92 protein-coding genes, 2 pseudogenes and 1 other annotated feature (1 of these 95 running past the window's edge) are annotated in these 115,343 nt (G+C 68.4%); of the genes and pseudogenes, 63 read left to right on the forward strand and 31 right to left on the reverse strand.

Features of this window, described 5'->3' with window-relative positions; genetic code table 11:
• Positions 1 to 83 precede the first annotated feature (83 nt).
• The 6 genes and pseudogenes from DFS13_RS26255 to DFS13_RS26280 all read left to right on the forward strand — a co-directional run bounded on the left by DFS13_RS26255 (position 84) and on the right by DFS13_RS26280 (position 5,178).
• A complete protein-coding gene (locus DFS13_RS26255; RefSeq protein WP_111442280.1) occupies positions 84 to 476 on the forward strand; it encodes a suppressor of fused domain protein in 393 nt (130 codons plus the stop codon).
• 117 nt (positions 477 to 593) lie between these two features.
• Positions 594 to 1,357 (forward strand): annotated as a pseudogene (locus DFS13_RS26260) (IS3 family transposase); the annotation flags it as partial.
• Positions 798 to 914 (forward strand) — a sequence feature (AL1L pseudoknot). It overlaps the preceding pseudogene by 117 nt.
• A gap of 129 nt (positions 1,358 to 1,486) precedes the next feature.
• Positions 1,487 to 2,842, forward strand: a complete 1,356-nt coding sequence (locus tag DFS13_RS26265) for a nitrate regulatory protein (RefSeq protein ID WP_034200751.1) — start codon at positions 1,487 to 1,489, stop codon at positions 2,840 to 2,842.
• Positions 2,843 to 3,175: 333 nt separating this feature from the next.
• Entirely contained in the window at positions 3,176 to 4,018 is an 843-nt protein-coding gene (locus tag DFS13_RS26270) for a formate/nitrite transporter family protein (RefSeq protein ID WP_006497594.1), read from the forward strand.
• 17 nt (positions 4,019 to 4,035) lie between these two features.
• Positions 4,036 to 4,157: pseudogene (locus DFS13_RS41175) on the forward strand (ABC transporter substrate-binding protein); the annotation flags it as partial.
• A gap of 460 nt (positions 4,158 to 4,617) precedes the next feature.
• Positions 4,618 to 5,178, forward strand: coding sequence for a hemerythrin domain-containing protein (locus DFS13_RS26280; protein ID WP_006492112.1), 561 nt, complete (start codon positions 4,618 to 4,620; stop codon positions 5,176 to 5,178).
• A gap of 296 nt (positions 5,179 to 5,474) precedes the next feature.
• On the opposite strand, the gene glmS is transcribed toward DFS13_RS26280, so the two are convergent.
• The 7 genes from glmS to DFS13_RS26320 form a co-directional block, all read right to left on the reverse strand.
• Positions 5,475 to 7,292, reverse strand: coding sequence for a glutamine--fructose-6-phosphate transaminase (isomerizing) (gene glmS, locus DFS13_RS26290; protein WP_077189643.1), 1,818 nt, complete (start codon positions 7,290 to 7,292; stop codon positions 5,475 to 5,477).
• A gap of 49 nt (positions 7,293 to 7,341) precedes the next feature.
• Complete coding sequence (locus DFS13_RS26295) at positions 7,342 to 8,430, reverse strand: hypothetical protein (RefSeq protein ID WP_048989025.1); 1,089 nt, start codon at positions 8,428 to 8,430, stop codon at positions 7,342 to 7,344.
• Positions 8,431 to 8,522: 92 nt separating this feature from the next.
• Positions 8,523 to 10,661: a polysaccharide deacetylase family protein gene (locus DFS13_RS26300; RefSeq protein ID WP_059721271.1), complete on the reverse strand. Its 2,139-nt coding sequence runs from the start codon at positions 10,659 to 10,661 to the stop codon at positions 8,523 to 8,525.
• A 333-nt stretch (positions 10,662 to 10,994) separates the two neighbouring features.
• Positions 10,995 to 11,765, reverse strand: coding sequence for a hypothetical protein (locus DFS13_RS26305; RefSeq protein WP_111442281.1), 771 nt, complete (start codon positions 11,763 to 11,765; stop codon positions 10,995 to 10,997).
• Between the two features lie 13 nt (positions 11,766 to 11,778).
• Positions 11,779 to 12,792, reverse strand: a complete 1,014-nt coding sequence (locus DFS13_RS26310; protein WP_006490613.1) for a YaiO family outer membrane beta-barrel protein — start codon at positions 12,790 to 12,792, stop codon at positions 11,779 to 11,781.
• 10 nt (positions 12,793 to 12,802) lie between these two features.
• Positions 12,803 to 13,798 (reverse strand): polymer-forming cytoskeletal protein, encoded by a 996-nt coding sequence (locus tag DFS13_RS26315; protein ID WP_059721272.1) that lies wholly within the window; start codon positions 13,796 to 13,798, stop codon positions 12,803 to 12,805.
• 3 nt (positions 13,799 to 13,801) lie between these two features.
• Positions 13,802 to 15,364: a glycosyltransferase family 2 protein gene (locus DFS13_RS26320; RefSeq protein ID WP_111442282.1), complete on the reverse strand. Its 1,563-nt coding sequence runs from the start codon at positions 15,362 to 15,364 to the stop codon at positions 13,802 to 13,804.
• A gap of 1,178 nt (positions 15,365 to 16,542) precedes the next feature.
• Between DFS13_RS26320 and wecB the strand changes: the two genes are divergently transcribed.
• From wecB to DFS13_RS26365, 7 genes are all read left to right on the forward strand, one after another.
• A complete protein-coding gene (gene wecB / locus DFS13_RS26330; RefSeq protein WP_048989023.1) occupies positions 16,543 to 17,760 on the forward strand; it encodes a non-hydrolyzing UDP-N-acetylglucosamine 2-epimerase in 1,218 nt (405 codons plus the stop codon).
• Between the two features lie 299 nt (positions 17,761 to 18,059).
• A complete protein-coding gene (locus DFS13_RS26340; RefSeq protein WP_241308587.1) occupies positions 18,060 to 19,070 on the forward strand; it encodes a zinc-binding dehydrogenase in 1,011 nt (336 codons plus the stop codon).
• A gap of 351 nt (positions 19,071 to 19,421) precedes the next feature.
• Positions 19,422 to 19,883: a (2Fe-2S)-binding protein gene (locus DFS13_RS26345; protein ID WP_006490528.1), complete on the forward strand. Its 462-nt coding sequence runs from the start codon at positions 19,422 to 19,424 to the stop codon at positions 19,881 to 19,883.
• A complete protein-coding gene (locus DFS13_RS26350) occupies positions 19,880 to 22,204 on the forward strand; it encodes a xanthine dehydrogenase family protein molybdopterin-binding subunit (RefSeq protein WP_069351971.1) in 2,325 nt (774 codons plus the stop codon). Before DFS13_RS26345 ends, DFS13_RS26350 begins: the two co-directional genes overlap by 4 nt.
• A gap of 73 nt (positions 22,205 to 22,277) precedes the next feature.
• The gene (locus DFS13_RS26355; RefSeq protein WP_111442283.1) at positions 22,278 to 23,045 is read left to right on the forward strand and encodes a class II aldolase/adducin family protein; all 768 of its coding nucleotides are present in this window, start codon (positions 22,278 to 22,280) and stop codon (positions 23,043 to 23,045) included.
• A 109-nt stretch (positions 23,046 to 23,154) separates the two neighbouring features.
• The gene (locus tag DFS13_RS26360) at positions 23,155 to 24,984 is read left to right on the forward strand and encodes an acyl-CoA dehydrogenase (protein ID WP_060263198.1); all 1,830 of its coding nucleotides are present in this window, start codon (positions 23,155 to 23,157) and stop codon (positions 24,982 to 24,984) included.
• 139 nt (positions 24,985 to 25,123) lie between these two features.
• Positions 25,124 to 26,104, forward strand: a complete 981-nt coding sequence (locus DFS13_RS26365; RefSeq protein WP_060211639.1) for an NADPH:quinone oxidoreductase family protein — start codon at positions 25,124 to 25,126, stop codon at positions 26,102 to 26,104.
• A gap of 159 nt (positions 26,105 to 26,263) precedes the next feature.
• On the opposite strand, the gene DFS13_RS26370 is transcribed toward DFS13_RS26365, so the two are convergent.
• On the reverse strand, positions 26,264 to 26,830 hold the full coding sequence (locus DFS13_RS26370; protein WP_181461627.1) for a PadR family transcriptional regulator: 567 nt from the start codon (positions 26,828 to 26,830) through the stop codon (positions 26,264 to 26,266).
• A gap of 151 nt (positions 26,831 to 26,981) precedes the next feature.
• On the opposite strand from DFS13_RS26370, the gene DFS13_RS26375 reads away from it, so the two are divergent.
• Both DFS13_RS26375 and DFS13_RS26380 read left to right on the forward strand, forming a co-directional pair.
• Entirely contained in the window at positions 26,982 to 29,006 is a 2,025-nt protein-coding gene (locus tag DFS13_RS26375; protein WP_077021952.1) for an FAD-dependent oxidoreductase, read from the forward strand.
• 47 nt (positions 29,007 to 29,053) lie between these two features.
• A complete protein-coding gene (locus tag DFS13_RS26380) occupies positions 29,054 to 29,494 on the forward strand; it encodes a nuclear transport factor 2 family protein (RefSeq protein ID WP_006490563.1) in 441 nt (146 codons plus the stop codon).
• A 45-nt stretch (positions 29,495 to 29,539) separates the two neighbouring features.
• Here the strand turns inward: DFS13_RS26380 and DFS13_RS26385 are convergent, their stop codons facing one another.
• From DFS13_RS26385 to DFS13_RS26405, 5 genes are read right to left on the reverse strand one after another with little or no spacing between them, the layout of a single operon-like run.
• Positions 29,540 to 30,607, reverse strand: coding sequence for an alpha/beta hydrolase (locus DFS13_RS26385; protein WP_111442285.1), 1,068 nt, complete (start codon positions 30,605 to 30,607; stop codon positions 29,540 to 29,542).
• Between the two features lie 13 nt (positions 30,608 to 30,620).
• Positions 30,621 to 32,279 (reverse strand): bifunctional 3-(3-hydroxy-phenyl)propionate/3-hydroxycinnamic acid hydroxylase, encoded by a 1,659-nt coding sequence (locus DFS13_RS26390; protein ID WP_034200737.1) that lies wholly within the window; start codon positions 32,277 to 32,279, stop codon positions 30,621 to 30,623.
• A gap of 51 nt (positions 32,280 to 32,330) precedes the next feature.
• Positions 32,331 to 33,398 (reverse strand): maleylacetate reductase, encoded by a 1,068-nt coding sequence (locus DFS13_RS26395; RefSeq protein ID WP_080331225.1) that lies wholly within the window; start codon positions 33,396 to 33,398, stop codon positions 32,331 to 32,333.
• A gap of 7 nt (positions 33,399 to 33,405) precedes the next feature.
• Positions 33,406 to 33,708 (reverse strand): Dabb family protein, encoded by a 303-nt coding sequence (locus DFS13_RS26400; protein ID WP_006492128.1) that lies wholly within the window; start codon positions 33,706 to 33,708, stop codon positions 33,406 to 33,408.
• The gene (locus tag DFS13_RS26405; RefSeq protein WP_006490560.1) at positions 33,705 to 34,586 is read right to left on the reverse strand and encodes an intradiol ring-cleavage dioxygenase; all 882 of its coding nucleotides are present in this window, start codon (positions 34,584 to 34,586) and stop codon (positions 33,705 to 33,707) included. The genes DFS13_RS26400 and DFS13_RS26405 overlap by 4 nt, the downstream gene beginning before the upstream one ends.
• Before the next feature lie 119 nt (positions 34,587 to 34,705).
• On the opposite strand from DFS13_RS26405, the gene DFS13_RS26410 reads away from it, so the two are divergent.
• The 6 genes from DFS13_RS26410 (at position 34,706) to DFS13_RS26435 (ending at position 41,868) form a co-directional block, all read left to right on the forward strand.
• Positions 34,706 to 35,629, forward strand: a complete 924-nt coding sequence (locus DFS13_RS26410) for a LysR family transcriptional regulator (RefSeq protein ID WP_059721279.1) — start codon at positions 34,706 to 34,708, stop codon at positions 35,627 to 35,629.
• 161 nt (positions 35,630 to 35,790) lie between these two features.
• Complete coding sequence (locus DFS13_RS26415) at positions 35,791 to 36,699, forward strand: transporter (RefSeq protein WP_111442286.1); 909 nt, start codon at positions 35,791 to 35,793, stop codon at positions 36,697 to 36,699.
• Positions 36,700 to 36,957: 258 nt separating this feature from the next.
• Positions 36,958 to 39,048, forward strand: coding sequence for a TonB-dependent siderophore receptor (locus tag DFS13_RS26420; protein WP_111442319.1), 2,091 nt, complete (start codon positions 36,958 to 36,960; stop codon positions 39,046 to 39,048).
• An 11-nt stretch (positions 39,049 to 39,059) separates the two neighbouring features.
• On the forward strand, positions 39,060 to 39,845 hold the full coding sequence (locus DFS13_RS26425; protein WP_012492514.1) for an ABC transporter ATP-binding protein: 786 nt from the start codon (positions 39,060 to 39,062) through the stop codon (positions 39,843 to 39,845).
• Positions 39,846 to 39,850: 5 nt separating this feature from the next.
• Complete coding sequence (locus DFS13_RS26430; protein WP_006497573.1) at positions 39,851 to 40,831, forward strand: ABC transporter substrate-binding protein; 981 nt, start codon at positions 39,851 to 39,853, stop codon at positions 40,829 to 40,831.
• On the forward strand, positions 40,828 to 41,868 hold the full coding sequence (locus DFS13_RS26435) for an iron ABC transporter permease (protein ID WP_048989013.1): 1,041 nt from the start codon (positions 40,828 to 40,830) through the stop codon (positions 41,866 to 41,868). Before DFS13_RS26430 ends, DFS13_RS26435 begins: the two co-directional genes overlap by 4 nt.
• A 46-nt stretch (positions 41,869 to 41,914) precedes the next feature.
• Here the strand turns inward: DFS13_RS26435 and DFS13_RS26440 are convergent, their stop codons facing one another.
• Both DFS13_RS26440 and DFS13_RS26445 read right to left on the reverse strand, forming a co-directional pair.
• Entirely contained in the window at positions 41,915 to 43,300 is a 1,386-nt protein-coding gene (locus DFS13_RS26440) for an ATP-binding protein (protein ID WP_034200732.1), read from the reverse strand.
• On the reverse strand, positions 43,301 to 44,026 hold the full coding sequence (locus tag DFS13_RS26445) for a response regulator (protein ID WP_006490542.1): 726 nt from the start codon (positions 44,024 to 44,026) through the stop codon (positions 43,301 to 43,303).
• A gap of 242 nt (positions 44,027 to 44,268) precedes the next feature.
• Between DFS13_RS26445 and DFS13_RS26450 the strand changes: the two genes are divergently transcribed.
• Both DFS13_RS26450 and DFS13_RS26455 read left to right on the forward strand, forming a co-directional pair.
• Positions 44,269 to 45,015 (forward strand): MipA/OmpV family protein, encoded by a 747-nt coding sequence (locus tag DFS13_RS26450; protein WP_069351984.1) that lies wholly within the window; start codon positions 44,269 to 44,271, stop codon positions 45,013 to 45,015.
• A 273-nt stretch (positions 45,016 to 45,288) separates the two neighbouring features.
• On the forward strand, positions 45,289 to 45,624 hold the full coding sequence (locus tag DFS13_RS26455; RefSeq protein ID WP_012492516.1) for a hypothetical protein: 336 nt from the start codon (positions 45,289 to 45,291) through the stop codon (positions 45,622 to 45,624).
• Between the two features lie 222 nt (positions 45,625 to 45,846).
• Here DFS13_RS26455 and DFS13_RS26460 read toward each other — a convergent pair whose 3' ends face one another.
• Positions 45,847 to 47,244 (reverse strand): hypothetical protein, encoded by a 1,398-nt coding sequence (locus tag DFS13_RS26460; protein WP_034200731.1) that lies wholly within the window; start codon positions 47,242 to 47,244, stop codon positions 45,847 to 45,849.
• Between the two features lie 36 nt (positions 47,245 to 47,280).
• Positions 47,281 to 47,544 (reverse strand): PAAR domain-containing protein, encoded by a 264-nt coding sequence (locus tag DFS13_RS26465; RefSeq protein ID WP_006497567.1) that lies wholly within the window; start codon positions 47,542 to 47,544, stop codon positions 47,281 to 47,283.
• Positions 47,545 to 48,021: 477 nt separating this feature from the next.
• Here DFS13_RS26465 and DFS13_RS26470 point away from each other — a divergent pair, with 477 nt between their 5' ends.
• The 11 genes from DFS13_RS26470 to DFS13_RS26520 all read left to right on the forward strand — a co-directional run bounded on the left by DFS13_RS26470 (position 48,022) and on the right by DFS13_RS26520 (position 66,480).
• Entirely contained in the window at positions 48,022 to 50,817 is a 2,796-nt protein-coding gene (locus DFS13_RS26470; protein ID WP_111442287.1) for a type VI secretion system Vgr family protein, read from the forward strand.
• A gap of 2 nt (positions 50,818 to 50,819) precedes the next feature.
• Positions 50,820 to 51,674: a DUF4123 domain-containing protein gene (locus DFS13_RS26475; RefSeq protein ID WP_006497563.1), complete on the forward strand. Its 855-nt coding sequence runs from the start codon at positions 50,820 to 50,822 to the stop codon at positions 51,672 to 51,674.
• Positions 51,675 to 51,758: 84 nt separating this feature from the next.
• Positions 51,759 to 52,379, forward strand: coding sequence for a DUF3304 domain-containing protein (locus DFS13_RS26480; protein WP_059721286.1), 621 nt, complete (start codon positions 51,759 to 51,761; stop codon positions 52,377 to 52,379).
• Positions 52,376 to 54,775, forward strand: coding sequence for a DUF2235 domain-containing protein (locus DFS13_RS26485; RefSeq protein ID WP_077020068.1), 2,400 nt, complete (start codon positions 52,376 to 52,378; stop codon positions 54,773 to 54,775). Before DFS13_RS26480 ends, DFS13_RS26485 begins: the two co-directional genes overlap by 4 nt.
• Positions 54,776 to 54,836: 61 nt before the next feature.
• The gene (locus tag DFS13_RS26490; protein ID WP_111442288.1) at positions 54,837 to 58,538 is read left to right on the forward strand and encodes a type VI secretion system Vgr family protein; all 3,702 of its coding nucleotides are present in this window, start codon (positions 54,837 to 54,839) and stop codon (positions 58,536 to 58,538) included.
• Positions 58,535 to 59,461 carry a hypothetical protein gene (locus DFS13_RS26495; RefSeq protein ID WP_048989008.1) on the forward strand — a complete coding sequence of 309 codons (927 nt, stop codon included), beginning with the start codon at positions 58,535 to 58,537 and terminating at the stop codon, positions 59,459 to 59,461. Before DFS13_RS26490 ends, DFS13_RS26495 begins: the two co-directional genes overlap by 4 nt.
• A gap of 342 nt (positions 59,462 to 59,803) precedes the next feature.
• Positions 59,804 to 62,596: a type VI secretion system Vgr family protein gene (locus tag DFS13_RS26500; RefSeq protein ID WP_111442289.1), complete on the forward strand. Its 2,793-nt coding sequence runs from the start codon at positions 59,804 to 59,806 to the stop codon at positions 62,594 to 62,596.
• 5 nt (positions 62,597 to 62,601) lie between these two features.
• A complete protein-coding gene (locus tag DFS13_RS26505; protein WP_206532957.1) occupies positions 62,602 to 63,492 on the forward strand; it encodes a DUF4123 domain-containing protein in 891 nt (296 codons plus the stop codon).
• Positions 63,489 to 63,863: a DUF805 domain-containing protein gene (locus tag DFS13_RS26510; protein ID WP_006497556.1), complete on the forward strand. Its 375-nt coding sequence runs from the start codon at positions 63,489 to 63,491 to the stop codon at positions 63,861 to 63,863. Before DFS13_RS26505 ends, DFS13_RS26510 begins: the two co-directional genes overlap by 4 nt.
• 8 nt (positions 63,864 to 63,871) lie before the next feature.
• Positions 63,872 to 64,351, forward strand: coding sequence for a DUF3304 domain-containing protein (locus tag DFS13_RS26515; protein ID WP_048989006.1), 480 nt, complete (start codon positions 63,872 to 63,874; stop codon positions 64,349 to 64,351).
• A gap of 5 nt (positions 64,352 to 64,356) precedes the next feature.
• Complete coding sequence (locus tag DFS13_RS26520) at positions 64,357 to 66,480, forward strand: phospholipase effector Tle1 domain-containing protein (RefSeq protein ID WP_111442290.1); 2,124 nt, start codon at positions 64,357 to 64,359, stop codon at positions 66,478 to 66,480.
• A gap of 65 nt (positions 66,481 to 66,545) precedes the next feature.
• On the opposite strand, the gene DFS13_RS26525 is transcribed toward DFS13_RS26520, so the two are convergent.
• Both DFS13_RS26525 and DFS13_RS26535 read right to left on the reverse strand, forming a co-directional pair.
• Entirely contained in the window at positions 66,546 to 67,775 is a 1,230-nt protein-coding gene (locus DFS13_RS26525) for a transglycosylase SLT domain-containing protein (RefSeq protein WP_111442291.1), read from the reverse strand.
• Between the two features lie 412 nt (positions 67,776 to 68,187).
• Positions 68,188 to 69,348, reverse strand: coding sequence for a porin (locus tag DFS13_RS26535; RefSeq protein ID WP_048989003.1), 1,161 nt, complete (start codon positions 69,346 to 69,348; stop codon positions 68,188 to 68,190).
• A gap of 487 nt (positions 69,349 to 69,835) precedes the next feature.
• Here DFS13_RS26535 and DFS13_RS26545 point away from each other — a divergent pair, with 487 nt between their 5' ends.
• Genes DFS13_RS26545 through DFS13_RS26560 form a run of 4 tightly spaced genes read left to right on the forward strand, consistent with a single transcriptional unit; the run spans position 69,836 to position 74,759 of the window.
• Complete coding sequence (locus DFS13_RS26545; RefSeq protein WP_006497551.1) at positions 69,836 to 70,345, forward strand: sigma-70 family RNA polymerase sigma factor; 510 nt, start codon at positions 69,836 to 69,838, stop codon at positions 70,343 to 70,345.
• 3 nt (positions 70,346 to 70,348) lie between these two features.
• Positions 70,349 to 71,332, forward strand: a complete 984-nt coding sequence (locus DFS13_RS26550; RefSeq protein ID WP_034200716.1) for a FecR domain-containing protein — start codon at positions 70,349 to 70,351, stop codon at positions 71,330 to 71,332.
• 54 nt (positions 71,333 to 71,386) lie between these two features.
• Positions 71,387 to 73,954: a TonB-dependent receptor gene (locus DFS13_RS26555; RefSeq protein ID WP_111442292.1), complete on the forward strand. Its 2,568-nt coding sequence runs from the start codon at positions 71,387 to 71,389 to the stop codon at positions 73,952 to 73,954.
• Positions 73,955 to 74,009: 55 nt separating this feature from the next.
• The gene (locus tag DFS13_RS26560; RefSeq protein WP_111442293.1) at positions 74,010 to 74,759 is read left to right on the forward strand and encodes a hypothetical protein; all 750 of its coding nucleotides are present in this window, start codon (positions 74,010 to 74,012) and stop codon (positions 74,757 to 74,759) included.
• 15 nt (positions 74,760 to 74,774) lie between these two features.
• Here DFS13_RS26560 and DFS13_RS26565 read toward each other — a convergent pair whose 3' ends face one another.
• Positions 74,775 to 75,665, reverse strand: coding sequence for a LysR family transcriptional regulator (locus DFS13_RS26565; RefSeq protein ID WP_111442294.1), 891 nt, complete (start codon positions 75,663 to 75,665; stop codon positions 74,775 to 74,777).
• Between the two features lie 112 nt (positions 75,666 to 75,777).
• Between DFS13_RS26565 and DFS13_RS26570 the strand changes: the two genes are divergently transcribed.
• Together DFS13_RS26570 and DFS13_RS26575 are read left to right on the forward strand one after the other, a co-directional pair.
• Entirely contained in the window at positions 75,778 to 76,203 is a 426-nt protein-coding gene (locus DFS13_RS26570; RefSeq protein WP_059721295.1) for a VOC family protein, read from the forward strand.
• Positions 76,204 to 76,335: 132 nt separating this feature from the next.
• Positions 76,336 to 76,920, forward strand: coding sequence for a flavin reductase family protein (locus DFS13_RS26575; RefSeq protein ID WP_006481567.1), 585 nt, complete (start codon positions 76,336 to 76,338; stop codon positions 76,918 to 76,920).
• A 38-nt stretch (positions 76,921 to 76,958) separates the two neighbouring features.
• Here the strand turns inward: DFS13_RS26575 and DFS13_RS26580 are convergent, their stop codons facing one another.
• Entirely contained in the window at positions 76,959 to 77,855 is an 897-nt protein-coding gene (locus DFS13_RS26580; protein ID WP_111442295.1) for a LysR family transcriptional regulator, read from the reverse strand.
• 97 nt (positions 77,856 to 77,952) lie between these two features.
• Between DFS13_RS26580 and DFS13_RS26585 the strand changes: the two genes are divergently transcribed.
• Genes DFS13_RS26585 through DFS13_RS26595 form a run of 3 tightly spaced genes read left to right on the forward strand, consistent with a single transcriptional unit; the run spans position 77,953 to position 80,960 of the window.
• Complete coding sequence (locus tag DFS13_RS26585; protein ID WP_006481569.1) at positions 77,953 to 79,251, forward strand: CitMHS family transporter; 1,299 nt, start codon at positions 77,953 to 77,955, stop codon at positions 79,249 to 79,251.
• Between the two features lie 39 nt (positions 79,252 to 79,290).
• Entirely contained in the window at positions 79,291 to 80,649 is a 1,359-nt protein-coding gene (locus DFS13_RS26590; RefSeq protein ID WP_006497543.1) for an acyclic terpene utilization AtuA family protein, read from the forward strand.
• The gene (locus DFS13_RS26595) at positions 80,649 to 80,960 is read left to right on the forward strand and encodes a hypothetical protein (RefSeq protein WP_058901356.1); all 312 of its coding nucleotides are present in this window, start codon (positions 80,649 to 80,651) and stop codon (positions 80,958 to 80,960) included. The genes DFS13_RS26590 and DFS13_RS26595 overlap by 1 nt, the downstream gene beginning before the upstream one ends.
• A 44-nt stretch (positions 80,961 to 81,004) precedes the next feature.
• On the opposite strand, the gene DFS13_RS26600 is transcribed toward DFS13_RS26595, so the two are convergent.
• A complete protein-coding gene (locus tag DFS13_RS26600; protein ID WP_111442296.1) occupies positions 81,005 to 81,826 on the reverse strand; it encodes a carbon-nitrogen hydrolase family protein in 822 nt (273 codons plus the stop codon).
• Positions 81,827 to 82,213: 387 nt separating this feature from the next.
• Positions 82,214 to 83,011 carry a LuxR C-terminal-related transcriptional regulator gene (locus tag DFS13_RS26605; protein ID WP_060263219.1) on the reverse strand — a complete coding sequence of 266 codons (798 nt, stop codon included), beginning with the start codon at positions 83,009 to 83,011 and terminating at the stop codon, positions 82,214 to 82,216.
• 257 nt (positions 83,012 to 83,268) lie between these two features.
• On the opposite strand from DFS13_RS26605, the gene DFS13_RS26610 reads away from it, so the two are divergent.
• Positions 83,269 to 84,093, forward strand: a complete 825-nt coding sequence (locus DFS13_RS26610) for a hypothetical protein (RefSeq protein ID WP_060263220.1) — start codon at positions 83,269 to 83,271, stop codon at positions 84,091 to 84,093.
• Between the two features lie 40 nt (positions 84,094 to 84,133).
• Here the strand turns inward: DFS13_RS26610 and DFS13_RS26615 are convergent, their stop codons facing one another.
• The 3 genes from DFS13_RS26615 to DFS13_RS26625 form a co-directional block, all read right to left on the reverse strand.
• Positions 84,134 to 85,063, reverse strand: coding sequence for a phosphatidate cytidylyltransferase (locus DFS13_RS26615; RefSeq protein WP_006481850.1), 930 nt, complete (start codon positions 85,061 to 85,063; stop codon positions 84,134 to 84,136).
• Between the two features lie 37 nt (positions 85,064 to 85,100).
• Complete coding sequence (locus DFS13_RS26620) at positions 85,101 to 85,733, reverse strand: lysophospholipid acyltransferase family protein (RefSeq protein WP_006481857.1); 633 nt, start codon at positions 85,731 to 85,733, stop codon at positions 85,101 to 85,103.
• A 102-nt stretch (positions 85,734 to 85,835) separates the two neighbouring features.
• A complete protein-coding gene (locus DFS13_RS26625; RefSeq protein ID WP_153260034.1) occupies positions 85,836 to 86,123 on the reverse strand; it encodes a hypothetical protein in 288 nt (95 codons plus the stop codon).
• Positions 86,124 to 86,199: 76 nt separating this feature from the next.
• Here DFS13_RS26625 and DFS13_RS26630 point away from each other — a divergent pair, with 76 nt between their 5' ends.
• From DFS13_RS26630 to DFS13_RS26695, 13 genes are all read left to right on the forward strand, one after another.
• On the forward strand, positions 86,200 to 86,805 hold the full coding sequence (locus DFS13_RS26630; RefSeq protein WP_006481852.1) for a CDP-alcohol phosphatidyltransferase family protein: 606 nt from the start codon (positions 86,200 to 86,202) through the stop codon (positions 86,803 to 86,805).
• A gap of 78 nt (positions 86,806 to 86,883) precedes the next feature.
• Entirely contained in the window at positions 86,884 to 88,653 is a 1,770-nt protein-coding gene (locus DFS13_RS26635; protein WP_059721300.1) for a bifunctional alpha/beta hydrolase/class I SAM-dependent methyltransferase, read from the forward strand.
• Entirely contained in the window at positions 88,650 to 90,059 is a 1,410-nt protein-coding gene (locus DFS13_RS26640) for a phosphatase PAP2/dual specificity phosphatase family protein (RefSeq protein WP_060211685.1), read from the forward strand. Before DFS13_RS26635 ends, DFS13_RS26640 begins: the two co-directional genes overlap by 4 nt.
• The gene (locus DFS13_RS26645; protein ID WP_111442297.1) at positions 90,059 to 90,511 is read left to right on the forward strand and encodes a hypothetical protein; all 453 of its coding nucleotides are present in this window, start codon (positions 90,059 to 90,061) and stop codon (positions 90,509 to 90,511) included. Before DFS13_RS26640 ends, DFS13_RS26645 begins: the two co-directional genes overlap by 1 nt.
• Before the next feature lie 654 nt (positions 90,512 to 91,165).
• A complete protein-coding gene (gene bcsB / locus DFS13_RS26655) occupies positions 91,166 to 93,499 on the forward strand; it encodes a cellulose biosynthesis cyclic di-GMP-binding regulatory protein BcsB (protein WP_059721302.1) in 2,334 nt (777 codons plus the stop codon).
• 3 nt (positions 93,500 to 93,502) lie between these two features.
• Positions 93,503 to 94,738: a cellulose synthase complex periplasmic endoglucanase BcsZ gene (bcsZ, locus tag DFS13_RS26660; protein WP_043206179.1), complete on the forward strand. Its 1,236-nt coding sequence runs from the start codon at positions 93,503 to 93,505 to the stop codon at positions 94,736 to 94,738.
• Positions 94,723 to 98,628, forward strand: coding sequence for a cellulose synthase subunit BcsC-related outer membrane protein (locus DFS13_RS26665; RefSeq protein WP_111442298.1), 3,906 nt, complete (start codon positions 94,723 to 94,725; stop codon positions 98,626 to 98,628). Before bcsZ ends, DFS13_RS26665 begins: the two co-directional genes overlap by 16 nt.
• A 16-nt stretch (positions 98,629 to 98,644) precedes the next feature.
• Positions 98,645 to 100,624, forward strand: a complete 1,980-nt coding sequence (gene bcsE, locus DFS13_RS26670; RefSeq protein WP_069352000.1) for a cellulose biosynthesis protein BcsE — start codon at positions 98,645 to 98,647, stop codon at positions 100,622 to 100,624.
• Entirely contained in the window at positions 100,621 to 100,854 is a 234-nt protein-coding gene (locus DFS13_RS26675) for a hypothetical protein (RefSeq protein ID WP_012492530.1), read from the forward strand. The genes bcsE and DFS13_RS26675 overlap by 4 nt, the downstream gene beginning before the upstream one ends.
• On the forward strand, positions 100,851 to 101,630 hold the full coding sequence (gene bcsQ / locus DFS13_RS26680) for a cellulose biosynthesis protein BcsQ (RefSeq protein ID WP_012492531.1): 780 nt from the start codon (positions 100,851 to 100,853) through the stop codon (positions 101,628 to 101,630). Before DFS13_RS26675 ends, bcsQ begins: the two co-directional genes overlap by 4 nt.
• Positions 101,627 to 104,164 (forward strand): UDP-forming cellulose synthase catalytic subunit, encoded by a 2,538-nt coding sequence (gene bcsA, locus DFS13_RS26685; RefSeq protein WP_111442299.1) that lies wholly within the window; start codon positions 101,627 to 101,629, stop codon positions 104,162 to 104,164. Before bcsQ ends, bcsA begins: the two co-directional genes overlap by 4 nt.
• Before the next feature lie 27 nt (positions 104,165 to 104,191).
• Positions 104,192 to 105,748 carry a cellulose biosynthesis protein BcsG gene (bcsG, locus tag DFS13_RS26690; RefSeq protein ID WP_060263227.1) on the forward strand — a complete coding sequence of 519 codons (1,557 nt, stop codon included), beginning with the start codon at positions 104,192 to 104,194 and terminating at the stop codon, positions 105,746 to 105,748.
• A complete protein-coding gene (locus DFS13_RS26695; RefSeq protein WP_006482672.1) occupies positions 105,730 to 105,927 on the forward strand; it encodes a hypothetical protein in 198 nt (65 codons plus the stop codon). The genes bcsG and DFS13_RS26695 overlap by 19 nt, the downstream gene beginning before the upstream one ends.
• Before the next feature lie 55 nt (positions 105,928 to 105,982).
• Here DFS13_RS26695 and DFS13_RS26700 read toward each other — a convergent pair whose 3' ends face one another.
• From DFS13_RS26700 to DFS13_RS26715, 4 genes are read right to left on the reverse strand one after another with little or no spacing between them, the layout of a single operon-like run.
• On the reverse strand, positions 105,983 to 106,867 hold the full coding sequence (locus DFS13_RS26700) for a pirin family protein (RefSeq protein WP_058901365.1): 885 nt from the start codon (positions 106,865 to 106,867) through the stop codon (positions 105,983 to 105,985).
• Between the two features lie 32 nt (positions 106,868 to 106,899).
• Positions 106,900 to 107,292 (reverse strand): OsmC family protein, encoded by a 393-nt coding sequence (locus tag DFS13_RS26705; protein ID WP_111442300.1) that lies wholly within the window; start codon positions 107,290 to 107,292, stop codon positions 106,900 to 106,902.
• A 44-nt stretch (positions 107,293 to 107,336) separates the two neighbouring features.
• Positions 107,337 to 108,917, reverse strand: coding sequence for a sodium:proton antiporter (locus DFS13_RS26710; RefSeq protein WP_111442301.1), 1,581 nt, complete (start codon positions 108,915 to 108,917; stop codon positions 107,337 to 107,339).
• Positions 108,918 to 108,942: 25 nt separating this feature from the next.
• Positions 108,943 to 109,203: a XapX domain-containing protein gene (locus DFS13_RS26715; RefSeq protein WP_006482681.1), complete on the reverse strand. Its 261-nt coding sequence runs from the start codon at positions 109,201 to 109,203 to the stop codon at positions 108,943 to 108,945.
• A 275-nt stretch (positions 109,204 to 109,478) separates the two neighbouring features.
• Between DFS13_RS26715 and DFS13_RS26720 the strand changes: the two genes are divergently transcribed.
• A complete protein-coding gene (locus DFS13_RS26720) occupies positions 109,479 to 110,165 on the forward strand; it encodes a hydrolase (RefSeq protein WP_006482670.1) in 687 nt (228 codons plus the stop codon).
• A 63-nt stretch (positions 110,166 to 110,228) separates the two neighbouring features.
• Here the strand turns inward: DFS13_RS26720 and DFS13_RS26725 are convergent, their stop codons facing one another.
• Complete coding sequence (locus tag DFS13_RS26725) at positions 110,229 to 111,152, reverse strand: LysR family transcriptional regulator (protein WP_006482668.1); 924 nt, start codon at positions 111,150 to 111,152, stop codon at positions 110,229 to 110,231.
• A gap of 98 nt (positions 111,153 to 111,250) precedes the next feature.
• Between DFS13_RS26725 and DFS13_RS26730 the strand changes: the two genes are divergently transcribed.
• The 5 genes in view from DFS13_RS26730 to DFS13_RS26750 are tightly spaced (at most 26 nt apart) and all read left to right on the forward strand, a layout consistent with a single transcriptional unit that may run on beyond the window.
• Positions 111,251 to 111,418, forward strand: a complete 168-nt coding sequence (locus tag DFS13_RS26730) for a DUF1427 family protein (protein WP_034200696.1) — start codon at positions 111,251 to 111,253, stop codon at positions 111,416 to 111,418.
• Between the two features lie 18 nt (positions 111,419 to 111,436).
• On the forward strand, positions 111,437 to 113,329 hold the full coding sequence (locus tag DFS13_RS26735; protein WP_111442302.1) for an amidohydrolase: 1,893 nt from the start codon (positions 111,437 to 111,439) through the stop codon (positions 113,327 to 113,329).
• Position 113,330: 1 nt separating this feature from the next.
• Entirely contained in the window at positions 113,331 to 113,792 is a 462-nt protein-coding gene (locus DFS13_RS26740) for a DoxX family protein (protein ID WP_034200694.1), read from the forward strand.
• Between the two features lie 26 nt (positions 113,793 to 113,818).
• On the forward strand, positions 113,819 to 114,733 hold the full coding sequence (locus DFS13_RS26745) for a glyoxalase (protein WP_111442303.1): 915 nt from the start codon (positions 113,819 to 113,821) through the stop codon (positions 114,731 to 114,733).
• Positions 114,730 to 115,343, forward strand: the 5' portion of a protein-coding gene (locus DFS13_RS26750; protein ID WP_006497734.1) for a YoaK family protein. The gene runs 88 nt beyond the window's last position; only the first 614 of its 702 coding nucleotides appear in the window; its start codon is at positions 114,730 to 114,732; the stop codon falls past the right edge of the window. The genes DFS13_RS26745 and DFS13_RS26750 overlap by 4 nt, the downstream gene beginning before the upstream one ends.

A 115,343-nucleotide genomic window follows, 5' to 3' on the forward strand; every position in this document is an offset into this window, starting at 1 on the left:
CCTCTTCATCGTCGTGGGTCCGTTCCGTGAGCTGTCTTCTAAACGTCCTCGGCTACGTCTGCGATGACCGCCGAGCCGAATAAATCAGCGTTTCCTTAGGGACTCGTGTTGAGTTGTGTGGTGCAATGCCCGCTGATATTGAGCACTGGCCAAACGTGCTTGCGTTTGCTGCTTTTGCGCTAATGCGATCACGGTGGGCGGTGATGCCAGGGGGCGTGGTGGAAGGGTATGTCGCGGAATGCTACAGCGACACGTTAGTCCCACATCTGTATCTGACAGCACCGTTTCTGTGGAATGACGGGCATTTCAAGCAACTTGACTTGGAGAGCGGAGAGAAAGTCAATTGGTTGCAAGGAATCCCTATTTCTGATGCAGAACTTGAGATCCTCCGCACGCGCGGGGATAGTGAATTTGAAGATTTGCTTGAACAAGCGGATGTAGATGTATTTGACTTGTATCGATCTTCGTTGAAGTAAAGCTACGTTCGCCTGCAAAGCCGTTTGGGCCGGTTCGCGCGTCCAGTCGGCGGAGCTCAGCATCTGCGCAGCTACGACTCATCTGTCTGGGCAACCTAACGCCTGCGCTTCGCCGCCGAACATCCGGCGATGTGGGCAGCGGTCGAGTCGATTGCGCCGATGATTGGGTGTACGCCGCAGACGCTGCACGAATGGATCAAGCGTGATCAGGTTGACCAGGGGAGCGCGATGGCGTGACCACTGACGAACGCGAACGGCTGAAGGCCTGGAGCGCGAGGTCAAGGAACTGCGTCGTGCCAACGAGATTCTCAGGGTTGCGAGCGCGTTTTTTGCCCAGGCGGAACTCGACCGCCGTTTCAAGTCCTGACGGCGTTCGTCGATCAGCATCGCGACACCTTCGGGGGCGAGCCGATCTGCAAGGTCTTGCGGAGCGCCCCGTCGGGCTGCCGATGCCATGCGGCACAGCTTCGCGATCCGTCCAGACGCAGCGCCCGCGCGAAACGCGATGAGATTCTGCAACCCGAGATCAGGCGTGTCTGGCAGGCCAACATGCAGTCTATGGCGTGCCGAAGGTCTGGAAGCAGATGAACCGCGAGGGCATTGTGGTCGCGCGCTGCACGGTCGGTCGGCTGATGAAGCTGCAAGGTCTGCGTGGTGCGGTTCGCGGCAAACGGATTCGCACCACGATCGCCGACAAGAGCGCACCGCGCCCGCTTGACCGGGTCAACCGGCAATTCAACGCGCAGCGGCCGAATCAGCTCTGGGTGTCGGACTTCACGTACGCTTCGACGTGGCAAGGCTGGCTTTACGTCGCGTTCGTGATCGACGTATTCGCCCGCCGTATTGTTGGCTGGCGCGTCAGTTCGTCGATGACCACGGACGGCGCCAGATAGATCGCCTCGTTGCGGACCGCGCCTTCGTCACGAATCTCTTGACATCCAACGCGTAAAAATAACGAATATTGTCCGCACTACACTGAACCGAGTCCCTGTCTACGGTCAGTATTCACCATGCCCGCCACTGCCCTGCAATTCGCGCTGCTCGCCAAGCAGCAGGAAATCGCGTCGCTGCGCCAGCTGGCCGAGCAGATCGAATTGGTCGACCTGCTCGGCCGCCTGATCCATGCGCTGCAGCGCGAGCGCGGCGCCACCAGCATCTATCTGGCGTCGAGCGGGAAGCGCTTTGTCGCCGAACACGCGGCTTCGCGCGGCGAATCGGCGCCGCTCGTCGCACAGTTGCGCGAGCGCCTGGATCGGGAGCTGACGCCCGCACGCGGCTCGACGTCGCGCCTGCTGTCGCTGATCGCCTGGGTGCTGCTCGACCTGGAATCGCTGGATGTGCTGCGCGAACAGATCGACCATCTTGCGCTGTCGGCGCCGGATTCGGTCCAGGCTTTCAGTACCGTGATCGGCGGCCTGGTGGAGCTGATTTTCCAGTTTGCCGATAGCGGGGCGGATCCGTCGGTGTCGCGCATGCTGATTGCCCTCGTCCATGTCGTCGAGGGCAAGGAAGAAGCGGGACAGGAACGCGCCGTCGGTGCGCACATGTTTGCGGCGGGCACGTTTTCGGCGGACCAGCAGCAGCGCTTGCTGTATCTGATAGCCGCGCAGGAGCGCAGTCTCGAAGTCTTCGCGAGCTTCGCAAGCACGGCGCAAAACGCATGGTGGGAAACCCGCATGACGGAGCCGCACATGGCGGCGCTCGAGAAGCTGCGCCGCGTACTGTGCACGGTGCACGCAGGCGATGCGCTCGATGCCGGCCTGAGCGAAGCATGGTTCGACGCCGCGAGCGCCCGCATCGATGATCTCTGGCACCTTCAGATTGCACTGACGCTGCAGGTGCAGGAAACGTGCGACGCGCGAATCGACGACGCGCACCGAACGCTGCGCGACTCCGAGCGCCTGATGGCGCAGTTGCGGAACAATCCGCCCCCGCATATCCAGGCGCTCGCCCAGTTCTTTGCCGGCGATCCGTTGTCGACGCGCGCGGCGGTTCACGAACTGCCAGGACGTCTCTCCGGCTCCGACCCGGGGACGCTCGCCAGCCTGAAATCCCTGCTGGAGGCGCAATCGGCGCGACTGGCCGGCGCGGAGGTCGAGCTCGACGCGGCACGTCGAGCGCTCTACGAGCGAAAGCTCGTGCAGCGCGCGAAAAATACGCTGATGACGCGCTTCAGCCTGCGGGAGGACGAAGCGTATCGGATGCTGCAGAAGGCGTCGATGGACGGTAATCGGCCGCTTGCCGATATCGCGGAAGACGCGCTGACGTCGCCCGAGCGATTCGTCGACGAGCACGCGCAGACTTCCGTGCGACGTCGTATGCAGCGAAGCGCGCCGGAGACACTGCACGACGACGGCACGACCTGACCGGAACGCACCGCACCGAGCTTCACGCACCACGGCGGCGCCCGAAGCGCGTGCACGAAGTGCAGTTCGCACCGCGCGAGTGCGATTCGCTGCGTTCGGCTGCGGCCTTTCCCTCCGGCATCTCGCGTCCGGCCGGCCTGCATCGCGATATCCCCGCCACTGGTATGAAAGTTGCGAACATCTCGCTCGTCGGGCTAATGGCGGCCTGACGATCACGCCATGTCGAACCGTGGCGGCCGATCACGTGGATAACAGCGTCCGCGCCAGGCACTCGCATGTCGAGCGAGTGCCTGGCGCGTTTTTTTTGCCCGTCCAACTTTACGAGCGCATACCATGGCCTACCTCACACCCAACGAATTCGTCACCAGGATGGTGGACGCCGGTGAATCGAAGCTGTCGATGTCGACCCGCGATACGCTGATTCGCGCGTATATGGCGGGCGCGATCCTCGCGCTCGCAGCCGCCTTCGCGGTCAGCATCACCATCAACACCGGCAACGCGCTGGCCGGTTCGCTGCTGTTTCCGGTGGGATTCTGCATGCTGTACCTGCTGGGCTTCGACCTGCTCACCGGCGTCTTCACGCTCGCGCCGCTCGCGGTGATCGATCGCCGGCCCGGCGCGACCTGGGGTGGCGTGTTCCGCAACTGGACGCTCGTGTTCTTCGGCAATTTCGCGGGCGCGCTGACGGTCGCGCTGTTCATGGCGATCATCTTCACATTCGGCTTCTCGGAAGCGCCGAACGCAATCGGACAGAAGATCGGCGGCATCGGCGAAGCACGCACGCTCGGTTATGCGGCGCACGGCGCCGCCGGTATGCTCACGCTGTTCGTGCGCGGCGTGATGTGCAACTGGATGGTGTCGACCGGCGTGGTCGCCGCGATGATGTCGACGTCCGTACCCGGCAAGGTGATCGCGATGTGGATGCCGATCCTCGTGTTCTTCTACATGGGCTTCGAGCACTCGGTCGTGAACATGTTCCTGTTCCCGTCCGGCCTGATGCTCGGCGCCCACTTCACGATCGTCGACTATCTGCTGTGGAACGAGATCCCGACGGTACTCGGCAACCTGGTCGGCGGGCTGGTGTTCGTCGGCGCGGCGCTGTACAGCACGCACTACAAGACCGCACCGAAACGCGCGCCCGCTGCGCCGGTGGGTGTCGTCGCGCGCAAGGCCTGATCGCGCTGCGCAAGCCGCAACCGAACGCCGGCGACGCGCGGAAACGCATCGGGGGCGGGCGAGCTTCACGTCGGCGGATGCGCCGGGGTTGATCTACGACGCGATCACGGTCACGCCGACGAGTGTTGCCGCGCACCGGACAATCGCCCTGCAGCGTGAGCGGCCGGCGCGCCGCGAGTGGTTCGGCGAGCGACTCGTGGAGGCGCCAGCTAGACGCGTCACCTGGTCGCGCGTGGTGTCGACGTCACCCGGCGAAGTGACAACGTAACTTCGCAAACGGTGACGACTTTGTTTGGGGCTATGCAGCGGGGCGGCTGTCGAGACACTCGCAAATGCGCTCAACGTTACAACCCGCGTAGGGATGTGCCGAGCGTGCCATTTCGTGGTTGACGCCCAAGGCGGAACGTCTCTGCTCCATGGCCGGGAACCGCCTGACTTTTCCGATTCTTGCCACGATGCGACCCGCCCTGTGGCGCCGTAACCGTTGAGCATGGATCAAACCTTGCCTTGGCGAGTGCGGCGTCCGCCCCGTTTTCGGGAGCAGGTGCAAGTTTTGCTCCAGTGGCTGGCCGTTATCCACCTTTAGACAGAGGCCAGCCATGGCGAACACGAACGAGACGCAGCGCCACAAGCATGACCGCGATGAAGCTGACACTCCGTCAGCGACCGGCGCTATCGCGCTACTTGAGTCTGACCATCGTGCGGTCGAAAAGCTGTTCACGATCTTTGAAAAAACCGCCGACGAGGACCTCGATGCCAAGCACGCGCTCGTTAGGCGCGCCTGCGAAAAATTGACCGTCCACGCGATGATTGAGGAACAGATTCTTTACCCAGCTGCGCACGATGCGCTGTCCGGCGGCCCCCAAAAGGATGTCGACAAAGCCTACGTCGAGCACTTTCTCGTGAAGACGCTCATCGAGAAATTCGAAACCCTCAAGCCTGGTATGGAAGGGTTTGATGCCACTTTCGCGGTGCTGATGGAAAACGTCCGGCATCACATCAAGGAAGAGGAGACGGAGCTCTTTCCCGAACTGCGCTCATCGGGACTCGACCTTGTCGGACTTGGACTCAAGCTCGCCGAACGAAAGGCGCAGCTGGAGGCCCGACTACCGAAAGACGCGGGCGACCGGACTTGGCCGATGACCCGGATATTTCAGTAGTTGCCAGCGAAAAGGACCCGTGCCGTGTCGCGCGGGCACGGGCAATGTCTGAAGCGTACGAGGTGCGGGATGTCGCTGCAGATAGGCTGAACCCGCAGCGAGGATTCCTGCGTTCGGTGCCAGTCGACGGACCCTGAAGCCGCTGCCGGTTTCGATGCCAACTCGCAAGGCGAGGTCGATCCATCTCGATCAGTGTGACGCCGTGCGTTCTTCTAACCCGTGGGTTACACGTTCGAATCGTGTAGGGCGGGCCAGTTTGTGATCTTCGCGGCTTCGCGCCGGATTGCGCAAACGAATCACTCCACCGTCACCGATTTCGCCAGATTCCTCGGCTTGTCGATATCCGCGCCGCGCAAGCACGCCGCGTGATACGCGAGCAACTGCAACGGCACGACGTGCAGAATCGGCGACAGCAGCCCGTAATAATCCGGCATCCGCAATACCGACACGCCTTCGCCGTTGTCGATCCGCGTATCGGCATCCGCGAACACGTAAAGCTGCCCGCCGCGCGCCCGCACTTCCTGCATGTTCGACTTGAGCTTTTCGAGCAGCGCATCGTTCGGCGCGATCGTGGCAACCGGCATCGTATGCGTGACGAGCGCGAGCGGCCCGTGTTTCAACTCGCCCGCCGGATACGCTTCCGCGTGGATATATGAAATCTCCTTCAGCTTCAGCGCGCCTTCGAGCGCGATCGGGTAGTGCAGCCCGCGCCCGAGAAAGAGCGCGTTTTCGTGCTGCGAGAATTCCGCCGCCCAGCGCTCGATCTGCGGCTCCAGCCCGAGCACGTCCTCGAGCGCGCCAGGCAGGCGCCGCAACTGCGTCGTATAACGCGCGAGCTGCGCGTCGTCGACGTAGCCGCGCAGCCGTCCGAGCGTGACGGCGAGAATGAACAGCGCGACGAGCTGCGTCGTGAACGCCTTGGTCGACGCGACGCCGATTTCAGGGCCGGCGCGCGTCAGGAAGCGCAGGCCGGTCTGGCGCATCATCGCGCTGGTCGGCACGTTGCAGATCGCCAGCGTGTCGATGTGACCGAGCGCCTGCGCGTACTTGAGCGCGGCGAGCGTGTCGGCGGTCTCGCCGGATTGCGACACGCTGACCACCAGCGTATTCGGCATCGCGAGCGCGTCGCTGTAACGGTATTCGCTCGCAATCTCGACCTGCGCGGGGATGCGCGCGATCGTCTCGAGCCAGCGGCGTGCAGTCAGGCCCGAGTAATGGCTCGTGCCGCACGCGAGGATCAGCACGTTGTCGATCTGCTCGAACGCGCGCGCGGCGTCCGGGCCGAATACGGCCGGGTCGAACAGCCCGGCATCGGGAATGGTCGCGGCCACGGCCTGTGGCTGCTCGAAGATTTCCTTCTGCATGAAATGCCGGTATGGCCCGAGTTCGACCACGCCCTGCGCGGACGAGACGGTCTGTATCGCGCGTTCGATCGGTGCGCCGCTGCGATCGAGCACCCGCACGCCGCCCGGCGTCAGCTCGACGATGTCGCCTTCCTCGAGAAAGATGAAGCGGTCGGTGATGCCGGCGAGCGCGAGCGCATCCGACGCGAGATAGCATTCGCCGTCCTTCACGCCGACGACGAGCGGCGAGCCGGCGCGTGCGCCGATCAGCCGTTGCGGCTCGTGCTTGCTGAACACCGCGATCGCATACGCGCCGTGCAGCTGCGAGGTCGCGTCGCGTACGGCGGCGAGCAGGTCGCCGCGATACTTGCTGTGGATCAGGTGCGCGACCACCTCGGTGTCGGTCTGGCCGTCGAACTCGTAGTGTTCGTCGGCTAGTTGCTTGCGCAACGTTTCGTGATTCTCGATGATGCCGTTGTGCACCAGCGCGATCTCGTCGCGCGAAAAGATCGGATGCGCGTTGCAGGTTGCCGGCGCGCCGTGGGTTGCCCAGCGCGTGTGCGCGATGCCGGTGCTGCCGGTCAGGCCGGCGCTGCGCACGTGCGCGTCGAGATCGGCGACGCGCGACATGCTGCGCTCGCGGCGTGCCTGGCCGTCGACGACCGTCGCCACTCCGCATGAATCGTAGCCGCGATATTCAAGGCGGCGCAAACCTTCGATCAGAATCGGGACGATATCCCGTTGCGCGACCGCGCCGACGATGCCACACATGACACGTCTCCTTCCCTGTAGATTGCCCCGGACCGTGCGCACGCGTGGATCAGCGTGACGCGGTCTCCGTTGTCGCCGCCGTCGTGAAGCCGCATTGAGCGGGCGCGACCGGGTCGGCCATCCGGCTTTCGAATGCCAGGTAAAGCGCCTCCTCCAGTACGTTCCAGTGTGCGCCGTGCCGGTACGGGCCCGATCGCGCATGCCAGCACGCGACCGTGTTCCAGTCGTTCATCTTGAATGCGACGAGTGCGATCAAGCCCCACGGATAATCGGAGCCGGCGAGTTGCAGCCAGGTCTTGCCGTACTTCTGCATCCACTGCGCGTAGATCGTCTCGTTCGATTGTTGGGGAACCTGAATGCCGGACAGGAGCGGAAAGACCTGCGCGACTTTCGCCGGATAGAACGTCGTGTCGCTGATGCGCTGCGTGCTCGCGCGAAAGCCGGACTGTGTGCCGCGCCAGAACACCTTCAGGATCGCGGACGCGAGCCGGTCGGCGCGCTGAGTCCACGGGCCGGCGCGGGCAGCGTCGGCATGCCGGACGTAATACGCGGCGAGCGCCTGGAACGCGCTGTGCACCTCGACGTTGTCCATCAGCAGCGCGACGTGCAGCGTCGACGAGATCTGATAGACGCCTGCGGGCTTGCTGAGCAGCGCGTCCAGATGCGCGGCCGCGCGATTGAGACTGAGTTCCCATGCGGCGGGCAGGCCCTCGGGCGGCGCGAAGCGGGCGAGCAGTTCGATCCAGGTCGCCATCATCGCATCGTCGGCGTCGGCTTCGGCGCATGAGCTGTACTGGCCGCTCTTCACGCAGTAGCGATCGAAACCGCCGTCCGGACGCTGGCGCGGCAGCAGCCACGCGATCCATGCGAGCGCGGCCCGATGTGCGTCGAGCCCGGCATCCTCGGCGCCGAGCAGTGCCTTCGCCGCGAAATAAGGATCGATGCCGGCGCCGTTCAGGCGCACGGTGATCGCCCCGTCGGGGCGTTGATAGAGTCCGTTGAGCTGAAGTTCCGCGGCGCTCGCCTGCAGCGCGATGCCGCACGCGGCGACACAGCAGGCGACGCGCCACAGGCGGCATAGCCGGGCGGTGGCCGCCACGCGTGCGCGTGCGGCCGGGAAAAGCGCGGGCCGGTTCATGATGGGGGGCTCCTGCGCGATGGTCCTGCGCAAATCCCGCCGGGCGCGGCGTTGGCCGCGTCGCGCGCCGACGGGGGTGTCGATGTCGTAACTCAGTGCACCTTGGCGCTGGTGAACTTGAGACTGGTGCCGCTGTTCGCGGTCACGAGCCAGTACGTCGAGTCGGTGATGACGACGCTGCCGAAGCCTTGCGTGATGATCGGCAGTGCGAATCCCTTCTTCGGCAGCAGCCACGTCATGTTCGCGAGGCTGGTCGGATGGCTGGCGGCGAACGCCCAGCCGCTGCCCGTGTCGGTGGCCGACCACGTGACGTTCAGGCGTGCACGATCGAAGGTCGTGATGTCGGTCATCGTGTACCACTTGAACTGGCCCGTCAGTTTCAGCGTATTGGCTTGCGAGAAGATCGCGGACAGCGTCGACGTGTAGGACGATGCGCCGAGCGGGTGCGCATAGATCAGCCGGCTCGTGCGGTTCGCGACGACGAAGTTCATCAGCGACGCGTACCAGTTGTTCACGTCGGCAGTCGGCACCGCGTATTGCTGGAACTCCTCGAACGTCGCGTACTTGCCGAACGGCATCACGGGGTAAGCCCACAGGCCCGGGTTCAGCAACGCGCCGTTGCGGTAGGCGCGGGTCGGTGCCGAGCCGGTGTGGCCGGTGAAGTAGTAGCCATTGAAGCCATTGCTTTCGAGCCAGTTGACCGACCAGGTCGGGGTATTGCCTTCCGGTGCCGCGTACTCGACGTCCGGCTGACCGGTCGCGGCCTGGACGGCCTGGTGGTTCATCACGAGGTACTGCGTGAACGTACTTGCGTTCGTTTCGCTCGCATTCGCCCCCCAGTAATCGTGAATCCAGCCGCCGTGGCTGCCGACGCGATGGCCCTTGGTCACGAAATACCTGAGGAGATTCTGCGCGGTCGGGTTGTTCGCGAGGTTGATGCCGTTGCCGTCGCCGAAGGCCGCTTCATCGGGGCCCGCCGTGATCACGAGCGAGAACGGCCCGTTGTTCCACACGCCGAGGCTCTTCAATTGCAGTGCCGGCTGGATCTGGTCGCCCGCGCAGAAGTGCCAGTTGAACACGAGGCCGGCCATCGCCTTCGGCAGCGGCGACAGCGACGGCAGGTTCAGCATCTGCGTGCCGAAATAATGCAGGTAGCCGTGAATCAGCATGCCGTCGGTCTGGCCGTCGAGGTAGGCGAGCGGCAGGTTGACGAACAGCACGCCGCCGTTGCCGTACGTGTTGTAGCCGGACACGAGGCCGAAGGTCGGTGAGGTCAGGATCGTCGTGCCGGTGTACGTGCCCTGCGTGACGAAACTCGGATAGGTGAGGAAGCCGTACACGTAGCCGGAGATGCCTTCGAGCGTGTCGGTGGTGGTGGCCAGCGTCGACGCGAGCGTGTTGGCCGTCTTGCCGGTCGACGTGCTCAGGAGCGAGTTGGCGGTATACGTCGTGGTCTTCTTCAGCTTGCCGGTCACGGTGCCGGTCAGCTTCGGCGGCGTCTGGCTCAGCACGCCGCTGCCCGTGGGCGGCGTCGCGTACTGGAACCAGGCCCCGTGGTTGTAATTGGCGAGGCCGCCCGGATTCGACGGGCTGGCGGCCAGAAACAGCGTGCTGCCCGACGTCGAACTCGTCGACGTGCCGGCGGTGCTGGGCGATGCGAGCGCCGTCGCGGTCGTGGTGGTCGACGACGTCGTGGTCCACGCCATCGACTTGCCGGGCGGCACCTGGAGCGTGCGCAGCCAGCTGCTCATGCCGGTCACGTTGCCGAGGCCGATCATGTTGCCGCCGTATTGGTCATACAGCACGTAGTCCACACCGGCCATGCTGCTGAAGCGCGATTTCGGGCTGACGTAGAAGCCGGCCGAATTCAACACGCCGAAATCGTAGACGAGCATCACCTTGCCGCCGTTCAGCGCGTAGTTCTGAATCGCGGTCACGAGCGTGTCGTCGGCCGTCGTATGCACCTGATCGGGCAGGATCAGGCCCGGATACTGCGACAGCGACGCGCCGGCCGCCATGAACTGGCTGTCGGTCATCACCTTGATCTGCAGCCCTTCCTCCTGCGCGCTGTCGAGCCAGGCGGACACGCGCGAATCGGGCAGTGTCAGCGTATCGGGCACCAACAGGAGAAGCTGGTTGGTGGCCGCCCGAACGCCGCCCGGACCGAATGCGAACGCGAGCGCGAACAGCGCGAACAGGATCCGCAAGAACTTGCCTGACTTTGCCAACATGGTGTGCTCCTCGCTCAAGGAATGGGGCGTGCGGCAGCCGTGATGCGCGTGCCGCCAGGTCGACCAATCCAGCCCCGTAGACGTGTGCGGCTGTCCGGTTCGTCGGGTATCGAGCGGTGCGTGCCGACAGCGGCCGGAACGCGCGAATGCGCCGGTGTGCCATGCTGTCTTCGCCGATGAGAGGACTCGATGCGACGCATTGGAAGAAGCGAACAACGTGCCATTGGCGCAGGAGGCCCGGTACTGCTGGCTTCTTGCGATGCGGGCCGGGCGGTGCGTCCGGAAACACGGCGGAATCGTTTCATCGCTGATACGGCGCGTTCGAACGCGCTATCAGCAGACGGAATCGCGATCGCGCGTCAGTGCGCCGGGCCAGCTTGCGCAGTAGGTATAGAGCGTGACCAGCAGGCCGATCAGCAGCGGCCCGCCGAGCAGGAAATAGCAGAACGGCAAGAACAGCAGCGAGCCGTGATGGATGATCGTCGCGTGCAGCAGCATCACGAACGGCAGCGCGAACACGAAGTAGCCGAGCACCAGCAGCGATGCGACGGCCTTTTGCAGCAGCGAGAAATCGAGCGGGTAGTACAGCGCGGCCATCACCAGCGGGATCAGCGCGATCGCCGCGCCGTGCAGCACGAACATGTCGCGCAGATGCAGTGGCGGCACATACGGGAACGTGTCGGGCGCGAGCCAGAAGTACGCGCAAATCAGCAGCTGGGTGAAGCTCGCGATACGTAACAGATATGCAACAGGCAGCCAGCGTGTCCGACGGACGAACGAGGCGGCGAAGCCGATCGCGCACAGCGCGGCGGTGGCCAGCAGCAGCGTGCCGCCCGGCAGGCGGGCCGCGACGTCGATCGACAGCAGCGGCACGCGTGGCGCGTCGGGTGGATAACCGAGCACGATCACGTGCAGCGCCGGATCGATCTGCTGCGCGCCCCATGCCATGACCGCGCGCCAGTAGCGCCACGCCAGCGGCAGTCCGAACCACACCGACGCGTACAGCGCGGGCGTCAGCAGCGCGATCGACGACAGCCAGCGCTGCGGGTACGCGTGGGTGCGCAGCGAACGGTCGACGGGAGGACGGACGGGATGCGTGGGCATGGCGTCCGCCCGCTCACCAGCGATAGAACACGCTGAGCTCGCCGCCGATCCGTGAGTAGTACGGGTTGTGGTAATAGTCGAATTCGAGTTGCGTGCCCCACTTGCGCGTGAACCAGTAGCGCCATTTCGCGGTGATCTCGTGGCTGCGGAAATCCGCGATCTGCGAGCCGGACCCGGTGACCTGATACGCTTCGCGGCCGAACCCGCCGCGCAGCACGATCACGCTCTTGCCGACTTCGCCGTAGGTGACGGCGCCGTAGTACGCAGGTGCCTTGACCGAGCCCGGTGAATCGACCGTATAGTTCGCGCCCGCCTCGAAAATCCACTTCGGCAATGCATACCAGATCACGCCGGCGTGATAGAGCTGATCGCGGTGGCCGCTGCGGTTCCATGCGTAGCCGGCGCCCAGCGACACGACCAGCGAACGATCGGACAATAGCTTGCGGTTGAGCGACAGGTCGACGCGCGCGCTCGGCAGGATCGTGCCCGACGTGGTGCCGGAAAAGCCGATTCCACCGAACCAGTCGGGCCCGAGGTTCTGCACGTAGGTCAGCGCGCCGAGCTGCGTGTTCTCGCCGAAGCGGTGCAATTGCGCCAGTTCGCCGAGCACGGTGCGCACGCCGTCCTGATAGACGCCGCGCAGATGCACGCCGTACCAGTCGCCATAGCCGTGCGTCAGGTGCGCGCTCGAATAGCCGAGCGACAGTTCGGTGTGCGATTCCTGCGGCGCCTGCGCATGTGTGACGATGGCGTCGGGCAGCGGTGGCCGGTTCGTATCCTCGGGCGTGAACTCGGCGAGCGGCACGCCGTCCGGTAGGCCTTCGGCGTCCACGCGCACGAACATCGATTCGTCGCGCATCCGTGGCGTGATGACGGTCGCGGGGTCCGGGGGCTGCACGGCGGGCACGGCGGCGGCATCGTCCGGCTGCTCCGCCAGCGCCGCGGGCGCGCCGAAGGCGACGCCGCACAGCATCGCGAGGGTGGCAACCGGCACGCGCGGGCCGCGATGGCTGGGGCGATCGGACATGAGGCGCTCCTTAACGGGATGTGTGGAACCAGCCGCTGCGCCACGCGACGAGATCGCCATGCACGCAGGCATGATTGACGACCGAGACGTCGCGCGCGCACGCGCTGACCGGATGACCGGCGACGCCGATGCGCGCCCCCGTCAGCCGCAGCAGGCCGCCGGCCGACACGACGCCGTCGATGCAGCTCGCGTGGGCGAGCAACACATCGTCGCGCGCGAATACCGCGCCATGCAGCAACGCGTGGCGTTCGAGCTCGACGCGATGCGCCTTGACGCTGCCGCGCAGCACGCAGCCTTCGCCGAGTACGAGCGTGCCTTCGACGATCAGGTTGCCTTGCACGACCGTGTGCGCGGGCAGGCGGACGTCGCACGGCACCAGGTAACGGCCGTGCAGGAAGCGATGCGGCAGCGACGCGAAGTGGCGGGTCAGCGAGATCGCGCGGCGCGGGGCGGCCTGCGGGTCCGCGGGCCGCGCGCCGGGCGCCGCGCCGAACACGAGCGGCTCGCCATACAGGCACGCGAAGCCGCCGGCGCCGTGCAGATGCACCGTGTCGCCGACCACGACGCCGCGCAGTACCGCGCCGTCGACGTCGATCAGCGGTGCATGCGCGAGCGTGCCGATCGTCGCGCCGGCACGAATGTCGATGCGCTCGTCGGCGAACGCGTACGCGGCTCGCGCGCCGTCGTCGAGCGTGATCGTGCGATCGGCGTAAAGCACGTCGTCGCGATGTGTGTCCCGTGCGACGTGGATCGCGTCCGCATGCTGCACGGCCAGGCCGAGCGCTTGCCACGGCGGTGTGGCGGCCGCATCCGCCGGCGACGTGCCGGCCGCGTGCGCGCGCAGCGCGTCGTGCCAGCGCGCGGCCAACAGCGCCTGATCGACGAACGGCCCGTCGCCGATCGGCAGCGCCGCGACGTCGCTGCGCCGGATCAGTTCGTGCAGCATCGGCAGGAACGGCAGGGTGAGCACGCCGGCCACCGGCACCATCACATTGAAGGTCGTCATCGCTCATCGCTCCGGTTTCAATTGCCGGCGAAAACGCTCGGTCTTGTCCCATTTCAGTTCGCGGCGGAACGCGGCGTCGAGCGCGAGCCCCCATAGCGCGGCGACGACCGCCGCAATCGTCACGCAAAAGCCGACGACGTTGACCGGTACGAGCCGCAGGCGCGTCGCGCGGCCGTCGAGCCGCGCGGCGACGACGATCTCGAAGAACACGCCGAAGTTGCCGAAGGTGCTGAACGAGAACAGCGCGAACAGCGACAGGAGCAGGCCGAGCGCGGTCGAATTGACGCCGTTGAACAGGTAGAGCGCGAGCGCGGCGCTCCACGCGATCGCGAGCAGCGCGGGCATCGTGAACACGCCGAGCAGCAGGGCGCCATCGAGCCGGCAGCGCCGCGAGATCAGCGGATTGCGCAGCACCGGCAACAGGTAGCGCAACATCGTCTGGTTGTGCCCCTTCGCCCAGCGCGTCAGTTGCCGGGCGCGGACGGCCCAGCGCTCCGGTACTTCCTCATAGCATTCGGCGTGGTTCAGATAGACCGTGCGCCAGTCGCTCAGCAGCAGGCGGTAGGTCATGTCGGTATCTTCGGCGAGCGTGTCGTCGCACCAGCCGCCCACGGCGTCGAGCGCACCCTTGCGGATGCCGCCGACCGTGCCGCCGTACTGAGGCACCAGGTCGAGATTGTTGCGGGCTTGCTGGTTGACCTGGTAGCCGCCCGCGCGCTCGAGATCGAGCAGCCGCGCGAGCAGGTTGCTGTCCGCGTTCTGCGGCACGACGCGGCCCATCACCGCGCCGACTTCCGGATCGAAGAACGGCGCGACGAGTTCCTTCAGCAACCCCGGCCGCGGCAGGTAGTCGGCGTCGAATACCACCATGATGTCGCCGCGGATGAAGCGCAGCGCATCCTTCAGCGCGGCTGCCTTGCCCGGCTTGCCGGTCTCGCGATGAAACGGCTGGATCAGTTTGGGCGCGAGTGCGCGGACTTCGTCGATCAACACGCGCGTGTTGTCGGTCGAGCGGTCGTTGACCGGGATGATCGTCAGCCGGTCGCGCGGGTAGGTCGTGGCCAGCAGCGCCATCAGGCAATCGACGATGACGGTTTCCTCGTTGTGGGCGGCGACGAAGACCGTGAGCCGCGGCCAATCGCCGTGGGTCATCGCGCGGTAGGGCGCGTGCTGCGGCTTGAACAGGCGGTCGAGGCTGAACAGGTAGTGCCGCGCGGCATACCCGCACGTCAACAGCGTGAACAGCCACAGGTACGCCACGCACGGCATCAGCAGCAGCTCGGGATCGAACGTGATGCCCGGCGTGCCGGCCGGCGGCGGTTCGAGCGACGCATCCGGATCGGGCGAGGCCGGTGCGGCGAGCGAGAACGTCACGCTGTCGAGCGCGGTGCGTTCCATTGCGAGCCCGGTGTTTGCCGCGTTGGCGGCGTTGACGGCGGGCACGCCGAACCGGACCGGTTCGGCGATCGCCTGCGATGCGGTGTCGCGGACGATCAGCGAGCAGGCAAGCACGATCAGCAGCAGGATGCCTTGTTCGCAGAGTGACGCCGCCCGCGTTTTCTTCATGTCCTGGTCCCCGTGCCCGCGACGACGACCGATGAGAGCTGAAGGCGCTCCGTGGATCGCGCGGACGTCAATGGGAAGCCGTGGCGCGTGGGTCGTGGCGGGCGATTGTCGGTCGCCCCGGACGAACGCGTCGCGTCGCCTCCCGGCTTCGTTGCTTTGGCGTCCCCGTCTGTCTGCTGCCGTGCGAGTGCTTCGGGACGCACCTGTCTGACATTAAGCAAGGCGTGAGCCATCTGTCGGGATGCCACGCGCAGCAAGGATCGACGCGAAGGAAGCGGATGCGGAAGTCGCGCGGGCGGCGAGTTTTGATTCACTGACGAATCAGTGTGCATGCGTCGCATTCGACCCCATACGGTCGGTTGCGTGCGTAGAACACTTCGCACGGCGGGGGCTTCGCATCCATCGGTGGCGCCTTGCCGGGTGAAGCTTGCATGACTGATCGTCGTGCTTCATTCGTCGCACGCGCGTTGGTGTGGTGATCGAAACCGACGCCGGTTTCATGTGAGACAAATAGACCGGACTCCGATGTATTTTCCGGTTTTTGAACCGCGTTACACATACGCAACATTTCCCGCGCACCGATTCGTGTGACGCAAGCGCCGTCGCGTGTCGGAGAAATCCTGCGCGTGCGTGGGTGGCCGACGCTCGCGTGCGCGCCGCACAGTGCACAGACGAAAGTGGCGAATCGAGACGACGCAACGCGCGTCGAAAGATGCCGCAGATTCGCTGCGTCGCGGCGGCTCGACATGCGTGCACGATTCGTCGGACGACGTCGTCAGACAGATCGGTTGAGCGTCCGGCTGTTTATCGTTGTCGTGTCGATCCGGCGCGGCGAGCGCCCGTAGCAGTTGTGAAACATTCCGCAACACGCCGCCCGTACGCGACGGCCGCTGAGCGAAGCGGGCCGGGATGCGGGCCCGCTGGTTTGAATATTGCTGTAGTGGGAGGACGTAATGCTCGACACAGCGAGGAACCGCTCATGACGTGATCGATCCAGTGCAACGGGACGCCGGTAGTACGACGATTCGCGCGGCCCGGACCGCGCGGACGAGGTGGCGCGCTCGCCCCGCAGCATCGCCGCGTGTCGAGCGCGTGCGAGTACGCGATGCGCTGCCCGAATACATGCTTCGCGCCACGTGCAGGATCGCCAGGCGCGCAGTGGCTAAACGAGGACAACGATGAAGAAGATCTTGCTTGTGTTCGGGACCCGGCCGGAGGCCATCAAGATGGCGCCGCTGGTGCGTGCATTGAAGGCGCAAGCGGATGTCGACGCCCGCGTATGCGTGACCGCGCAGCATCGCGAAATGCTCGACCAGGTGCTGACGCTGTTCGACATCAAGCCCGACTACGATCTCAACCTGATGCGGCAAAGCCAGACGCTGACCGACGTGACGACCGGCATTCTCCAGGCGATCGGCATAGTCTTCGACGAACTGCGGCCGGACGTCGTGCTGGTGCACGGCGATACGACGACCACGCTCGCGGTCAGCCTCGCGGCGTTCTATCGCTATCTGCCGGTCGGGCACGTGGAGGCCGGCTTGCGCAGCGGCGACATCTGGTCGCCGTGGCCGGAGGAACTGAATCGCCGCGTGACCGATGCGGTGTCGTCCTGGCATTTCGCCCCGACCGGGCAGGCGCGCGACAACCTGCTGAGCGAAGGCGTGCCGGGCGGCGCGGTCTCACTGACCGGCAATACCGTGATCGATGCGTTGCACGAGGTCAAGCGCATGCTGGATCGCACCGCCGCGCTGTCGGACAAGGTCGCCGCGTACTTCCCGTTTCTCGAACCGTCGCGACGCGTCGTGCTGATCACCGGCCATCGCCGCGAAAGTTTCGGCGAACCGTTCCGGCATTTCTGCGACGCCCTGTGCACGCTGGCGAACCGCTATCGCGATGCGCAGTTCGTCTATCCGCTGCACCTGAATCCGAACGTGAGGGAACCGGCGCGCGCGCGGCTCGGCGACGTCCCCAATATCTACCTGATCGAGCCGCAGGAATATCTTTCGTTCGTCTTCCTGATGTCGCGCGCCTATTTCATCATCACGGATTCGGGCGGCATTCAGGAAGAAGGGCCGGCGCTCGGCAAGCCGGTGCTGGTCACGCGCGAGACGACCGAGCGGCCCGAGGCGATTCAGGCCGGCACCGCGCGGCTCGTCGGCACCGATCAGGACAGGATCGTATGGGAGGCGTCGCGTCTGTTCGACAGCGAGAGCGCTTACGAGGAAATGTCGCGCGCGAGCAATCCGTACGGCGACGGCCATGCGAGCGAGCGGATCGTTCACGCGCTGATGCGCACGCCCGGCGTGCCGACGAAGACGACGAGTTTCTCGATGGGCGCTGCGGAAATGCCGTTCAACGCGCTCACGCTCGGGTTGCAGGCATTGCGGTCGCCGTGAGGAAGGGCGCGCGGTAGCGCCTTCCGGCGCGTTCGACGCAGGCGTCAAGCATCCGGTCCGGCCGCGAGGTCGGCCGGATGCTTGCCTGTGCGCGACCCGGAACCCATTTTCCCGATGCATTCAAAAGTGTTTTCGCGGGAAGCCTCTTTCGCGAAACGGCGCCGCGCACGGATACTTCAGCGGATATCCCACCCGCATCTTCCGGAAATCGCATCGACGCGACGAAATCCGATGCGGGCTCCTTGCACTTGCACGCGATCGCCGAGCGCCCGTCGTGTGTCACACCCTGCCATTCCCCCATGACTCAATCCATTCATCAAGCCTCGTTGCCGGCCCGCTATCGCGCGTGGACCTGGCAAGGCAGCGAGCATCCCGCGCAGTTGCGTCTCGAACAACGGGAAACGCCGGGACTGAAACCCGGCCAGGTGCTGGTCCGCAATCACGCGATCGGCCTCAATCCGGTCGACTGGAAAGTGCTCGGCGGCGCGCTCGTGAACTGGCGCCCCGGGCATGTGCCCGGCGTCGATGGCGCGGGCACGGTGGTCGCGGTCGCGGACGACGCGATGCGCCACCTGCTGGGCCGCCGCGTCGCCTATCATCAGGCGCTCGGCGAGCACGGGAGTTTCGCGGAATACACACCGGTTGCGGCCGGCGTGCTGCTGACGGTGCCCGACATGCTCGATTTCGAAACGGCGGCGAGCGTTCCGTGCCCGGCGCTGACCGCATGGCAGGCGCTCGAGAAGGTGCCGTGCCGTGCGGCGAGGGAAATCCTCGTGAGCGGCGCAGGCGGCGCGGTCGGCAACTATCTGGTGCAGATCGCCGCCGCTCGCGGGTTCGTGGTGTCGGTATCGAGCCACGAACGACATTGGGAGCGCCTGCGCGAGCGCGGGGCAAGCCATTGCCTGCCGCGTCCCGTCGATGCAACGATCGGCGCGATGCCCGAACTGGCCCGGCGTTTCTATGCGGTGTTCGACAGCGTCGATGCGCGGCATGCGGCCTGCTGGGCACCTGCCGTGGCCGCGAACGGGCATATCGTGTGCATCCAGGGGCGCTTCGACACGCCGCCGCTACCGCCGTTCACGTCGAGCGCGTCGCTTCATGAAGTCGCGCTGAATGCGTTGCACACCTATGGCGACGATGCGGCGTGGCTCGAGACGACCGCGGCGGGCAGCATGCTGCTCGCCGGTATCGCGAACGGCCGGATGCAACCCGAAGCACGCGTCACCGGCGACTTCGGGAAGTTGCCGGCGCAACTGGAAGGGCTGCGGGAGCGGCGGTTCTCGGGCAAGCCCGTGGTGCTGGTCGACTGACGGAAGCGGTCGGCGCGTGGCGCGATCGGCCGGCGACGCATGCCGTGTCCGGCCGAATTCCCGTGCCGTTTGCCTGAAACGCTCGAACCGCGCCGATCCGACATCAAATCCGAAATGGCTCGATAATGCGGACGGCGATTCATGCGGACGAGCGGCCGGCTGGAATGGCGTCGAAAGGTTGCGCGGGCAACCGGCCGACGGCATCGTTCGCAGCATCCGCCCGGCCGTGCCTGCACGCGACACGGTCGACGAAACGGCGCCACGCCTGCCTGGTCGTTCGGAATGTGCGCCGCGCCGTTCGAATCCCCACTCGATGCCTGCCCGGCGGGCATCGCAACCAGGAGGTGAACGATGATCACGCTGACCGTCAACGGTAGCGAGCAGCACTTCGACGGCAATCCCGACATGCCGTTGCTCTGGTATCTGCGCGATGTGCTCGGCCACACCGGCACCAAGTTCGGCTGCGGGATGGCGCTGTGCGGTGCGTGCACCGTGCATCTCGACGGCGTGGCGATCCGCGCGTGCATCACGCCCGTCGCGGCGGCGTCGGGCAAGCGCGTGACGACGATCGAGGGGCTGTCGACGGACCTCACGCACCCGCTGCAGCAGGCGTGGCAGGAACTGAACGTCGCGCAATGCGGTTACTGCCAGTCCGGGCAGATCATGCAGGCCGCGTCGCTGCTGAAGACCAATCCCCATCCGACCGACGCCGACATCGACGATGCGATGTCCGGCAACATCTGCCGCTGCGGCACCTATACGCGCATTCGTGCCGCGATCCGGCTGGCCGTGCGCCGCGGAGGTGCCGCATGAGCGCGCCCGAACTCTCCGTCCACAACGAAAGCCGCCGCGCGTTGCTGCTCGGCTTCGCGTCCGGCGGGCTGCTGCTCGCGTTCGGCGTGCCGTCGCTCGCTCGGGCGGCCGCGCCGGTGCAGCCGCCCGTCAGCGCGAATCCGCAGTATGGCGGCGCCGGGATGCCGCACGGCTTGCGCGACGATCCGAACCTGTTCGTTGCGATCGCACCGGACGGCACCGTCACGGTGACCTGCATCCGCTCCGAGATGGGGCAGGGCGTGCGCACGAGCGTGGCGCTCGTGGTGGCCGACGAACTGGGCGCGGACTGGGCGCGCGTGAAGGTCGCGCAAGCGGTCGGCGACGAGCCGCGCTACGGCAACCAGAACACCGACGGGTCGCGCAGCCTGCGCCAGAGCTTCGCCGCGCTGCGCCGTGCCGGGGCGGCCGCGCGCACGATGCTCGCGCAGGCAGCCGCCGGCGAATGGGGCGTCGACGTGCGCCAGGTGAAGGTGACGGTGCACGAGGTCGTCGACTCGAAGAGCGGGCGCAAGCTCGGCTTCGGCGAACTGGCCGCGAAGGCGGCCGCGCTGCCGGTGCCCGATACGAAAAGCGTGCCGTTGAAGGCGCCGGCCGAATTCCGCTATATCGGCAAGGGCAAGACGGCGCTGATCGACGGACGCGACATCGTCGGCGGCCGGGCGCAGTACGGAATCGATACGCGGCTCGACGGCATGCTGTATGCGGTCGTCGCGCGGCCGCCGGCCTACGGCGATACGGTGGCGTCGTTCGACGCGTCGGCCGCCGGGAAGCTGCCGGGCGTCGTCAAGGTCGTGCAACTGGCGGCGACGCCGCTGCCGTCCGGCTTCCAGCCGCTCGGCGGCGTGGCCGTCATCGCGCGCGATACGTGGACGGCCATCCAGGCGCGCGCGCAGTTGAAGATCGACTGGAAGCACGGACCCAACGCGGGCTACGACTCGACCGAATATCGCAAGACGCTCGAAGCGGCTGCCGCGCAGCCGGGCGACGTGATCCGCAACGACGGCGACGTGGCGGCCGCACTCGCCGGCGCCGCGAAACGCGTACGCGCGACCTACTACGTCCCGCATCTCGCGCACGCGACGATGGAGCCGCCCGCGGCCGTCGCGCGCGTGGCCGACGGCCGCTGCGAGGTATGGACCTGCACGCAGGCGCCGCAGACCACGCGCGACGAGCTTGCGAAGGCGCTCGGCTTGCCGGCGGAGCGCGTGACGGTCAACGTGACGCTGCTGGGCGGCGGTTTCGGCCGCAAGTCGAAGCCCGACTACGTGGTGGAAGCCGCGCTGCTGTCGAAGGCGGTCGGCGCGCCCGTGAAGCTGACCTTCACGCGCGAGGACGACATCGCGCACGACTACTTCCACGCGGTGTCGCTCGAAGCGTTCGACGGCGGGATCGATGCATCGGGGAAGGTGGTCGCGTGGCAGCATCGCACGGTCGCGCCGTCGATCCAGTCGACGTTCCGGGCCGGCGTCGTGCACGAGCAGCCGGGCGAGCTCGCGCAAGGCATCGCGGATCTGCCGTTCGCGATTCCGAACGTGCGGCTCGAGAATCCGGCCGCGGAAGCGCACACGAGGATCGGCTGGTTCCGCTCGGTGTACAACATCCCGCATGCGTTCGGCATCCAGAGTTTCGTGTCGGAGCTTGCGCACGCGGCCGGCCGCGATCCGAAGGATTTCCTGCTCGAGCTGATCGGGCCCGCTCGGCGTTTCGAGCCGCACATCACGGTGAAGAACGTAAACTACGGCGAGGATCCCGCGCTGTATCCGGTCGATACGGGGCGGCTGCGACGCGTGGTCGAGACGGTCGCGCGCGAAGCCGGCTGGGGCCGCACGCTGCCGAACGGGCATGGGCTCGGGATCGCCGCGCATCGCAGCTTCGTGTCGTACACGGCCGCGGTGTGCGAGGTGCAGGTCGACGCGGACGGCAAGATCTCGGTGCCGCGCGTCGACATCGCGATCGACTGCGGGCCGCAGGTCAATCCGGAACGGGTGCGCTCGCAGCTCGAGGGCGCGGTGGTGATGGGGCTCGGCATTGCGCTGCACGGCGAGATCACGTTCAAGGACGGCCACCCGGAGCAGAGCAACTTCAACGGCTTCCAGGTGTTGAGAATGAACGAGGCGCCGCGTGAAATCCGCGTGCATCTGGTGGCGCCCGACGACTTCGCGACGCCGCTCGGCGGGGTCGGTGAACCGGGCCTGCCGCCCGTCGCGCCGGCGCTGACCAACGCGATCTTCGCGGCGACCGGCACGCGCATCCGCAGCCTGCCGGTGGCCGATCAGCTCGCGAAACCGCAGGCTGGTTGACGCAACCTCTGTCCCGCGCCGGGCCGCATCGTGCGGCCCGGTTTGCATCGACCCCTTGAACAAGGAGTGTGACGTGGCCTCATCCGATGTCAGTGTGAAGCAGACGGTTTCCTCCGCCGAATGGGAGGCGCGCGTCAACCTGGCGGCCGCGTATCGCCTCACCGCGCTGTTCGGCTGGGACGATCTCGTGTTCACCCATATTTCCGCGCGCGTGCCCGGCCCGGAGCACCACTTCCTGATCAACCCGTACGGGATGATGTTCGACGAGATCACGGCGTCGTCGCTGGTCAAGGTGGATCTCGACGGCCGCAAGGTGTCCGAATCGCCGTACGAGATCAACCCGGCCGGCTTCACGATCCACAGCGCGGTGCATGCGGCCCGCGACGATGCCCAATGCGTGATGCATACGCATTCGATCAACGGTGTGGCCGTCTCGGCGCAGGAAGCGGGCTTGCTGCCGCTGTCGCAGCAGTCGCTCGGCGTGCTCGCGTCGCTCGGCTATCACGACTACGAGGGCATCGCGCTCGACGAGGGCGAGAAGGCGCGCCTCGTGCGCGACCTCGGCAGCAATACGAACCTGATGCTGCGCAATCACGGGCTGCTGACCGTCGGTGCGACGCCGGCCGATGCGTTCGTCGCGATGTACTTCTTCGAAGCGGCCTGCATGATCCAGGTCCGCGCGCAGGCGGGCGGCTCGGCGCTGCTGCCGATCGCGCAGCCGATTCTCGACGGCATCAAACAGCAGATCGCCGCGGTCACGCGCGGGATGGGCGCCGGGGCGCTCGTCTGGCCCGGGCTGCTGCGCCGGCTCGATCGGCGCGATCCCGGCTACGCGGACTAGCGTGTTCGTCGTTGTCGTTTGCGAACGACCGTGCTAAATTCCTGCCAGCACTTGGAGCCACGCAACCCTTCATTCGGCTGACACGGCCGGCACCCCGGGAGGCAGCACGATGAGCCTGTTGATGTCGCGACGCGATCTCGCGTTCCTGCTGTACGACTGGCTCGACGCCGAAGCGCTCGTCGCGCTGCCGCGTTACGCGGAGCATAGTCGCGAGACCTTCGACGCGGTGCTCGACACCAGCGAGCGGATCGCCGAAGACCTGTTCGCGCCGCATGCGGCGCGCGGCGATCGCGACGAGCCGCGGTTCGACGGCGAACGCGTGACGCTGATCCCGGAAGTCGAACCGGCCGTGCGCGCGTTCGCGGACGCCGGGCTGATCGCCGCGGGGCATGACGAAGCACTCGGCGGCATGTGCTTGCCGAAGCTGGTCGAAGCCGCGTCGTTCCTGTTCTTCCAGGCCGCGAACATCGCGACGGCCGCGTATCCGTTCCTGACCGTCGCCAATGCGAACCTGCTCGTCGCGCACGGCAGCGCCGCGCAGATCGACGCGTTCGCGCGCCCCGAGCTGGAAGGGCGTTTCCTCGGCACGATGTGCCTGTCCGAGCCGCAAGCCGGCTCGTCGCTGTCCGACATCGCGACGCGCGCCGATTTCGAATGCGATTCGCCGCTCGGCCCGCGCTACCGGCTGACCGGCAACAAGATGTGGATATCCGGCGGCGAGCACGAGCTGGCGGAGAACATCGTCCACCTCGTGCTCGCGAAGATTCCCGACGAACATGGTCGGTTGCAACCCGGCACGCGCGGCATCTCGCTGTTCATCGTGCCGAAGTTCCTGACGGGCGCCGATGGCGATGCGAACGGCGAGCACAACGACGTCGTGCTCGCCGGGCTGAACCACAAGATGGGCTATCGCGGCACGACCAACTGCCTGCTGAATTTCGGCGAAGGGACGCGTTACCGTCCGGCAGGGCGTGCGGGCGCGATCGGTTATCTGGTCGGCCAGCCGAATCATGGGCTGGCCTACATGTTCCACATGATGAACGAGGCGCGCATCGGCGTCGGCGCGGGCGCGGTGGCGCTCGGCTACACCGGTTATCTGCACGCGCTCGACTATGCGCGCAACCGTCCGCAAGGGCGCCCGCTCGGACCGGCCGGCAAGGATGCGGCCGCGCCGCAGGCGCCGATCGTCGATCATCCGGACGTGCGGCGCATGCTGCTCGCGCAGAAGGCTTACGTCGAAGGCGGGCTCGCGTTGATCCTGTACTGCGCGAAACTTGTCGACGAAGCGCGTGCGCACGACGATGCGGCGGTGCGCGCCGATGCCGCGCGCCTGCTCGACATCCTGACGCCGATCGCGAAAAGCTGGCCGTCGCAGTGGTGCGTTGCCGCGAACGATCTCGCGATCCAGGTGCACGGCGGTTACGGCTATACGCGCGACTACGCGGTCGAAAGGCTCTATCGCGACAACCGCCTGAATCCGATTCACGAAGGCACGCACGGCATCCAGGCGCTCGATCTGCTGGGCCGCAAGGTCACGCAGGACGACGGCGCGTCGCTGCGCGCGCTCGATGCGCGGATCGGCGCGACCGTCGAGCGTGCGCGAGCGCTGGATGCCGGCATGCGCGAGCAGGCCGAGGCATTGGCCCGGCGCTGGGCGCGGCTGGGCGACGTGACACGCCAGTTGAGCGCGATCGGCGATCCGCAGACGCGGCTCGCGAACGCGAGCGTGTATCTCGAAGCGTTCGGCCATCTCGTCGTCGCCTGGCTGTGGCTCGACGTGACGCTCGCCGCGCACGGACACGACGGCGATTTCCACGACGGCAAGCGCGCGGCGGCCCGCTACTTCTTCCGCTGGGAACTGCCGAAGGTGGATGCACAGCTCGACCTGCTGTCGAGCGTCGACACGACCACGCTCGACATGCGCGACGCGTGGTTCTGAACGTGGCTTCAACGACATTCCGGAATATCGACGAGCGCGCGGATGCCGACGGCCATCGCGCGCGCGTCGTGAACCGGCCGCGCGGGGGCGCCCGCGGACCGTACCGATGCCCGGCCACGCCGGGCAAGGAGAGAAGCGCATGAAAGCCCTGTTGTGTACCGCATTCGGCCCGATCGACCGCTTGCGTATCGAAGATGTCGCGATTCCCGAACCGGCGGCCGGGCAGGTCCGGATCCAGGTGAAGGCGGCATCGCTCAATTTCCCCGACGCGCTGATCGTCCAGGGGCTGTATCAGGTGAAACCGGCGCTGCCGTTCTCGCCGGGCGCCGAGTTTGCCGGCGTGATCGACGCGGTCGGCGATGGCGTCACCGCGTGGCGGCCCGGCGATTCGGTGATGGCGTTCACCGGGCACGGCGGGTTCGCGGAACACTGCGTGGCCGACGCGCACCAGCTCGCCGCGCTGCCGCCGGGGATGACGTTCGAGCAGGGCGCGGCGCTCGTGCTCGCGTACGGCACGTCGCTGCACGCGTTGCAGCAGCGTGCGCGCCTGCAGGCGGGCGAGACGCTGCTCGTGCTGGGCGCGGCGGGCGGCGTCGGGATCGCCGCGATCGAGATCGCGAAAGCGCTCGGTGCGCGCGTGATCGCGGCGGCGTCGAGCGCGGACAAGCTCGCGCTGTGCCGTGAAGCCGGCGCCGACGAGACGATCGACTATGCGACCGAAGACCTGCGCCGCCGCGTCGACGAGCTGACCGGCGGGCGCGGCGCCGACGTCGTCTACGATCCGGTGGGCGGCGCGTACAGCGAAGCGGCGCTGCGTGCGACCGCGTGGCGCGGGCGGTTCCTCGTGGTCGGTTTCGCGGCCGGCGAGATCCCGAAGATCGCGCTGAACCTCGCGCTGCTGAAGGAGCGCGACATTCTCGGCGTGTTCTGGGGCGATGCGGTGCGGCGCGATCCGGCGCAGCATGCCGCGAACATGCGGCTGCTCGCCGAATGGTTCGCGGCCGGCAAGGTGCGGCCCGCGATCACCGAGCGCGTGTCGCTGGCCGGCGCGGCCGACGCGATCGCGCGGATGGCGAACCGGCAAGTGAAGGGCAAGGTCGTGATTTTTCCGGACGCGTGATCCGGTTTCGCCGCGCGGCGACGCCATGCAGGCCGCGCGGCCGCTTCTTCATGACGGCGAAGGGCGGCGCGACCCGCTGCCACCACGCCGGACTATGCAGGCGAGCACGCGGTGCCGCGCGGCGCTGAAACGAACGCCGCCCGTCCTGCGTCAGCGGCTTCAGTCCTTCGGCAGGCGCAGCGTCTCGAGCGCATGCTGCGAAAACTCGACCCAGAACCGCTCGTTCGCGATGCCGGCCTGCAGCACCAGATGCTGCAGCCGCTTCGTGCGTGAATCGCCGGCCGCCGGAGCGCCGGCCGCCGGAGCGCCGGCCGTCGCAAAGTCGCGCGCCTCGATCTGCAGATACAGATCCAGCTTTTCCTGATGAAGCGCGATGCGCCGCCGGATCTCGTGCTCGAGGCCGGCCGGCCCGAGCACGGCTTCCGCGCGCAGACGCACCATCAGCGCCTCGCGCAGCGGCGTCGGATCTTCCGGTTCGGCGATCCAGCGGCGCAATTCCTTCTTGCCGGCCGGCAGGATCCGGTACGCGCGCTTGCGGCCGCGACCGGACTCGGCGGGCAGCGATTCGATCCAGCCCATTTCCTCGAGACGCCCGAGTTCGCGATAGATCTGCTGGTGCGTCGCCTGCCAGAAGTAGCCGATCGAGCGATCGAAACGGTCGGCGAGCTCGGACCCCGAACCGGGGCGTTCGGCGAGGGCGGTGAGAAGCGCGTGCGGCAGGGACATGTCGGATCGAGGCAGGCGGCGGAATGAACCGCATCTTGCCATATCGGGGCCGCAGCACAAATGGCGAACGCATGTTTATGCAACATGTTGCATAAACAAAGGCGGCGGGCTACCATCAATGCAACTTGTTGCATAAACATGGAGACACCCGATGGCTTCCCGTTATCCGCATTTGACGACTCCGCTCGAACTCGGCTTCACGTCACTCAGGAACCGCGTGTTGATGGGGTCGATGCACGTCGGCCTGGAGGAAGCGCCGAACGGCTTCGAGCGGATGGCCGCGTTCTATGCGGAGCGCGCGCGCGGCGAGGCCGGCCTGATCGTCACGGGCGGCTTCGCGCCGAACGAGCGCGGCCGTCCGGCGCCCGGCGGCGCGATGCTGACGACCGAAGCGGACGCCGAACGGCATCGCGTCGTGACGCGCGCGGTGCAGGCGGAGGGCGGCCGCATCGCGTTGCAGATCCTGCATTTCGGGCGTTATGCGTATCACCCGGCGCTCGCGGCGCCGAGCGCGCTGAAGGCGCCGATCAACCCGTTCACGCCGCATGCGTTGACGAGCGACGAGGTCGACGAGACGATCGCCGATTTCGTGCGATGCGCGGCGCTCGCGCAGCATGCGGGCTACGACGGGGTCGAGATCATGGGCTCCGAGGGCTACCTGATCAACGAATTCATCGCCGCGCGCACGAACCATCGCGACGATGCGTGGGGCGGCGCGTACGACAACCGTATCCGCTTCGCGGTCGAGATCGTGCGGCGCGTGCGCGAGCGTGTGGGAGCGAACTTCATCGTCATCTATCGGCTGTCGATGCTCGATCTCGTCGAAGGCGGCTCCACGCTCGACGAGGTGATCCGGCTCGCGCGGGCGATCGAGGCGGCCGGCGCGACGATCCTCAATACCGGCATCGGCTGGCACGAGGCGCGCATCCCGACCATCGCGACCAAGGTGCCGCGCGCCGCGTATGCGTGGGTGACGCGGCAACTGATGGGCAAGGTCGGCATTCCGCTCGTCGCGACCAACCGGATCAATACGCCGGAAGTCGCCGAGCAACTGCTCGCCGACGGCTATTGCGACATGGTGTCGATGGCGCGGCCGTTCCTCGCCGATGCCGAATTCGTCCGCAAGGCGCGGGAAGGGCGCGCGGACGAAATCAACACGTGCATCGGCTGCAACCAGGCGTGCCTCGACCATACGTTCAGCGGCAGGATCACGTCGTGTCTCGTGAATCCGCGTGCGTGTCATGAAACCGAGCTCGTGATCGCGCCCGCGCCGCGCCGCAAGCGGATCGCGGTGGTCGGCGCCGGGCCGGCGGGCCTTGGCTTCGCGGTCACGGCGGCCGAGCGCGGTCACGCGGTCACGCTGTACGAAGCGGGCGCCGAGATCGGCGGTCAGTTCAATCTCGCGAGGAAGGTGCCCGGCAAGGAGGAGTTCAACGAGACGCTGCGCTATTTCCGCCGGCAGATCGAACTGCGCGGCATCGCGCTGCACGTCGATACGCGTGCGACGGCCGAGATGCTGTTGCAGGGTGAATTCGACGAAGTGGTGATCGCGACCGGCATCGTGCCGCGCACGCCGCCGATCGACGGTGCCGGTCATCCGAAGGCGCTCGGCTATCTCGACGTGCTGCGCGACGACAAGGCCGTCGGCAACTCCGTCGCGATCGTCGGCGCGGGCGGTATCGGCTTCGACGTCGCGGAATATCTCGTCCATCGCGATCGCGGCGAGCATGGCGACGCGGACCGGTTCTTCAGCGAATGGGGCGTCGATCGATCGTATGCGAATGCCGGCGGGCTGGGCGCCGCGCGGCCCGAACCGGCCGCGCGGGAAGTGCACCTGCTGCAGCGCAAGGCGTCGAAAGTCGGCGACGGGCTCGGCAAGACCACCGGCTGGATTCACCGCACGGCGCTGAAGGCGCGCGGCGTGGGGATGTCGTCGTCGGTCACGTACCGGCGCATCGACGATGACGGCTTTCACGTGACGATCGACGGCGTCGAACGGACGCTGCCGGTGGACAACGTGGTGATCTGCGCGGGGCAGGAGCCGTCGCGCGAGCTGGCGGAACAGCTGCAGGCAGCCGGATGCCGCGTGCATCTGATCGGCGGCGCATACGAGGCCGCCGAACTCGATGCGAAGCGCGCGATTCACCAGGGCACGACGCTGGCCGCGACCCTTTGATACCGATTCGTTTCTTCCCCCGTCCAACAACGTTACTGGAGACTGCGATGACGCACCCGCCGCTGAATGTTCATCCCGCCGTCGCGAAATCGCTCGACGCGTGGCACGCGATGGTCGAACGCAAGGATTTCGGCGCGCTGGAATCGATCGTCCATCCGGACGCCGTGTTCCGTTCGCCGATGGCATTCAAGCCGTACGGGCCGGCGCCCGCGTTGCTGATGGCGCTGCGCACGGTGATCACGATCCTCGACAACTTCACGTATCACCGCCAGTTCGTGACCGACGACGGCAAGAGCGTCGTGCTGGAGTTCGGTGCGACCGTCGGCGACAAGGCGCTGAAGGGGATCGACATGATCCGCTTCGACGACGACGGCCGGATCGTCGAATTCGAGGTCATGGTCCGGCCGTTCAATGCGCTGCAGGCGCTCGGCGCGGAAATGGGCGCGCGGCTCGGGCAGCAGTTGCCGGCATTCAAGACCGGCGGTTGAGCGGTGCGGCGGCTGCCGCGCAGCCCGGTCCGCCGCCGCATCTCGTCACGCCCGCGCGAGCCGCTCGACGAACCAGTCGCACGCGAACGCGGTGCGCTCGGACGCGTGGTTGTAGATCGTATGCTCGCCGTCCGGCCAGACCCTGAGCGTCGCGTCGCCGGACGTCGCGGCGTCGAGAAACGGCTGCTGATCGTCGAGCCGGATCAGCGGATCCGCGCCGCCGTGCAGCACCAGCAGCGGACACGCGATGCGGTCGCGTTCGGACGAAAAACGCATGCGCGCGAAGTTCGCCGACACGGCCTCGGGATCGTCGTTGCCGAGCATCGCCGCCGCCTGTTCGACGAACGTGCGGAACGGCAGCAGCGTGGGTGCCGCGAGCGCGCCGTTCACGCAACAGGCGGCGATCCGTTCGTCGGCCGCGGCGGTCGACGCCGCCCACAATCCGCCGATGCTGTTCCCCCAGATACCGATCGGCCCGGGCACGCGTTCGGCGACGTGATCGACGAAGCGCCGGTATGCGGCGGTCATGTCGACGTCGACGAAGATCCGCTGTTCGAGCCGCGTCTCGCCCTGGCCGGGCCCTTCGGCAAGCAGCGTCGCGACGCCGCGCGCGGCGAGCGCGCGGGCGATCGGCCAGTACGCGAAGCCCCAGCCGCTCTGGCCGCCGAACACGATCACGGTGCCGCGGACGCGCTCCGTCGCCGGACGAACCAGCCAGCCGATCAGGCGCGCGGCGTCGAACGGTACTTCGACGCGTTCGATCCGTTTGTCGGACCAGCGGGCGAGATCGTGCGACGCGTCGACGAGCCGAGCATACAGCGCGCGCTTGCGCGGCACGTCGTGATTGAACGCCATCTGCGCGAACAGCAGATCGGCGATGGCCATTGCCTGCGCGTCGGCGGCCGTGACGAGGTGGCCGGCGTCCGCCGCCTGGGTGGCGCGCGCGAGCTGCGCGTCCGCCAGCGCTTCGGCCGCGACGTCCCATGGTTCGCCGGCCGACGTGCGTGCGTGCAGCGCCACGGCGTCCGCGTAGTCCATTCCGCAATCGAGCAGGCGCGTGACGGGCATCGCGCGTTGCAGCGACAGCGCGAACGGTGACAGTTCGGTCGTCATGCGTGCGTCTCCTTCACGAAACGTGGGCGGTTGGGGCCGACACCGCGGCCGGCGTGGTGGAACGGGGCGACCAGTGCAGCGTGTCGCGCAGGGCGTCGACGAGTGCGCCGAGGCCGCGCAGGTCGGCCACCGAACCGAACACGATGAAATCGGGCCGCTTGATGTACGCGGCGATGCCGTGCGCCTGCAGGAACGCGTGCTGTTCGCCGTCGACGTCGATCACCGCATCCGGCGCGCAGACGTCATCGGCCAGCACGGCAACGTGGCAACCGAGTTGCGCGAGGAACGCGCGCTGCGCGTCGTCGAGATGGCGGGCGGGGTGCTCGCGCGTGACGAGCTGAAAACCCTGGCCGACCACGTCGTCGAAGCGGCCTTCGGCCGCGCCGCGGCGGACGCGCCCTTGCGGCGCCGGCGCGCCGGTCGTCGGCAGCAGCGTACCGTCGGCTTCGGCGTGCACGATGCCGTGCTCGAGCTTCGGGAACGGCGGCATCGGCGGCATGGCGCCGGAGCGGAGCGCCGCGTCGCGCTCGGCGACCTTGCGCGGATCGTCCTCGTTGACGATCTGCCCGAGGAACAGCGACATCTGCGTGATCGCGCTCACGTGCGGGCGGCGCTCGGCTTCGTAGGTGTCGAGCAGGTCGGCATGCGCGCGCCCGGTCAGCACGAGATCCAGCTTCCATGCGAGGTTGATGCCGTCGCGCATGCCGGAGCACGCGCCTTGTCCCATGTACGGCATCATCGTGTGCGCGGCGTCGCCGGCGAGCAGCACGCGGCCGGCGCGCCAGCGTTCGGCCATGCGCGTTTCGAACGTGTAGACGACGTGGCGCAGCAGCGTCAGGTCGTCCGGTCCGTAACCGTAGTGATCGTCGAGCCACTTCCAGCCGGCCGCTTCGGTTTCCCAGTCGGCCGTCGATTCGTTCGGCAGCACGCGCAGCTCGAAACGCGTGCGCTTCGTGCCGATCGGCATGTGCATGTACGCGCGGGCCGGGTCGCAGTAGATCGTCGTGCGCGCGCAGCCATCGCCGAGATCGCGCTTGTTCTCCGAGTCGAGATTGAGCCAGCGCTCGTTGTAGCCGAAATCGGACCGCTCGATGCCGAGCGTCCGGCGCACGAAGCTGTTCGCGCCGTCCGCGCCGATCAGGTAGCGTGCGCGGATCGTGCGCGGCTGGCCGGTCCATTGCGCGTCCTGGCCGCCGCGCCACGGATGCGCGGTGAGCGTCACGCCGTCGTCGTCCTGTTGCAGCGTGTCGACTTCCCAGCCGCGCAGGATCGTCACGTTGCGGAACGTGCTCGCGCGTGCATCGATCGCATCCTCGATATCGGGCTGGTAGATCGAGATGTGCGCGGGATAGCCGCACGCGCGGCCGGTCCAGTTCAGTTCGAGCAGCAGGTCGCCGTTCGCGTCGCGGTAGTGGTAGGTGTCGACCGCCTTCGCGTTGCGCAGCGCGTGATCGACGTCGGCGCTGGCCTGCACGATCCGCGCGGTTTCGCCGTCGATGTGCGTGAGGCGCGGCAGGCCGTACGGCGTCGGCCAGCGTTCGAGGACGATCACGCGATGGCCGGCGCGGCCGAGCATCGATGCGGCGACGAGGCCGGTCGGGCCGTAGCCGACGATCGCGACGTCACAGGGTTCGACGGTGCGCTCGCCGTGCGCGCTCGATTCGGTATTCATGCGGGTTGTCTCCATGACGGTTTCGTTTATTGGTTTGTCGTGTGTTCGCGCTCAGCGTAGCGTCGAGCCGGGCAGGTTGCCGTCGAACGCATCCTGCAGCAGCGCGCGCAGGCCGTCGCGTTCGATCGGGCGCGGGTTCCAGTACGGATTCGCGGCCGCGAGGTCGGCGGCGCGGTCGAGGTCGGCTTCCCGCATGCCGATCGCCTTCAACGAGATCGGCGCGCCGTTGTCGCGTGCCAGCGCGTAGAGGCCGCGCGCGGCGTCGTCCGTGCCGATCGCGCGGGCGATCCGCTGCATCGCGTCCGGCGCGTGCGCCGCGTTGTATGCGAGCGCATGCGGCAGCACGACCGTGTGGGTCGGTGCGTGCGGCAGATCGAAGCTGCCGCCGAGCGTATGGCAGAGCTTGTGGTGCAGCGCCATGCCGACGTTGCCGAGCACCATCCCGCACAGCCACGCGCCGTAGAGCGCCTGGCCGCGCGCGTCGAGATCGGCCGGGTCGCGGCGCACGCCGGGCAGGCCGCGCGCCAGCGCGCGAATGCCTTCCTCGGCCACGAGGCTCATGACCGGATTCGCGTTGTTCGCGTAGAGCCCTTCCGCCGCATGCGCGATCGCGTTGAGGCCGCTCGTCACCGACAGTTCGACCGGCAGCGTGACCGTGAGCGCGGGATCGTAGATCACCGTCTTCGGCAGCACGCGCGCGTCGTTGCCCGTACGCTTCACGCCGCCTTCGGTGAGACCGTAGATCGGCGTCATTTCGCTGCCGGCGTAGGTCGTCGGGATCGCGAGGATCGGCAGGCCGCTTTCGAGCGCGATGGCCTTGCCGAGGCCGATCGTCGAGCCGCCGCCGATCGCGACCGCGCAATCGGCGCCGCGGGAGCGGGCGAACGCCTGCGCATCGCGGGCGATCTCGATCGGCACGTGCATCGTCGCGCGGTCGTACAGCCCGGCGGCGCGCGCACCGAGCCGCTCGACGATGCGCTCGGCGAGGTCGCGCTGCTCCGGCGTGCACAGCACGATCGCGCGCTGCGCGCCGAGTGCCGGCACTTCGCGTTCGAGATGCGCGAGGCTGCCCGCGCCGAAGATCACGCGGGCGGCGCGCGCCTGGTAGAGGAAGTCCATGTGCTCGTTACTCCGTTGCGTAGTCGACCTGGTGGCGCGCGATGCGCAGCCCGGTCAGCGCGTCCCGCACGCGGGCGTGTTCGGGATGCGTCGCATAGCCGTCGAGCGCTTCGCGCGACTCGAATTCGGCGACGAGGATCAGGTCGCATGCGTAATCGGCCGCGCTGAAATCCGCGCCGATCTCGAGGTGCGTCATGCCCGGAATCCGGCCGCGCAAGCTTTCGAAGGCCGTCTTCACGGTGGTGCGCGCGACGCTGCGTTCGTGGTCGGTTGCGCCGGCAACCTTCCACATCACGACGTGCCGGATCATGCGGCACGCTCCGCGCGATTCAGCACGAAGTCGTAGTCGAGCGTGTAGAACGGCGTGTCCATGCGCGAGCCGTCGGGCGCGATGCCGGGCGCATGCCGGACCCAGTCGGCGACCAGCGTCGAACGCACGCCGAACACCGCATCGGAGTCGAGATAGCGGTCGCCGTCGCGGAACACGTGCGTGATCAGCGTTTCGTAGCCGCGCGCTTCGATCATGAAATGCAGATGGGCGGGGCGCCACGGATGGCGGCCGAGCGCATCGAGCATCGCGCCGACGGGGCCGTCGTGCGGAATCGGATACGGCTCGGCGAGGATCGAGCGGAACGCATAGCGGCCGTCGGCGCCGCTGCGCAGCCGGCCGCGCGCGCGATGCGTGACCGACCCGTCGTCGCCAGGCAACTGCACGTCGTAGTGGCCGTCCTCGTCGGCTTGCCACACTTCCAGCGACGCATGCGCGACCGGCGTGCCGTCGATGCCGCGTACCTGGCCCGACACGAAGCACGGCTCGCCGCATGCGCCGTTCGCGATGTCGTCGAACATCCCGAATTCGGGGCTGCCGTCGACGTAGAACGGCCCGAACACGGTCGCCTCCGTGCAGCCGGCCGGCTTTGCATGGTTCTGCGCGGTCACGAGCGTCGACAGCCCGAGCACGTCGGACAGCAGGATGAACTCCTGGCGCTTGTCGTCGGTGATGCGGCCGACGGCCGTCAGGAAGCCGATCGCGGCCTGCCACTCGGCCTCGGTGAGCTTCGTTTCGCGGGCGAACGAATGCAGGTGCTGGACGAGGCTCGTCATCACCGTGCGCAGCCGCTCGTCGCGACAGCCGGAGAGCGACGCGATCACGGCCTGCGTGATGGTGTCTTCGTTGAGATTGCGCATTGGGGTTTGTCTCCTGATGTCGTTCGATGGCGCGTTGACGTAACATTAATTCCTCCCCGAATCGTAAAAAAGTGGGTTTGGAGGAGTTTTGTTCTCCGCCAGGTGGAAGAATCGAACGCATGGACAAGTGGACGCAAATCGAGTTTTTCGTACAGGTGGCGGAGCTCGGCAGCCTGTCGAAGGCTGCCGAGCGGCTCGGCATGTCGAGCGCGGCGGCGAGCCGCTGCCTGAACGCGCTGGAAGAGCGGCTGGGCGCGCGGCTCGTCGAGCGGACCACGCGCCGGCTGTGGCTGACCGACGCCGGGCACGAGTACCACCGGCGTTGTGTCGCGATCCTCAACGAGCTGTCGGAAGCGGACGCGGCCGTCAACGAAGCGAGCGTCATTCCGGCCGGTACGCTGCGCGTGACCGCGTCGGTGTCGTTCGCGTCGATCTGCATCGCGCCCGCGCTGCCCGAATTTCACCGGCGCTACCCGAACCTGAACGTGCAGATCGTCGCTGCGAACCGTTACCCGGATTTCATCGAGGCCGGCATCGACGTGGCGATCCGCACGCGCGAACACGAAGCGGATTCGGGCATCACCGTGCGCAAGCTCGCCGAGACACGGCGCGTGCTGGCCGCGTCGCCCGGGTATCTGGCGAAACACGGCGCGCCGGCGACGCCCGACGCGCTGGGCGATCACCGGCTGCTCGTCTACAACCTCGCGAACGATCCGTACGTGCTGCATTTCCGCCATGGTGCGAAGAAGCAGTCGGTCACGATCAAGAGCGTGCTCGATGCGAACGAAGGGCAGGTGATCCGCGCGGCGGCGCTCGCCGGGCTCGGCATCCTGATCCAGCCGCTTTACATCATTCACGACGATATCGTCGCCGGGAAGCTGGTGCCGGTGCTGACCGACTGGCAACTGCCCGCGCTCACCGTCAATATCGCGTACCAGAGCCGCCGACACCAGCCGGCGAAGATCCGCGTCTTCACCGAGTTCCTGATCGAGCGTTTCGAACGACTCGGACTCGCGCGCAAATGGAAGGAAGTCGGCCGCTGAGTACCCGCGGGCGCCGCGCCGTCGCGCATTTCTCCGTGTGACGGAGAACTGTTCTCCCGATCGTCGTCTTTTTCGCCGCTGTCGTGCGTTTTACATTGCGTCTCCCCGGGCCGGCGGTGTCCGGCTCGCGATTACACGATAACAATCGGTCTGGAGACGACATGAAATACGCATTGCGACGGGTGCCGTTGGCACTCCTGATCGCCGGAGCCGTGCACGTTCCGGCGTCGGCTGCCGAGAGCGGGCAGATCAGCTATCCGTTTGGCGTCAACACGGTGCTGAACGGTCTGCTGCCGCCGCCCGGCCACACGCAGTACTTCAACTATTCGCTTTACTACACGGCGAACCGCTTTGCCGGACCGGACGGCGGCGGCGCGGTGCCGGGATTTCACCTGAGCGTGGTCGCCGAGACGCCGCGAGTCGTCCACACCTGGGGCGCGACGCTCGGGCCGTTCTCGCTGTCGAGCAGCGCGATCGTGCCGATCGTGCGCCTGCATCTGTCGACGCCCGGCGGCACCGGCAACCGCATGTCGCTGGGCGATGTGATCCTCGAGCCGTTCATGATCGACTACGCGAGTGCGTCGCAGACGTTCTTCGCCTTCTTCTCGCCGTCGTTCGCGGTGCCGACCGGCGCGTATGCGGCGAACCGGATCGCGAACCCGGGGCTGAACACCTATGCGTTCCTGCCGTATCTCAGCACGACGTGGTTTCCGGGCCGCGACTGGGAGATTTCGACGACCACGCTGCTGGAGCTGAATTCGCCGAACCACGCGACGCGCTATCACTCGGGCGCGCTCGCCGTGCTCGACTACCTGATCGGCTATTCGCTCGACCGGCGCGTGCAGGTCGGCGTGCAGGGCACGTTCCTGAAGCAGTTCACGGACGATACGCAGGACGGCGTGAAGGTCGGCGCGGACGGCTTTCGCGGGCAAACGGTCGCGATCGGTCCGCAGTTGCGCGTCATGTGGGGGCCGGCGTCGGGCGTGGTCGTGAAGTACCAGCACGAGTTCGCGGTGCGCAACCGGCCGCAGGGCGACAAGCTGTGGGTGCAGTTCAGTTTCCCGCTATAGACGCGCGGGGCGTGAACCCGGGCTGTCGAAACCCTGACGGATCAAGTTGATATATTGTATCATCTGACGTTTTCGTCGCCGGCCGGCCGGGTTGCCGGGCCGGCCGCGTGCGACGACACCAACGAAGATCGATACGACGTGACGAGAACCGGACATACCCCGGCGCGCGGGGAGCGGCGCCATGCCGTGCCGCGCCGGAACACGGGCGCCTGGCGCGCACGTGCGGCACGCAGTTGCACGACCTTGCTGGGCTGCGCGATGGCCACCACCGGCGCGCTGGCCGCCGAAGCCGCCGCCTCGGCGCAGGACGACCGGCACGCGCTGCCGGCGATCAACGTCACCGCATCGTCCGCGTCGGCCGACCCGCTGACGCAACCGCTCGAAACGGGCTCGCGGCTCGGGCTCGCGAGCCTCGACACGCCCGCGAGCGTCGAAACCGTCACGGCCGATACGATCGAGGCGCGCGGCGATCGCACGGTGCTCGACGCGGTCACGCGCACGGCCGGCTTTGCGAGTGCGATCGCGCCGGGCACCGGCGGCACCGCGCTGAGCGTGCGCGGCTTCAGCGGACAGGAGTCGGTGATGACGCTGCTCGACGGCGTGCGGCTGATGCCGGCGGCCGGCACGATCACGTTTCCGTTCGACACGTGGTCGGTCGCGCGCATCGAGGTGCTGCGCGGCCCGGCATCGGTGCTGTACGGCGAAGGGGCGATCGGCGGGGTCGTGAACGTGGTGCCGAAGCGGCCGCAGCGCACGCGCGAGACGACGCTGCAGGCCGGCGTCGGTCCCGACGGCGCGAAGCGCTTCGCGTTCGATACGACGGGCGCGCTCGGCCCGCGGCTGTCGTACCGCTTTTACGCGAGCGATGCGCGCGCGAACGGTCTCGCCGAGCGGGCCGATACGCATACGACGGCGATCGGCGGCGCGCTGACATTCGACGTGAGCCCGCGGCTCACGCTGACGCTCGACTACGACTACGGGCGCCAGATGCCGGCGACGTACTATGGCGTGCCCGCGCCGAACGGCGTGCTCGATCCGTCGCTGCGCAAGCTGAACTACACGGTCGGCGACGCGACGATTTCCTACTACGACCAATGGACGCGCCTGTCGGCCAGCTACCGGCCCACGGCCGGCGTGACGATCGACAACCAGCTTTACTATCTGACGTCCAACCGCCACTGGCGCAACGCCGAATCGTACGTGCTCGACCCGGCGACCGCGCGCGTCACGCGCGGCGACTATCTCGACATCGGTCACCACCAGCGGCAGATCGGCGACCGGCTCAGCGCACGCTTCGACGGGATGCTGTTCGGCCGGGCGAACCGTTTCGTCGTCGGCACGGAATTCAGCCAGACCACGTTCAGCGGTACCAACAATTCGCCGTACGGCGGCGAAACGACGGTACCCGTGCACGGCTTCGATCCCGGCGTCTTCACGAGCCCCGACCCGACCGTGCCGCAGTTCAGCACGCGCGCGCGGCAGGCCGCGGTATTCGCGGAGAACCGGCTCGAGGTGCTGCCGCGGCTCGCGTGGGTGAGCGGCCTGCGCTACGACCACATCGCGTTCAGCCGCGAGCAGGCGGCGACCGGCGCGGGCTTCGACAAGCGGTTCGCGAACATCGGCTGGCGCACCGGTTTCGTGTTCGACATCGCGCCGACGTTCAGCGCGTATGCGCAGTACACGACGGGCGCGGAGGGCGTCGGCTCGCTCGTGACGCTGTCCGCGTCGCAGATGAACTACCGGCTTGCGACCGGCGCACAGTGGGAAGCCGGGCTCAAGCAGACGCTGCTCGACGGTCGCGCGTACTGGACGGTCGCGGTGTACGACATCACGAAGCGCAACCTGCTCAGCACCGATCCGTTCAATCCGGCGCTGCGCCAGCAGGTCGGCCGGCAGTCGTCGCGCGGCGTCGAGCTGACCGGCGGCGCGCGGCTGCCGCACGGCTGGACGATCGATGCGAACGTCGCGCTGCTGCGTGCGCGCTACGACGCATTCAACCAGACGGTCGGCGGCGCGACGGTGTCGCGGGCCGGCAACGTGCCGTCCGGCGTGCCGCAGCAGACCGCGAACCTGTGGGTCGGCTGGGCGTTCGCCGAGCGCTGGCAAGCGAACGCGGGCGTGCGTTACGTCGGCGCGACCTACGGCGACGACGCGAATCGCGTGCAGGTGCCGTCGTATACGGTGTTCGATGCGTCGCTGCGCTGGCAGCCGACGTCGCGCACCGAACTCGCGCTGTATCTGCGCAATCTCGCGAACCGCACGTACGCGGTGACGACGTCGAACGGCGGCGAGCAATGGCTGCTCGGCCCGTCGCGCTCGGCGGAGCTCGTCGCGACGATGCGCTTCTGAAGCGGCACGACATGCGCTCCATGACCCACATGCTCGACATCGAACGCGTGCGCTGGTCGCCCGGCGGCGCGCCCGACGTCCTCGATGCGGTGACGCTGACGGTCGCCGACGGCGAGTTCGTCGGGCTGGTCGGCCCGAACGGCAGCGGCAAGACGAGCCTGCTGCGCTGCGTGTTCCGCTACGCGCGGCCCGACGCCGGCCGCGTCGCGCTCGACACGCAGGACGTGTGGCGCATGCGGCCGCGTGCGGTCGCGCAGCGCATCGCGGTGCTGCAGCAGGAAACGCCGGACGATTTCGGGCTGACGGTCGACGAACTGGTCGGCATGGGCCGCACGCCGCACAAGCGGCCGTTCGATGCGGAGTCGGCCGACGATCGCCGGATCGTCGACGCCGCGCTGCACGATGTCGGTCTCGTCGAGCGTCGCGCGCAACGTTTCGCGTCGCTGTCGGGCGGCGAGAAGCAGCGCGCGCTGCTGGCCCGCGCGCTCGCGCAGCAGCCCGAACTGCTGTTGCTCGACGAACCGACCAACCATCTCGACCTGCGTCATCAGCTCGAACTGCTCGCGCGCGTGCGCCGCCTCGGCATCGCGACGCTCGCGACGATTCATGACCTCAATCTCGCGGCCGCGTACTGCGACCGGCTCCATGTGCTCGCGCATGGCCGCGTCGTCGCGTCCGGCGCGCCGGACGACGTGCTGACCGAAGCGCTGCTGCGCGACGTGTTCGGCGTCGCCGCGCTCGTCGATCGCCACCCCGTCACGGGCCGGCCGCGCATCACGCCGCTTCATCCGGAATGACCGCCATGCTTGCTGCCTTGTCCTCCATCTCCCGCCGGCTGGTTGCCGCTGCCGTGCTCGGCTGCGCGGCCGGTCATGCGGGGGCCTATCCCGTGACCGTGCGCAGTTGCGATCGCGACGTGACGTTCGAGCGTGCGCCGACGCGCGCGGTGAGCAACGACGTGAACCTGACCGAGATGATGCTCGTGCTCGGCCTGAAGGATCGACTCGTCGGCTATACGGGCATCGGCGGCTGGAAGACGGGCACCGCGCGCGTGCGTGACGCGTTGCGGGGCGTGCCCGAACTGGCGAGCCAGTATCCGTCGCTGGAAGTGCTGGCCGCCGCGCGCGCCGACTTCTATCTCGCGGGCTGGAACTACGGAATGCACGTCGGCGGGCCGGTCACGCCCGCGACGCTCGCGCCGTTCGGCATTCGCACGTACGAACTGACCGAATCGTGTTCGCACGTGATGAAGCAGTCGGCCGCGTCGTTCGACGACGTGTTCCGCGACCTGAACAATCTCGGCCGTATCTTCGGCGTCGATGCGCGCGCCGCGCAGGTCGTCGCCGGAATGCGCGCGCGGCTTGCGGCGGTGTCGCGCGCGATCGGGCGCCCGGCGCCGCTGCGCGTGTTCGTGTACGACAGCGGCACCGACAAGCCGATGACGGCAGGCGGGCTCGCGATGCCGACCGCGCTGCTCACGGCGGCGGGCGCGCGCAACGTGATGGACGACCTGCCGCGCAGCTGGACGCAGGTGAGTTGGGAAAGCGTGGTCGCGCGCGATCCGCAGGTGATCGTGATCGTCGACTATTCGGCGGTCACGGCCGCGCAGAAGCAGCAGTTCCTGTCGAGCCAGCCGGCGCTCGCGCGCGTGGCCGCGATTCGCGACCGGCGCTTCGTTGTGATTCCGTACGATGCGGCGACGCCGGGCCCCGAGAACGTCGCGGCCGTCGAGACGCTCGCCCGCGCGCTGTATCCGGCCGCATTCGCCGGCGCGGCACGATGAGCGTGCGCGGGCAGGTGGCGCGGCCCCGCATGCGCGTGGTGCTGCCGATGCTGGCCGTGCTGTTGGTCGTGTCGATCGTCGTGTCGGCCGCGTTCGGTCCGGCGCCGATTGCGATGCCGGATGCCGTACGAATCGTCGCCGCGCACGCCGCGTCGGCGTTCGGTGGTGCCGACGCGTTCGCGGCGGTATCGGGCGACGACAGCATCGTATGGCTGATCCGGATGCCGCGTGCGCTGCTGGCGGCGCTCGTCGGCGCGACGCTGGCGACGGTCGGCGTCGCGTTGCAGGCGGCGACCGCGAACCGCCTGGCCGATCCGCACCTGCTCGGCGTGAGCGCGGGCGCGATGCTCGGCGCGATCGCGGTCACGGTGGTGGCCGGCGCGGCGTTCGGCCCGTTCACGCTGTCGGTCGCCGCGTTCGCGGGTGCGCTCGCGGCGACCGGCTGCGTGGTCGCGCTCGCTTACCGCGGCGGCCGGCTCGAATCGGACCGGCTGCTGCTCGCGGGCGTGTCGGTGTCGTTCATGATGGCCGCGTTCGGCAATCTGCTGCTGTATCTCGGCGACCAGCGCGCCGCGTCGTCGGTGCTGTTCTGGATGCTCGGCGGCGTCGGGCTCGCGCGCTGGGATCTGCTGCCGGTGCCGGCCGTGTGCGCGGTGCTCGCCGGCGGCGCGCTCTATGCGCGTCGACGCGAACTGAATGCGCTGATGTCGGGCGATGTCGCCGCCGCGTCGCTCGGCGTGCCGAGCGCGCGGATGCGGCGCGAGGTGTTCGTCGTCGCGTCGTTCGCGACGGGCGCGATGGTCGCGGTGAGCGGCGCGATCGGCTTCGTCGGGCTCGTGACGCCGCATCTGTGCCGTCGCGTCGTCGGGGCCGAGCACGGCCGGCTGCTGCCGGTCGCCGCGCTGGCCGGCGCGATCCTGCTCGTGTGGGCCGATGTCGCCGCGCGCACGCTCGCGGCGCCGGAGGATCTGCCGATCGGCATCGTGACCGCACTGTTCGGCAGCCTGTTCTTCGTCGCGCTGTTGCGCCGGCGCTGAGCGAAGGGGCGGGCAGGCAGCGGCGGGTGGACACCCGCCGCCTGTTTCATCGCAGCGGGACGACCGTGCCCGTGCCGCTGCGGCGGCGCGCATCGACATGCGTGCTTTCCACGTGCTGCGCGACGTCGAAGAGACTGTCCGGCAGCGCACGCGCGGGGAGCGTGATCACGAAGCGCGCGCCGCCGAGCGGCGAATCCTCGAGCCGCACGTCGCCGCCGTGTACCTGCGCGACGCGCCGTACGATCGCGAGCCCGAGCCCGAAGCCGCCGGTCTGCCGGTCGCGGCTCGAGTCCAGCCGCTGGAACGGCTCGAACACGCGGGCGCGTTCGGCGGCCGGAATGCCGGGGCCGTCGTCGTCGACGCTCAGCACGAGGGCGCCGGACCGGTCGCGGGTGGCGGCCAGCAATACCTTGCGCGACGCATAGCGGGCGCCGTTGCGGATCAGGTTCAGCAGGGCGCGGGCGACGAGCTTCGGGTCGCAGACGTGGGTCGCGGGTGCGTCGAGCGTCGACACGTCGAGCGCGATGCCGCGATCGGCGATGTCGTCCGCGACGTTGCCGGCGACGCTGTCGATCAGCGCGTCGACGACGACTTCCATCGGCGCGAGTTCGCTCGCCCCCTGTTCGAGCCGGCCGATCGTCAGCAACTCGGTGACGAGCTCGTCGAGTTCGCGCACGTCGCGCCGCAGCGCGTCGCGACGCTCGCGCATCCGGCCCGTTTCGTCGGGATCGGCGAGCAGCGCGAGGCCGAATTCGAGCCGGGCGAGCGGCGTTTTCAGTTCATGCGAGATGCCGTGCATCATTTCACGCTGCTGCTTGATCGATGCCTCGATGCGCGCGGCCATGTCGTTGAACTGCTGCGACAGCTCGTAGATGTTCGATTTTCCCGACAGCTTCACGCGCGTCGACAGCGTACCGGCGCCGAATGCGCGCGCGGCGTCCTGCAGCCGGCGAATGTCGCGCCAGTGATAGTGAATCCACAGCACCACCGCGAACAGCGTCGCGAGCGCGAGCAGCATGTACGCATAGATGCGGATGTCGAGGTCCGGCGCCTCGATCGGGCGCGCATGCAGCACCGAGCCGTCCGCGAGCGGCATGTAGTAATCCTTGCCGTTGTAGCTGATCGCGATCTTGCCGGCATCGAGATCGCGCAGCGGCGCGCCGCTCAGCTGCGCACGCGCGTCGGCCATCGACATGAAGCCGAATCCTTCGCGGCCGTGCAGCGCCAATTCGCGCAAGGCGAGCTCGCGCTGCGCGCCCGGATGGCGTTCGAGGTAATCGTTCAGCACGAACGAGTAGGTCGTCAGCGAGTCGCGCTGCGCCTGCGCGCCGCGCTCGTAGAAGATCCGGTCGAACGACAACTGGATGAAGATGATCGACGCGCCGACGAACAGGATCACGACGAGGTACAACCGGAGCAACGGGCGCAGCATTTATTCGTCCCACGCAGAAGGGCTGAACAGGTAGCCGCGACCCCAGATCGTCTTGATCTTGTGCGGCTCCGACGACGCATCCTCGAAGCGGCGGCGCAGCTTCGAGATGCCGGAATCGACCGAGCGGTCGAGCCCGTCGAATTCGATCCCGCGCAACTGCTTCAGGATGTCGTCGCGGCTCAGCACGGTGCCGGCCGCGCGCGCGAGGATCAGCAGCAGGTTGAATTCGGCGGTCTTCAACTCGACCGGCTCGCCGCGCCACGTGACGGTGCGGTTCGGCGGCGAGATCGTGAGTTCACCGAATACCAGCGCGTCGGGCGCGACTGCGGGCGTGTCCGCCGCGGCCGGCTGCGCGCGACGCAACAGCGCGCGGGCACGGGCGACCAGCACGCGCGGCTCGATCGGCTTCGTCACGTAGTCGTCGGCGCCCGTCTCGAGCCCGGCGACCTGGTCGTACACGTCTGCACGCGCGGTCAGGATCAGCACGGGGACGTTGGTGAACGCGCGGATGCGGCGGCAGACTTCCATGCCGTCGAGATTCGGCAGCATCAGGTCGAGTATCACGAGGGCCGGCTGATGCTCGCGCACCGCCGCGACGGCGAGGTCGCCGCGCCGCACGACCGTCACCGCGAATTCATAGCCGTCGAGGTATTCGCGGACGAGCTGCGCGAGGCGATCGTCGTCCTCGATCAGCAGCACACGGTATTTGAGCGGAACTTCGTTCATGGTCTCCTCAGGATGCACGCGCCAGCTCACACGCAGGCCGATGCGCGGCGCGGCACGCGAATTCTATCCGGCGGACCGGCGGCCGGGGCAGCGGGGCGACAATCTCGAACAATCGAACACAATTGAGCACAGATTCGCCGCACATTCAGGACAGTCTCGGCGCGGGGCGGCACCTAGACTGCGGGCTTCGTCACTCTTATCTCAATATTGTGCGCCCATTACTTCGCCGCTACCGCTATTGCATGCCGCTCGCCGGCCTGACCCTCGCCGCCGCCGCTCACGCGGAAAACCAGTATTCGTTGTCGCTCGGCGGCGGGTTCGCACCGCGCTACCCGGGCAGCAACCAGTATCGCGGCGTCGTTGCGCCGTCGTTTTCCGCCACGTTCGGCAACGGCTTCTTCATCGACAGCACGGAGGGCGCCGGTTATCGGCTGAACCTGCCGCACGGGGCGTTCGTGTCGGCGGCGGTGAGCTACGACGCGGGCCGCGCGGACGAGAACCGCTTCGACCTGCCGGGCTCCGACTACCTGAAGGGGATGGGCCGGATTCCGGGCTCGGTGCTCGTCGGCGTGCGTGCCGGGGTGACGCTTTTCGATGCGGCGGAGCTGAGCGTCACGATCGATACGCCCGTCACGCACACGTCGCGCGGTGTGTCGGGGCACGTGGATCTCGCGGTACCGGTGCTCAAGACGTCGCAGCACGAGATCGTCGTGACGGGCACCGTGCACGCGGGCTCGGGACGCTACATGCAGACTTTCTACGGCGTGACCGACGCACAGTCGATGACGAGCCGGTTCCGGCCGTATTCGGTGAGCGGCGGAATCGACAGCGCCGCGATGGCGGTCGCGTGGACCTGGTCGCTGTCGCGGCACTGGTCGGTGCTCGCGACCGGCGGCGTGACGCGGCTGCTCGGTCGCGCGGGCGACAGCCCGATCGTCCAGTCGCGCAACAACTATTACGGCATCGCGGGCGTGACGTACAAGTTCTGAGCGGATGGCCCGGTGTGCGCAGCGCGCACACGAACCCTCGGCGTCGCGCCGTCGCCGCGAACCGCGTGCGGTAACATGCGGGCGGGTTCGGCGTCAGGCCGGGCCTGCGACGCAGGTGCGCCGAGCCGGCTCGGCCGGGTCGCGAAAGGCCGCCATTCGCCGGCCGGCTTCGTCAGGAAACGGCCGGCGGCGTGCGGAACCGATCACGCATGCGACGCCCGGTCGTGCACGAATGCCGCACAGGGACCGCCGGGCCGCGACAGGGAGAAACCGATGAAGAACACGATCGCGATGCTCGTTGCACTCGTTGCGAGCGCAACCTTTGCAGGATGTGCGGACATGGACACGAAACACCCCAACGCCACCGCCGGCGGCGCGGCCAGGGCCCCTTTGCAGCCGGGCGCCGCGCAGGTATGCAAGGCGGATGCCGCGCCCGACGATGCGCTGGTCGGCAAGACCGAAGCCGATGCGACCGCGCTGCTCGACGGCTGCCTGTGGCGCGTGCTCGAGCGCGACGGCAAGTCGTTGCCGGGCACGATGGATTACCGGGAGGAGCGTCGCAATCTCGGCATTCGCGACGGGAAAGTGATCTGGGTGCGGCGAGGGTGACGGATTCAGCCGCCGACGAAAATCGGTTGCGGCCGATGTCGCTTTTGCGAGTGCGGCTATCGCCGGCATGCACGTCGCGCGCGGCCGATCGGTCGGCCGCACGCGTCGCGATTCATCGCCGCGGGTAGCGGCATGGGTGTCCGCGGCGGTCAGGCGCCTCGATACCGTCGTCGACCGGGGCTCGCACGACGCGTGACGCGCCGCGCTGACCGGCGCGTCATGTCACGCCGCGACCGTTCCGGATTGCGGCACCGATGCCGTGGTGTCGACCGTCATCGCCGGCGTGACGAGCATCACGCCACGTGCGAGCGGGTCGCTGACCGATGCCGCCAATACCGCTTGCCCTTCCTCTGTCGCGTGATCGGCGGCGACGGCCAGTGCAGCGAGCGCGAGCGCCGCGCCGCCCGCCCCGTTGGCGAGCCCGAGGTGGCGGCTGCGCTCGGCGGCATCATCGCCCCAGATCTGCTCGCTGACCGTCACGACTTCGGTGCGGCGACTGCTGCGTTGATCGGCGTCGGTGACGAATCCGGGTGCCGACAGGTCGGGACGTAACGTCGACAAGCGCGTACGCGTCGCCGCCAGCAACTGTTCGAGTGTCGTCGCTTCGGCCTTGCCGTGATCGGCGGAAATCGCGCGGCGCGCGGCCGCGAGCCGGTGGATCGACGGGACGGACATCGCATGCGGTGTGTCGGGATGGCCGAGCAGCAATGCACATGCGCCTTCACCGGGCATCATGCCGTTCGGCCGATCGCGACCGTAGAGCCGGCCTGCGCGATCCAGCGCGTCGACTGCGTCCTGACTGGCGGTGGAATCGAACGCCAGGACGACGTGCAGTTCGCCGGACGGTTGCAGGTGCAACGCCTGGATCAGTTCGTCGACGACCGCCCATGCGTGTACGGGATCGGCGACCGTGCGCAATTGCGCACGGACGATGCCCGGTGCGACGGCTTCCCGCGCCGCGTGCGCATCGAGCCATGCGGCGAGCGTGGCGGCGACCGGTCGCCAGCGGTCCGGCATCAGCAGATGGAGCCTGAGCGGCGGCGCGTCGGCGGCCGCGCCGGACAACACGGCATGACGCTCGCGCAATTCGTCGAGTGCATCGGCGGCCAGCAGCAGCCCGCGCCAATGCTCGTCCTGCAGCGTTTCCCGCGCGTCGGGCGCAAGCAGGCTGGTATCGAGCCGGTCGAGCGACACCGAGTCGACCGTGCTCGCGAATACGCCGGTTCCGTCCGCGCGTTGCAGTTCGGGATGAAGCGCGACGGAACGCTCTTCCCGCGCCGCCGCATCGATGTCTGCGGTCGTCGCCCCCGTCGGCAGCCTCACGCTGCTGTCGAGCAGCAGGGCCGACCACGTGTGCGACGTCGGATCTTGCGTGGCAGCGGCGTCCGTCGATGCGGACGAACTCGGCGGTGCGACGGCCGCGAGCGCCGGATGCGGGCCGAGCGCCCGGCGCAGCCATGCCGCGCAGACGGCGAGGGCCGCCGGCAGCACGAGCCCGCACAGCAGCAACTCCCTGGCGGTGGGGGCATGCCGGGTCGTTTTCCACCAGACGAACACGGCGATCCACACCGCGACGAACAGCGCGGCGACGAATGCCGTCTTGCGCAATCGCGTGATCATTTCCGTCGATTCCCCCACGACTTGCGGCGTCGTGTATCAGTTGCCGTCGCTGCCCGCCGTCCGGCTCGCGACCAGTACGGCGCCGCAGGCCGTCTTGTAGCCGTCGCGCGCGACGCCTTCGCCCTGCACGATCATTGTGTCGTCGCCGTCGACGATGTAATTCGGGCCATGGATCGGACACGTCACCGTGTCGTTGCGGCGCGCGATGCCGCGGCCATCGACCGACGACAGCGTGGACGCGCTTGTCACGGTGCCGCCATGGCTGTGCTTGTCCCCGAGGACGATGAAGGGTTGGGTCATCCGGATAGGCCTCCTGGCTGGAATCATCGACGATGCAGCGCGGCTTCGCCGGCCGGTGCGGGAGGGCGCGCGCGTCATCGGCAACGTTTTTCGAATCGATTTCGGCTGAATCGGGTATTTATTACCTTTCGGCAATAATTGCCTGTTTCAATTGAGCCGTAATGTAGCTTTCGAGCCGAAGGCCGTCATTATCGTGCGTGATGGCCGCACGTCAAGGCCGGCATTTTTAAATCCGGGTCTGTTTGCTTATGGCGAAGCCCCGCGACGTAATCTAAAATAGTAAGCTTCAATAGGGGTCGCATCATCTGATCCGATTGGCGTGCGTACAGCCAGACAGCGGGCGGTGTTGCGGGGGAGCCCGCGCATTTCCCGCCGGATCGGCATGTCGATCGCGCGATGCCGGCAATCGTGCATCATCCCGTGTTCGTCGCAGCAATATCTATTTAAAAACGTCAAATCCTGAGAGAGCGGGATCGCATGAGCGTCATCACGGAATTTGCGTCTCTTTTTGGCGCATTCAATCGCCTGTATTCGCTGGACGGATCGGGCGCGCTTGCGGCATTTCAAATCGAGCGCTGGACCGGCCGCGAATCGCTCTCCGATCTCTTTGAATGGAACGTCGATGCGCTGTCGACGGATCCTGCACTGGATCTCGACGCGATGCTCGGGCAGCGTGTCGCGATTCGCACCACGCTCGCGAACGGCACGACGACGCTGCGCAGCGGCCTCGTCGCCGAGGCCGAGTGCAGGGGCTACGACGCAGGCCTCGCTCGCTACCATCTCCGGATGGTGCCGTGGCTCGCCGCACTCGCGCATGCGCGCGACGAGCGAACCTTTGTGAACCAGACGCTTGCCGACGTGCTCGACACGGTGTTCGCGCCGTACGCCGGGATCGCGCGGTGGCGCCTCACGCCGGATGCTGGCCGGCGGCTCGATGCGCTGGGCCCTACTGCGTATCGCGTGCAGTACCGAACCCATACGCACTACGAATTCGTGCAGCATCTGCTGGCCGAGGCTGGCCTCGGGTTCTGCTTCGTCGAAGACGGGGACGCGCCTGCCGGGCATACGATGCTGGTCTTCGACGACAGCGCGCAACTGGCCGAGGACGATACGTCCGCGCGACGCGGCGGGGTGCCGCGCCGCTCCAGCGGGACGGCGACCGGCGCCGACGACGTGATCCTCGGGATCGGGCAGTCGCTGTCGCTGACGGCCGATCGCATCACACTGATCAGCAGCGATTATCGCGTGAACCGGGCGACTACCGCGAGTACGACGCTCGGCCGGCCGGCGGGCGCGCGCGAACTCTACGACGACGTCGGGCCGGAGGCGTTCGACAGCTTGCGCGAAGCGGAAGATACGGTAAGGCGCCAGGCCGATGCGATCGTGTCGCGCGCCAGTTTCTGGACCGGCTACGGCACGCTGCGCACGGCGCGCGCAGGACGCGCGCTGAAACTCGTCGATGCCGGCTGGCAGCCCGTGCGCGGCGCCGCGGCGCCCGAGGATTTTCTGCTGACGCGCGTCGAGCACGTCGGGATCAACAATCTGCCGGCGACCGTGATGGAGGCCATCGAACGGCAACTCGGGCCGTTGCCGGCGGCGGCGCTCGATCCGCGCGTGGTTCGGCAAGCGCAGGCCGGCGGTTATGCAAACCGGTTCGATGCGGTGCCGCGAACGCAGGTCTGGCGGCCCACGCTGGCCGACGGAACCGGGCAGCGACTCAATCCGGTTCCGACGGCGCTGGGTGCGCAGACGGCGATCGTCGTCGGGCCGGCCGGCGACGCGCGGCCCGGTTCGACGGGGCCCGTGCACGCCGATGCGCAGGGACGGTTGCGCGTTCGCTTCCACTGGCAGGCGCAAGACGATGCGGGTACGTATCCGACGCGCGCCATACAACGGCTCGCGAGCGACGGGCACGGCCTTCAGCAGGTGCCGCGCATCGGTCATGAAGTCCTCGTGCAGTTTCACCATGGGCTGATCCACCGGCCGATCGTGCTCGGCGGCCTGTTCAATGGCCGCGGCGAAGGCGGCGAGTCGCCTTCGCCGGGCGGGGCGGCCGGCAAGCCGCTCGACGCGTCGATCTACACGCAGGCGGGCGATCATGCGCCGAGTGCGCAGGGCAATCTGGCAAGCGGGCTGAGCCCCGCGTGGCATGGCGCCGGCGGCGGCACCGATCGTCACAATCACGCCGGCGCGCTGTCGGGCTTCAAGAGCCAGGGTTTCGACGGGCATGGCCACAACCAGCTCGTCGCCGATGATTCGGACGGCATGGGACGCCTGCAGATGGCGACCACGCACGCGGCCACGCAACTGAACCTCGGTCATCTGCGCCATCAGGCGGACAACTATCTCGGCAGTTTTCGTGGCCAGGGCGTCGAATTGCGCTCGGATGCGTACGGTGCAATGCGTGCGACGCGCGGCCTGCTGGTGTCGAGCTACGCGCCTGCCGGCGCCGCCCAGCCGGCGGGCGATGCGTCCGCGCTGCAGGCGCTGCTCGCGCGGCACACCGCATTGGTTCGGCGATTCGACCAGACGGCCGATACGCACGGGACGCTGCCGTTCGCCGCACAGCGCGGCGTGGAGCAGGCGGGCCAGTCGTCGTTGAACGGCAGCGCCGCGCCGCTGGATGCGCTTGCGCAGAGCTTCGCGACGACGGTCGGCGCGAACGGCTACACGCAGGCGTCGGCCGACGCCGCCCAGCGGTCGACCGGCAACGCACTGCCGCACACGGGCGACCCCGTGCTCGGCATCGAGGCACGGGGCGGGCACGGGCTGGTTGCCGGTCAGGCCCTGCAATGGGCGGCCGGCGAAACGCTGTCGCTCGGCAGCGGTGGCGACTTCAATCTCGCCGCTGCGCAGCAGCTGCGCATTCACAGCGGGCAAGGCATCGGCTGGCTGGCCGGCGCGAGCCATGCGGAGCGTGTCGGCATCGGCATGATCGCCGGCAAGGACGGACTGACGCTGCAGGCGCAGCGCGATGTGCTGGGCCTGCACGCGCGCGACGATCTGACGCTCGCGTCCGCGAGCGCGGACGTCGAGATCGCCGCGAAGAAGACCGTGCATCTCGCGGTGAGCGGAGGGGCGCACGTGACGATCGAAGGTGGCGACGTCACGTTCGGTTGCCCGGGCAAATTCGTCGTATATGCCGCGCAGCATGCATTCGTGGGGCCCGCTCAACTGAATACGCCGTTGCCGCAGTTTCCCGAAAAGGTCTGTGTCGAATGCCTGCTGCACGCGATGCAGTCGGGCAGCGCACTCGCGGGCAAGGCGATCTGAGCATGACGATCGAAACGACCGACTGGATCGACCGCTATCCCGACGACACGCCGGACCGGCTGAATGCGCTCTTCGAGCGCGTGCCGGCCGACGGCCGTTGGCACCTGCTGCTCGACATGAGTTTCGCGCCGGCGATGCGTGACCGAATGCCCGCGGTCGAGCGCAACGATGCCGTCGTGTTGTACGAAGGGGTGTACGACGGCGACGACTTGCTGGCGATTTCGCCGTGCCTCGTACCGCTGCCGGCGGACGCGGCGGCGCGCCGGGCGATGCTGGAGACCGTGCTGCGCGAGACGTCCGGACGACCGATGGTGAGCCTGCTGCATGGCGCGCGCGATACGGCCGCGCTCGCCGCGCATCTGCGCGGACAGATGGAGGCGAGTGCGGCATCCGACGGCGAAGCATTTCTGGTGCGTCTCGCCGATACGCGTTGCCTGCCCGCGTGGCTCGCGGCGCTGACGCCCGCACAGCGCCGCCGCTTCACGAATGGCATCGACGCGTGGCATGTGTTCGATCGCACCGGCGCGCTCGTCCCGCTCGATTTCGACACCGTGGGCGAGGCGGCCGGCGGTGAAGCGGACGCCGGGCGCAGCGGCGAGCCCTACGTGCTCGACGACGAACAGATCGAATGGCTTCGACAGGCTGCGAAGATCGACACGCTGATTTTTCATGTTCGCCAGCGTCCGGAGAGTTTCGGCCGTCTGGTGGCCACGCCGTCGCAAGCCCATGCGTGTGTGAGTGCGGCGTGGGCGCGGCACGACGGCCCCCCTGCGGCGGCGTCGCGAGCCGCGCTCGATGCGCTCGTGGCGGCCGGGTATCTGGTGACGGAGCTCGCGCCGGCGACGTCGTCCGCATAGAACGACACGGGTTTGCGTGCATGCGACAGCGCACGTGGTTGATAGCGATCCACGCCGCACGGCGTCGGACAAGAGGATGAAAAGATGAGTTTGAATGCCGGTTCCACGACGTTTGCCGCTCGGCTGCTGATGTTCATGGCCATCCTGCTCGGGACGGCCGGATGCTCGCGTGCGACCGACATGTCGCCTGCCGCGTCGACTGCGGCCGGGGCGTCGAGCGGCGCGTCGAGCGGCGCAGGTGCGGCGGCCGCATCCGGCACGATGGGGCTGAAGCTGAATGCCCTCAACTACACCGACGTTCCGATCGGCGCGTTCTACGTCGATGGCACCTGGGGCGGGACGGTGCCGGCGCGCATCGGCAGCGGCGGCGGCGCGATCATCTGCTGCGTCGCGTTGCCGAAACAATGGCATCCGGGACTGACCGTCAACCTGCAGTGGCGGGACGACAACCTGTACAGGAAGGATCCGAAGGCGCTTGCGAGCCGGGTCGTACCGGTTGAGCGCTACGACACATTCTCGGATGGCTTCCTGTGGGTCCTGTTCTTTCCGCACGATCGAATCAAGGTCTATGCGTCTCAGTGGATGCCCGGCTACCGGGGCTTCCCCGAAAATCTCCAGGCGCCCGATGAAGCGTGCCCGGGGAACTTCACGTTGCGCAACAGCGACCCGCAGTGCCCGAATCCCGACAAGAGGATCATGCAATGAGTTTCCGCTTCGCGAGCGCCGACCGGCCTGACGTCGGCGTCGTCACCCGGGAGGAGCAGGACGCGATCATGCGTCGGCTGCACGACGACGACGGGATGAGTTGCTGCAAGACGCTGCATGTCGGCATCTTCTTCGACGGCACGCGCAACAACGCCGATCGCGATCGCACGGGCGGCAAGCACAGCAACGTCGCGCGGCTGTTCGACGTGTTTCCGCGCGACAAGTATCACAGTGCCATTTACGTGGCCGGCGTCGGCACGCCGTTCGTCGACGAGATCGGCGACCAGGGCGTCGGACTGCAGGCCGCGGCCGGCGCGGCGACGGGATGGGCCGGCGAGGGGCGCATCAACTGGGCGCTGCTGCAGATCCACAACGTCGTGCATGCGCACGCGTTCGGCAATTCGCTGTCCGCGGCGCTCGGCAAGAGCGACAAGGAACTCGCGAAGGCCGTCAGCGTCGACCTGAATTTCAAGGGCATCGATCTCGGCGGCACTCCGCCCAAGCCGGGCAGTCTCGGCGACATCAACGCGCGCGGCAGTTCGAGCGTCGGTGCGCTCAAGCTGATGGCCGCCGAGCAGAACGGGATCGAACTGACCTGGGATCGCGACACGATCTGGGCGCAGCTCAAAGGCGAAGTCGATACGGCAAACTGGACCGCGACGATGCGCGCATGGGACGAGAAACGCCGCGTCGCATTGCGGGCCCGGTGCGCGCAGCTGAAGGCGCGCGTCGGCGATCTGCTGGTGAAGGGCAAGCCGAAACTGCAGCGCATTCGGCTGTACGTGTTCGGTTTTTCGCGCGGGGCGGCCGAGGCCCGCACGTTCTCGAACTGGCTGGCCGATGCGCTGGACCCCGATTTCAGCCTGTGCGGCGTGCCCGTGTCTTACGACTTTCTCGGCATCTTCGATACGGTCGCGTCGGTCGGCATCGCGCAAAGCACGGCCGCGACGCTGTTCGACGGGCACGGCGGCTGGGGGCGCAAGGAATTGATGGGCGTGCCGCGCTACGTGCGCCGCTGCGTCCATATGGTCGCCGCCCACGAGCCGCGCGGATCGTTCCCGCTCGACCTGATCGATGCGTCGCGAGACGGGCACGAAGAAATCGTCTATCCGGGCGTGCATTCGGATGTCGGCGGCGGTTACGGGCCAGGCGAGCAGGGGCGCGGCACCGGCGACGCGGACAAGCTGTCGCAGGTGCCGCTGCTCGACATGTATCGCGAAGCGCGCAAGGCCGGTGTTCCACTCGATATCAAGGGGCCCGGTGTCGCTGCCGAAGCCGCGGCGGCATTCGCGATTTCTCCCGCGCTCAAGCGCGCCTTTTCCGCCTATGTGAGCACGAGCGCCGACTATTACTACGCGAAGGAGCACGGCACGCCGGGCCTGATGCGCGCGCACTACGGGCTTTACCTGCGCTGGCGCAAGATGCGGCTCGACAATTTGCGTTTGCAACCGTCGTTTCTCGCCGCCAAGGCTGCCTATCCGCAGGATGCCGTCGATCTCGACAGCGCGAACGAGGAACTGCGGCTCGAATGGCGCGACCTGCTCGAATGCGAGAAAGAAGGCGGACCGACCGTGAGCCGGTACGCGGGCAACACGGTCAGCCGGAAGATCACCCAGAACCCGAAGGCGGCGGCCGTCATTTCGCCGGCCGTCCTGCCGATCGCCGCGGGCCTGCAGTCCGCGATTCCGTTCGTGGGCCCGCTCGTGCGCGCGAGCGCCAAGCGCGCCGAGGATTTCTTCCAGCTGCAGCTCGAAGAGAAATGGAAGCAGTGGCTCGAGGTGCGCGGCGACTGGAACATGGGGCCGCCGGAAGCGCCGATCAGCGCGCTGTACGACAACTTCATGCATGACTCGCGCGCATGGTTCAAGCCGCTGGGCGACGACGACGACGTGTGGAACCACAACCAGATCAAAGCGCTGAAAACGCGCCAGGCCGAGTTCGAGCGCAAGCACGCCGAGTGGAAGAAGCGCCAGCAACTTGGCGTGCCGGGACCGTCGCAGATCATGCAGATGATGGGGGCGGGTGCGCTCGGGCTCGGGCCGGCCGCCAACGTCGCGCCGGAGCCCGAACCGCGTTCGCCGCTGACCGCGCAGCAGGCCGGCATCCTGAAACGTTACGACGCCGCGCAGCAGGCTGCACAGAAAGCCCGCGCGGCCCGGGATGCCACCGCGCCGACCGACAGCGCCGTGCTGACCGACCCGAAAGTCACCGGTGGTCTCGCGCTGCAGGATTCGGGGCGCGAGTTTTCGTTCGTCTGGGGCTACCTGCGCTGGCGCACCGTCTACGTGAACGGCGTGCGCTGGGACGCGCCCCATGTGCCGAGCGTGCAGGAAGACATGGAGGCGATGCGTCAGCAGATGCAGCGCAACGTCGACATGAGCAAGCTGTTCCGATGAACCGATTGGATACGAACCAGCCGGCGCGACACGCATTCGCGCGCGATTGCCGAGAAACGACATGGATCTAGTTGCCGCATTAACGGGGTACGGGCAAGCGACCCGTCATATCCAGATCGATACCGCGATGCCGGACGCATTCGTCGTAGAGCGCTTTCACGGTCGTGAAGGGATCAGCGAATCGTTCCGGTTCGAGATCGACGTGCTGTCGAGCGAGCCGTTTCTCGATCTCGCGCCGCTGATCGGCAGCGCCGTGCGGCTGCGTCTCGCGACGGCGGCGGGCGAACGATGCTGGAACGGCTACGTCACGCATGCCGCTTATGCGGAGAGCGACGGCGAGTTCACGCGCTATCGGCTCACGATGGAATCGTGGCTCGCGCTGCTGAAGCTGCGCCGCAATTGCCTCTATTTCGTCGACCTCGATGCCGAGGGGATCTGCGAGCGTGTGTTCGGCGACTATCCGGAAGCGCACTGGCGCTATGAACTCGTCGAGCCGCTGCGATCGTTTCGCTTGCGCGGCCAGTATCGCGAAACCGATCTCGATTTCGTGTCGCGGCAGTTGTCCGAGGCCGGGTTGTCGTTTCGCATCGAGCACGGGCAAGACGCGGGGAAGGCGCCGTCGGGCGACCATACCGTCGTTGTGTTCGACCGCCATGCGCGGCTGCCCGACGGCAGCGCCATCGCATTCAATGCGCAGGACGTCGGCGATCCGGACGGCGTGATGACGCAATTCTCCGATCGGCGTCAGCTGGTGCCGGATCGCGTGGTGGCGACGAGCTGGAAAGCCAGCGAACTTCATGCGCTTGCCGGCCATGCGCAACAGCCCGCCGATGCCGACGCGCCGTTGCTGCCGGTGCGGGAGATCTACGACGGCCAGCGCGCAGGCCGCTTCGACACGAGCGGCGATGCGCAGCGTTACGCCGAACAGCGTCTCGACGCGCTGCAGCTCGCGAAACGGGTCTACCGTGGCGGCGGGTCGTCGCGCACGCTCGAGACCGGCAAGGTCCATACGCTGAACGACTATCTGGGCGGCACCGTGCGATTCGTACCGCTGTCGATCGAGCACGAAGCCGTCAACAACCTCGGCGCGCAGATCGGCCAGCTGTTCGGACGCGGCGAGCTCGACAAGGGGCTGTATCGCAACCGCTTCGTCGCGGTGCCGGAGGGCACGCCGATCGTGCCGCCGTTCCGCGACCGGCCGACGGTGTACGGGGTGCAGACTGCGATCGTCGTCGGCGAGCCGGGTGGGCGCGTCAGCAGCACGCGCGATCACCAGGTCCGCATCCAGTTTCCGTGGATGCGCGGTGTCGCGCCGCTGCCGGGCGGGTTGACGGATACGGCAAGCCGGTCCAATCCGACCGGCCACGCGCCGGGCGATCACCGTTCGGGCATTCTGGTTCGCGTCGCCGAACAGGCGGCCGGGCCGAATTTCGGTCATGCGTTTGTACCGCGCGTGGGGGCGGAAGTGGTGGTCGGCTTCGAGTCGGGCAACATCGATGCGCCGGTCGTGCTCGGCCAGGTGTACGGCGGGCGTGTGCGTCCGCCGTTCTCCGCGGGCGAAGGCAGCGACGCGAATCATTCAGGAACACTGACGGGCCTGCAGACGCAAACCCTCGATGGGCAACCCGGCAGTCGCTGGGTGATGGACGACGCGGCCGGACAACTGCGTCACGAGCTGAGCAATTCGACTGCCGACACGCGCCTCGCGCAGGGCTATCTGATCGACCAGCAGGGGACGATGCGCGGCGCCTATCGCGGTGAAGGCTTCGAACTGGCGACGCAGGGATGGGGTGTCGTGCGGGCCGGCGCGGGCGTGCTGATGTCGAGTACCGCGCGCCGGCTCGGCGCGTCGACGCAGATGGATGTCGCCGAGCGCGTGGAGCAATTGAAGGACGCGGCGAAAACGGCGCAGGAACTCGACACGGCGGCGACCGGTGCGCAGGCGGCCGGCCTGAGCGCGAACAAGGCGCAGACTGATTTCCTCAAGGCGATCGATCCTGCGCAGGACGGCAAGTACGCGGGCAGCGTGGGTGGTCAGAGCGCGACCAAGCCGACCGGGACGCAGCGCGACGGCGGCGATCCCGTCGAGCGATTTGCGACGCCCGTGGTGCTGATGGAGTCGCCGGAGAACATCGTGGTGACGACGCCGGAGAGTGCGGTGTCGTATGCGGCGCAGCACGTTCATCTGACGTCGCAAGGCGATGCGCATGTGGGCGCCGGTGCCACCGTGGCCGCGGCGACGGGCGATGCGATGAGCTTGTACAGCGTGGCGGGCGGGCTCAAGGCAATCGCGGGCGAAGGGCCGGTGAGCGTCGAGGCGCATGCGTCGACGATGGAGATTCTCGCGGACCAGACCGTGCGCGTGACGTCGACCGACGAGCGCGTCGACGTGCTCGCGCAGGACGCGATCGTGCTGCAGCAGGGGCCGAACCGGATCACGTTGAAGGGTGGCGATATCGTCGTCGAGACGCCGGGGCAATTCGCGGTGAAGGCGGGCGGGCATCCGTTCCCGGGGCCGCGGGCGACGAGCGTGAAGCTGCCGGCGCTGCCGGTGTTGCCGCAAGGCGATCCGTGCGACTTTCTCGTGCAGGCGCTGGCGGCGAGTCCGGCGGGGAGAGGGGCGGTGGCGGGGGGCGGAAGTTTGGTGGGTGCGGCGAGTTCGATCGTCGGTGCGACGCTACCGACAGCGAGCGGTGCCATGGGCGCGGCGCAGGCATTTTCCCGTGCGCCCGGTCAACCGCTGCCCGCGCCTTCCGCGGCTGCACCCACGGCGGCGGAGAGGGGATCCGGTCCCTCTCTCGGTTATTCGACGCCACCACCCGTGTCCAGTGAGCTGGAGGGCATGCCGAAAAAAGGCGCGGCTGCACACAGTGGACCGTGCAACCTTCACGTCCCCGCGATCAAGAAGGAAGAGCATACCGTCAGTATGGGGTCCGCCGACTATTATGAGACGGATGAGGGCGGCAATCCGAAGTTGAAGAATGGGCAACTCAACTGGCTTCAATATGCGGCATCGACCGGGACGTACGATATCGGCTATGCACCTGCGACGGCGACGTTGACGGCAACCGTCCGTATCAAGGTTCATCTGAAGGATCAATACTGGATCAACCAGGGGCGCGTCCATATGGATCCGGCGACGGGCAAGCCGTTTTCGGTGCCGTACAACAGCGATGGCATACGGCAAGGCTTGATCATCAGGGTAGTGGACCGACCCGGTGGTCTTGCTGCCGTGTCGGGCTTCAAGAAGCGCATCGAGGAAGGACTGAACCGGGGGAATTACTCGATGCAGCCGAAGGCGTGTCCGCTCGGCAAGGCATGTACATGCAAGGTCAAGGTGAAACTTGAAGTCGAACTCGTTCAAACCGGGAGATGCCATGCCGAGATCAATCTCTTTCCCAAGGTGACGCGAGCGAACTCGGAGAATTGGGGGGAAGTGCAAGTCGAGTGGAACCAGCAGCAGCAACGGTTTGTCCCGGTATCGACCCAGAATGCGATCGCGCATGAGAGCGGGCACTTGTTCGGCTGGCCGGATGAGTACTTTGTTGACGGCGGCGCCGTGTTCGGGAAGTACATCAACTCGCGACATCTGGTCGACGTGACGATGGCACAGCTCGACGACAACTGGCAGCGCTCCACCGAAACGAACTTGATGGGCCGCGGAATGTACACGCAAAAGCCGGAAATTCCGAAGTACTACATGTACGGCTTCCGTGACTGGTTCAACGAAAAGACCGGAATTGACTGGGAAGTGCTGAAATGAAGCGCTTTTTTCTCGTTGTTGTGATGTCGATGATTTCTTTCGGAGTGTTGGACATGGCGCTTGCGCAAGATCGCCCGGATTATTTCGAGATTCGTAGTGGACAGGGGCAGATGAATCCGTCGCCGTCGATGGTCTTCACGGCCGATGGCCACACGGTGTCGTATTTTTCGCGGGGCCGGGATATCGACCCGATGCCGCCATCGAGTTACTTTGGAATCGGAAAATATACGGCGAGTCTCACAGGAACCTATCGCCAGCATGTCGACCTGGTGAAGGCGACGTTGAGCAGCAGGGCGATTCCCCAGATCCATGCAATCAACAAGGGGGCCGTGCTCGTCTATTCGTTTGACAAGGGCGGCCACCATTACGAGGGCACGTACAACTACCAGTTCGACGATCAATTCAACGACAAGCTGTCGGTACTTTACGATCTTGCCCATGATTTGCTGGCGCGCGGCACCCCGGAAATCAATCTGCATCCGACATTATCGGTGCGGCCCGCGCAAGAGCATCTTGTGATCGAGGTAACGTTCTCGAACGATGGCAAGCAGGACGTGACGGTCGATGGTCCGGATCATTGGTCGGCGGATTTGGCGCGTCCCGATTTGCAATATGTGCAGATCGGTGGCGGCAGCGACAATGTGGAATTCGACGTCAGGCTCGTCAGCAAATATCTGAGCGACACGTCCCGCCGTTACCGCCGCGAAATCGTCGTCAAGCCGGGCCAGCCCGAGCGGGTGGAATTCGTGGTGCCGTACTCGGCGCTGACCTTTACCGATCATTCGGCGATGCGGCGTGTCGATGCCGGCAACTATATTTTCGTCGGCACGGTGAACCTCGACATTCTCCGTCCGAAGGAAATGGACGGGCGGTTCTTTACGCCGATGGACCGGCTGGAAAACGTGAAACTGACGGGAAAGTGACCCTGACGTGACGCAGGCCACACGCATCGTCGTCGGGCACTGTCGATTCGCTCCGACTCGAATCGCATGCCGGTCGAACTCGAATTCAGGCGGTGAAGGCGGCACGGGGCGCACATCGATGGAATGGACATTTGCACAAGCAATCTTGCGATTCCGAGTCGGCAATATGCCGAAGTCGGGCAAAGCAACGGCGCGGGAGCGGCGTGATGCGGATTGACGTTTCCCCGTGTGCGGAGCCGATCGGGATATGGACATCATGCCGGCGGCGAAATATACGGGCATCGAAAAATACATGGCAGAACTGATTTGAGAAATCGCCCAGCGAACCCCGAGCCAAACATCATGTCGACCCAATCCGATCTCATCCAGGCATTCTTCCGCGGCTGGTCGCAGCATGACCGGTTTCTGTGGCTGACCACGCCGCTCGGCGCGGACAAGCTTGTCGCCGAGAGCCTGCAAGGATGGGAGTCGCTCGATCGCGGCGGCTTCCGGTTTCAGCTCACCGCGCTGACCGAGCGGCCCGACCTGCCGCTCGACAAACTGATCGGCGCGTCGGTCCTCATCGAATGGCAGGTCGCGGACGGGCAGGGCGCACGACGCCCGTTCCACGGCCATGTGACGGCCGCGGAACGCGTCGGCTACAACGGCGGGCTCGCGCGTGTGCGGCTCGTCGTCGAACCGTGGCTCGCGCTGCTGCATCAGCGCGTCGACAGCTACAACTTCGTGAACGCGAGCGTGGTCGAGATCAGCGAGCAGATCTTTGCGCACTATGCGCGTGGCGCGATCGCGCCGGCATGGCGCTGGGCGCTGGCCGACCCGGCGAAATATGCGAACCGCAGCCTGACCGCACAGGCCGGCGAATCGGATTTCGCGTTTCTCGAACGATTGTGGGCGGAAGAGGGCATCTTCTACTGGTTCGAACACCAGGGCGACGCGCACTCGACTGACCTGGGCAAACACACGCTCGTGCTGGCCGATACGAACCAGCGTTTCGCCCCGGCTGAACCCGAAGTCATCGGTTTCCATCAGACGAGCGACGGCGACCCGCGCGGTGGCATTCGGCAATTCGTGAATGCGCGCCGCTGGCGCATCGGCAGCGTCGCACGCGCAAGCTGGGATCACCGAAGCCTGTCGACCCGTCCGTCCAGCGTGCGTGCGAGCGGTGCGGTCGCGCCGGGCGAGGATCGCGATGTCGCAGGCCCGTACGCGTTCCAGACCGCCGCGATCGGCGACCAGCGCGCGCAGCAGCAACTCGACGCGCAGCGTGTGCCGGCGCTGCAAACCGAAGGCAGCGGCACGCGTCGCGATTTGCGGCCCGGGCTGCGTTTCGCGATGTCGCGGCATCCGTCGCTCGATCCATCGCGCGCGTTCGTGTGCCTGCGCGTCGAGCACGACGCGCGTGCGAACGTGAGCGCCGACGTGCACGGCGCGATCGCGCAACGGCTCGGCGCGATTCCGCCGGGACTCGATATCGCGCCCGGCGAGCAGGACGACGCGCAGGCGCTGCACGCGGCATTCGACGCCACGACGCACGCTGGCGGCGCGCTGGTAGACGGCGACGAGGTGTACCGGAACCGCTTCGCCGCGCTGCCGTTCGACCAGGCTTACCGGCCGTTGGCGCCGAGCGGGCATGGCGCACGCGTGCATCCGGTCGCGGTGATGCCGGGCGCCCAGACGAGCATCGTGGTCGGCGCGGGCGATCCGGTTCATACCGAACGCGATCACCGGATCCGGATCCAGCATCATGCGCAGCGCGGGCAGAATTCCGCGAGTCGCGACGAACATCCGCGCGCGGCGAACGCGCCGGCCGATCGTGGCGCGGGCACCTGGACGCGCATGGTGACATCGATCGGCGGCGACAACTGGGGCGGGGTGAGCGTGCCGCGCGTCGGTCAGGAAGTCTGGACCGAATGGCTGGAAGGCCAGCCCGACCGGCCGGTCGCTGTCGCCGCGCTGTACAACGGGCAAGGCAACGCGGACGCGCAGCACAATGCGCTGGCGGGCGGCCCGAGCGGCAGCACGGCCAATGCGGCGGCCTGGTTTGCCGGCAACGACCACGCAGCCGTGCTGACCGGGTTCAAGACGCAGGACCTGAATGCGAGTCAGACCGGCGCGGGTGGCTCGCGACAATTCATGCTTGACGATACGGCTGGGCAGTCGAGTGCGCGCCTTTATACGACCGATCACGGCAGCGGCCTGACGCTCGGGCACATCAAGCAGGTGCAGGACAACCGGCGTCTGGCCGATCGCGGCTACGGCGCCGAACTGTCGACGCAGGCAGCCGCCGCGCTGCGCGCCGGCGCCGGCTTGTTGATCAGCACGGCGCCCGGCGTGAACCAGATGGACGCGAGTGCAGCGAGCCAGGTGCTCGCGCAGCAACGCGAGATGCTGCAGGGGCTCGCGAAATTCGCGCGCAAGCAGGGTGCGGAGCCGGGCGCGAGCACGGCGCAGCCCGATGGTGTCGCGTCTGTCGGCGACACGACATCGCCGCTCGTGGCGATCGAGGGCCTGCAGCAAAGCCAGGTGTCGCTCGGCGCAACGCGCGAAGGCAGTGGCGCGGGCGGTGCGGTTGCGTGGCAGCATCCGCATCTCGTCGCGCACGGCGCGGCCGGCGTCGCCGCGCTGACGGCGCAAAGCCACGTGTGGACGTCGGGCACGCAAACCGTACTGAGCGCCGGACGCGACGTGCAGGTCACGGTCCAGGGCAAGTCGAGCATCGTCGCGAAGGAAGGCATTGCGCTGTACACGCACGGCACCCCGGGCGGCAGCCGTCCCGTGCCGGCCGCCGGGATCGCGCTTCATGCTGCGACGGGCGCCGTCACCGTGCAGGCGCAGAACGGCGGCACGCTCGACGCCAGTGCGCAGCGTGCGGTGACTGTATCGAGCGCGAAGGCAAGTGTCGCGCTGCAGTCGCCGAAGCGGCTGCTGCTGACGGCGGCCAACGCGTTCCTGAAGATGGAAGGCAACGACATCGTGATCGGCGCGCCGGGCAAAGCGACGTTCCATGCGGCCCAGCACACGCTGACTGGCCCGCGATCCGCGAACGTCCAGTTGCCGTCGATGAACAAGCCCGCATGTGTCGAATGCATGCGGGATCTCGCGCATCGCCACGAAGCGATCGCCACGCGCGGGTGACGACGATGACTGCGCTGCTCCAGACATGGGAAACGACGGCGGCCGCCGAGCATGCAGCGTTTCCGGATGCCCATCGCTACCTGTTGGCCGATGCGTCGCAGTTGCCGATCAACGCGGCGCCCTGGCGCGAGTTGATTGCGGCGGGACAGGTTCACAACGTGCTGGCTGGCCAGCCCGAGGCGAGCAATCCGGAGGTCTGTGCGCTGGTGTGCGACTATCGTGCACCGCACGTGCCGGCGTTGCTCGAACGGCAGCTCGCGCGGCGGCCGTTCGCGTTTCTGTCGCTGGTCAGCGTCTATCCGCTCGATGAACTCGTGCCGAAACTCGGCGTCAGGACGCGCGTGACGCTGCCCGACGATCGCGACGGACTGCTGCGGTTCTACGACGCGGCGGTGTTTCAGACACTGGCGGGCGCGCTGTCCGAGTCGCGTTATCAGGCGCTGTTGTCGCCGTGCGTGTCATGGACCTGGGTGCGTCGCGATGGCACCGTCGGTACGGTGCGACATCCGCGCCGGCACGAACGAATCTTCTACGCATGCGTGGATGCACGCGAGCTCGACGCTTTGCGGCGCGGCAGCCGGCCGGACGCCGTGCTCGCCGAATTGCGACGCAACGGCCGGATCCCCGTCGACGCGGATCCGTTCGATACTTACGCGCGCATGCGTCGTCTGATCGGCGTGCTGGATGCGCAGGGATTGGGTGACGACCGCCTTGCCTACCGGATCGGTGCGACACTGGCGATGGTCGGCCACGTGGAGCTCGACGATGAGCGCGTCGTTGCCGAGTGCATTGCTGCGTATCGGCATGATCACGACGCGTTGTGCGACGCATTGCTCGATCGCCTGATCGAGATCGATGCCGCGAATGCCGAGACGAAACAGGAGGCGCGGCAATGAACGCGGCCGCCCTGTTTTCGTTCCGCGGCCGGGCCGGGCGCATCGAGTGGTGGGGCGTGACCGTGCCGTGGCTGATTGCGGGCTCCGTGTTCGACGTGCTCGCCGACCTGCCTGCAGCGCAACGTATCGCGACGTTCGTCGATGTCGTCGGCTGGGCATTCGCGATCGTGATGATCTGGATGCTCGTCGCGGTGTCGGTGCGGCGCTGGCACGACATCGGCAAGTCCGGATGGTGGACGCTTCTTCATGCGATCCCGGTCGGAGGCGCGTTCATCACCATTGCGATGAACGGGTTCTATCGCGGGGACGACGCGCGCAACCGCTTCGGTCCGCCATCGCCGGATGCAGGCAACAACGACGCAAGTTTGTGAGGGTATCGATGAAATTCAGAGCAGGGATGCACGTTGTGGCGCTGGTCGGGCTTGGCGTGCTTGCCGCATGCAGCAAGCACGGTGTCGACGTATCGGCGGAGCCGCATAACGTGTGCGTCACCGGGTACAACGAGTACGGGCGCAAGCTCCACGAATTCTGGCTCGACAACGAGCACAAGTCGGGATGCTTCGGCAATCCGTCGGCGCGCGAGGACGGCGAGGCATTCGGCGGCGGCGGCGGCTTTGCCTGTGGTTGCAAGGTAACGCCGGGACAGAAGGTGAAGCTGTTCTGGGAATTTGCGCAGCCGCTGGACGACATTCAGCGCGGCATCCAGCCCGAGCGCAAGACGATCGACGTGACCATTCCACAGCCGGAATCGCCGACGTCGCGCTATCTGCGTGTGTATTTCCGCAAGAACGGCACGGCCGAGCTGCAGTGGGTCGACGACATGAACGCGCCTGAACTCAAGCCGACGCAGGAGAAGTAAGTGCCATGGCCGAAATCAATCTGAAGAAGGACGCCGTCTCCGCAGAGACGGACCGCGTCAAGGCGGAGGCCGAGCAAATGTGTCCCGCATGCGAACACATGCTGTGGGTCAGCTTCTATTTCGACGGATTCGGCTTCGGCGAGAAGGACGGTCCGCGAACCAATATCCTGAAGCTGTTCAACGCCGCGTACGACAAGAAGAACAAGAACATGCGGCGCTTCTACTATCCGGGACTCGGCGCGGATTTCGACCCCGAGGCCGGTGTGCTGCGCGAGGTCCTGAAGGACAAGGCGACGGATACGGTCAGCGAGAAAGCCGGCGACAAGCTCAAGGAGCAGACGGTCGACAAGGTCAAGGAAAAGGCGCAGAAGGCCGCCGAGGACGCGTGGAAGCAGAGTGGAAAGATCAGTGATTCTACGTTCGGAAATCGCGTGAGCGACACGTTCGACACGCTGGTCGGCAAGACGAAAGACGGCTTGGGCGACGCGCGCAAGCGGATCGAGCGCGCGATCGAGCGGCCCGGGTCGGAAAAGAATCGTGCGCTGCGCTATCTGCGGCACGAATGGAAGGGCTTCTGGCGCGATGTCGTCAAGTATCCGTACCGGATTCCGAAAACCGTGCTGAAGGAGGTCGGCAAGGAATCGCTGGGCGCGGCGGCCGAGTCGTTCCAGCTCACGCGCGATACGAAGCTGGGCGCCGCGCTATTCAATACGGGCGTGGATACGCGCCTGAAGGCGGCGGTAGAGGATTTCAAGGCGGCGGTGGCCGGCGCGAAGCAAGCCGGCACGGTGAACAAGATCCATGTCGCGATCTTCGGCTACGACATGGGCGGCGGCCTTGCGCTCGCCTTTGCCAGGCAATTGCTCGACGAGGTGGCCAAGGGGGGGAAATACGATGGCGTTTCGGTCAAGATCAAGTTCATGGGGCTGTTCGATTGCGTGACGAACCGCTTCGACGACAACCTGCTGACGGGCTACATCCCGCTGAGCAACGCGGTGTCGTCGGACCTGATCCTGTCGCCGGACATCGAGAAATGCGTGCACTACGCGGCCGCCCACGAACTGCGCGTGTACAAGCCGCTGACGATGCTCGGCGTCGACCCGTCCGACATGCGCGGTCGGCGGCAGGAGCGCCTGTTTCCCGGCGCGCAGGTGGACGTGGGCGGCGGCGCGATCGAAGGCGAGGACGGCATTTCCGACAAGCTGGCGCGCGTGCCGCTCGAGATGATGTACCACCGCGCGTACGGCGCCGGCATTCCGATGCCCAGCCTGACCGCGCTGGCCAACGAGGACGGTGCGCTGTATCAGCAGATCGTCGCGCCGCCCGAGATCCAGAATTTCCAGCTCGACTACCGGCTGGCAGTCAAGAAGCTCGTGGCGACGACACGCGAGATTCCGCCGCTCACGCCGCTGGGCACAGGTATCGGCTATCCGTCGGCGACGCTCAAGCAGTCGATCGGGCCGCTCGATTTCCTCAATCCGAAGCCCGTGCCTGACATGACGGACGGTTGCCGCGTGCCCGATCCGGCGCCGCCGCGCCCGATCGTCGTGACCGATCTGCCGAAGGACATCCAGGGCGAACTCAAGGGCCACATGGTCGTGTATATCCAGTGGCTGCGCATGTGGTACGACCAGGCCGAGAATCGCGCGGCCGCGGCGCAGCGCAAGCCGGGCTGGCTCGGCGGCGCGGCCAATCCGCTAGCGTACGGACGTTACGAGAAGCTGGTGCGCGAGATCGATTTCCAGAAGCAGCACGGTACGCGCCCGGGATATGGGTTCGATGGCAAGCAGGCAATGAAGCAGCTCGGCGGCGAGTTGCCACCGTCGATATTCAACACCGATCCGCAGGCGCAGGCGCTGTTCTGGCTCTGGAACAATCCGGGCGAGCGCCTGCCCCAGGTGGAGGCGATGTATCCGCTGTTCGTGAAGCACGTGCACGACAGCATGGCCGAGAGCGATGTCGAGGCGGTGTGGAGCCACCTCGTGTCGATCAAGAACTACCTGAACACGAGGGCGATGCAGAAAATCGCGACCGCACCCGACAAGTCGTTCCTGGACCGCGTCGCAGACATGTATCAGTCGCTGGTATCGACCGTATCGGCACCGTCCGGCACGACGGCCGTTCGATAGGCCCGATCGTCCGGTAGTCCGCCGCTCGCCGACGCCGGCTGCCTACAGGCAGCCGGGCCCGCGCGTTACTTCGAGATGTACCACAGCGCATCCGCACTGACACGCGACGGCTGCGCGGCCGCGGCCGGTGCTTGGGCCGGCGCGGGCGGCGGCGTGTTCGACGTGACGGCCGTCGGCAGCGTGGCCGGAACATTCGCGGTCGACGGCGACGCCGTCGCGGTGCCCGACGTCGACGGCGTATTCACGTACCACAGCGCATCGGCCGAGGCCGTGCGTTTCGCGGCCGTATTGGCTGCCGCGTTCGTCGTCGTATTCGCCGCCGTACCGGCCGACTTCTTCGATGCCGGTGCCGATGCCGATGCGCCGGCTGTCGCCGCACCCGCCGTTCCGGCCTGCGCGGTCATGCCCGCGGCTGCCGCGCCTCGCTGCGCGCGCGCTTCGAACGGCCCGAGCTGGAAGATTAACGTTTGCGCGGGACGCGTCACGACGGCATACGGAAACTGCAGCTCCCACGACATCAGCACGCGCCCGGCCGACGTCTCGGTGAAGATCGCCGGCACGTGCTTCATGTCGCTGAACTGCACGTAGATTCGCGCGCCGTCGTCGAACACCTGGGTCGGCTTGGCCTGGTCGGCGCCGGTGACCGTCCAGCCGAAGTTGTACGTGCCGGCCGGACCGGCGGGGCCGCCCTGCGGCGGGGGCGGCGGGGCCGGCGATACGGTGCGCGCACGCGTGACGGGCGGCGCCGACACGCTCAGGCTCGCGAACGGGTTGTATGTCTGCGCCTGTTGCGGCGGCGTAAAGGACGGTGGCAGGATGGGCATGGGAGTATCCGGCGAATCCGGCATGGTCCGGATTGCATCATAGACCTTGCGCGCATACGCGAGGCGCTTGTCGGGCGACGCGGAGTTGTACGCGCCGATCGCGTTCCAGTTGGGGCCGAGCTGGCGGATGTTCTGTGACAGGATCCACGCGCCGACGTACGCGTTCGTGCACGCATCGAACAGGCTTTCCCGCGTGATGCCTTCGCGCGCGAGCGTCGGCAGCCACGTGCTGTTGATCTGCATCAGCCCGATGTCGACCGTGCCGTTGGTATTCGTGTTCACCGCGTTCGGATTCATCCCCGATTCGACTTGCGCGATGCCGCGCATCAGGCTGACGCTCACGTGCTGGAACGCGGCCGCGTCGTCCAGGCAATCGGCCCGCGCGACGCCGCAGAGCGCGCACGACAGCGCGATCGTCGAGACGAGGGTCAGCGTGTCGCGGCTGAGCGGGCGAGTAGTATGACGCGGCATGGCAGGTTGGGGCGGAATCCGGCCGCCCGGTGCAAGGAAATTACGCAGACGCGAAGTGTGCCATAGCGGGCGGGCAAATGGCTCGCGTCAAACTTTCCTTTGCATTTGCCGGCGCGTTCGCCGCGCATTTTTATCGCGCCGGATCACGGCCCGCGGCGATGCGTGATCGGTAAAAACGGCCGGCATTTGCGCAAATAGCGTTGCAACGGTGGCGTCCCAAACCTGACGTATTACGTCACTCGCGCGATGAAACCGGAGATCGAGCGAGCGGAAGGGAAAATCGCTGTCGGCCGTTAACCGAGGCGAAAGAAAGCGACAAAAAAATTGGCGGCCGAAGCCGCCATCTGCGAAATCCGAAGTCGACCGGCCGCGCGGCGCGCGGCCAGCCATTTCCCGGTATCGCGATGCGCGATCAGAAGCGGTGACGCAGGCCGAGGTTGACCATCGTTTGCGAGCTCGTGCCCGCATAGCCGTACGAACCGATCGACGCCTGCGCGGCCATCGAGCCGCCCTTGCCGTCGCCGGTCTGGCCGCTGGCGTGCTGGTACGCGGCGGTCAGGTAGACGTCGGTGCGCTTCGACAGGCTGTAGTCGGCGCCGGCCGAGACCTGGTGATAGGTTGCCGACGTGTCGCCGCCCGAGCGCGTGTAGCTGTAACCGACGCCGACGAGCAGCGCATTCGTCGCCTGGTAGTTCACGAAGCCTTGCCCCGTGTTGTAGTGCTCGTTCGAGCCGAACACCGAGCTGGCGTCGCGGCGGTACTGCGCGTTGCTGTAGCCGAGGCCGAACGTGAACGGGCCGGCGACGTACTGGCCCGCGATGCGGCCGATGCCGATCGAGTGCGCGCTCGCGTAGCCGTTGTTGATCGGGCCGTCGAACGTGCCGTCCGACGAGCTCGTCCAGCCGGTGCGCAGGCCGCCCGACGCGGGGCTGTTGGTCGCGTGGAAGTAGCCGCCGGCGACGCTGAACGGCCCGTTGTTGTACGACACGGCGGCCGAGTACGACTGCGCGGCGCCGGTGCTGCCGGCGATGCCGCCGAACGAATACATCGCCGAGAACTGCAGGCCCGAATAGACGGCCGACGTGTACTTCACCGCGTTGTCGACGCGGAAGCTGTTGTCGTAGTTGTCGACGTCGCCCGGCGTCGCGAACACGCTGCCCAGATAGTTGTCGGCGGTGATGCCCTGCACGAGATCGACGAGCGGGTCGTACTGGCGGCCGAACGTGAGCGTGCCGTAGCGGTCGCTCGTCAGGCCGACGAACGCTTGCCGGCCGAACAGGCGGCCGCCCTGACCCTGCCGGCCGCTGCTCGGATCGAAGCCGTTCTCCAGCTGGAACAGCGCCTTCAGCCCGCCGCCGAGATCCTCGGTGCCTTTCACGCCCCAGCGGCTGCCGGCGAGGTTGCCCGCGCTGCTGTTACCGAGCATCCACGCGTTGTCCTTGCCTTGTTCATGGTTCACATAGGTGATCGACGTGTCGATCACGCCATACAGCGTGACGCTCGACTGCGCATGCGCGACGGGCATCGCCGCGAACGACGCGAGCGAAATCAGCGAGAGGGTCGTGCGTTTCATGTCATCTCCTTGGCGCATTGGTGTGGGTTCGTGATCCGGAATGGCAGGAGACTACAGAGCCGCACTAAAACGGCAAAAATGAAATTCTTCGTTGTGGTCTGATGCAGACAGGGACGTTCCTGGAAATTCACCATTGAGGGATTTGCATTATTGATAGACGCGTATCAATGGGTTGTCATTCCATCGGTTTTTCATTGCATTTTGCGTGTGCCGTGATAATTCGGCGTGATTGTCGGGCGATTTACCGCAATCCCAATATTGTTATCGATCCGTCAAATTACTATTTAACGAATCGAATTGGCCCGGCCGGAGCGAATGTGATAACCGAACGGGCGGTTCGCATCCGGCGGCGGTATCGCGGTTGCGCCAGGCGTCGCGGCGTCGGCGTCACCCTCGTGCCGAAACCGGGGTCGCTATCTCACTTTTGTATATAATAATCATTCTCATTTACAAAGTGGTTGATGCTCGCGCACCCCGGAACCCGGCCATGTCCGCTGACAAGCTGTCCCTCCATCGAGAAATCGACGCCCTCTATGCCGACCACCACGCGTGGTTGCGCGGCTGGCTGAGCCGCAAGCTCGGGTGCGCGCACCGCGCCGCCGACCTCGCGCACGACACGTTCGTACGCTTGCTCGCGCGCGACGAGCCGATCGGCGCCGACGAGCCGCGCGCGTTCCTGACGACCGTCGCGCAGCGGGTGCTGAGCAACCACTGGCGGCGCGAGCAGATCGAGCGCGCGTATCTCGACGTGCTCGCGCAGCGCCCGGAAGCAGTGGCGCCGTCGCCGGAAGAGCGGGCCGTCGTCGTCGAGACGCTGCTCGAGATCGACCGCCTGCTCGACGGCCTGCCGCTCGCGGCGAAGCGCGCGTTCCTGCTCGCGCAGCTCGACGGGCTCACGCAGGCCGAGATCGCGCGCGAACTCGGCGTATCGCTCGCGACGGTGAAGCGCTATCTCGTGAAGGCCGGCACGCAGTGCTTTTTCGCGATGGCGGCCTGACCGATGGCCGCCCCGGGAGCGCCGGCGGTGCCGCCGCACGTTGCACGTCGCGCGGTCGAATGGTGGGTCGACCGGCAATCCGGCCGTACCGACGACGCATTCGTCGCCGCGCTCGCGCGCTGGCGCGCGGAAGATCCGGCGCACGACGCGGCGTGGCGTCACATCGAAGCGATGCAGGGCCGGTTCGGCCGGCTGGCGGCCGGGCTCGATGCGCAGGCCGCGCACGCGGCGCTGTTGCCGAAGCGGGCAGGCCGCCGCGCGGCCGCGAAGGCGCTGGCCGTGCTGCTGTTCGCGGGCGGCGCCGCATGGATGGCCGAACCCGCGCGGCGCGCGGCGATCTGGCCGGCCGACCTGCGCACGGCGGTCGGCGAGCGGCGCACGGTGACGCTCGCGGATCGCACGGTCGTCGTGCTCGATACCGACACGGCGCTCGACGTGCGCTTCGACGATGCGGCGCGCCGCCTGCGCCTGCTGCGCGGCACGGTCATGGTGACCAGCGGCCACGACGATCGTCTGCCCGCGCGGCCGCTCGTCGTCGTGACCGCGCAAGGCGAGCTGCGGCCGCTCGGCACGCGCTTCGCGGTGCGGCAGCGCGACGGCGCGACGCGCGTCGAGGTGTTCGCCGGCGCCGTCCAGGTGCAGCCAGTCGATGCGTCGGCCGGCATGCGCGTGATCGCGGCCGGGGAGGGCGCGGATTTCACGCGCGATGCGATCGACGCGCCGGCGCCGCTCGATCCGTATGCCGCCGCATGGACGAACGGCATGCTCGTCGCGTCGCGCATGCGGCTGGCCGATCTCGTCGCCGAGCTCGACCGCCATCGCCGCGGCAGCCTGCGCTGCGATCCGGCCGTGGCCGAGCTGCGCGTGTCGGGCACCTATCCGCTCGACGAGCCGCAGCGCGTGCTCGATACGCTGGCGGCGACGCTGCCGATCGACGTCCACTACCTGACGCGTTACTGGGCGACCGTCGTGCCGGCCCGTTCGTGAGCGCGCCGGAAAATTTTTTCGCCGACCTGAGCTGTTTCTCGATGTTCGCGTGACATGGGTCATGAAAGCAGCACTGGCCCATCGTCCACCGACTCTCCGATCATGGCTTCCATCCGTCTCACGTATCGGCGCCGTCCGGCGCCCGCCCGTCATCTGCCGCGCGCGTCGCGCCTGGCCGCGCCGGGCCGTCTTGCCCGCCGGCTCGCCGGCGCGGTCCTGCTGTCGGCACTGCTGCCGCTGCCCGCGCTGGCCGACACCGACGCCGATGCGGCGCCCGCGGCGCAGCGCGCGTCGCGCCGCGCGTTCGACATTCCGGCCGGCCCGCTCGAAGCGGCGCTGAACCGGTTCGGCCGCGACGCAGGCATCCTGCTCGCGTTTCCGGCCGAGCTGACGGCGGGCCTGACGAGCGGCGGCGTGCACGGCCGGTTCGACGTCGACGGCGCGTTCGATCGCCTGCTGGCCGGCACGGGGCTCGTCGCGCTGCGCCAACCGGGCGGCGGCTACACGCTGATGCGCGCCGACGGTTCGGCGGCCGGGCCTGTCGCGGCCGGCGCTGCGCCGGCCGCCGAGTTGCCGACGATCAACGTGCGCTCCAGCGCATTGCGCGCCGAAAGCTATCGCGCGCCGAAGGAGGCCGGCGTACTGCGCTCGGACATTCCGCTGCTCGACACCGCGCAGGCCGTCAACATCGTGCCCGCGCAGGTGCTGCGCGACCAGCGGCCGCGCAATCTCGACGACGCGCTCGGCAACGTGAGCGGCATCACGCAGGGCAACACGCTCGCGGGCACGCAGGACACGATCATGAAACGCGGCTTCGGCGGCAACCGCGACGGCTCGATCATGCAGAACGGCATGCCGCTCGTGCAGGGCCGCGCGTTCAACGCGGCGACCGACAGCGTCGAGGTGCTGAAGGGGCCGACGTCGCTGCTGTACGGGCTGATGGACCCGGGCGGCGTCGTCAACGTCGTCAGCAAGCAGCCGCAGCTCACGCGCTACAACGCGATCTCGCTCGGCGCATCGACGTTCGGGCACGGCAAGAACGGCGGCAGCGCGACCTTCGACTCGACCGGGCCGGTCGGCGATTCGCGGCTCGCGTACCGGCTGATCGTCGACCAGTCGAACGAGCAGTACTGGCGCAACTTCGGCGAGTACCGGCAGACCTTCGTCGCGCCGTCGCTCGCGTGGTACGGCCGCGATACGCAGGTCGCGGTGTCGTACCAGTACCGCAAGTTCCATTCGCCGTTCGATCGCGGCACCGCGCTCGATCCGCGCACCAATGCGCCGCTCGACATTCCCGCGCGGCGGCGCATCGACGAGCCGTTCAACAACATGGACGGCGAATCGCATCTCGCGCAACTGAGCGTCGATCACCAGTTCAACGCGGACTGGAGCGCGCATGTCGGCTACAGCTACAACCGCGAGACCTACGATGCGAACCAGTTGCGCACGACCGGCGTCGATCCGGTGAAGGGCACGATGACGCGCAGCAACGATGCGACGCACGGGTCGCTCAGCACCGACAGCTACGGGATCGGCTACGTGACCGGCAAGCTGTCGCTCGCGGGGATGCGGCACGACGTGCAGGTCGGGTTCGATACCGAATACCGCCGCATCTATCGCAAGGACATGCTGCGCCAGGCCGTGAAGACGCCGTTCAGCTATGTCGACCCGGTGTACGGGCTGCTGCCGCCGTCGAGCACGGTGTCCGCGAGCGACAGCGACCAGACCGACACGCTGCACGATGCGTCCGCATTCTTCCAGGACACCCTCCACCTGACCGACAAGTGGATCGTGTCGGGCGGCATCCGCTACATCACGTACAACCAGGTCGCGGGGCGCGGCCGGCCATTTACCGCGAACACCGATCTCAGCGGCTCGAAGTGGTTGCCGCGCGCGGGCGTCGTCTACAAGTGGACCGATTCGTTCTCGCTGTACGGCAGCTATTCGCAGTCGCTGAAGCCGTCGTCGTCGATCGCGCCGATGACGGGCTACATCATCGACGGCGCGACGCCGCCCGAGGAAGCGACCGCGTGGGAAGTGGGCGGCAAGCTCGACTTGGCCGGCGGGATGACCGGCACGCTCGCGCTGTTCAACATCGACAAGAAGAACGTGCTGGTGTCGCAGTACAACGACGCGACGAAGCTGACCGACTGGCGCACGTCGGGCAAGGCGCGCTCGCGCGGCGTCGAGCTCGACGTCTCCGGCAAGCTCGGCGAACGCGTGAACGTGATCGCGAGCTACGCGTACATCGACGCGAAGACGACCGAGGATCCGCTGTACGCGGGCAACCAGCTGTGGAACGTCGCGCGTCACACCGCGTCGTTCGCGGCGGTCTACGACTTCGGCACGGTGGCGGGCGGCGACGACCTGCGCCTCGGCGCGGACGTGCGTTACGTAGGTGCGCGCCCCGGCGATTCGGCGAACAGCTTCACGCTGCCGTCGTACGTGCTCGCCGATGCGTTTGCGACCTACGACACGCGGATCGGCAAGCAGAAGCTGTCGTTCCAGCTCAACGTGAAGAACCTGTTCAACCGCACGTACTACCCGTCGAGCGCGAACCGCTATTTCGTCGCGGTCGGCGACGCGCGCCAGGTGTCGCTGCTGACCACGATGCAGTTCTGACCATGCAATCGCCGCGCGGCCGTGACGTCGGCGCGCGGCTTCGGAGAAGATCCAGATGAAGCTGAAGATGAAGAACGGCGCGCGCCGCCGCCTGTTGCGCGCGATCGCGGGCTCGGTGCTCGCGATCGGCGCAGGCCTCGCCGCCGGCGTATCGGCGCCCGCCTTCGCCGCCGATGCGCCGCCGGCCGTGACGCGCGTCGCGATGCTCGTGCAGCTGCACGGCCCGAACCTCAAAGTCGACGAACGCATCGGCCAGCATCTCGGCGAACGCGGCTACGCGGTGCGCCTGATCGACGAGGCGGCCACGCCCGATGCGGCGCGCGACGCCGATCTGGTCGTGATCTCGTCGACGGTCTCGTCGAAGAACGTGCGGCCCGGCTGGCGCACGCTCGACAAGCCGCTCGTGACGTGGGAAAACGACCTGCTCGACGATCTCGCGATGACGGGCAAGCGGCACGACGCGGACTTCGGCGAAACGGGCAAGGAGCGCTACCTGTGGCTCGTCAATGCACCGCATCCGATCGCGGCCGGGCTGCCGGCCGGCGCGACGAACGCGTATGGCAAGCAGGCGCCGATGAGCTGGGGCAAGCCGGGGCTCGGCGCGATCACGATCGCGACCGTGTACGGGCAGCCCGACAAGGCCGCGATCTTCGCGTACGAGAAGGGCGCGACGATGGACTACGAAACGCTCGCGCCGGCGCGCCGCGTGATGTTCTTCCTCGACAACGACACGTTCACGAACCTGTCGCCGGCCGGCGTCGCGCTGTTCGACGCGGCGGTGGACTGGGCGGCCGGGCGGCGTTGAGCCGCCACGTGTCGATCACGCGGCCGGCCGCGTCGCGCGCCGCCGCGATGCCGCCTCGATCAGTTGCGCGAGCGTTTGCGCGGGTTCCGACATCGTGCGCCGCGCGCGATGCACGAGCCCGATGTCGCGATGGAACGTGTGATGCCCGAGGTCGATCGCGCGCACGCCGGCCGGCCAGCGGCGATACACGGCGGTTTGCGGCACGATCGCGACGCCGACGCCGTGCTCGACCAGCTTGACGATCGCGTCGAGCTCGTCGAGTTCGCAGGTGTCGCGCACCGCGATGTGCATCTTGCGCAGAAAGCGGTCGACCTGGCGACCGCCGAACGACGCGCGGTCGTAGCGCACGAACGGCTCGTTCGCGAGCAGCGCGGCCCAGTCCTTGCCCTTCACGCCGCGCGGCACGATCAGCCGGAACGGTTCCTGCGCGAGCGTCGTCCAGTGCAGGTCGCTCTGCAGCGCGAACGGCGGGCGGATGATCGCGGCCATGTCGAGCTCGCCCGCGTCGACCCGGTTGACCAGCTCGATCGACAGCCCCGGGATCACGCGCGTGCGGCACGCGGGGTGCCGGCGATGGAAGTCGGCCAGCGCGGCCGGCAGCAGCGCGCTCTGCACCGACGCGATCGCGCCGATCGTCACGCGCACGGCGGCAGGCGAGCCGGGTGCGGTCGAGCTGAGGTTCTCGTACAGGCCGATCAGCGCCTGCGCCTGGTCGAGCACGTGATGGCCGCGCTCGTTGAGCCGCGCCGAGCGCCCTTGCCGGTCGAACAGCGCGAAGCCGAGTTCGGCCTCGAGGCGCTGCATCTGCGCGCTGACGGCCGCCTGCGTGAGCCCGATACGATTGCCGGCCGCGGCGAAGGTGCCTTCCCGGGCGACGGCGACGAGGGTTTTCAGTTCGCGGATCATTCATCGATTCCATTTGTGAATCGCAAAACTATATATTGATTTAATTTTTGCTCGGCCTTGTCTACCATGATGCCGTCCTCGCGCCACGCGAGCGTTTCTTCACGAGGCCATCATGAGTCTTTCCCCGTTTCACCTGGCGATTCCCGTCCACGACCTGCCGGCCGCGCGCGATTTTTACGGCCGCGTGTTCGGGCTGGAAGAGGGACGCTCGAGTGCGCAGTGGGTCGATTTCAACTTTTACGGGCATCAGCTCGTGATTCACGAGCATCCGAAAACGGCGTCGCAGGAAGGCGCGCATACGAATGCGGTCGACGGCCACGACGTGCCGGTGCCGCATTTCGGGATCGTGCTCGACTGGGCGAGCTGGGAAGCGCTGGCCGAGCGGCTGCGCGGGTTCGGCGTGACGTTCGTGATCGAGCCGTACGTGCGGTTCCAGGGGCAGGTCGGCGAACAGGCGACGATGTTCCTGTTCGATCCGTGCGGCAATGCACTCGAATTCAAGGCGTTTCGCGACATCGGGCAGTTGTTCGCGAAGTGACCGGCGGCGGCGCCAGCGCCGATTGACGTTGGGTGCGAGAATGCGGCCTTCGGCCCGGCCGCGCGCAGATGCGACGGCCGGCACCGCGCCGCACGGTATGGGTCCGTGCGCATCGTTTTCCAAGGAACCCGTATGGACAGTCACATCGCGCCGGTGGCGCTGAACAAGGCCTACCGTCTCCTCAATCACGGCCCGACCGTGCTCGTGTCGGCCCGCCACGACGGCGTCGACAACGTGATGGCCGCCGCCTGGGCGTGCGCGCTGGACTTCCTGCCGCCGAAGCTGACGGTCGTGCTCGACAAATCCGCGAAGACGCGCGAACTCGTCGAGCGCAGCGGCACGTTCGTGATCCAGGTACCGACGGCCGCGCAATTGCAGCTCACGCATGCGGTCGGCAGCCACAGCCTCGCGGAGCGGCCCGACAAGCTGCGCGAAGCGGGCGTCACGCTGTTCGACGTCGACGGCCACGACCTGCCGTTCGTCGCCGGCTGCTCGGGCTGGCTCGCATGCAGGCTGATTCCGGAGCCGCACAACCAGCAGACCTACGACCTGTTCATCGGCGAGGTGGTGGCTGCGTGGTCCGACACGCGCGTGTTCCGCGACGGCCACTGGTATTTCGAATCGGCCGATCCCGCGCTGCGCAGCCTGCACTACATCGCGGGCGGCAATTTCTATGCGATCGGCGAATCGCTGCACGTCGATCCGGACGCGCAGTAAGCGCCGAACGACGACCTTTCCTGCCTCGGGCGCGCGGCTTATGCGCGCTTTTTCAATTCCGCCAGCATGAGGTCGGCGAACGCCTGCGCGACACGCGGCAGTGTGCGCCCGCGCTTCGCGACGAGCGCGATCGGCCGCACGAACGCCGGATCGTCGATCGGCTTCGCGACCAGGTCGGGTTCGGCGCGCACCTCGCGGGCGGTCCCGGGCAGGATCGTCACGCCGAGGCCGCCGCGCACCATCGCGACGGCCGTCATCATGTAGGTCGGCTCGCACGCGATGTCGGGCGTGCAGCCGGCCGCTTGCAGCGCGGCATCGACGACGCTGCGCACGCTCGTGCCCTGCGCGGTGAGCACGAGCGGCACGCCGGCGACGTCGGCGGTGGCGACGCGGCGCTTGCGCGCGAGCGGATGATTTTTCGGGCACACGGCGACGAGCCGGTCGGCGCCCGCATACAGCACCTCCAGCGACGCATCGAACGTATCGCCGCCGGTCAGCCCGAGATCGGCTTCCTCGTTGCGCACCAGCGCGGTGACGAGGCTCGCGACGCCGTCGCGGATCTCGAAGCCCGCGCGCGGCACGTCGCGCCGGAACGACTGGATCAACTCCGGCAGCACGCTGGACGCGAAGGTCGGCAGGCACGCGAGCCGCACCGTGCCGCTCGTGCCTTCGCCAAGCGCGCGCGCATCGCGCAGCACGCGTTCCATGTCGTCGAGCGAGCGCTGCAACAGCGGCAGCAACTCGCGCCCGGTCTGCGTGAGCGCGACGCTGCGGCTGTTGCGGTCGAACAGGCGCGCGCCGACGATGTCCTCGAGCCGGCGGATCTGCACGGTCAGCGCCGGCTGCGACAGATGCAGCCGCGCGGCGGCGCGCGTGAAGTTGCCGGCGTGCGCGACGGTGACGAACGCGCGAATGTCGCGGAGATTCAGATCCATAACGATTCGTGATTGCTGCGATCAAATCATTTCAATTGTGCTATCGCTGCGCCGACCTTACGCTCGTCTCCAACAAAAGACAAGGTAGGAGACACAGATGCTGCCGTTACTCGGGCTTGGCACGATCGTCGTGCTGCTGGCCGCGATTCTGTCGAAGCGGATGTCGCCGCTCGTCGCGCTGATCGTCGTGCCGATCGCCGCATCGCTGCTCGGCGGCTTCGGGCTGCACACCAGCAAGTTCGTCATCGACGGGCTGAAGGGGCTCGCGCCCGTGGTCGGGATGTTCGTGTTCGCGATCCTCTATTTCGGGACGATCACCGACGCCGGCACGCTCGACCCGATCATCGACCGGATCCTGCGCGCGGTCGGCACGCGGCCGACGCGCATCGTGATGGGCACGACGCTGCTCGCGCTGCTGATTCACCTCGACGGCTCGGGCGCCGTCTGCTTTCTCGTGACGATTCCGGCCGTGCTGCCGCTGTACGACCGGCTGAAGATGGACCGGCGCGTGCTGGCCGCCGCCGTGTCGATGGCCGCCGGCATCAACTTCTTGCCGTGGACCGGGCCGATGATCCGGGCGTCCGCGTCGCTGCACCTGCCGGTGTCGGCGCTGTTCAATCCGCTGATTCCGGTGCAGGCGATCGGGCTCGTGTTCGTGTTCGGCGTCGCGTACTGGCTCGGGCGGCGCGAGGAGAAGCGGCTCGGCCTGTCGCGCGACGACGCGTCGATTCCGCTGCCCAAGCGCGAACTGACGGCCGACGAGCAGGCGTTGCGCCGGCCGCACCTGTTCTGGTTCAACCTCGTGCTGACGCTCGTCGTGCTCGGCACGATGGTCGTGATGGGCGAGAAGATTCCGCCCGCGATGATGTTCATGGTCGGGCTGTGCATCGCGCTGATGGTGAATTACCCCGACGTCGACATGCAGCGAAAGCGCATCGACGCGCATGCGCGTGCCGCGCTGATGATGGCCGGCATCCTGCTCGCGGCCGGCGTGTTCACCGGCATCATGCAGGGCAGCGGGATGCTGAAGGCGATGGCGCAGGCGGCGGTCGGCTTCGTGCCGCCGTCGATGGCCGGCCACATTCCGGTGGCGCTCGGCCTCGCGTCGATGCCGCTCAGCATGCTGTTCGATCCCGATTCGTTCTACTTCGGCGTGCTGCCCGTGATCGCGGAAGTGGCCGGCCAGCTCGGCGTGCCGGCCGTGCAGGTCGGACAGGCGGCGTTGCTCGGCCAGATGACGACGGGCTTTCCGGTCAGCCCGCTCACGCCCGCGACGTTCCTCGTCGTCGGCCTGTGCGGGATCGAGCTGGCCGAGCATCAGAAATTCACGTTTCCGCTGTTGTTCGGCGCGTCGATCGTGATGACGATCGCGTGCGTCGTGCTCGGCGTCTTTTGATTCTTCCCGGCGGGCGTTTCGCCGGACGACGGTACGGACATGACAGCAAAGCAACCTGAACGGCGCGTGCGCATCGGCGCGGGCGCCGGCTACTCGGGCGACCGGATCGAGCCCGCAGTCGAACTGGCCGAACACGGGCAGCTCGACTACCTGGTCTTCGAATGCCTGGCCGAGCGCACGATCGCGATCGCGCAGCAGGCGCGGCGCAACGACCCGGCGCTCGGCTACGATCCGCTGCTCGATGCGCGGATGCACGCGGTGCTGCCGGTCGCGGCGGCCCGGCGCGTGCGCATCGTGTCGAACATGGGCGCGGCGAACCCGCGCGCGGCCGCACGGCGTACCGCGCGGATCGCGCAGTCGCTCGGCATCGCGGGGCTGAAAGTCGCGGCGGTCGAAGGCGACGACGTGCTCGACGTCGTGCTGCGCGGGGCGTTCCGCTTCGAGGAATCGGGCGACGCAGTCGCCGCGTATCGCGACCGCATCGTGTCCGCGAACGCATATCTCGGCGCCGCGCCGATCGTCGATGCACTCGCGGCCGGCGCGGACGTCGTGCTGACCGGGCGCGTCGCCGATCCGTCGCTGTTCGCCGCGCCGCTGATCCATGCGTTCGGCTGGCGGATGGACGACTGGGACCGGCTCGGGCAGGCGACCGTCGTCGGCCATCTGCTCGAATGCGCGGGGCAGGTGACGGGCGGCTATTTCGCCGATCCCGGCTACAAGGACGTGCCGAATCTGGCGCGGCTCGGGTTCCCGATCGGCGAGGTCGCGGCCGACGGCGCGGTCGTGATCACGAAGGTGCCGCATGCGGGCGGCCGCGTGAGCGCGGCGACCTGCAAGGAACAGCTGCTCTACGAGATTCACGACCCGGCACGGTATCTGCAACCCGACGTCGTGGCCGATTTCACGCGCGTGGCGGTCGCCGAGGAAGCGGCCGATCGCGTGCGCGTGACGGGTGGGCGCGGCACCGCGCGGCCCGATACGCTGAAGGTGTCGGTCGCGTATGTCGACGGCTGGATCGGCGAAGGCCAGATCTCGTACGGCGGCCCCGGCGCGCTCGCACGGGCGCGTCTGGCGCTCGACATCGTTCGAGAGCGGCTCGCGCTGACCGGCGTCGCGGCGAGCGAGCTGCGCTTCGACCTGATCGGCGTCGATGCGCTGTATGGCGACGCGACGCCGGCCGTGCGCGGCGAGCCGGCCGAGGTGCGCGTGCGGGTGGCCGGCCGCGCGGCGAACGCCGCCGAAGCCGCGCGGATCGGCAACGAAGTCGAGACGCTCTATACGAACGGGCCGGCCGGCGGCGGCGGCGCGTTCAAGTCGACGCGCGAGGTGATCGCCGTGCAGTCGGTGCTGCTGCCGCGCGCGGCCGTGACGCCGTCGTTTTCATTCGTGGAGGCCTGATGCAACTGCGTGAACTCGCGCATGCGCGCACCGGCGACAAGGGCAATACGCTGAACGTGTCGGTCATCTGCCGCGATCCGCGTCATTACGACCATCTGCGCATGCATGTGGATGCGGAAACGGTGAAGGCATGGCTCGCGGGCATCGTGCACGGCGACGTCGTGCGCTACGAACTGCCGGCGCTCGGCGCGTTCAACTTCGTGCTGCGCGATGCGCTCGGCGGCGGCGTGACGCGCTCGCTCGCGCTCGACGCGCACGGCAAGTCGGTCAGTTCGGCGCTGCTCGCGATCGAGGTGCCCGACCCGGCGTGACGACGGCGTGACGACGGCGTCGCGGCCCGGACGCGGCAGGGCGCTTACGGAATCAGCAGTTCGCGACGGCCGTCCGCGTGCTCGATGCGCTCGCCGGCGATCTGCAGGCGCTGATCCCGACGATAGTCGTACACCGCCCGCGACGCGGCGAGCTGATCGAAATCGAGTTCGATCGCGTGCCGCGATTCGGTGTTGCCGGCTTCGAAGATCAGGTCGCCGAACGGGTCGACCGCGAGGCTGCCGCCGGCGAACACGACGTCGTGGCTGCCGCAGCCGACGCGGTTGGCGACCGCCGCGAACACCTGGTTCTCCATCGCGCGCGCCGTCACCGACGTGCGGTGGACGTTGCGGTACGGCTCCATGTTGCCGTCGGTCACGAGGATCAGTTGCGCGCCGAGCGCGGCGAGCGCGCGGCCGGTTTCCGGGAATTCGCTGTCGTAGCAGATCAGCAGGCCGATCCGCACGCCGCGCCATTCGACCGTCGCGTAGCGGTCGCCGGGCAGCACGACGCCGTGCTCGCTGACCCACAGGTGCGTCTTGCGGTAGCGCAGCGCGATGCCGTTCGGCGTGACGAACACAGTCGTGTTGTAGAAGCGGCCGCCATCGTTCTCGATCAGCCCGACCACGACCGCGACGTCGCGCGCGCGGGCGGCCGCGATCACCGCACCGACGCTCGGGCCGTCGAGCGGCTCGGCGAGTTCGGCGAGATTCGACGGATCGAGGAAGCCGGTGAGCTGCGCTTCCGGGAACATCACGAGGTCGGTGCCGGGTGCGCAGGTCGCGATCGCTTCGAGCGTGCGCCGCAGGTTGGTGGGCGTGTCGCCGTCGCGGCCGGCGAGCTGCACGATGTCGAGCTTCAGCTTCATGGGTGGTTTCGGGGGCAGTGGCCCGTCGCGACAGGCGGCGGAGCGGTTGGAACGAGGTCCTAGTATGCGCCGAACCCTGTCGTTGCCCATCCCGCCGACGTGCTAACCCGTTGGGGGTATTGATCTCGTGAACGACGTGCGGGCAGCCATGAAAAAAACGCCGACCCTTCGGAAAGGGTCGGCGAACAGGTCCTGACTGACGAGGAGGTGCCATCAGAACCCAGGCCAGCGTCTGCCGCCCGTTTCGTGTCGAACGGGCAGACCGGATCGGATCGCGCAAGGATAGGGGCGTGCCGTTCGTTTGCACAGAAGGCGCAGCCGATAGCGCGTATCGGCGGTACGGGAGGGGCGCAATGCGGGCCGCGAACGCGTCACGCCACCCGATCGTCACGTATCGGTCTGCGCCTTCAGGAACAGCGCAAACAGTTCAGACTGCGAATTGATCGCGAGCTTCACGTAGATGTTGCGCCGGTGCACCTTGACCGTTTCGGCCGAGATGTCCAGCTTGCTCGCGACTTCCTTGTTCGAGCGTCCGCTCAGGATCAGCCGGATCACGTCGAGCTCGCGCGCGGTGAGCGGCGTGCCGAGCCGTGCCATCGCGTGCTCGAAGCCGTTCCCGGCATCGGCGCCGGGCCGGCGCGACGGAGCCGGTTCGGCCAGCATGGGCTCGTATGCGAGGCGCTGGCGCATCAGCGCGGCGACCCACGGCCGCACCAGGTCGAGCAGTGCCACGTGTTCGGGGCTGAAGCGCCGCTTGCTGCCGAGCGACAGGCACAGCGTGCGCGTGTCATCGAGCACGACGTTGAACTGCACCTCGTCCTCGACGACGTTGTGCGTGAAATAGCGCGTGTAGTACTCGGTGTCGCGAAAGCACTCGGGCGCGACGTCGGACAGCCGGAACAGGCCGCTCGTCGGCGCGTCGCGGTTCGCGATGTAGAACGGGTCCAGCAGGTACAGCCCCTGCACGTAGTCGCGGAACAGCGGATCGGGGCCGCCGCCTTCGTATGCGCATTCGGCGAACACCTGCGGGCGGCCGTCGCCGAACATCAGCGCGACCCAGCTGTCGACCGCGACGTATTCCTCGATCAGCCGGATCAGCGACAGCCAGAAACCCGGCTGGTCGAGCGTCTCGATGAGCCGCCCGACCGAGCGGTGCCAGGCGACGTCCTGCAAGGTCAGGTTCATGCGGGTGTCCATGTCGGGGCGGCCGTACGGCGCTTGCGGTGCCGCGCCGTGCGTGGACGCGCCGGCCTCGCCGGCCGATTCCCGCGCGCATCGTACGGAGCCTGGAGTGAAGAACGAGATCGTAACGCCGGCCGACGCGATTGGCGAGGCCGTGCGGCGTGGCCGGTGCGCGGCACCGGTATCGCGCCCCGGCAACCGTGATCGTGCACACTTGCAACTTTCCGCAACGTTTCTTTCCGACCAGAACGAACCTCGTCATGACCGTCCCGCACCGGAACACACGTCTCGAGCCGCTCGCGGCTTCGCTCGCCGCACTTGGCGCACTCGCGGTACTCACGGCGCTCTCCGCGCCGTCGCCCGTTCATGCGGCCGAGCCGGTCCAGCTTGACCGTTCGTTGAAGACCTTCGTCCACGACACGTACGGCAACTGGCGTGCCGACCGCAAGGGTTGGCAGGCAGACGGCGACGATTTCATCTATGCGCCGTGCGGTTCGCTGCGCGTCGCGACCGCGGACGGCCCGCGCACGCTGCTCGCGATGTGCGGCGAGACCGAGGCTGCGGTACAGAACGGAATGCCGGGCATGGATTCGGACGCGTCGACCGGCGCGATCGATTTGTACGTGCTGAAGCCGACGGCCGACGGCAAGACGCTCGAGCCGATCGTGAAGAAGACGCAGATCGCGTCGGGCCAGCGCGGCGAGCCCGGCACGGTGCGCATCGAGCGGCTCGGGCCGCACCTGTTCGGGTTCGTCATCGGCGAAGGGGACATGCGGCAAGGCTATACGCAAACCTTCCGGTCGATCTGGCTGCCGTACGGCAATGCGCTGGTGCTGGCGGCGGCGCGCATCGACGAGGCGCTCGACAATGCCGAATCGAGCGAATGTGCGAATGCGCGGGCGCGTTGCGAGGAACGGCGCTTCGAGATCGCGCCGGACCTGGCCGGCGCCGGCGACGTCTATCCGCTGACGGTCACGGAAACGGGCACGCGCGGCGGCAAGGCCATCCACGCGCGCCATACGGTGAAGTTCGACGCGGCACGGGGCCGCTACGTCGTGCCGAAGGCATTGCGCGAAGGGTACTGATGCTTCGCGCAGGCACGGGCGGCATGGCGCCGCCCGCGCCTCACACGTACAGATAGCGCACGAGGTGGAAGAACACCGGCGCGGCGAAGCAGATCGAATCGACGCGATCGAGCATCCCGCCGTGGCCGGCGATCATCGAGCCCCAGTCCTTCGTGCCGAGCGAGCGCTTGACGGCCGACAGCACGAGCCCGCCGACGAAGCCCGCGATCACGATCGCGAGCGAGATCCCGAACGCCGCGCCGAAGCTGAACGGCGTCACGCGATACAGCGAGGCGCCGCACAGCGTGGCCAGCAGGCCGCCGCCGACGAAGCCCTCGATCGTCTTCGACGGCGACAGCTGCGGCGCGATCTTGCGGCGTCCGAACAGCTTGCCGACCACGTATTGCAGCACGTCGCTGATTTGCACGACGAACAGGAAGAAGAACAGCAGCAGCGCGTTCTGCCCGGCGTAGCGCGGGATGTCGAGAATCAGCACGGCCGGCGCGTGGCTCAGCCCGTACACGCACACCATCAGCGCCCAGTTGATCTTCGCGTTGCGGCTCAGGAATTCGCGCGTGTCCTGCGTGAGCGCCGACACGAGCGACATCGCGAAGAACAGGTGCACCGGCACGAAGATCGAGTACATCCCGTACCAGTTGATGCCGAGCAGCAGGTACTGCACGGGGATCGCGACGAAGAACGCGATGAAGAGCGTCGTGTGGTCGCTCGCGGTGGTCGGCGTGAGCGTGATGAATTCGCGCAGCGTCAGGTACGACAGCAGCGCGAACACCAGATACGTGACGTTGTTGCCGAGGCCGATCGCGACGGCCATGATCGCGATCATCGCCCACCACGCGCGGATGCGCTGGTTCAGGTTGACGATGGTCGCGCTCGTGCCGCCGCTGCGCGCGCCGAGGATCGCGCCGATCACGGTCGCGACGACGAGCACGCCCGTGACGCCCGCGACCAGTTCCCAGAAGAGGGTTCGCATGGTTGATGTCCGGAAAAGGAAGAAGGGGGCGCCGCGTTCAGCCGGCGGGCCGCTGCGGCGGCGCGAGCGCGATGACCGCGTCGCGCATGCGGGCGAGGAACGTCGGCTTGTCTTCCTGAGCGCCGAGCGCTTCGTTCGCGCCGAAATGCACCTTGCAGATCAGCGGCACGGGCCAGATCGCGCCCTTCGGCATGATGCGCTGCAGGTTCTCGAGATAGACGGGCGCGAGCGCCACGTCCGGGAACTCGGTCGCGAGATGGAACAGCCCGCTCTTGAACGGCTGCGGCAATACGTCGGCGCCGCGCGTGCCTTCCGGGAAGATGATGATCGAGTGACCCTGCCGCAGCGCGTCGCGCACCGGATCGAGCGGGTCGCCCCCGGATTCGCGATGACGGTCGATCAGCACGACGTTCAGCAGCTTCTGCGCGATGTGGCGCTTCAGGTCGCTGCTGTCCCAGTAATCGCGCGCGGCGACCGGCCGCACGACCGCACGCACGTCGCGCGGCAGCGCGGCGAGGATCGCGAGCGTGTCGATGTGGCTCGTATGGTTCGAGAAGTAGATCTTCTGCGTCGGGGACGGCGGCGCCTGATGCCAGACCGGATACGCGCCGGCGACGAGCCGCACGATGGACAGCAGGAAATCGCGCTGCCAGACGTTGAGGATGTTCATCGGCGCGCTGCCTCCTGCCTGCATGCCCGGCCCGCTGCGCATGCGCGGCGGGCGGAACCCCGGAATGCCGGCGCGGCAGGATGCGCGCCGGACGGCTCTTGTTTAAATTTTTTCAAATTCGTGGCTGCCTGTCGCAGGTCCGCGATAATCGGACGATTCGCCGTCGCACGCTGTTGCGTCGCGGCGAATGCGCCGGTCGGCGGCGTGATAATCGGCTGTTGCACGAGTGCCCGTCTGCAGTTCGAATCGATCTCGCTGCGCTCGGGCCAGCGGATTATCGCGAGTTTCGCCAAAAAACGCCAGATTGGCGCCGCGCGGCCGGCCGGCCGCATGCTTGACGCATCGGGGCGGCTCGGCGACGATGAGGGCCGTTCCAGCCAGGCCGGCCAAGGCCGTTTCGCCGCCCGGGGCATCGCGGCGGGAAATGCATCCGACCGTGCCGCACGAATAAAACGAATACGAAACGATGAGCCTCTACGCACTCAAACCCAAATTCCAGAATCGTCTGCGCCCGTTCGCGAATTCGCTCGCCGAACGCGGCGTCACGGCCAACCAGGTCACGCTGTTCGCGGCCGGCGGCTCGATCGTCGTCGGCGCGCTCGCCGGGCTCGGCGTGTTCGCCCGCGCGCTGTTCCTGCTGATTCCGCTGTGGCTGTTCGCGCGGATGGCGCTCAATGCGATCGACGGGATGCTCGCGCGCGAGCACGGGCAGAAGAGCACGCTCGGCGCGTACCTGAACGAGCTGGGCGACATCGTCTCCGATGTCGCGCTGGTGCTGCCGTTCCTCGCCATTCCCGCGTTCGCTCCGGCGGACGTCTGGCTGTTCGCGCTGACGGCGGTGATCGTCGAATGCGCGGGGCTGATCGGCCCGCTCGTCGGCGCGACGCGCCGCTACGACGGCCCGTTCGGCAAGAGCGACCGGGCGCTGGCACTCGGCGCGTTCGCGCTGTGGATCGGCTTCGGTTTGCCGGTCGGCAGCGTCGCCGCGTGGCTGTGGCGGCTGCTGATCGTGCTGTCGATCGTGACGGTGGTGCGGCGCGTCCAGGCCGGCATCGCCGAAGCGGGCGGCTGACGGCAGCCGACGCGAAAGCCGGACCGGCGCCGGAGGGCGGCGCCGCACACATTCGAATAACGAAACGAGAGAGATCGCATGAGCGCACGCACGGCCCGTGAGGCCGACTTCATCACGCACGACGGCGAAACGCTGTTCTATCGTCACTGGCCTGCCACAGGCGCGCGCTGCCGCGGCGCCATCGTGCTGCTGCACCGCGGCCACGAACATTCGGCGCGCGTCGCGCACCTCGTCGACGAGCTCGACCTGCCGGAGTTCGCCTTTTTTGCATGGGACGCACGCGGCCACGGCCGCTCGCCGGGCGCGCGCGGCTACAGCCCGAGCGCGGCCGCGTCGGTGCGCGACCTGCAGACCTTCGTCGAGCATATCCGCGACACGCACGGCATCGCGATCGAGGAGATGGCCGTGGTCGGCCAGAGCGTCGGCGCGGTGCTCGCGGCGACCTGGGCGCACGACTACGCGCCGCCGATCCGCGCGCTGGTCGTCGCGTCGCCGGCGTTCCACATCAAGCTCTACGTGCCGTTCGCGCGGCCCGGGCTGCGACTGATGCACAAGCTGCGCGGGCTGTTCTACGTGAACAGCTACGTGAAACCGAAATTCCTTACGCACGATCCCGAGCGAATCGCGAGCTACGCGTCCGATCCGCTGATCACGCGGCCGATCGCGGTCAACATGCTGCTCGACCTGCACGATACCGCGCAGCGGATCGTCGCCGACGCGGCCGCGATCACCGTGCCCACGCAACTGCTGATTTCGGGCGCCGACTGGGTCGTGCATCGCGGCCCGCAGGATCGCTTCTTCGAACGGCTCGGCTCGGCGCGCAAGGAGCGCATCGTGCTGCCGGGCTTCTATCACGACACGCTCGGCGAGCGCGACCGTGCACAGGCGCTCGCGCCGCTGCGCGCATTCGTGCTGCGCGAATTCGATGCGCCGAGCCCGCGCGTGTCGCTCGTCGATGCCGACCGGCGCGGCCCGTTCCACGACGAATATGCGGCGCTCGGCCGGCCGCCGGCCAACGTGTTCGCGCGGGCGTACTGGGCGCTCACGCGCGCCGGCCTGAAAGCCGGCGGCGCGCTGTCGGACGGCATCGCGCTCGGGCTGCGGCTCGGCTTCGATTCGGGCTCGACGCTCGACTACGTGTACCGCAACCGCGCGCAGGGGCGGCTCGGCGTCGGCGCGCTGATCGACCGCACGTATCTCGATTCGCCCGGCTGGGTCGGCATCCGCCAGCGCAAGGTGCATCTGCAGGAACTGATCGGCGCGGCGATCGGCCGCCTGCGCGGGCACGGCTCGCCGGTGCGGATCGTCGACATCGCGGCCGGCCACGGGCGCTACGTGCTCGACGCGATCGCAATGGCCGCCGAGCGCGACGGCGCGGCGCCCGACGACATCACGCTGCGCGACTACAGCCCGCCGAACGTCGAAGCCGGGCGCGTGCTGATCGCGCAGCGCGGCCTCGAGCCGATCGCGCGCTTCGAGCGCGGCGACGCGTTCGACGAGGCGTCGCTCGCGACGCTCGAGCCGCGGCCGACGCTCGCGATCGTGTCGGGCCTGTACGAGCTGTTCGGCGAGAACGCGCTGATCGAGCGTTCGCTGCGCGGGCTCGCGCAGGCCGTGCCGCCGGGCGGCTATCTCGTCTATACGGGGCAGCCGTGGCATCCGCAGCTCGAATTCATCGCCCGCGCGCTGAACAACCACCGCGGCGAGTCGACCTGGGTGATGCGACGCCGTTCGCAGGCCGAAATGGACGAGCTCGTCGCGCGGGCGGGCTTCCGCAAGCTCGACCAGCGGATCGACGAGATGGGCATCTTCACGGTGAGCCTCGCGCAGCGGGTCGACGCGTCATGAGCGCGCTCGGCGGCGGCACGGGCGCGGGCGGCGGGCTGACCGAGCCGGCGGCCGGCGCGCGCGACGCGTCGTTCGCGCTGCGCTTCGGCTGGCTCGCGGCGATGGGCGCGGTGTTCTTCTCGACCTACGGCTTCGCGAACTGGCTCGCGGCGCGCCGCGCCGCGGTGCCGACCTTCGCGTTCGGCTGGGAGCAGGCGATCCCGTTCGTGCCGTGGACGATCGTGCCGTACTGGTCGATCGACCTGCTGTATGCGCTGTCGTTCTTCTTCTGGACGCGCCGCGACGATCTGCTCGATCACGTGAAGCGGCTGCTGACCGTGCAGCTGGTGTCGGTCGCGTGTTTCATCACGTGGCCGCTGCGCTTCGGCTTCGAGCGACCCGACGCGGGCGGCGTGGCCGGTGCGCTGTTCACGCTGCTGATGGGTTTCGACAAGCCGTTCAACCAGGCGCCGTCGCTGCATATCGGGTTGCTGGTCGTGCTGTGGGCCGTCTATGCGAAGCATCTGCGCGGCACGTTCGCCCGCGTCGTGCTGCATCTGTGGTTCGCGGCGATCGGCGTGTCGGTGCTGACGACCTACCAGCATCACGCGATCGACGTGCCGACCGGGGCGGCCGTCGGCTGTCTCGCACTGTTCCTGTTTCCGTTGCGCGATGCCGCGGGCCGATTGCCGGGCGCCGAGGCGTCGCCATCCGCGGCCGGCCGCGCGCTCGCGCGCCGCTACGCGTGCGGCGCCGCACTGATCGCACTCGCGGCGCTGGCGTGCATGCCGCGCGCGCCGGGCTGGGCGCTGGCGGCAGGGTGGGTCGTGCTGGCGCTCGCCTGCGTCGCATGGGCTTATCGACGTGGCGCGCCCGGCGCGTTCCAGAAGGATGCGCACGGACGGTTGCCGGTCTTCATCGGCTGGCTGCTCGCGCCGACGATCGCCGGCGCGTTCGTCAATTCGCGGCTGTGGACGTTCCGGCAGCCGGCGCCGGTGCGGATCGACGAGCGTGTGTCGATCGGCCGGACGCCGACGACGCGCGACATCCGGCGCGACGGCTTCACCGCGCTGGTCGACCTGACCGCCGAGATGCCGCGCTGGGCGGCGGCCGATGCAGCGCTCGCGTATGCGTCGGTGCCGCAGCTCGATCTCGTCGCCCCGACCGCGGCGCAGCTCGCGCAGGCCGTCGCGGCGCTCGAACGCCTGCACGGCGAGGGGCGCGACGTACTGGTCTGCTGCGCGCTCGGCTATGGCCGCAGCGTGCTGTGCGCGGCCGCGTGGCTCGCCGCGCGGCGCGGGCTGGCCGATGCGCGCGACGCGCTGGCCGCGGTGCGCGCGGTCCGGCCGCACGCGGTGTGGTCGGATGACGGCGTGGCCGTGCTGCAGCAGTGGATCGATCGCCGTCGCGATGCGGGGCGCGTGTGATGCGCGATCCGTCGGCACCGTTCAGGATTGCCGCCGCCCGCGGCGCGCTCGACGCGGGCGCATGGGCGCTCGTGGCCGCGCTCGCCGCGGCCGGCGCGGGTGGCTGGATCGCGGCGGGCTGGGCGCCGGCGACGCTCGCCCGCGTGCTGCTGGCCGCCGTCAGCGCGGGGGCGGGGATCGCGGCGCTGTGGTACGCGGTTCGTATCGAGATCGACCGGCGGTTGTTTGCCGCGCTGGCGCGGACGGTGGGCGACGACGGGGCGGTCGACGACGGGCTCGCGGCGCTCGATCGCGCGCTCGCCGATCTGGGCTGGATCGACGCGGCGAAGGCCGGGCGCACGCTCGACGCGCGCGTGCGCGGCGCGGTCGGGCTGTGCCGGACCGCCGTGCTGGTGGCGATCGTGCAGTGGCTCGTCGTCGGGATCGCGATCGCGGTGTCGCCGATCGGTTAGCGAGGGGCGGTGCCGGTGCGCCGCGATCGTGTTCGATGGGTTGCGCGCGCGATCGACGGCAACCGGCCCTGCGCCAGCGTGCTCGCAGGGGCCGGCCTCGGATTTCGCGATTTCGACCTGCGTCGCGCCGTTGCCCGCCCCGGTGGCGGATGGCGGCGTCGACGAATTGATCCAGGTCAGTTTTTCACGAAGAAAATACGTCGCGCGACGCGCGCTTGCGGTAGCATACGCGCCGCTCGCGGCAGCGCGTTCCGGGCGGCCTGCAACGGGCCGCCACCGGTGCCCCGGCCGGCCGCCGTGCGTCGGAACGACGCCGTTCCGGCCATCCGGCAGCAACGGCGCAATTCTTGCCATTCACTCTTCCTGCGCAGCATTTCCGACCGAATTGAGATTTTTTTCGCTTCTCAGTCGCGAATCACGGTAAGTTCTGTTCTATTTTTGAGATAGTGTGACGAATGGGCGGCCGCCGGTGCCAGGCGCGCCGCCGCGCGGCGAACCGATCATTGAAGAATCCGCCGCGTCGTTCCGATAAATGCAATCAGGCCATGAATGAGGGGAAGCAGAGGGGATGTGCACTTACGGGCATAGCTGCTTTGCGCGCGTCGCTTTCGACGCGCAGAAGGACGGGACCATCGTGACGAAGCGGAGCGGTGCATGAAGCCGGCCGTGTCGCTGTTCGTCCTCGCGACCGCGATGACCGGCGCTTTCCATGCGGCCGCGCTGTCGGCCGCGCCGATGCCGGCGGTGCCGGCCGCCGCTTCGACGGCCGCTGCCGGTCACGCGGCGGCGTCCGATGTCGCGCCCGCCGCGGGGCCCGTGGCCGCGCCGGCGGCGGCCAGCGCGCCGGCCGCCGGCCTGCCGGCGACGACCGTGCATGTGCCGTTCGCGTCGCTCGGCGCGTTCGATCCGCTGCGCCTGCGCGGCGCCGACGACGCGCGCACGATCAACGCCGGCGTGCGGCTCGACCGCGTGATCACCGGCGCGCGGTTGCGCCTGACCTACGCGTATTCGCCGTCGCTGGTCTTTCCGCTGTCGCACCTGAAGGTGTCGGTGAACGGCGAGGTGGTCGCGACCGTCCCGTTCGACGCCGCGCGCGCGGGCCGCACGGTGACGCAAGAGATCCCGATCGATCCGCGCTACTTCTCCGATTTCAACCAGATCGGCCTGCGCCTGATCGCGCACTACACGCTCGACCATTGCGAGGATCCGTCGAACTCGGCGCTGTGGGCCGACGTGAGCCCGACGAGCGAGCTGATCCTCGACGAATCGCCGGTGCGCCTGCCGAACGATCTCGCGCTGCTGCCCGCACCGTTCTTCGACCGGCGCGACAACGGCCGCGTGCGGCTGCCGTTCGTGCTGCCGGCGACGGCCGATTCGGCGACGCTGCGCAGTGCGGGCGTGCTCGCGTCGTGGTTCGGCGCGCTGGCCGACTACCGGCATGCGCGTTTCCCGGTGTCGGCCGCGTTGCCGGCCGACGACCAGGCCGTCGTGGTCGGCACGGCCGCGACGCTGCCGGCCGGTCTCGCGCTCCCACCCGTCAACGGCCCGCTGCTCGCGGTCGCCGACAACCCGGCCGCGCCGGGGCGCAAGCTGCTGGTCGTCACGGGCCGCACGGCGGCCGAGGTCGACGACGCGGTCGCGACGCTCGTGCTGGGCCGCGCGGCATTGTCGGGGCCGGCGGCGTCGGTCGCGCACGTCGATCTGGGCGCGCCGCGCAAGCCGTACGACGCACCGCGCTGGCTGCCGGTGAACCGGCCGATCGCGTTCCGCGAGCTCGTCGACGATCCGCGCCAGCTCGAAGTGCGCGGCACGACGCCCGACGCGATCCGGCTGAACCTGCGCGTGCCGGCCGATCTGCATTCGTGGAACGGCGCGGGCGTGCCGATCACGCTGCGCTACCGCTACACGGCGCCGACCGTGCAGGACAACTCGACGCTCGCGGTCGAGATCAACGATCAGCTCGTGAAGTCGTACCGGCTCGGGCCGGCCCACGCCGAAGATGCGCACGGCCGCATGCAGCTGCCGCTGCTGTCGGTGCCGGAAGGGCGCGTGACGAGCGACGTCGACATTCCCGCGTTCCGCGTCGGCAGCGGCAACCAGCTGCAGTTCCGCTTCTCGCTCGATTCGCAGAAGACGGGCTTGTGTTCGAGCACGGCCACCGAGCCGCAGCGCGCGGCGATCGATCCGGATTCGACGATCGACTTCTCGCACTTCGTTCATTACGCGCAATTGCCGAACCTCGCGTTCTTCGCGAACAGCGGCTTCCCGTTCACGCGCTTCGCCGACCTGTCGCAGACGGCCATCGTGCTGCCCGAGCGGCCGTCGCCGCAGGAGCTCGAGGCCTACCTGACGATGCTCGGCCACATGGGCGAATGGACCGGCTTCCCGGCGCTGCGCGTGCAAGTTGCGCGGCCCGGCGACGTCGCCGCGCTGTCCGGGCACAAGGATCTGCTCGTGATCGACGGCTCGCCGGCGTCGCCGCTGCTCGCGCACTGGCGCGCGGCGCTGCCGCTCGCGATCGGCGAGCAGGGCGGCGCCGGCGGCGGCGCGACGCGCGTCGCGTTCACGGTGAAGGAGCGCTGGCGCAACGGCGTGGGCCTCGCCGACGGCGGCGCGCACATCGAACAGACGGGCCCGCTCGCGGCGCTCGCCGGTTTCGAGCTGCCGGGCAGCCGCGGCCGCAGCGTCGTCGCGCTGACGGCGACCGACCAGGCGCGCCTCGGCGATCTGCTCGACGTGTTCGAGAACGCCGGGCTCGTGTCGCAACTGCAGGGCGACCTCGCACTGGTGCGGCCGGGGCAGGTCGACAGCCTGCGGGTTGGCGAGCCTTACGTGGTCGGCTTCGTGCCGTGGTATGCGCGCGTGTGGACGGAGGCGGCGCGGCATCCGGTCGTGCTCGGCGCGGTCGGCGTCGTCGCGGGGCTGCTGCTCGCGCTCGGCGTGTTCAGCGTGCTGCAGCGCATCGCCGCGCGTCGACGGGGGATGTAACGGATGGCGCGGGCAATGACGAAGCGACGGGCAACGCGGCCGGCGCGGCGTGTCGGCGCGACGTTCGCGCTGGCGCTGGCGCTGGCGGTGACGTGCGCGGCGGCCGGCATGGCCACGCGCGCGCACGCCGCCGGGACTGGCGCGGCCGACGCGGCCGGCGCCGGATGCAGCGCGGCGTGGCCGCGCTGGGACGCGTTCAAGCGCGATTTCATCTCGGCCGACGGCCGCGTGATCGACGTCGGCTCGGCCGATTCGCGCACGGTATCGGAGGGGCAGGCGTATGGACTGTTCTTCGCGCTGGTCGCGAACGACCGGCGCATGTTCGACACGATCCTCGCATGGACCGAGAACAACCTCGCGCAAGGCGACCTGAGCGCGCACCTGCCGGCGTGGCTGTGGGGCCGCGCGCCCGACGGCGCGTGGCGCGTGCTCGACGCGAACCCTGCGTCGGACGCCGACCTGTGGATCGCGTATGCACTCGTCGAGGCCGGGCGGCTGTGGCGCGAGCGCAGCTATACGGCGCGCGGCGCGCTGCTCGCGAAGCGCGTGCTCGACGCCGAGACGGCGACCGTGCCGGGCCTCGGCCTCACGCTGCTGCCGGGGCCGACCGGGTTCAAGCTGGCCGACGGCCAATGGCGCGTGAACCCGAGCTATTCGCCGCCGCAGGTGATTCGCGCGCTCGGCGCGCGGCTGCCCGACGACCGTCGCTGGGCCGCGCTGGCGTCCAGTACCGGGCGCGTGCTGCTCGACACCGCGCCGAAGGGGTTCTCGCCGGACTGGGCGCTGTATCTCGCGGGCAAGGGTTTCGGGCCCGATCCGGACACGCATGCGCAGAGCGCGTACAACGCGATCCGCGTGTACCTGTGGGCCGGCATGCTCGACCGTGCCGATCCGCTCGCCGCGCCGCTGCTCGCGAAGTTCGCGCCGTTCGCCGATGCCATCGCCGCGCACGGCGCGCCGCCAGAGAAGGTCGATACGACGACGGGCGTCGCGGGGCCGAACGACGGCAACGGCGGCTTCTCCGCGGCGGCCGTGCCGTTTCTCGACGCGCGCGGCCAGCACGCGCTCGCGGATGCACAGGCGGCCCGCGTCGATACGCTCGCGCGCCAGTCGGCGCCCGGCTACTACACCAGCGTGCTGACGCTGTTCGGCCTCGGTTGGCGCGACAGCCGCTACCGGTTCGGGGCGGACGGCACGCTCGACACCCGCTGGGGAGACCGTTCGTGCGCCGCCCGCTGAAGTGCGCCGCGCCGCACGTCGCGGGATTCGCATGGCTCGCGTCGTCGGTGTGCGCGGCGGCGTCGGGCCCGGCGATCGCGAACTCCGCGACTTCGGCGACACCGTCGACCTCGGCCGCCGCCGATGCGCGGCGCGAACTCGACACCGCGCGGATGTGGGGCATCAAGCATCGCGACGATCTCGCGCGCGATGCGCTGCGCAAGGGCCTGCTGATTGCGCCGGGGGATCCCGAGCTGCTGGCCGAACAGGTGCGCGTGCTGCTGCGGTTGGGCGATGCGAAAGGCGCGCAGGCGTCGCTGGCGCGGCTGCAGGCGCAGTCGCCGAATGTGCCGGCCACGCGGCGGGTGGCCGACGAATACCGGGTCGCGACGAGCGGGCGCGGCGAGATGGCGCAGATCCGGCTGCTCGCGCGCAGCGGCCGTGCCGACGAGGCGGCACGGCGGATCGTCGCGCTGTTTCCGAACGGCGCACCGGCGGGCGCGCTCGGCGCCGAGTATTACCAGATCGTGTCCAATGCGCCGGGCGGGCGTGAGCCGGCGATCGCCGCGCTGCGCCGCGCGATCGCGGCCGATCCGGGCGACACGAGCGCATCGGTCGCGCTCGCGCGGCTGTTGAACCAGCGCGACGACACGCGCGCGGAAGCGAACCGGATCGCCGCGTCGCTCGCGCAGCGCAACGACGCGGACCACACGGAAGCGATGGCGCTGTGGCGGCGCGTGCTGCAATCGGCCGGCAGCGATCCCGCGTATCTCGACGCGCTGCACGCGTATCTCGCGCTCGCGCCGGACGACACCGAATTCCGCGACCGCGCCGCCGGCCTCGATCGGCAGCGCGACGCGCGGCGCCGGCTCGAACGCGATCCCGACTACATCGCGCAACAGCGCGGGCTGCAGGCACTCGCGCGCGGCGATCTGGCCGCCGCCGATCCGCTGCTCGCGCGCGCCGCGCGGGCGCGGGCGGACGACGCCAATGCGCTGGGCGGGCTCGGCCTGCTGCGGCTGCGCGAGGGGCGGCACGACGAAGCGCGCGTGCTGTTCGCGCGGGCCGCGACGCGTGCGACCGACCAGCGCGGCAAATGGCAAAGCCTCGCGCGTACCGCGCAGTTCTGGGGGTTGCTCGCCCAAGGCCGTGAAGCGGCCAGTGCGGGGCGCCCGAAGGAGGCCGAGCGCGCCGCGCGGGCGGCGCTCGCGATGCAGCCGGACAACCCGGACGCGAAGTTGCAGCTCGCCGATGCGCTGCTCGCGCAGCGCGACTGGGCGCAGGCGGAGCCGTTGCTGCGCGGCTTGCTGGCCGCGCGTTCGCCGAGCCTGTCGGCCGTGCGCGACACGGCCACGCTGTACGAAAACACCGGCCGCGCGGACCGGATCGGCCCGTTGCTCGACGCGCTGCAAGGGCGCGTGACGGGCGCCGACGACCGCCGCGCGCTCGACGGCCTGCGCGGCGACCTGCTCGCGAACGAGGCGCGCGCGCTGGCCGACAAGGGCGCACGCGGGCCGGCCGCGCAGCGCTACGAGGCGGCCGTGCGCGCGGCGCCCGACGCGCCGTGGACGCGCTTCGCGCTCGCGCGCCTCTATCGCGACATGGGGCTGCCGCAGCTCGGCCGCACGGTGATGGACGACGGGCTCGCGCAGCGCGATACGCCCGAGATGCGCTACGCGAACGCGCTGTACCGCAACTCGCTCGACGATGTCGCGGGCGCTCAAGCCGTGTTGGCGCCGGTCGACGCCGCGCACCGTTCGGACGGGATGCGCGCACTGGCGCGCAAGCTCGATGCCGAAAGCGCGCTGGCCGACGCACGCAGCGCGCACGCACGCGGCGACCGCGCGGCATTCGCCGCCACGCTCGCGCACGCGCAGGCGAGCGCACCGGACGATCCCGACATGCTCGCCGCGATCGGCGCGCAGTGGATCGACGCGGGCGAACCCGAGCGCGGCCTCGCGCCGCTGCGCGACTGGATCGCCGCGCATCCGCGCGAAGCCGACGCGGACGTGCGGCTGCGCTACGGCGACCTGCTCGGCCGCGCGGGGCGCGACGACGCGCTCGCCGCGTGGCTCGACACGCTGCGCCGCGACTCGTCGCTGACGCCCGCGCAGACCGCGCGGCTCGAGGATCAGTCGCTGAGGATCGTGCTGCGGCAGACCGACGACGCGATCGCGCGACAGGACTACGCACAGGCGCGCACGCTGCTCGACCGCGCGAGCCCGGCCGGCCGGGCGGACAAGCGTTACGCGCTCGAACTCGCCGATCTCGAACGCGCGCAGGGCCATTACGATGCCGCGCGCGATGCGCTCGCGCCGGTCGTGGCGCCCATGCCGGACGATGCCGATGTGCAGCTCGCGCTCGCCCGGATCGACGAGGACAGCGGCAACCGTGCCGCCGCACGCGCGCGCGTGCAGGCCGTGCTGGCGCGCACGCCGGACGACGACGTCGACACGCAACTGTCGGCCGTGCGCCGCCTGAACGCGCTGCGCCGCCCGGACGAAGCCGCGCAGATCACCGACCGGCTGCAGGCCGCGTATCCGGCGCGCGCCGACGTGACGGTCGCGGCCGGACGCGTGGCCGAGGCGCAGGGGCGCTATGACGACGCGGCGTCGCTGTACCGGCTGTCGCAGTCGCAGGAACGCGCGACGGGCGTGAGCCCGGGCCGCGACGGGTTGACGCCCGCGCAGGCCGCGTTCGCGGATCTGCAGCAGCGGCGCAATCCCGAGATCGAGACCGGCTGGATACCCGCGTACAAATCGGGCGACGAAGGCATCTCGTCGTATCGCGCGCAGCAGGTGCCGATCTATATGCAGATGCCGGTCCGTTACGACGGGCACGTGTTCGCGCAGATCGACACCGTGCATCTCGACCCGGGCACGCTCGACACGAGCAACCCGGACGCCTATTCGCTGAAGACGTTCGGCACCTACGCGGCGCTCCGCGCGCAAAACGGGTTGCCGCCGCCATTCCAGCTGAATCAGCCGGCCGCCGCGCTGCTCGCGAATCCGCCGGGTTCGCTGCACCAGTCGACGACGGGCGTCGCGCTCGGCGCCGGCTATCTGTCGGACGCGTGGCGCGTCGATCTCGGCACGTCGCCGCTCGGCTTCCCCGTGCATTACCTGGTCGGCGGCGTGCGCTATCGCTTCGACGCGGGCCCCGCGAGCTTCTCGGTGAATGCGTCGCGAAGGCCGGAAACGAGCAGCGTGCTGTCGTACGCGGGGATGCGCGACCCGTGGACCGGCGCGGTGTGGGGCGGCGTGCGCCGCGACGGCGTGAACCTGCGTGCGTCGGTCGACGTCGGCCGCACGAACCTGTTCGCGGAGCTCGGCGCGGGCGTGCTGTCCGGCCGCAACGTCGAACGCAACGCGGAAGTCACGCTGCGCACCGGTTTCACGGTGCCCGTGTACGAGCGCGCGACGATGAAGCTCAGCACGGGGCTCGTCGGCAATGCGTGGCACTACGCGCAGAACCTGCGTTACTACACGTACGGGCAGGGCGGCTACTACAGCCCGCAACGCTACCTGTCGCTCGGCGTGCCGATCGAATGGGCGGGGCGGCGCGACGCGCTGTCGTGGGACCTGACCGTTACCGGCGGGATCTCGAACAGCTACGAAAAGGATTCGCTGTATTACCCGACGTTCTCGGACCAGCGCGCCGCGCAGGTGGCGGCCGGGTTCGTCTATGCGGGCAGCTCGACGCGCGGTGTGTCGTTTTCTTACGGCGTGAACGGCATCGTCGAGTATCGCGTGAACCCGCACCTGAGCGTCGGCGCGCAGTTGCACATCGACCGGTCGCACGACTATGCGCCGAGCTCGGCGCTCGTGTACCTGCGCTATGCGTTCGATGCGCGCGCGCCGCGCAGCTGGCTCGTCACGCCGACGCCGGTGCGGCTTTATTCGGATTACTAGGGACTAGGGGAACGCCGTGACTACGGAATTCGATGCCACCCGCCTCGCGCCCGGCGCCACCAGCCTGGTCGATCGCCTGCGCGCGTCGTTGCGCATGGGGCCGGCGGGCGGCCGCGCCGGCGCGTTGAGCCGGCTCGCGATCGACGGCCTGCCCGATACCTGGACGCAACTGGAAGCCGGCGGCCTGTATGCGATCTACGCGGCCGCCGGCACGCCGGGCTGCGATGCGCTCGTGTGGGAAAGCGCGCGCCAGGCGCGCACGCGCGACGTCACGGTCGTGCTGGCGCGCGATCCGGCGCGCGTCGCCGCGCAGATGGCCTCGCTCGGCTTCGCGGGCGGCGCGCAGCCGGCCGGCTGGCCGCGCAACCTGAACGTATTGGCGATGCCGCCGGCGGCCGGGCCGGCCGACGACGGTGTGGATGCCGGTGCGGCCGGCGGCACGCCGCGTCGCGCGGCACCGGGCCCGTTCGCGCGGCTGACCGGCGGCTTGCGCGCGATGAAGCGCTACGGGCTGCATGCCCGTTCGCTGTATTTCGTCGAAGGCGCCCAGCGCTGGTTCAGCTGGGACGATCCGGTCGCGCTCGCGGACGAAGCGCACGCGCTGGCCGACTGGTGCCGCACGCGCCGGATCGCGCTCGTGCTGCTGCTCGACCCCGAAGCGACCCGCGCGGGCGGCGACGCGCGCGCCGACGATGCGCCGCTCGTGCGCGATGCCGATCGCACGCCGCGCAGCGGCTTTCACGGCATCTGCTCGGGCGTCGCGCAGTTGCAGCGCACGCATGGCGAGCTGCTGTGGATCGTCGATTTCTGGCGCGCGGGCGACACGCTCGCGGCCGGCGAGGTGCGGCCGCTGCGCTTCGCGCCGGGCGGCCGGCTGTCGGCGAGCGTCGACGGCGGCGCGACCGAACCGGCGCGCCGGATGAAGCTCGCGAGTGACGAGGATCGCGTGGTGGTCAGCCGCGCGGTGGTCGACGGCGCGAGCCGCGTGCCGGACGGCTGGGAGATCGTCGACGACAATGCGGCCGTCGTCGCCGCGTGCGCGAGCGCGCAGGCCGCGACCGCGGTACTCGTGTTCCGCTCGCATGCGCAACTCGAAGCGCTGTGCGCGGACGTGCACGCGCTGCGCCGGCAGTGCGGCGGCGCGCTGAAGATCGCGGTCGTCGAGCGCGGCGAGGTGCTGCGCCACCAGTTCGAGGTGCTCGTGCTGAGCGTCGGCGCGAACCGGGTCGTCGCGCGCGACTTGCCCGTCTCGCGGATGCAGGCCGCCGTGCATGCGCTGCGCGGCCAGCTCTACGCGCGGCCCGTCGCGGCCGACTATCGCGCGGCGCTCGCGGCCGCGCTCGGCGATTCGGTGCTCGGCTATCTGCCGGTCGGCGCGTTCTGCCAGCGGATTCGCGCGGTGCTCGATCGCGGCGCGGTGCTCGCGCTGCCGCATACGCTCGCGAAGCTCACGCTGTTGCCGGGCGTGTCGCACGTCGATGCGTTGCGGCACTGCCGGCCGCGTCGCGCGGGCGACGTCGTGACGGCCGATGCGGCGCACCTGTTCGTGTTCCTGTTCGCGTGCGAGCCGGTCGACGCCGACGATGCGCTCGCGCGGATTTTCGACGTGCCGGTCGATACGCTGTCCGACCGCGTCGTGTGCCTCGGGCAGGGCAGCATCGATACCGAGCTCGAGACGCTGAAGGCCGCGAACCGGCGCGCGCCGATCGCCGACTACAGCGACCTGTTCGCGGCGACGCAGCCGGCGGGCGCCGCGCGCGCATCGACCGCGCCCGCCGAGCCCGTTGCGGCGTTGCCCGACGCGAGCGAGGTGAGCGCCGCGATCGACGCGATCGATACCCTGGTCGCGCTCGACGCGATGGGCGTGCCGCAGCAGGCCACGCCCGCCGCCGTTGAGGCCGGCGTCGCGTCGACGCCGGACCCCGTCATTCCCGCCGCGCGTGCGCGCGGCGCCGTCCGCAGCGCGATGCCGCTGCGCAAGCAGGAGGACGCATGATCGCCGAACTCGTCATCGGCTTCATCGTCGGTATCGTGATCGCGGTGCCGGTATGGATCGTCGCGCAGCACCTCGGCGTCGGCCGCGGCTTCCACGCGCCGCGCGGCATCGACCGCCGCGACGCGGTGCCGTGCGCACTCGTGCCGGTCGCGCTGCGCGGCCGCCTGCTGCCGGGCGCCGGCAACGAAGGCGGCGAACTCAACGAGCGCGACAGCAAGGCGCCACGATGAAAACGATCGCCCTCACCTCGACGACGGGCGGCGCGGGCCGCACGACGCTCGCCGCCGCGCTCGCGGTACTGCTCGCGCGCCGCGGCCGGCCGGTCGTCGCCGTCGAATTCGATGCACAGAACCTGATGGGCGCGACGCTCGGCCTCGATACGCTGGCCGAACACGGTCTCGCGCACAGCCTGCTGGGCGGCGCCGAACCGTGGCACGCGCACACGTGGCGCAACGCCGACGGCGTGCTGTTCGTGCCGTACGGGCAAGTCGATGCGGCGGAGGCCGCCGCGTGCGATGCGCGGCTCGTGGCCGATCCGGCGTGGCTGCCGCGCGCGCTCGACGAGATCGCGCTGCCGGCCGATGGCGTCGTGCTGGTCGACACCGCCCGTTATCCGTCGCCGCAGGCCGCGCAGGCGATCCGTTGCGCGGACCTGACGCTCGTCGTCGTGCCGCCGGAGCCGGTCGCGTGCGCGACGACGGCCGCGCGGCTCGGCGCGTTGCGGGCCGGCCGCGGCGAACTGCAGATCGTCGTGAACCGGCTGAACCCGGCGCGCGACATGCAGCGCGACGCGCTGGCGATGCTGCGTGCGGTCGCGGGGCCGGCGTCGATGCTCGAGCAGCGCATCCACGTCGACGCGGCCGTGCCCGAGGCGCTCGCGCGCGGCAGCTGGATCTTCGACGACGCGCCGTATTCGCAGGCGTCGCACGACCTGAACGGCGTCGCGAACTGGGTCGACACGTGGCTCGCGGCGACCGTCGCGGGCCGTACCGGAGCGGGGCGATGAAGGCCGCGTTCGGCGCGCGACTGCGTGCGTTCGGCCGGCGCGCGGCCGACTGGTGCGCGCGCGGCATCGGGCTGCCGGCGGAACGCACGCGGGTGGACTGGCTCGTGCGGCTGTTTTTCCACGCGCCGCCGCCTGGCCGGCCCGATCACGTACGCCGCTGGGTGCGTGTCGCGTTCCTGCGGCTCGCGCACGACTGGGGCGTGCTGCAGCCGCTCAGCGTGCGCGAATGGCTGTGGCGCGCGATCGTGCGCGCGCCGCGCGTGGCCGACGGCCGTCCCGCGCGCGATCCGCTCGCGTGGTTCGACACGTTCGTGGTGCCCGTCTACGTGGCGGGGCGCGCGCTCGGCCGGCGCATCAACGCGATGCTCGAGCGTCTGCCGTGGGCGCGCTGGGGCGGCTGGCTCGATGCTCGCGCGAACGGCGTCGGCCGGCGCCGCTGGCTCGCGCCGCTGCTGCTGGTGGCCGGCGCGGTGCTGTGGGCCGCGGCCGGGATGTCGCCGCTGATGCCCGGCGCGCAGTTCGCGTTCTTCGCGATCGTCGCGGTGCTCGCGCTCGCGCTGCGCCGCCTGCCGGGCCATTTGCCGACCCTTGCGCTCGCGTCGCTCGCGCTGCTCGCGGCGGTGCGCTACGTGTGGTGGCGCACGACCCAGACGCTCGACTTCCGCAGCCCGGTCGAAGCCGTCGCCGGTTACCTGCTGTATGGCGCCGAAGCCTATACGTGGATGATCCTGCTGCTCGGCTTCGTGCAGACCGCGTGGCCGCTCGACCGGCCGATCGTGCCGCTGCCCGACGATCCGAACAACTGGCCGACCGTCGACGTCTATATCCCGACCTACAACGAGCCGCTGTCGGTCGTGAAGCCGACCGTGTTCGCCGCGCAGAGCATCGACTGGCCGAGCGCGAAACTGCGCGTATACCTGCTCGACGACGGCCGCCGTCCGGAATTCGCGGCATTCGCGGCCGAGGCCGGCATCGATTACCTGACGCGCGACGACAACCTTCACGCGAAGGCCGGCAACATCAACCGCGCACTGCCGAAGACGCACGGCGAGTACATCGCGATCTTCGACTGCGATCACGTGCCGACGCGCTCGTTCCTGCAGACGACGATGGGCGTGTTCCTGCGCGACCCGAAGTGCGCGCTCGTGCAGACGCCGCACCATTTCTTCTCGCCCGATCCGTTCGAGCGCAACCTCGGCACGTTCCGCGAGATCCCGAACGAGGGCAACCTGTTCTACGGCCTCGTGCAGTCCGGCAACGACCTGTGGAACGCGACGTTCTTCTGCGGCTCGTGCGCGGTGCTCAAGCGCAGCGCGCTGGAGGAGGTCGGCGGCGTCGCGGTCGAGACCGTGACCGAGGATGCGCATACGGCGCTCAAGCTGCACCGGCGCGGCTATACGTCGGCGTACCTGCCGACCGTGCAGGCGGCCGGCCTCGCGACCGAAAGCCTTGCCGGCCACGTGAAGCAGCGCACGCGCTGGGCGCGCGGGATGGCGCAGATCTTCCGCATCGACAACCCGTTCCTCGGGCGCGGGCTCGGCCTGATCCAGCGGATCTGCTACGGCAACGCGATGCTGCATTTCTTCTACGGGATTCCGCGGCTGGTGTTCCTGACGATCCCGCTCGCGTACCTGTTCTTCCACCTGTACTTCATCAACGCGTCGTCGCTGGCGCTCGCGAGCTACGTGATCCCGTATCTCGTGCTTGCGAACATCGCGAACTCGCGGATGCAGGGCCGCTACCGGCATTCGTTCTGGGCCGAGGTCTACGAATCGGTGCTCGCGTGGTACATCGCGCTGCCGACCACCGTCGCGTTCTTCAGCCCGAAGCACGGCAAGTTCAACGTGACCGACAAGGGCGGCAAGATCGACGAAGGCTACGTCGACTGGTCGACGTCGAAGCCGTATCTCGTGCTGTTCGCGCTGAACGTGCTCGCGATCGCCGCCGGCCTGTGGCGGCTCGTGGCCGACCAGGGTGACGAGGCGTCGACGATCCTGATCACGCTCGGCTGGACCGTGTACAACCTCGCGATGCTCGGCGCGGCGCTGGCCGTCGCGCGCGAGACCAGGCAGGTGCGCGTCACGCACCGGATCGCGATGCGCGTGCCGGCGATGCTGCTGCTCGCCGACGGCTCGACCGCCGCGTGCTTCACGAGCGACTACTCGACCGGCGGTCTCGGGCTCGAAGCGGTGCCCGGGCTGCCGCTCGCCGTCGGCGACACGCTGACGGTGTGCGTGACGCGCGGCGACCGCGCGTTCCCGTTCCCGGTGCGCGTGACGCGCGTGACGTCGACCCATGTCGGCGTGAGCTTCGACGAACTGACGCTCGAACAGGAACGCCAGCTCGTGCAATGCACGTTCGGTCGCGCCGATGCGTGGCTCGACTGGCATGAAGGCGCGCGGCCCGACACGCCGCTCGGCGGGCTCAAGGAAGTGCTGCGGATCGGGCTGGACGGTTACGTACGAATGTGGAAGGGTGCGGCGCGCGGCGTGCAGACGATGCTCGCGCCGAAGCTCGATCGCGCGCGCGACTGACGCGGCGCGCATCATGGAGTGGGTTAGATGACGTTCTGGAATCTGTATTTCATCCTGAAGTTCGCGCTGTTCGCGACCGGGCACCTGCAGCCGTTCTGGCTCGCGAACCTCGCATTCGCGGTGGCGCTGGCGGCGAGCGCGCCGCTGCGCGCGCGTGCGTGGCGCATCGTCCGGCAGGTCGTGGCGATCGCGATCGCGGTGCCGCTGCTCGCGCGCGAGCTGCATGCGCCGCCGCTCGCTCGTCTCGCGGAGGCCGCGCGCGAAGTCAGCACGTTCCGCCTCGACTACTGGATGGAACTGCTGCCGCGTCTGTTGCCGCCGGTGCTGGCGCTGACGATCGTCGGCGTGCTGATCGTCTATTTCATCGTCAATCGCTGGCTGCGCGTCGCGACGTTCGTGCTGGCCGTGCTGATCGTGATGCCGCTGTGGCAGGCCGGCAGCGGGCTGATGGCGCGCGTCGTCGCGCCGGCCCAGCCGCAGGCGAACGTGGCGGGCGCCACGCGCGTCGACCAGCCCGAGGACCACAACGCGGCGCTCGCGACGTTCCGCGCGCAGGAGTCGCAGCGGCAGGTCGCGTTCGGCCATCTCGGCAGCGATCCGGCCGCGCAGTTCGACGTGATCGTGTTGCACATCTGCTCGCTGTCTTGGGACGACCTCGATGCGGCGAAGGTGCGCAACCACCCGATGCTGAGCCACTTCGACTACCTGTTCACGAACTTCAGCACGGCCGCGAGCTATAGCGGCCCGGCGGCGATCCGCGTGCTGCGCGCGAGCTGCGGGCAGGAAGCGCATGCGGACCTGTACAAGCCCGCACCGCAGCAGTGCCATTTGTTCTCGCAACTGGCGGGCGCGGGCTACACCGTGCAGTCGCTGCTGAACCACGACGGCCATTTCGACAACTTCCTGCAGGTGATCCACGACAACATCGGCGTGGCCGATGCGCCGATGATCTCGAACGCGGCGGCGCCCGTCGCGATGCACGCGTTCGACGGCTCGGCGATCAAGGACGACTACGCGACGCTCGCGAACTGGTACGCGCAGCGTGCGGCGGTGCCGGGGCCGGTCGCGCTGTACTACAACACGATCAGCCTGCACGACGGCAACCGCGTCGTCGGCAGCGCGCTGACGAGCATCGACTCGTATCCGCAGCGCGCGACGAAAATGATGACCGATTTCGATCGTCTCGCCGACCTGATCGCGCAATCGGGCCGCCGCGCGGTGATCGTGTTCGTGCCCGAGCACGGCGCCGCGTTGCGCGGCGACAAGAACCAGGTCGCGGGCCTGCGCGAGATTCCGACGCCGCGCATCGTGCACGGGCCGGTCGGCGTGCGGCTCGTCGGCTTCGCCGGCAACCACGGCGCGACGACGGTGATCGAGCAGCCGACCAGCTTCCTCGCGCTCGCGCAGTTGCTGTCGAACCTCGTGTCGAACAGCCCGTTCAAGCCGGGCGCGACGCTCGCGCAATACGCGGCCGATTTGCCGCGCACGCGGATGATCGGCGAGAACGAGGGCACGGTGACGATGCAGACGGCCGCGGGTTACGCGGTGAAAACTCCGGATGGCGTATGGATCGACGAACAGTAACGATCGCCGGCGAAGGCGACGACGAGCGCCTGTCGCAACCGAACGACGTGATCGGCCTCGCGCGGCATCTGCCCGCGCTCGATCCCGAACGCTATGTCGACGAACAGGCGCGCCGCGCGTTCGATGCGTCGCTCGATCGCTGGCCGACGCTCGCGAAGCTGATGGGACTGAAGCGGTAAACGCACGACGGCCGGCGTGGCGGCCGGCCGTCGTCGGCGGGGCGGGGCGCGCCGCTTACTGCGTCCGGCGTTCCGGCTGGCGCGTCCATTCGCCTTCTTCGCCCGGCACCTTGCCGAACGTCTGATCGGCCCATGCGGCACGCGCCGCGTCGATCTTCGCGCGGTCGCTCGACACGAAATTCCATTCGATGAACCGCTCGCCCGGCAGGTGGGCGCCGCCGAGCAGCATCGCGCGTGCGCCGTGCGCGCTCGCGAGCGCGACCGTCGCGCCCGGTTCGAGCACGGCCATCGTCGCCGGGGCGAGCGGCGTGCCGTCGACGGTGAGGTCGCCGTCGACGAGATATACGCCGCGTTCGTCGTGCTCCGCATCGAGCGCGAGCTGCCCGCCCGACGCGAATTCCGCAACCGCATAAAGCGTGGGCGAGAACACGGCGACCGGCGACGCGAGCCCGAACGCGGTGCCCGCGATCACGCGCACGGTCGCGCCGTCGCGCGTGAACGACGGCAGCGTGTCGGCCGCGTGGTGGACGAACGCGGGCGCGGTGTCTTCATGCTCGACCGGCAGCGCGACCCAGGTCTGGATGCCGTGTACCGGCTGCTCGCGCGGCCGATCCTCGTCGGGCGAGCGCTCCGAATGCACGATGCCGCGGCCGGCCGTCATCCAGTTCACGTCGCCCGGCACGATCTTCTGCCGGAAGCCGAGGCTGTCGTGATGCATCAGCGAGCCGTCGAACAGGTAGGTGACGGTCGCGAGCCCGATGTGCGGATGCGGCAGCACGTCGATGCCGCGGCCGGCCGGCAGCACCGCGGGCCCCATTTCGTCGAAGAAGATGAACGGGCCGACGAGGCGCGCGGCGCGCGCGGGCAGCACGCGGCGCACGACGAGGTTGCCGATGTCGCTTTCGCGCGGCGTGAGCAGGGTCTTGATCGAGGCGGACATGACGGGAATCTCGTGACGGTGGCGGGCAGCGATCAGGCGATCGCCGTGTCGATCGCGATCGGATGCGTGAGGATCTTGTGGACCGGGCACGCGTTCGCGATCTGCAGCAGGCGTTCGCGCTGCTCGTCGGTCAGGTCGCCGTCGAGCGTGATGCGGCGCACGATCGTGCTGCCTGCGCTGCCCGATTCGTGCGCGAGCTTCACGTGCACTTCGGCGAGCGGCCAGCCCTTTCGTTGCGCATACATCTTCAGCGTGATCGCGGTGCAGGCACCGAGGCTCGACAGCAGCAGCGCGACGGGCGTCGGCGCCGCATCGCCGCCGCCGAGCGACGCGGGTTCGTCGGCGCGCCACTGATGGACGCCGTCGGTGAAGTGGACGAGGTAATCGACCGAGCCGATGCTCGCTTCGACGGACAGTTCGCTCATTGCGGTTCCAGGTGGGAAAGGGGACGGGCCGGGCAGGCCGGACGTTACGGTTCGAGCAGGCGCTGCAGCCGCAGCTCCTCGAAATCGAGTTCCGATTCTATGCGGTGCAGTACCGCGTCGTCGACCTTGCCGTCGCGATGCAGGTCGAGCAGCGCGCGGCGCGATATGCCGACGAGCTCGAGTTCGACGCGCAGCATGCGGGCGCGCACGCCGGCCGGTTCGGCGCCTTGCCGGTGCGCGCGTTCGTTGAACGTGACGCGGTTGCGGTATTCGGCGAGCAGGCGGTCGAGCGACGGCTGCTCGAGCGCCGAGCCGTGCTGCCCGAGCGTATCGAGTTCGGCGAGCGCCGCGCCGCACGTGTGCGCGCGCACCGCATGTTCGGACATCGTGTGGCGCGCGGCCGGGCGCAGCTTCAGCACGCGAATGAGCGGCGCGAGCGTGCCGCCCTGCACGACGAGCGTTGCGATGATCAGCAGGAAGGTACTGAACAGGATCAGGTCGCGGCCGGGGAAGTTGGCCGGCAGCGCGATCGCGGCCGCGAGGCTCACGACGCCGCGCATGCCCGACCAGCCGAGCACGACGGCTTCGCGCCACGACCACGGCGTGTGGCCCGCGCGCCGCGCACGCAGGCGGCCCGGCAGCCACATCGCGACGAACACCCACACGACGCGCGCACCGATCGCGGCGGCCGTCGCCGGCAGCGCGACCCGCAGGCCGGCCATCAGCACCGCGCCTTCGTGGTTCACGCGTGCGAGGATCGCATGCAGCGCGAGGCCGATCAGGATGAACACGAGCGCGTCGAGCACGAACACGATCGCCTCCCACGTCGCCTTCGCCTTGATCCGCATGTCGGCGTTGAACACCCGATGCTGGCGCACGCCGAGCACGAGCCCGCAGGTGACGACCGACAGCACGCCCGAGCCGTCGACGGCTTCCGCGATCCCGTAGCTGCCCCATGCCATCGCGAACGTCACGACGATGCCGAGCATCGGATCGCGCAGGCGCGGCAGCACCCAGCACATCGCGTGGCCGCACGCGAGGCCGACCGCGATGCCGATCAGCGTGAGCGAGAAGAACAGGCCGGTGGCACTGGCCGCCGTGATCGACACGGCGAGCGCGGCCGACACGGCCATCTGGTACAGCAGCAGGCCCGACGCATCGTTGACGAGACTTTCGCCCTCGAGCACCGCGACGAGCCGCGCGGGCAGCGGGTGGCGTTGCAGGATCGCCTTCGCGGCGACCGCGTCGGGCGGCGACACGATCGCGCCGAGCGTGAAGCACGCGGCCCACGGCAGCGCGGGATTCGCCGCATGCACGGCGAGCGCGACCGCGACGGTCGTGAACGCCACGGCGCCGAGCGCGAGCGACGCGATCGACGCGAGTTCCTGCCGGAATTCCTTCCACGCGGTGTAGAACCCGCTCGACATCAACAGCGGCGGCAGCACGGCCGCGAGCAGCAGCGCCGGGTCCATGTCGGGCACGCGCTTGCCCGCGACGGCGACCACGCAGCCGCCGAGCAGCAGCACGACGGCCGGCGGAATCGAAATCCGCTCGGCGAGCCAGGTGAGGGCGCCCGCGCCGCAGATCAACAGCAGCAGGTAATGGAACAGCTCGACGTTGGTCATGCGCGGCCGGCGGCGATGGGGTGGATCACGAAGGCTTGCGGTCGTTCGCGGCGCCGCCCGGCAGCGCGCCGAACATGTGCTGGCTGCACTGTGCGTCGCGCCATGCGGTGTTCAGCCGATGGCCGGACAACATCCGGCGCGCGACGGGCAGGATCTGTTCGCCGGCCAGCATGCCGAGCAGGCCGGTGAGCGCGATGAGCGGCGGCGCCGGCGAATTCACGCCGAGTGCGCCGTAGATGACGCCCGCGAGGAGGCCGGCGATCAGCGACAGGAAATACGGTTTCATGGTGAGCTTCCGTGAGGGCCGACGGGCGGCGCGGTGCATGCCGTCAAGAACTTGAAAGCGTAGCGGGTTTGCGTGAAGAAAAAAAGGGCGGGCAGCCCCGAACGGGCATTCGTTCAGGAATCGGATCGATTCCATTTCTTGGGTGTTCGCGCCGTGCGTTTGCGGCTTAAATATTTCGGCCCGGATGACGATCCGGCGTCGACGCACACCAGGCTCCTCCCGTTTTCACGGTCGAGGCAGGCCCCCCTTTTTCCGTTCACAGGACCCCATTCGCCATGAGCAACCCGAAGCTTGAAGTACTGACGCCGCACAACAGCCAGCTGATCTTCATCGACCAGCAGCCGCAGATGGCGTTCGGCGTGCAGTCGATCGATCGCCAGACGCTGAAGAACAACGTCGTCGGGCTCGCGAAGGCCGCGAAGGTCTTCGACATCCCGACCACGATCACGACGGTCGAAAGCGACAGCTTCTCGGGCCACACCTATCCCGAGCTGCTCGACGTGTTCCCGAACCAGAAGACGCTCGAACGGACGTCGATGAATTCGTGGGACGACCAGAAGGTGCGCGACGCGCTCGCCGCGAACGGTCGCAAGAAGGTGATCGTGTCGGGGCTGTGGACCGAGGTCTGCAATACGACGTTCGCGCTGTGCGCGATGCTCGAGGGCGACTACGAGATCTACATGGTCGCCGACGCGTCGGGCGGCACGTCGCAGGCCGCGCACGATTTCGCGATGCAGCGCATGGTGCAGGCCGGCGTGGTGCCGGTCACGTGGCAGCAGGTCCTGCTCGAGTGGCAGCGCGACTGGGCGCGCCGCGACACGTACGACGCCGTGATGGCGATCGCGAAGGAGCACTCGGGCGCATACGGGATGGGCGTCGACTACGCGTACACGATGGTCCACAAGGCGCCGCAGCGCACCGCGACGCCGCACGAGTCGATTCCGGCCGTGCCCGCGAAGTAACGGGCCGGCGGCCGCGCTGGCCGCGCCGGAGGCGGCGAGCGCCTGCCACCGCTCATCACGCGTTCAGGCGGCGGGCAGCGCCCACGGCGCGTGCGCGAAGCGTTCCGCGAGGAAGTCGAGCAGCACCGTCACGCGCGCGGCGCGCAGCATGCCGGGCGGCGTGACGAGGTTCACGTTGATGTCCGCGATCTTCCAGTCGCTCATCACTTCCTCGAGCTCGCCGCGCTGCATCGCGTCCCACACGAGGAACTCGGGCTGCAGCGCCAGGCCGTGACCGCCGACGAGCGCGGGGAGGATCACGTCCGCGTTGTTGGTGCGGATGCGCCCGTGGACGGACACGCCGACTTCGTCGCCCGACGCCGGATGGCGGAAGCGCCAGTGCTCGGGGGTCGGCAAGTTGGTGTACGTGAGGCACACGTGCTGTTCGATGTCGCGCGGATGCGTGGGGCGGCCGCGCCGGTCGAGATACGCGGGCGATGCGACGAGCGGCCGGCGCACCGCGCAGAGGCGGCGCGAACGCAGCGTCGAATCGTTCAGCTCGGCGATGCGGATCGCGACGTCGAAGCCGCCCGACACGATGTCGACGATGTGATCGGTGAGCACGAGATCGATGTCGACGCGCGGATAGCGTTCGAGAAACGCCGGCAGCACCGGCGACAGATGGCGCAGCCCGAACGACATCGGCGCATTCACGCGCACGAGGCCGTGCGGCTCGAGCGCCTGCGCGGACGCTTCGTTCTCGATCAGCTCCGCATCGGCGAGCAGGCGGATCGCGCGGTCGCGCAGCAGTTCGCCGGTCGGCGTGAGCGACAGCTTGCGCGACGTGCGGTACAGCAGCATCGCGCCGAGGCGTTTTTCGAGGCGCGCGATCGCCTTCGACACGGTGGGTTGCGATACGCCGAGCAGGTCGGCGGCTTTCGCGAACGAACCGGTCTCCGCGACGCGCGCAAAGATGGCCCAGGCTTCGAGATCAGGAAGGTGTTGCATGGTCGGCGTGAATGGCAGGGAAGCGAAACGGATGCGATGCGCCGCGCAGGCGGCCTCGCGATGCCGGTGATTCTAATCCGGCCGGGAGAAAAAACGTTATGGAATCTTATCTAATTTCATTGGGCGCCGGCGCGCTGATCGGCGTCGTGTACAGCGTGATCGGGGTGCGCTCGCCGGCACCGCCGCTGATCGCGCTGGTGGGCCTCGCCGGCATGCTGGCCGGCGCGCAGGCCATCGCGCCGGTTCGTCACTGGCTCGGCTTCTGACCGCATCGAGGACATTTCATGAGCGCAACCGATACCCAACCCGATCTGATCCTGCACAACGGGCGCATCACGACGCTCGATCGTGCGAACCCGGTCGCGACCGCCGTCGCGATCAAGGACGGCCGCTTCGTCGCGGTCGGCGGCAATGCGGAGATCGTGCCGCTCGCGGGCCGCGCGACGAAGGTCGTCGACCTCGACGGCCGCACCGTGCTGCCGGGCCTGATCGACAACCATACGCACGTGATTCGCGGTGGCCTGAATTACAACCTGGAGCTGCGCTGGGACGGCGTGCGGTCGCTCGCGGTCGCGATGGAGATGCTCAAGCGCCAGGTCGCGATCACGCCCGCGCCGCAGTGGGTGCGCGTGGTCGGCGGCTTCACCGAGCACCAGTTCGCCGAGAAGCGGCTGCCGACGATCGCCGAACTCAATGCAGTCGCACCCGACACGCCCGTGTTCATCCTGCACCTGTACGACCGCGCGCTGCTGAACGCGGCCGCGCTGCGGGTGGTCGGCTACACGAAGGACACGCCGGAGCCGCCGGGCGGCACGATCCTGCGCGACGACGCGGGCAACCCCACCGGCCTGCTGCTCGCGAACCCGAACGCGACGATCCTCTACGCGACACTCGCGAAAGGCCCGAAGCTGCCGTTCGAGTATCAGTACAACTCGACGCGCCACTTCATGCGCGAGCTGAACCGGCTGGGCGTGACGGGCGTGATCGACGCGGGCGGCGGTTCGCAGAATTATCCCGACGATTACGAAGTGATCCGCAAGCTGCACGACGCGGGCGAGATGACGGTGCGGATCGCGTACAACCTGTTCACGCAGAAGCCGAATGCCGAGAAGGAAGACTTCGTGAACTGGACCAGGAGCGTCAAGTATCACGACGGCACCGACTATTTCCGTCACAACGGCGCGGGCGAGATGCTGGTGTTTTCCGCGGCCGACTTCGAAGACTTCCGCGTCGCGCGCCCGGACCTGCCCGCGCAGATGGAAGACGATCTCGAAGGCGTCGTGCGCGTGCTCGCGCAGAACCGCTGGCCCTGGCGCATGCACGCAACCTACGACGAAACGATCAGCCGCGCGCTCGACGTGTTCGAGAAGGTCAACGAAGACATCCCGCTCGAAGGGCTGAACTGGTTCTTCGATCACGCGGAAACGATCTCCGAGCAATCGATGGACCGGATCGCCGCGCTCGGCGGCGGTATCGCGGTGCAGCACCGGATGGCGTACCAGGGCGAATACTTCGTGGAACGTTACGGCGCGCGCGCCGCCGAGGCGACGCCGCCCGTCGCGAAGATGCTCGACAAGGGGCTGAAGGTGTCGGCCGGCACCGACGCGACGCGTGTCGCGTCGTACAACCCGTGGGTGTCGCTCGCGTGGCTCGTGACGGGCAAGACGGTCGGTGGCCTCAGAATGTATCCGCAGCGCAACCTGCTCGATCGCGAAACCGCGCTGCGGATGTGGACCGAATACGTGACGTGGTTCTCGAACGAAGAGGGCAAGAAAGGACGCATCGCGGTCGGGCAACTGGCCGACCTGATGGTCCCCGATCGCGATTTCTTCACCTGCGCGGAGGACGATATCGTCGACACGAGCGCGTTGCTGACGGTGGTCGGCGGCAAGATCGTGTGGGGCGCGGGGCCGTTCGCGTCGCACGACGCGCCGATTCCGCCGGCGATGCCCGACTGGTCGCCGGTGCGCGAGTACGGCGGCTATGGCGGCTGGGGCGCGACGCAGCGCAACGGCGCGCCGTTGCAGCGCGCGGCAGCGGCCGCCGCGGCGTGCGGCTGTTCGAGCGCGTGCAACGTGCACGGGCATGCGCATGCGGGCGCATGGGGCCGCGCGTTGCCGACGTCGGACGCGAAGGGCTTCTGGGGCGCGTTCGGCTGTTCGTGCTGGGCGGTCTGACATGGCGGCCCCGACCCACCGCGGCGGCGCCGGCAATCCGGCGTGGGTCCGCGCGCTGCTCGCGCAGCCGGGGGTGCTGCCGCTCGCGCGGCTCGCGCTGGTGTCCGCATATCTGATCGGCGGCGTCGCGAAGGCGCTCGACTTTCACGGCGCGGTGGCGGAGCAGGCGCATTTCGGCCTGCAGCCGGCTGCGCTGTGGGCGGCGCTGGCGATCGCGGTCGAGATCGCCAGCTCGCTGTGCGTGGTGTTCAACCGCTTCACGTGGCTCGGCGCCGGCAGCCTCGGCATGCTGACGCTGGTGGCGATGGCCGTGGCCAACGATTTCTGGAACCGGACGGGCGCCGAGCATTTCATGGCGCTCAACAGCTTTTTCGAGCATCTCGGGCTGATCGCGGCACTCGTGCTCGCGACCCGGCTCGCCGATGCACCGCACGCGGCCGATGATGGCCGCTCCAATCGATGACGATGCAACAACCAGGAAAGCCTTTCATGAAAACGATTCGTTCAGTGCTGCTCGCCGCGATGTGCGCGGGCGGCCTTGCCGGTGCGCCGGCGGCGTTCGCGAAACCGCCGGTGCCGCCGGCGGTCGCGCCGACGGTGGCGGTCGGTCCGCAGTACGACACGACCCACGTGTGCGTCGCGCCGGAAAACTTCGACCGCTTCACCGACAGCTTCGTCGCGACGTTCGGCGGCACGAAGTCGAAGCAGGGCGTGTTCCAGGTCACGCCGACGCCGAGCCAGACGATGTCGCAGCTGGTGCTGACGCCGGTCGGCACGATCTCGGTGTTCGGCTTCAAGACGCCGATCCCGTATCCGTTCTGCGCGGAACGCACCGGCTATCTCGTGACCGACATGGACGTCGCGGTGAAATCCGCGCGCGAGCACGGCGCCGACGTGATCGTCGACACGTTCCCCGATCCGATCGGCCGCGACGCGATCATCGCGTGGGCGGGCGACGTGAAGATGCAGCTCTACTGGCATACCCAGGCGCCGCACTACGACGCGTTGCAGACCATCCCGGAGAATCGCGTGTACGTGTCGCCGCAGAGCGTACGCAAGTTCGTGCACGATTTCGTCAAGTTCTCGAAGGGCAAGGTGGTGTCCGACGACCTGAAGGCGCCGGGCATCGAAATCGGCCGGCCGAACGACACGTACCGCCGCATTCGCATCGAATCGGGCTTCGGCAAGATGACCGTGCTCGTGACCGATGGTCACCTGCCTTACCCGTTCGGCCGCGAGATGACCGGCTACGAAGTGGCCGATCTCGCCGCGACGCTGAAGCAGGCACAGGCCGCGGGCGTGACGGTGCTCGTGCCGGCCTTCACGTCGGACGGCCGCGACGCGGCGCTCGTGCAGTTTCCGGGCGGCTACGTCGCCGAGATCCACGCGAGCGCGGCGCGATGAAGCACGAGGATACGATCCTTGCCGCGGTGGCCGGCTTCGTCGACACGCTGAGCTTCGTCGCGCTGTTCGGGCTGTTCACCGCGCACGTCACCGGCAACTTCGTGCTGATCGGCGCGGGCATCGCGGGCTTCGGCCAGGGCGTCGTGCTGAAGCTCAGCGTGTTTCCGGCGTTCGTGTGCGGCGTGATCGCGAGCAGCCTGATCGCGCGGTCGATGGCCGCGCGGCCGGCCTGGCAGGGCACGCGCATGCTGCACGCGGTGCAGGCCGTGCTGCTGCTCGGGTTCTGCGCGGCCGGCGTGTGGGCGACGCCCGTCACGCAACCCGACAGCCTGCCGGCGCTCGTGGCCGGCATCGTCGGCACGTTCGCGATGGGCGTGCAGAATGCGCATCCGCGCGTGATCGCGCGCGCGGGCGGCGTGCCGAACACGGTGATGACGGGCAACGTGACGCAGGCGATCCTCGATGCCGTCGACATGCTGTCGCCCGGCACGGCGGACAGCGCGCGTGCGACGGCGCGGGCGCGCTTCGCGAAGATGCTGCCGGCGATCGTCGCGTTCGCGCTCGGCGCGGCATGCGGCGCGCTCGGGTTTCGCGCGGTCGGGTTTCTTGC

It is taken from the genome of Burkholderia sp. 28_3 (assembly GCF_003253915.1).
Lineage (GTDB): Bacteria > Pseudomonadota > Gammaproteobacteria > Burkholderiales > Burkholderiaceae > Burkholderia > Burkholderia cenocepacia.

Coding starts and splice junctions, on each gene's coding strand:
- DFS13_RS26265 (WP_034200751.1), top strand. CDS start 1,487: ATGCCCGCCACTGCCCTGCAATTCGCGCTGCTCGCCAAGCAGCAGGAA.
- DFS13_RS26270 (WP_006497594.1), top strand. CDS start 3,176: ATGGCCTACCTCACACCCAACGAATTCGTCACCAGGATGGTGGACGCC.
- DFS13_RS26280 (WP_006492112.1), top strand. CDS start 4,618: ATGGCGAACACGAACGAGACGCAGCGCCACAAGCATGACCGCGATGAA.
- glmS (WP_077189643.1), bottom strand. CDS start 7,292: ATGTGTGGCATCGTCGGCGCGGTCGCGCAACGGGATATCGTCCCGATT.
- DFS13_RS26295 (WP_048989025.1), bottom strand. CDS start 8,430: ATGAACCGGCCCGCGCTTTTCCCGGCCGCACGCGCACGCGTGGCGGCC.
- DFS13_RS26300 (WP_059721271.1), bottom strand. CDS start 10,661: ATGTTGGCAAAGTCAGGCAAGTTCTTGCGGATCCTGTTCGCGCTGTTC.
- DFS13_RS26305 (WP_111442281.1), bottom strand. CDS start 11,765: ATGCCCACGCATCCCGTCCGTCCTCCCGTCGACCGTTCGCTGCGCACC.
- DFS13_RS26310 (WP_006490613.1), bottom strand. CDS start 12,792: ATGTCCGATCGCCCCAGCCATCGCGGCCCGCGCGTGCCGGTTGCCACC.
- DFS13_RS26315 (WP_059721272.1), bottom strand. CDS start 13,798: ATGACGACCTTCAATGTGATGGTGCCGGTGGCCGGCGTGCTCACCCTG.
- DFS13_RS26320 (WP_111442282.1), bottom strand. CDS start 15,364: ATGAAGAAAACGCGGGCGGCGTCACTCTGCGAACAAGGCATCCTGCTG.
- wecB (WP_048989023.1), top strand. CDS start 16,543: ATGAAGAAGATCTTGCTTGTGTTCGGGACCCGGCCGGAGGCCATCAAG.
- DFS13_RS26340 (WP_241308587.1), top strand. CDS start 18,060: ATGACTCAATCCATTCATCAAGCCTCGTTGCCGGCCCGCTATCGCGCG.
- DFS13_RS26345 (WP_006490528.1), top strand. CDS start 19,422: ATGATCACGCTGACCGTCAACGGTAGCGAGCAGCACTTCGACGGCAAT.
- DFS13_RS26350 (WP_069351971.1), top strand. CDS start 19,880: ATGAGCGCGCCCGAACTCTCCGTCCACAACGAAAGCCGCCGCGCGTTG.
- DFS13_RS26360 (WP_060263198.1), top strand. CDS start 23,155: ATGAGCCTGTTGATGTCGCGACGCGATCTCGCGTTCCTGCTGTACGAC.
- DFS13_RS26365 (WP_060211639.1), top strand. CDS start 25,124: ATGAAAGCCCTGTTGTGTACCGCATTCGGCCCGATCGACCGCTTGCGT.
- DFS13_RS26370 (WP_181461627.1), bottom strand. CDS start 26,830: ATGTCCCTGCCGCACGCGCTTCTCACCGCCCTCGCCGAACGCCCCGGT.
- DFS13_RS26375 (WP_077021952.1), top strand. CDS start 26,982: ATGGCTTCCCGTTATCCGCATTTGACGACTCCGCTCGAACTCGGCTTC.
- DFS13_RS26380 (WP_006490563.1), top strand. CDS start 29,054: ATGACGCACCCGCCGCTGAATGTTCATCCCGCCGTCGCGAAATCGCTC.
- DFS13_RS26385 (WP_111442285.1), bottom strand. CDS start 30,607: ATGACGACCGAACTGTCACCGTTCGCGCTGTCGCTGCAACGCGCGATG.
- DFS13_RS26390 (WP_034200737.1), bottom strand. CDS start 32,279: ATGAATACCGAATCGAGCGCGCACGGCGAGCGCACCGTCGAACCCTGT.
- DFS13_RS26395 (WP_080331225.1), bottom strand. CDS start 33,398: ATGGACTTCCTCTACCAGGCGCGCGCCGCCCGCGTGATCTTCGGCGCG.
- DFS13_RS26400 (WP_006492128.1), bottom strand. CDS start 33,708: ATGATCCGGCACGTCGTGATGTGGAAGGTTGCCGGCGCAACCGACCAC.
- DFS13_RS26405 (WP_006490560.1), bottom strand. CDS start 34,586: ATGCGCAATCTCAACGAAGACACCATCACGCAGGCCGTGATCGCGTCG.
- DFS13_RS26410 (WP_059721279.1), top strand. CDS start 34,706: ATGGACAAGTGGACGCAAATCGAGTTTTTCGTACAGGTGGCGGAGCTC.
- DFS13_RS26415 (WP_111442286.1), top strand. CDS start 35,791: ATGAAATACGCATTGCGACGGGTGCCGTTGGCACTCCTGATCGCCGGA.
- DFS13_RS26420 (WP_111442319.1), top strand. CDS start 36,958: ATGGCCACCACCGGCGCGCTGGCCGCCGAAGCCGCCGCCTCGGCGCAG.
- DFS13_RS26425 (WP_012492514.1), top strand. CDS start 39,060: ATGCGCTCCATGACCCACATGCTCGACATCGAACGCGTGCGCTGGTCG.
- DFS13_RS26430 (WP_006497573.1), top strand. CDS start 39,851: ATGCTTGCTGCCTTGTCCTCCATCTCCCGCCGGCTGGTTGCCGCTGCC.
- DFS13_RS26435 (WP_048989013.1), top strand. CDS start 40,828: ATGAGCGTGCGCGGGCAGGTGGCGCGGCCCCGCATGCGCGTGGTGCTG.
- DFS13_RS26440 (WP_034200732.1), bottom strand. CDS start 43,300: ATGCTGCGCCCGTTGCTCCGGTTGTACCTCGTCGTGATCCTGTTCGTC.
- DFS13_RS26445 (WP_006490542.1), bottom strand. CDS start 44,026: ATGAACGAAGTTCCGCTCAAATACCGTGTGCTGCTGATCGAGGACGAC.
- DFS13_RS26450 (WP_069351984.1), top strand. CDS start 44,269: ATGCCGCTCGCCGGCCTGACCCTCGCCGCCGCCGCTCACGCGGAAAAC.
- DFS13_RS26455 (WP_012492516.1), top strand. CDS start 45,289: ATGAAGAACACGATCGCGATGCTCGTTGCACTCGTTGCGAGCGCAACC.
- DFS13_RS26460 (WP_034200731.1), bottom strand. CDS start 47,244: ATGATCACGCGATTGCGCAAGACGGCATTCGTCGCCGCGCTGTTCGTC.
- DFS13_RS26465 (WP_006497567.1), bottom strand. CDS start 47,544: ATGACCCAACCCTTCATCGTCCTCGGGGACAAGCACAGCCATGGCGGC.
- DFS13_RS26470 (WP_111442287.1), top strand. CDS start 48,022: ATGAGCGTCATCACGGAATTTGCGTCTCTTTTTGGCGCATTCAATCGC.
- DFS13_RS26475 (WP_006497563.1), top strand. CDS start 50,820: ATGACGATCGAAACGACCGACTGGATCGACCGCTATCCCGACGACACG.
- DFS13_RS26480 (WP_059721286.1), top strand. CDS start 51,759: ATGAGTTTGAATGCCGGTTCCACGACGTTTGCCGCTCGGCTGCTGATG.
- DFS13_RS26485 (WP_077020068.1), top strand. CDS start 52,376: ATGAGTTTCCGCTTCGCGAGCGCCGACCGGCCTGACGTCGGCGTCGTC.
- DFS13_RS26490 (WP_111442288.1), top strand. CDS start 54,837: ATGGATCTAGTTGCCGCATTAACGGGGTACGGGCAAGCGACCCGTCAT.
- DFS13_RS26495 (WP_048989008.1), top strand. CDS start 58,535: ATGAAGCGCTTTTTTCTCGTTGTTGTGATGTCGATGATTTCTTTCGGA.
- DFS13_RS26500 (WP_111442289.1), top strand. CDS start 59,804: ATGTCGACCCAATCCGATCTCATCCAGGCATTCTTCCGCGGCTGGTCG.
- DFS13_RS26505 (WP_206532957.1), top strand. CDS start 62,602: ATGACTGCGCTGCTCCAGACATGGGAAACGACGGCGGCCGCCGAGCAT.
- DFS13_RS26510 (WP_006497556.1), top strand. CDS start 63,489: ATGAACGCGGCCGCCCTGTTTTCGTTCCGCGGCCGGGCCGGGCGCATC.
- DFS13_RS26515 (WP_048989006.1), top strand. CDS start 63,872: ATGAAATTCAGAGCAGGGATGCACGTTGTGGCGCTGGTCGGGCTTGGC.
- DFS13_RS26520 (WP_111442290.1), top strand. CDS start 64,357: ATGGCCGAAATCAATCTGAAGAAGGACGCCGTCTCCGCAGAGACGGAC.
- DFS13_RS26525 (WP_111442291.1), bottom strand. CDS start 67,775: ATGCCGCGTCATACTACTCGCCCGCTCAGCCGCGACACGCTGACCCTC.
- DFS13_RS26535 (WP_048989003.1), bottom strand. CDS start 69,348: ATGAAACGCACGACCCTCTCGCTGATTTCGCTCGCGTCGTTCGCGGCG.
- DFS13_RS26545 (WP_006497551.1), top strand. CDS start 69,836: ATGTCCGCTGACAAGCTGTCCCTCCATCGAGAAATCGACGCCCTCTAT.
- DFS13_RS26550 (WP_034200716.1), top strand. CDS start 70,349: ATGGCCGCCCCGGGAGCGCCGGCGGTGCCGCCGCACGTTGCACGTCGC.
- DFS13_RS26555 (WP_111442292.1), top strand. CDS start 71,387: ATGGGTCATGAAAGCAGCACTGGCCCATCGTCCACCGACTCTCCGATC.
- DFS13_RS26560 (WP_111442293.1), top strand. CDS start 74,010: ATGAAGCTGAAGATGAAGAACGGCGCGCGCCGCCGCCTGTTGCGCGCG.
- DFS13_RS26565 (WP_111442294.1), bottom strand. CDS start 75,665: ATGATCCGCGAACTGAAAACCCTCGTCGCCGTCGCCCGGGAAGGCACC.
- DFS13_RS26570 (WP_059721295.1), top strand. CDS start 75,778: ATGAGTCTTTCCCCGTTTCACCTGGCGATTCCCGTCCACGACCTGCCG.
- DFS13_RS26575 (WP_006481567.1), top strand. CDS start 76,336: ATGGACAGTCACATCGCGCCGGTGGCGCTGAACAAGGCCTACCGTCTC.
- DFS13_RS26580 (WP_111442295.1), bottom strand. CDS start 77,855: ATGGATCTGAATCTCCGCGACATTCGCGCGTTCGTCACCGTCGCGCAC.
- DFS13_RS26585 (WP_006481569.1), top strand. CDS start 77,953: ATGCTGCCGTTACTCGGGCTTGGCACGATCGTCGTGCTGCTGGCCGCG.
- DFS13_RS26590 (WP_006497543.1), top strand. CDS start 79,291: ATGACAGCAAAGCAACCTGAACGGCGCGTGCGCATCGGCGCGGGCGCC.
- DFS13_RS26595 (WP_058901356.1), top strand. CDS start 80,649: ATGCAACTGCGTGAACTCGCGCATGCGCGCACCGGCGACAAGGGCAAT.
- DFS13_RS26600 (WP_111442296.1), bottom strand. CDS start 81,826: ATGAAGCTGAAGCTCGACATCGTGCAGCTCGCCGGCCGCGACGGCGAC.
- DFS13_RS26605 (WP_060263219.1), bottom strand. CDS start 83,011: ATGAACCTGACCTTGCAGGACGTCGCCTGGCACCGCTCGGTCGGGCGG.
- DFS13_RS26610 (WP_060263220.1), top strand. CDS start 83,269: ATGACCGTCCCGCACCGGAACACACGTCTCGAGCCGCTCGCGGCTTCG.
- DFS13_RS26615 (WP_006481850.1), bottom strand. CDS start 85,063: ATGCGAACCCTCTTCTGGGAACTGGTCGCGGGCGTCACGGGCGTGCTC.
- DFS13_RS26620 (WP_006481857.1), bottom strand. CDS start 85,733: ATGAACATCCTCAACGTCTGGCAGCGCGATTTCCTGCTGTCCATCGTG.
- DFS13_RS26630 (WP_006481852.1), top strand. CDS start 86,200: ATGAGCCTCTACGCACTCAAACCCAAATTCCAGAATCGTCTGCGCCCG.
- DFS13_RS26635 (WP_059721300.1), top strand. CDS start 86,884: ATGAGCGCACGCACGGCCCGTGAGGCCGACTTCATCACGCACGACGGC.
- DFS13_RS26640 (WP_060211685.1), top strand. CDS start 88,650: ATGAGCGCGCTCGGCGGCGGCACGGGCGCGGGCGGCGGGCTGACCGAG.
- DFS13_RS26645 (WP_111442297.1), top strand. CDS start 90,059: ATGCGCGATCCGTCGGCACCGTTCAGGATTGCCGCCGCCCGCGGCGCG.
- bcsB (WP_059721302.1), top strand. CDS start 91,166: ATGAAGCCGGCCGTGTCGCTGTTCGTCCTCGCGACCGCGATGACCGGC.
- bcsZ (WP_043206179.1), top strand. CDS start 93,503: ATGGCGCGGGCAATGACGAAGCGACGGGCAACGCGGCCGGCGCGGCGT.
- DFS13_RS26675 (WP_012492530.1), top strand. CDS start 100,621: ATGATCGCCGAACTCGTCATCGGCTTCATCGTCGGTATCGTGATCGCG.
- bcsQ (WP_012492531.1), top strand. CDS start 100,851: ATGAAAACGATCGCCCTCACCTCGACGACGGGCGGCGCGGGCCGCACG.
- bcsA (WP_111442299.1), top strand. CDS start 101,627: ATGAAGGCCGCGTTCGGCGCGCGACTGCGTGCGTTCGGCCGGCGCGCG.
- bcsG (WP_060263227.1), top strand. CDS start 104,192: ATGACGTTCTGGAATCTGTATTTCATCCTGAAGTTCGCGCTGTTCGCG.
- DFS13_RS26695 (WP_006482672.1), top strand. CDS start 105,730: ATGGATCGACGAACAGTAACGATCGCCGGCGAAGGCGACGACGAGCGC.
- DFS13_RS26700 (WP_058901365.1), bottom strand. CDS start 106,867: ATGTCCGCCTCGATCAAGACCCTGCTCACGCCGCGCGAAAGCGACATC.
- DFS13_RS26705 (WP_111442300.1), bottom strand. CDS start 107,292: ATGAGCGAACTGTCCGTCGAAGCGAGCATCGGCTCGGTCGATTACCTC.
- DFS13_RS26710 (WP_111442301.1), bottom strand. CDS start 108,917: ATGACCAACGTCGAGCTGTTCCATTACCTGCTGCTGTTGATCTGCGGC.
- DFS13_RS26715 (WP_006482681.1), bottom strand. CDS start 109,203: ATGAAACCGTATTTCCTGTCGCTGATCGCCGGCCTCCTCGCGGGCGTC.
- DFS13_RS26720 (WP_006482670.1), top strand. CDS start 109,479: ATGAGCAACCCGAAGCTTGAAGTACTGACGCCGCACAACAGCCAGCTG.
- DFS13_RS26725 (WP_006482668.1), bottom strand. CDS start 111,152: ATGCAACACCTTCCTGATCTCGAAGCCTGGGCCATCTTTGCGCGCGTC.
- DFS13_RS26730 (WP_034200696.1), top strand. CDS start 111,251: ATGGAATCTTATCTAATTTCATTGGGCGCCGGCGCGCTGATCGGCGTC.
- DFS13_RS26735 (WP_111442302.1), top strand. CDS start 111,437: ATGAGCGCAACCGATACCCAACCCGATCTGATCCTGCACAACGGGCGC.
- DFS13_RS26740 (WP_034200694.1), top strand. CDS start 113,331: ATGGCGGCCCCGACCCACCGCGGCGGCGCCGGCAATCCGGCGTGGGTC.
- DFS13_RS26745 (WP_111442303.1), top strand. CDS start 113,819: ATGAAAACGATTCGTTCAGTGCTGCTCGCCGCGATGTGCGCGGGCGGC.